A 110,622-nucleotide genomic window follows, 5' to 3' on the forward strand; every position below is an offset into this window, starting at 1 on the left:
CGAGCGGGCCCGCTTCCTCGACTGCTGGACGAGCTGACCCGAACGGGCCAGGGCAGGCCACTGGTGAATGTCGGTGGCCTGCCCTAGTCTCTTAACTGTCAGATTCACACATCCGCCACACTCATCGAAGGAGACACCATGGACAGGCACGAGGTTCTCGCGGTCGCGAAGACGATCTACTCGCAGATCGAGCGCGGCTCCCTCTGGGCACTCGGCGCGGGCAAGGTCAGCGCCGTGCTGGTCGACGACATGCCCGGCCTCAGCTTCCCGGCCCGCATCCTCCCCTTCCGCGCCGACGGCACCCGCGCCTCGCGGCCGCGCGTGATGAAGGTGGAGGTGCTGCTGAACGGACTCGACCTGTACGACGTGCGCGTCACGTGGCGGCAGGGCGCCGAGATCCGCACGCACTTCCAGCTGCGCAACGTCTACGCCGAGGATCTGACGGCGCTGATGCTGTCGCTCGACTTCGACGGGGCCACCATCGTCAACCCCCGGATGGCTCCCTGCGAGGCCGAGAAGCCGAACCCCGCACCGAAGCCCGCGGCCGGCGCGGAGGCGCTGCCGGTGGGCACGATCCTCGCCTCCCAGTGGGGGTACGAGCAGACCAACGTCGACTTCTACCAGGTGGTCGCCGCCACGGCGCAGACGGTGCAGCTGCGCCCCATCCGCTCCCGCGTGACAGGTGAGGCCGGCTTCATGTCCGAGCACGTGACCGCAGTGCCGGACGAGTTCACCGGCGAGGCGTTCCGCCGCAAGGTGATCACGTTCGGGTCGAGCCCGTTCGTGGCGATCAACGACCACGCCAACGCCTACGTCTGGGAGGGCGCGGAGCTGACCGCCTCCCACTACGCCTGACCAGGCGCGCCCCGCCCTCTTGATCCCCGGAGGGCGGGGCACCCGGCCGGTCAATGTCGGTGGCCCCGCATAGTCTCCTAACTGTCAGATTCACACCTCAGAGCAAGGGCAAATCATGAACACCAACGGCACCACCACCGAGTTCGTCGCCTACAGCACCGCCCCGTGCCTGCGCTGCGGCAACACCTCCACCGTGTTCCTCCCAGCAACCGCGGCGAGCGCGATCGCCAACCGCCGACCTGTGCACGAGGTGCTCCCCGAGGCCACCCCGGAGCTTCGGGAGCTGCTGATCTCCGGCATCCACCCCGAGTGCTGGGATGCCCTCTTCGGCGCCCTGGAGGACGAGTGAGCGCCCCGGCGACGGTGTGCAGCTACTGCGCCTACTTCGCAGGACTGCGCACCACCGCCGCCCTCCCCCGCACCACCCACAACCCCACGGCCGCACACCTGGCCAGCCACCCCGTCAACGCCATAAGGATCCCCACCTCATGACCACCACCGCCCCGAGCTTCGAGCTCACCACCTACACCTCGCAGATCGACGGCGCCGCCGTCGCCGAGATCGCCACCCACCAGGTCACCGGCCGCGTCCGCATCTACCTCAACGAAGCCCCCATCTGGGACGCCGACCCCGAGACCGACGACCCCGCCGGCCACGGCCGCGCCGCGCTCGCCGCATACGACCGCGACCCGACGCCGGCAACCGCGCAGGACTGCGTCGACGCGCTGCGCGACCTCCTCCCCGCCCTGCACTGACCACCACCCACGAAAGGCACCTCATGCTGACGATCACCCACACCCACGAAGAAGGCACCCTCATCGACGGCACCGCCCGCGGCGACGGCACCGCCGAGATCCTCAAGGCCAACGGCTGGCGCTGGGGCCGCTCCATCGGCGCCTGGTACCTGCCCCACTCCCGCGACCACCGCCCCAAGAGATACGCCATCGACCAGACCGCCAAGGCACTCACCGCCGCCGGCTTCGACGTCGCCCTCGACCTCGACGACACCGTGCGCCCCACCGCCGAGGTCGAAGCCGACAAGATCGCCCGCCAGCAGGATCGAGCCGAAGCGCTCGCCGCCAAAGCCGACCGGAAGACCGACGCCGCGCTCGCCGCGGATGCGGCCGCGGATCGCGCGCATCGGGCCCTGCCGGAGGGCGGGGAGCCGATCAAGATCGGGCATCACTCGGAGGGCCGCCATCGCAGGGCGATCGAGCGTGCGCACACGGCGATGCGGCGCACCATCGAGGCGACCGCCGAGGCCGAGCGTGCGGCTGCTCGCGCGGAGGCTGCGGCGCACACCACGGCGATGCGGTACTCACCGCGGCAGGTCGCCAACCGGCTGGAGAAGATCGCCGCCGACATCCGCCGTGTGCAGCGGCACCTCGACGGGTACATCGCCGATCGAGGTACCCCGTACGCCCGGCAGATCCCGCGCGCCGAGGGCACCGCACGCGACCGGTACCTGTCCGAACTCGCCGAGCACCAAGACGCGCACGCCTACTGGGAGGGGATCCGCGCCCAGCAGATCGCCGACGGGGTCGCCACGAACTTCACCCGCGACCAGTTCACCAAGGGCGACATCGTCAAGGTCGACGGCCGGTGGGCCGTCGTGCTGCGCATCAACCCGAAGAGCCTGTCTGTGCAGTCGCAGCACTGGCGCTACACCGCCCGCTACGACCAGATCCAGGAGCACCACCCCGGCGGCGCGGACGCGGCCGAGAAGGTCGCCGAGCTGCTGGCCGCTCGCCGCTGAATGTCGGTGACCCTTCCTAGTCTTGTAACTGTCAGATTCACACACTAGGAAGGGCCACCACCATGGGTCAGTACACCGTCCTCACCATCACCACCGGCACCAAGCCCCTCACCGAGAAGAAGGCCACCAAAGCCGCCGACGCCATCGAGATCCACGACACCGAGATCTACGAGACCGACGCCGGCTGGACGATCGCCGGCCACTCCAAGTACCAGCCCGACAACCTCCACACCATCGCAGCTCGCCTCTCCCGCCACGGCGCAACCGTCACCGTCAGCGAGGAATGGGACACCCGCGACGCCGACACCCCCGGCACCACCACCACGACCTACCGCAACGGCGAGCACCAGCCCCAGCACGACCAGGAAACCCACCTCGCCCCCGCCGACCTCCACGCCGCCCTCGCCGCCGTACGCAACGCCCTCGACGGCAACGGCGACCTGATCACCGCCTCGCGCTGGCTCGTCGACGGCTTCGACGGCACCCGCCCCTGACCACACACCGGGGATGCGGCGAGCGCGCTCGCCGCATCCCCGGGGGGTGCCCCTATTGTCGCCAAATGCCCCGCACCATCCCGACCCGCGTCATCACGGCCGTGCGCACCGCCGACAGCATCCGCGTCTACGTCGCCCACGACCCCCGCGCCAGCTACTCCCGATCCGTCATCCCCACCGTCACCCGCAACCGCACCACCTGGGGATACCTCACCGACGGCCGCCCGATCCTCACCGGCCAGATCGACCACACGCTCGACCCCGCCGACAGCATCCGCGGCGAGCGCGACGCCGAGAAAGTCACCGCCGCCCTGCAGCAGGACCGAGCCGTCTCCGTCGTCGTCTACGACTTCGCCTGATCCGCTCCACCGAGACCCCGGACACCCCCACGGTGCCGGGGTCTCGTCGCGCCCGGGCACATCGTGCCGAACTCGTGGCGTCCCCGCCCTCGTCGCTACGCTGAGTCCCCCGCGGCGAGCGCGCCCACCCGGACGGAGACCCCAGCATGACCCGAGAGACCCACGAACCGGACGAGCCGATCAACTGGCCCTACGGCCACGTCTCCGTCACCCCCGGCCGGACGACAGACCCCGCCGCAGACCGCATCGCGCTCGCCGCAGTCGCCGTCACCCTCACCGACGACGACCACGACGAGTGCATCCGCGTCACTCTCGGCCCCACGGACCACTACCTGCACTCGACCACAGCCCGCGCCCTCGCCGACGAGCTCGCTGCCCACAACGGCACTCCCGTGACGATCACCATTCACGACATCCCCCATGCCGCCAGCGGCCCCGCAGCTCGAGCGCTCCGCCACGCGCTCGAGCTGCGCCTGACCGAGTGGAACCAGCGCCCCGCCGCCTACGGCATCCCGGGCGTCTGACACCCCGACGACGCGAGCACCCGGCGAGCTGCGCTCGCCGCAGTTGTCGTGCCCCGGATGAGGGCCGGCTCCTCCCGATTGTAGGTTCCCGCTCGAGATGGCGAGGAATGCCGCGATTCCACGGTAGTTGGCTGGGGTTTCGGGTTCAGGATTCCGCGAGTAGTGGCGGATTCTTACAAGAGCTCATGGCCGTCGCGGCGATCGGCTACACACCATGCAGCGTGTCCGAACCGGCAGCGACGCGCTCTCCCCGGCCGCAGCAGCGCCCCCCGACGTGAACGGGAATACTCTCGTCAATCGGGGAGCTCCGGCAGGCGTCATCCTCCGCCGGGCAGATGCTCGAGGTGCCCGATGGCCTCCTCGAGCAGTTCGGAGACGTGGTCGTCGAAGAGCGAGTAGTGGATGTGCCGGCCGTCGCGCGTGCCAAGGACCAGGCTCAGATGCCGCAGCAGCCGCAAATGGTTCGATGTGGTCGTCTGTCCGATGTGCAGCTGTTCGCTGAGGTCGGTCACGGTGCTCGGCTGAACACTCAGCGCGCTCAGAATGCGCAGCCGCACAGGTGACGCCAGTGCCTGCATGATCTCGGCGAGACGCTCAGCATCCGCTACGGACAGGGTGCCTGCTTCCCGACGCGTCTCAGTACCGGCCATGCTCACCATTGTGCCCTCCGATCACGACAATCATTCACAACTACAATATATCATGATCTTGTGATGTATCCTGGTCGTATGACTGCTTCTTCCCCGACGACTACCGCGCCCGCTGCGGAGACGCACGACCATTCCCACGGTTCGGCCCGGTGGGAGCTGTGGTTCGCGATCGCCGCGGGCGTGACCTACGCCGGCGGGATGATCGCCGAGTTCGCGTTGGGGCTGCCGATGGTCGGGTGGCCGTTGGTGTTCTTCCTCGCCACCTACTTCTTCGGTGGGTTCTTCACGTTCCGCACCGCGATCGCCTCGACGATGCGAGGGAAGTTCGAGGTCGACTTCCTCATGCTGGTGGCCGCGATCGGCGCCGCCCTCATCGGCCGGTGGGCGGAAGGGGCGGTGCTGCTGTTCCTGTTCAGCCTCGGCCACGCGCTCGAGGAATACGCCCTCAGCCGTGCCAGCAAGTCCATCGAGTCCCTGGCCGAGCTCGCTCCCCGCAGCGCCCTGGTGCGCCGCGGCGGGGACGAGCCGGTGGAGGTGCCGGTGGAGGAGATCGTCGTCGGGGACATCGTCGTCATCCGCCCGAACTCCCGCATTCCCTCAGACGGGTTCGTGATCTCCGGGGTGTCCGCGGTGGATCAGTCCGCGGTCACCGGGGAGTCGATTCCGGTGGAGAAGGAGCCGGTGGCCGACCCGGAGCGGGCGATGCGCACCGTCGACACCCTGCCCGCCGCCAACCGTGTGTTCGCCGGCACCGTGAACGGGTCCGGCGTGCTCGAGGTCGAGGTCACCGCGACCTCCGCGGACTCGACGCTCAGCAAGGTCGTCGAGCTCGTCCGCTCCGCCGACCAGGCCGCCTCCCCCACACAGCAGTTCATCGACCGGTTCCAGCGTTGGTACGTGCCCGCCGTGATCCTCGGGGTCGCCGTCACCCTCCTGATCTCCTGGCTCGCGTTCGCGCAACCGTTCCCCGACGCGTTCTACCTCGCCATGACCGTGCTCGTCGCCGCCAGCCCCTGCGCGCTCGCGATCGCAACCCCGGCCGCGGTGCTGGCAGGGGTCGCCCGTGCTGCGCGTGCCGGGGTGCTCGTCAAGGGCGGCGCCCCGCTCGAGACGCTCGGGCGGGTCAAGGCGATGGCGTTCGACAAGACCGGCACCCTGACCTGGGGTGCCCCCCGGGTGACGTCCGTCACCCCCGCCGCCGACGTGCCCGAGTCCGAGCTGATCCGCACTCTGGTCGCTGTCGAAGCGCTCAGCGATCACCCGCTGGCCGAGGCGATCGTCCGCGACCTCGAGCCCCGCGTCCCCCAGGCCGAGCGCCTCACCGCGACAGACCTGAACGCGGTCGTCGGGCGTGGCGTCACGGCGACGATCGACGGCGAGCGGGTCGACGTCGGCAACCTGCGCATGTTCGACGAGCAGCAACTCGCGCTGACCGGCACGCTCGCCGACGCGTACACGCAGGCGCGGGACTCCGGGCAGACGCTGATGATCATCCGCCGTGGCGACCGGTTCCTCGGCATCGTCGGCGTGATGGATGCGTCCCGCGCGGAGTCCGCCCAGGTGCTCAGCGCGCTCCGGGGCGCGAACGTGGGGCAGCTCGTGATGATCTCCGGCGACAACCAGCGCGTCGCCGACGCGGTCGGCCGGGAAGTCGGCGTCGACACCGCGATCGGCGAACTGCTCCCCGAGGACAAAGTCGCTCAGATCACCCGCCTCGCCGAAACCCACCGACCGATCGCGATGGTCGGCGACGGCGTCAACGACGCCCCCGCGATGGCCCGCGCCGACGTCGGCATCGCGATGGGCGCCGCCGGCTCCACCGTCGCGTTGGAAACCTGCGACATCGCGCTGATGAGCGACGACCTCGGCCGCGTCCCGTTCGCCGTGCGGCTCAGCCGCGCCACCAGCCGCATCATCCGGCAGAACCTCATCGCCAGCCTCGCGATCGTCGCGTTCCTCATCCTCGCCACCTTCCTCGGCCTGAACATCGGCGCGGTCGTACTCATCCACGAAGGCTCCACCCTGATCGTCGTCGGCAACGCACTCCGCCTGCTCAACTTCGAGCGCGGCAAAGAGCACCACGGCATCGACCACGAAGACAGGCCCACCGCTTGAGAGACTCAGCCGGCGCAGGCGACGGCCTCCCTTGCGCGGCTATGTGGCCCAGCAGGATTGCACGGTGCCGGTCGTTGCCTGCGCGACGGTCGGGATGGTCTCCACGAGTGCTCGTGTGATCTCCTCGGACGCGGGGTACTCGATGACCCGCCAACCGACGATGCCGAAGTCCTCATCCAATGCCTGCACCGCGCATGCGAACGACGTCCCAGCGGGTGGCGTGGCTTGGAAGGATACGGTCACGGTGCGCGCATCGACCAGCTCGTATCCGGTCTCGTCGAATCCGACGTCGTCGAGCGAGTTCGAGACAGTCAGCCACGAAAGCCCGGCGACAGACAGGATTGCCGCCGTCGCGACGGTGACCCAGAACACGCGGCGGCGGATGGGCCGCGGTCCCCGACCGTAGCGGTCGGCGAGCTCCTCTTTCGTCGTCACGTAGTGCGCCCTATCTGCGGCTGCGAGCATCGCGGTCGGCGAGCTCGGTGAGGCGTGCGTTGTAGGCCTCGAGCTCGGCTTCGCCGGTGCGGTCGGCGTGCCGGTCTCGCCGCTTGGTCTCGCGGTCGTCGCTGCGACTCCACTGAATCGCGACCGTGATCGCGAGGATCAGGGTGGGGATCTCACCGATCGACCACGCGATACCGCCGCCGGTGTACTGATCCTCGAGCGGTGTGACACCCCAGGTGCGACCCATCGACCCGAACCAGTCGGCGACCATCAGCCCCGACTGCATCATGATGGAGATGCCGAAGAACGCGTGCATCGCCATCACACCGATGAGCAGCAGCAGCCTGCCGGCGTAGGGAAGCCGCCACGGCACCGGGTCGATGCCGATCAGGGAGAGCGCGAACAGGTAGCCGGTGATGAGGAAGTGCGCGATCATCCACTGGTGGCCGAGGTGGTCGTACAGCGACCAGCGGAACAGGTCGGTGTAATAGAACACCCACAGTGAGCCGATGAACAGGGCGGCCGCGACGAACGGGTTCGTCAGGATGCGGGCGACGGGCGAATGCACCGCCCACAGGATCCACTCCCGCCCGCCGCGGGTGCCGTCGTCGCGTTTGCGGATCGCCCGGGCGGCGAGGGTCACCGGGGCGCCGGCGACCAGCAGCACCGGGATCGCCATCGTGAGCAGCATGTGCCCCACCATGTGCATGCTGAACAGGTAGTCCTGGTAGACGTTGACGACGCCGCCGGTGACCCAGACCAGCAGCACCATGCCGGCGACCCACATGATCGTGCGATACACAGGCCACGCGTCGCCGCGCCGGCGCAGCCGCCACACCCCGGCGAGATAGAAGAAGATCGCGAACCCGGCGAGCACCGCCCACAACATGTCCACGTTCCACGCGGTGACCCACCGTTCGATCGTGAGCTCCGGGGGCAGCGGGGCACCGGTGAGGCGTTCTGCCGGCGAGGGGATCTCGGGAAGCGGGGCCGGGTTCGGTGGCGGAGTGCGGGCCAGCGCTGCGGCGGCGCCGCTGGCCACACCCATCAGTGCCAGCTCGAACGCGATGAGCATCCAGAAAGGGCGGGATGCCGCGTCGGAGCTGCGCATCCTGCCGATCAGGCGGGTGCGGTACCACGCCCCGAAGAGGCCGAGGCCGACGAGCGCGACGACCTTGATGCCCAAGATCGCGCCATAGGGCGAGAGCAGATCGGACCACTCCTGCAGGCCGATGGCGGCGCGCACCGTGCCGGACACGGCGACGAGCACGAACGCGGCCAGAGCGATGCTCGAGTAGCGGGCGGCGAGATCGGGGATGCGGCGACGGTCGAGGGCTGGACGGACGGCGATGAGCAGCAGGAGCCCGCCGAGCCACACCGCGGCGCCGATGATGTGCAGGATGAGCGCCATCATCGCCTCGTGGTGGAAGGCGTCATCGCCGGAGTGCCCCTGCGTGCCCATCGGCACGAGCGAGGCCACCGCCACCAGGGCGACCAGAAGCGTCCCGACCCAGGACCGCACGGCGAATGTCAGGACGGTGAGGGCGGCGCCGGCGACCGTCGTGATCAGCCATGTCCTGCCGACCTCGAGCTCGACGAGGAACCGGCCGAGCTGGGCACCGAACTGGGGGCCTGCGTCGATGGCCGGGTTGAACACGCTGAGAAGCGTGAGGAACCCGGTCGCGCCCGCGGCCACGGTGAACAGGGCTGCAGAGATCGACGCGGTATCGAGGGCGACGTCGAACTCGCGCTCACCGGCCCGCAGCGTGAACAAGGCGGTCACGAGCACACCGACCATGCCCGCGGCGGCGAGATTCACGACCAGTTTCGTGACCGGAAGCCCCCAGCGCACAACAGGGCCGGCGTCGCCGAGTGGGATCTGCGCAGCACCCCCACCGAACCACAACGCCCCGACCAAGGCGATGAGTGCGACCCCGCCGAGGATCGCAGGCCCTGCGACCCGCAAGACGCGAGGAGTCATTCCTGTCGCGGTCGGAGTGACCGCTGTCCGCGTTCAGTGGCATCCGCACCCGTGGTGGCGGGAATCGAGAGTATCGGGGTCATGTGCGTGCTTTCGGCTCGGGCAAGAGGGCGGGGCAGGGGTGCGGGGTCATGTGAGCCCGGAGTAGGAGTGGAGGCCCTGGAAGAACATGTTCACGATCGTGAAGTTGAACAGCACCGCGACGAACCCGATGATGGACAGCCAGGCGGAGCGGGTGCCGCGCCAGCCGCGGGTCGCGCGGGCGTGGATGTAGCCGGCGTAGAGCACCCAGATCACGAACGTCCACACCTCCTTGACATCGAAGCCCCAGTAGCGACCCCAGGAGTCGTTGGCCCAGATCGCGCCGGCGATCAGGGTGAACGTCCAGAACACGAACCCCACGATCGCGAACCGGTACGCGAGGGACTCGAGCACGTCGGCGGCGGGCAGAGTGCGCAGAAACCCAAGACCGTCGGCGCGGGCAGTGTCCGAGGATGCTCGGGTGCGGCGCTCCCGGCGGGCCTGCAGGAGCTGGGTGATGGAGATGCCGCAGGCGATCGCGAACAGGGCGGTGGCCAGGGACGCGACGAAGACGTGGATGACCAGCCACACGCTCTTGAGCGGATCCATCAGCGGAACGACCTCGACGTAGAACGAGACCGTCGCGCCACCCAGCAGCAGCACCACCATGCCGATCAGGAACGCACCGAGGAAGCGGAGGTCGTAGCGGCGCAGCACCAGCAGGTAGACGGCCACGATCAAGACCGTGCCGGTCAGCGCGAACTCGTACATGTTCGCCCACGGCACCCGCTCCGCGGCGATGCCGCGCAGGATGGTGCCGGCCAGGTGGAACAGGAACGCGAGGACCGTCAGCGACGTCCCGATCCGCGCCCACAGCAGCCGTTGACGCTGCGCGGGCGGCGTGCGAACACTGTCCACCGACCCACTCTGGGCGTTGTCCGTCTGCTGGCCCGCCCGTGCGGTAGCGCCGGCCAGGACCGGCTCCCGCTGCGGGACGCTGGCGGGGACGGAGCGCCCGGCCAGGTCGATGGTGTACGCGATGAACGCGAGCAGGTAGGTGGCGATCGCCGTCCACACCAGCAGCAGTGAGATGCCGTCGAGGGAGAGCGCGTCGGTTCCGGTCATGGCAGGGTCGTCCTCTTCGTCGTTGCGGTCAGGGGGTGCCCGCGAGCGGGGTGGCGCGGTAGATCCGTGCACATCGGTCAGCCCGCGTTCGCTTCCAGCCAGGCCAGCGAGTCCACGGCGGTTCCGTCGAGGTAGACCTCGAAGTGCAGATGGTTCGCGGTGGAGCGTCCCGTGCTGCCGACGAGTCCGACCAGCTGCCCGGCCGTGACGGTCTGCCCGGCGGCGACCTGCCGGCTTCCGGTCTGCATGTGCGGGTACACCGTGCTCACCTGTTGCCCGTTCAGCACGGACTCCACCACCACGGTCACCCCGTATCCGCCGTAGCTGTCCTGCGAGATCCGCACGACGCCGTCGACGGACGCGTAGACGGGGGTTCCGCCGGCAGCGACCATGTCGGTGCCCATATGCGCGCCGCCTCGAGCACCGAAGCGGTCGGTCACGGTGAACGGACCGCCCACCGGCCACCGCACGGCTCCACTGCCTTGGGGCACGATGCTGTAGTCGAAGGGCACCGAGGCGACTTGTGCGGAGGCGCGGGCACGTTCTGCGGCTGCTTCTGCCGCCTTCTTCTGGTCGATCTCCGCCTGGGTGGTGGCCGAGTAGCTCTCCCGTGTGAGCTGCGTCCCAGTCGCGTCGGAGGCGACGATCAAGGATTGCGCGTCCTCGGACGCGACTTGCTGCAGTGTCGGGATCTCGAGGTCCGCCGGCTGCCAGGCGGCATACGCGGGGAGGGCGAAGGTGGCGATCAGGCCGGTGACCACCGTCAGGACCGCCAGGGAGCGCACTGGGCGCAGCGCGATTACCCGACCACGGGCGGACGTTTCTGCGGGCGGGCGCCGTGGGGGGCGGGTGGTGATGCTGGTGACTGGCGGGGTTGCGGCGCGGCGGAGGCTGCGGCGCGTGGGGGGCGTCTGGGGCTGGTCGCCGCCGCCGGGTGGGGTGGTCTGGTCAGTCATGATGTCCTGGTTCGTTTCGGATCAGATGGACACGCCGCGGTCGGCGAGGAAGGGGATGGGGTTGACCGGGGAGCCGTTCACGTAGGCCTCGAAGTGCAGGTTGCAGCCGAACGCGTTGCCGGTGTTGCCTTCGCTGCCGATCAGGTCGCCGGCGTTCACGCGTTGGCCGTATCCGACGTAGAAGCCGCCGGGGCGGATGTGGGCGTATCCGGTGCCGATCCCGCCGCCGTGGTCGATCTTGATGTAGTTGCCGTAGCCGCCGTTGTGCCCGGCGTAGACGACGGTGCCGGCCGCGGCGGCGTAGATCCCCGCGCCGCATCCGCCGCTGAGGTCGACGCCGTAGTGGTAGCTGGTCGAGCAGTACCCGTTGCCACACTGGGAGCTGCGCGGCCCGAACCCCGAGGTGCGGTGCCCGGAGGTCGGCCGTGCCCACCCGGAGCTGACCACACCCCCACCAGCACCTCCCGAGGCGGCGAGCCGTTCCGCTTCGGCGCGCTCCGCCGCTCGCCGCTGCTCCTCGGCGATGCGGGCAGCCTCCACCCCGGCCTGATAGTCGGCGATGGTCTTCGCGGTGGTGTCCTCGAGGGCGGCGAGCTGGGCCTGCAGCTCGCCGAGGTGGAGGGTCTGCGCGTCCAGCGCGGCCTGCGCAGCATCGGCGGCCTGCTGCGACTCGAGCATCTTCTGCTCGGCGACCTGCTGCAGCCGGTCGCGCTCATCCCGGGCCACCACCGCCTGATCGGTCAGGCTCTGCGCGGCATCGCGGGCGGTGAGCGCCGCAGCGTAGACGGCCTGGTTGCGTTCCAGCAGCTTGTCCATCACGCCCAGCCGGGACAGGAGATCGTCCGCGGTCGCGGCCGACCCGGAGAGGAACAGCTCGAGGGAGGTGGTGTCGCCCCCGTCGCGGTACAGCTGCGCGGCGATGCGGCCGGCCTTGTTCGCCGCGTCGGTCGCGTTCTGCGCTTCCAGGTCGGCTTGGGACTGCAACGTGTCGGCGCGGATGGATGCGCCGAAGTACTCCTGCTGGGCGGTGTAGAACGCGCCGGCGGCCTGCTCGGCGGCGGTGCGGGTGCGCGCCACCTCGCCGGTCAGGCTTTGGATGAGGCCCTGGATCCGCTGCACCTCGGCAGCTTTGGTGGCCTCGTTCGCTTTCGCGGCCTGCACGTCCTCCCAGGACGGATAGGTCGCCGCGAACGCTGCCGGCAACAGCGGGCCGGCGACCAGGACGGCTGCCGCGCTCAATGTTCCCGCCGTCAGCAGAGTGCGCCGGCTCACCCCGGCCCGGAATGCGCGGCTCTCCGCGGGCGTGGGCGCGCACCCACACTCCTCCGCCGTCAGGTCACCAGGAAGGGTGAGATCGCTGCCCGTCGCCAGCGTTCGCAGCGACCAGGCCAGTCGACCTCCGGCAGGCCTCATCCGTGGCGTGTTCATGGGTGCCTCCCCGGATCAGTCGAACGATCTGCGGCGGCCGCACGCGTGCGGGCACGGTGGGAGAACCCCGCCGCGGTGAGAGCGCCGGCGGCAGCGAGGACGATGAGAGCGGTGAGCCAGGGACCGAGGATCACCGCCGGGGTGAGTCCGGTGCGCAGCGGGACGGTGGTGATCGACGCGTCAACGGTGTCGACGCCGATGCTGTCGACGGTGGTGCCGTCCGGGGTGATGACCTGGCTGGTGCCCACCGTGGAGACGTTGACGACCGCGCGGCCGGTTTCGATGGCGCGCATCCGGGCGAACGCGAGCTGCTGCAGGTTCTCGTCGGTGCCGCGGAAGTCGGCGTTGTTGGTCTGGAACACGAACACCTCTGCGCCGGCGCGGGCACCGTCCCAGATCACGGCGTCGTAGATCACGTCGAAGCAGATCGCCAACCCCACCCCGACGTCGCCGACCTGCACGAGCGGCGGGTTGCTGCCGGGGGTGTATTCGCGTTGGATCAAGCCCACCAGGTCGGGGACGATCAGCTCGTAGAACCACCGGTCCGGCACGTACTCGCCGAACGGGACCGGGTTGACCTTGTCGTGCCACTGCCGGCCCGTGGGATCCGCGGTCCACAGCAGGGACGTGTTGAAGACATCGTCGCCGCGGGTGGTGGCGGCGTTCATCAGCAACGGCGCCCCGGCCGAGCGCACGACCCGGTCCAACGCCTCGGCGGCGGCGGGATCACTGAGCGGGTCGGCGTCGACGCCGCCCTCCGGCCAGGCCAGCAGATCCATCGGCTGCCCGTACAGCGGCACCGTGGCGGCGGTCTGCGCGGCCAGGACGTCGCCGGGCACCTTGTCGTCGAAGTACCCGGTGGGGCCGTTGCCCTGCACCCATCCCACGCGGAACTCCCCGGCCGGCGCGGTGGGGAACTGCGGCGCTATCACCAGGAGAGCGGCGACGCTCACAGCAGGGTGCAACCCGAGCATGAAGCGGATGCCGCCGGCGCGGATCCACTGCACCACAGAGGCGCACAGAATGACGATCAGCAGGGACAGGCCGGTCACGCTCGTCCACGACACGGCCTCCGCGAGCGGGCCGCCCACCTGGGTCATCCCGAGGCGCGCCCACGGGAACCCGGAGTACGGCCACGCACCCATCACCACCTCACGGGCCGTCCACAGAACCCCGATCAGCGGCGGTACCGCGAGCAGCTGCACGAGGCCGCGGGCCGGATAGCGGGCGGTCCACCGGTAGGCGAGCGCGATCGGCACCGCGCCCGCGCCGAACAGGACCGCTTCCAGCCCGGCGAGGGCAAGCCACGGCACCGGGCCGAGGAACTCCCCCACCCACACCAGATGGGTCGTGTAGAACACGGCGCCGAACACAGTGCCGACCAGCAGCGCCCCGCCGATGCTGCGGCCGATCAGGGCCACCAGGGCGACCGTGACACTCACGAACGTCAACGGCCACCACCCCACCGGTGCGGAGGCGAGATCCAGCAGCAGGCCGGCGGCCGCGGATGCCAGCACCGCCGCCCACACCGGCAGCGACCATGCCGCCACGGTGCGGCGCGGCGTCTCCTGCTCCGGCGCGGCGGCCGGGGCGGGTGTCGGCAAAGGCGTGCGCATCGGTCAGGTGTCTTTCTGGTGGAGTCGGGTGAGGTAGTCGTTGTACGCGTCGAGCTCAGGGTCGCCGTGTGCGTCGGCGCGACGGTCGGCAGCGACCGCTTGGGCGGTGTCGTCGCGGAACCAGCGGTGCATGACGTAGATGAGCATCAGCAAGGTGGGGGCCTCGCCGTAGGACCAGGCCAGCCCGCCGGCGAGGCGCTGGTCTTCGATCGGGTCGATGCCCAGCGCGCTCGTCGGGCCGGCGAACCCGTCGATGAGGGTAGTGGTGGCCATCATCAGGAAGACGCCGAAGAAGGCGTGCAGGGCGGCCTCGGCGAACACGTCCAGGGCGCGGCCGCCGTGGCTCATCCGCACCGGCAGCGGGTCCGACGACAGGATCGGGATGGTGAACAGCATCCCGGCGACCAGGAACCCGACCTCGAGGAGGGTATGGCCGGTGACGGTGGACAGGATCGGATCGGCGAAGTTCGCCAGGTACAGACCGTAAAACGCGGCCAGGTATAGCGGCACCGCCAGCCACGGGCTGAGCAGCCACCGTGCGGTGCGACTGCGTAGCCCGGCATGCGCGGCGCGGAGCACCAGGAGACCTGGGCCGTGGTGCGGGGTAGCGCGCAGCAGCAGGGTGCCGGGAGAGCCGAGGACCAGCAGCGGAGGGATCGCCATCATCAGGGTGAGCTGCTGGAACATGAACACCGAGAACAGGGCGTACCCGAAGTTCTCCACCGCCAGGCCGGTGACCGCGGCGAGGGCGACGCAGCCGAGCAGGAAGCTGACCGTCCGCCACACCGGCCAGCCGCGGCCGCGGACCCACATCCGGATCGCACCGGCCAGGTAGGCGACCGCGAGGAGTCCCGCGAGGAGCGGTAGCACCGGAGCCGGAAGCGGGGCCGGGGTGAGGAACCCGCCGAGGGTCGGCGGGGCGTCCGGGATCCACACGGTCGTCACGGTGTGTCCTTCGCAGGCTGGTCTACGCCGAGGGCGTGCGCGTGGCGGGTCGCGAACTCGTCGACGGCGCGCGCCAAAGCGGGGTCTTCGCCGCGGGCCAGTCCCGCGTACTCGACGTGCACACCATCCGGGGTGGTGCGGGCTTTCACCCAGAGCCGGCGGCGGGGCACGAACAGGCCGGCGAACAGGCCGAGGGTGGCGAGCACGGAGAACGCGAGCACCCAGCCGCTGCTGGGGTCGCGTTGGATCTGCAGCGACGCGAACCGCTTCACCGGCTCCTCCGCCGTGACCTCCTCCCAGGTGATCGTGCCCCACCCGTTCGGCAGATCAACAGTGGCGCCGGGGGTGAGCTCAAGGGAGTCGGCGGCGGTGTCGCCACCAGTGTGCTGGGTAAGCCCGTCGACCTCGAGCGTGTACACCGACCTCGGGGTGCCGTCGTCGATGCCGAGATCCCCGCTGAACACGTTGAGGGTGATCACCGGGTTGACCACGTCCGGGTAGACGGAGGTGAACGCGCCGGAGGGCAACACCCCCTGGGTGGGGTAGAAGAACCCGACCAGTCCGACCTGCTCAGGCAGCCCGTCCGGGACCTTGATGATTCCCAGCGAGGTCATGTTGGAGTCCTGCGGCAGGAACGGCTGCGATTCGCTGTACACGACCTCGCCTGCGGCGTCGCGGATCGTGAGGGTGGGGGCGTAGCCGTTTCCGAGCAGGTAGATCCGGTCGCCTTCGACGGTGATCGGATAGTTCACGATCACGCTCTGCGCCCGGTCGTCCTGCCCGGGCTGGCGAATGGTGACGTCGGCGGAGAAGTCGCCCGCCTGGCCTGCGCCAGGGGTGCCGGGCAGCCGGTAAGAGACCTGGAAGTCATCGAGGGTGAGCGAGTAGGGGGCAAGCCCGGTGCCGTCGACGAACCGGCCGGGGTCGAACGAGGAATAGTCGCTGAGCGCGTTCACAAACGTGGTGCCCTCCACCACCACCCGCTGCCCGGTATACGCGAACGACCCGCCGATCGCGACCGAGACCAGCACGCCGACGAGGGCGACGTGGAAGATCAGGTTGCCGGTCTCGCGCAGGTAGCCGCGCTCGGCCGACACCGACGCGGCTCCGCGGGCGTCGTATCGCTCCACCCGGTATCCGGCCTTGCGCAGCTGCTCTGCCGCGACGTCGATCGCGTGCGCGGCCGGGTCGGTCCTCCCTTCCTCTCTCGGCAAGGTCAGTTCCCGGTACTCCGAGAGCCGCGACAGCCGGACCGGGGTGCGCGGGGGGCGGGAGCGGAGCGCCTTGTAGTGGTGCTTGGCGCGCGGGATCACGCAGCCGATCAGGGAGGTGAACAGCAGCAGATAGATCGCGGAGAACCACGGCGACAGGTACACGTCGAACAGGCCGACCGCATCGGCGAGGGGGAACACGTCGGGGTTGTCCCGCTCCCACTGGATGACACCGTTGGGGTCGGCGCTGCGCTGCGGGAACAGGGACCCGGGGACGGCGGCGATCGCGAGGAACAGCAGCAGGACCAATGCGGTGCGCATGCTGGTCAGCTGCCGCCATGCCCACCGCAACCACCCGGTGATGCCCAGCGCCGGCTGGGTGATCTCCGTCGCGGATTCGCTGTCGGCGTGGTCGCCGGGGCGTAGCGGGTCGGCGGTGACGTCGGTGCCGGTGTCAGAGCGGGAGGGGGACATTGATCACCACCTGTTGCAGCTGCGACATCAGCGCCGTCCACAGCCCGGTCACCATCAGCAGGCCGAGGGCGATGAGCATGGCCCCGCCGATGATGTTCAGGGCGCGGATGTGGCGGCGCAGGAACGTCACCGATCGGGACGCCCACCCCCATCCGGCCGCGAGGATCAGGAACGGGATGCCCAGGCCCAGCGAGTACGCGAGCCCGAGCAGGCCCGCGCGGGCGGGGTCACCGAGGTTCCACGACATAGAGATGATCGCTGCGAGCGTCGGGCCGATACAGGGGGTCCAGCCGACGCCGAGCGCGAACCCGAGAAGCGGCGCCCCGATCAGCCCGGTCCTACCCTGGGCGCGAGGGCGGAGGGTGCGCTGGGCAATGCCGAAGAAGCCGAGGAACACCAGGCCCAGGGCGATGATGACGACCCCGAAGACGCGAGTGAGCACATTGGCGTATTGCAGCAGCAGGTACCCGAAGGTGCCGCCGAGGATCGTGACGGCGACGAACACCACGGTGAACCCGGCGATGAACAATGTCACGCCCAGCAGCAGCCGCGCGCGCTCCGCCGTCACCGTGCGCCCCCCGTCCAGCGTGGGGGCCGCGGTCGTCGTGGTGGTGCTGCCGAGGTAGCCGAGGTAGCCAGGCACCAGCGGCAGCACGCACGGGGACACGAACGACACCAGCCCGGCGAGGATCGCGACCGGGATCGCGACCCACAGGGCGCCGTCGACGATCACCGCTCCCGGATTCATGAGGTGTCCTCGGCGAGGGTGTCGGCGACCAGGGTGGACAGGATCGACGCGCTGGCCAACTGCCCGATGATCCGCGCCGCGACCCGCCCCTCCTGGTCGATGACCAAGGTGGTGGGGGTGGCCTGGATCGGAGTGACCTGCGCGAACGCGAGCTTGACCCGCCCGTCGTTCACGTCGATCACGCTCGGGTAGGTGACGTTGTTGTCTCTCGCGAACGACAATGCGGTGGCTGGCTGGTCGTAGGTGTTCACCCCGAGGAACGCCACACCCTGGTCCTGATACTCCTGCCAGACCTCCTCGAGCATCGGGGCTTCGACGATGCACGGCCCGCACGCGGCGTACCAGAAGTTCACCACCAGCACCCCGCCCCGGTAGTCGTCACTGGACACCGTCTCCCCGGTCTCGGTGACGCCCTCGAACACCACCGGCTCCCCGCGGTCGGCATCCGGGATCTCGACGATCTGGAAGTCACCGGCGATGTAGCCCTTCTCGTTCCCGTCCCGGTACTGCTGCGCGAGCGAGTCGCTGGACGTGCACCCGGCCAGCAGCAGCGCCGCGACCAGCGTCACGGCGGCAAGGACGCGGCGGCGGATCATGCGCGCTTGACCTTGATCAGGGCGCCGGCGACCAGAAACACGACTGCCGCGACCGGCTGCGCCGCAGTCCACACCGGGCCGGTGAACGGGAACGGGAACACCGGGTTCCAAATCACCGCGATCACGACGAACACAGGCAACCACCACCACTGCCGCGCCTGGATCGCGAACCACCCCACGATGACCGCGAAGATCGCGGCGACGAACAGCACAACGGTGAACCAGTCCCCGCCCATCAGTACCGGCGCGAGGAACAACACCGCCGCCGCGAGCAGCCCCGGCGCGAACGCGTTGCGCTGGTATACGGACGAGGTCCGCTGCTTCGCCATCATGACCCGCTCACCACGGAGCCCGGCCCAGGCGACGCACCGGTCGTCGCACCGTCCGCTGCGCTCGCGCTGGCGCGGCGGTGTCGGGTCCACAGGCTCAGGCCGAGGACGATGACGCCGGCACCGAGGGCGACGTCGGCGAGGTTGCCGATGAACAGGTTCCCGTAGGCGAGGAAGTCGGTGACGTGCCCGACCCCGAACCCAGGGGGGGAGAACAGCCGGTCGATCAGGTTCCCGATCGCGCCCCCGAGGATCAGGCCGATCCCCATCGCCCACCATCCGGTCCGCGCCCGCGCGGCGGCGACGACCAGCAGCACCACGGCACCGACCCCGAGGAGAGTGAGCAGCCCGGTGACCCCGGCTCCGAGGGAGAGGATCGCGCCGGGGTTGAACGCGAGCTGCAGCCCAAGCAGATCCCCCAGCAGCGGGATCCGCTCCTCCTGACTCAACCCTCCCAGTGCGGCCGCCTTCGTCGCCTGGTCGACCAGGACCACCACAGCGGCGGCCAGGCACGCGACCGCGAACCGCCGGGTCTGCTCACGAACCATCAGCGGCTCCTCCTGCGTTCGCGAGGGCCGCTGATAACCCGGTCATCAGACCGGCTATCAGGAAGAGGTTTTTGGTGTCAGAAGTCGAAGAGGTCACCGAGGAACCCTTCCTTCCGCCGACGCCCGGAGCGACCGTGATGATCCCTGTCGCGGTCAGAACGGTGGTCGCCCTCGCGCGGATAGGGGGCGGTGCTGGTTTGCCGGCCGCCGCCGGCAAGGTCGGCGGCGCGGTCGATGATCTTGTCGAGCTCGCCACGGTCCAGCCAGACGCCCCGGCACTGCGGGCAGTAGTCGATCTCGACCCCGGAGCGTTCCGTGATCAGCAGGGCGGTCCCGTCGACCGGACATTTCATGAGGGGTTCTCCTTCTGTTGCTGGTCGTCGGCGGTTCCACCATCCGCGGCGGCCGCGGCCGCGGCTGCTCGGTCGCGGCGACGACGCTCTCTGGCCACCATGAGCACGACCACCAGCGCGCCGCCCAGCACGATTACGCCACTCAGGACCGCAAGGACGGGGAGGAGTTCCCCACCTCCGGATGGCCCGTTGTGAACCTCTCCGGACGTATTGGCGGCAGATGTGGGAGACGGGTCGGGTGTCTGCTCCTCGGTCGCTTCGGGGGTAGGGGCGCTGGTGGGGACGGTGACCGCTTCGACGGTGTACTGGTACTCGTTGCTGATCGGGTGCCCGTCGCTGGACACGACCCGCCACCGCACCGTGTACACGCCCGCCTGACCAGGCGTCACCGCCTGGGTGACCGTGGTCCCGTCGATGACCGGATCCCCCGATGCGATGTTCTGCCCGTCCGGGGCGACCACCTCAATGATCACGGCGCTGAAATCGGTGAGGATCTCGCCGCTGAACGTCAGCGAAATCTCCTCCGGGACCACGCTGACCGTGGATCCGGCTTCCGGGGAGGAGGAGACGATCTCATCGTGCGCGGCTGCGGGCGCCGCGGTGGCGAACAGGAGCCCGGCGGCCAGCAGCAGCGTCGTCAGAGTGGACAGGAGGAGGATGCGTCTCCGTGAGCCGGATCGGTGCGGGTGTTCGTGGTCGGTGACGGTGGTCAAGGCGGTGGTCCTTTCAGGGCCGGTTGATGATGTGCTGGGCGATCGTCGTCGCGTCTTTCCAGACCCCGGCGAGGGTGTCGGAGCCGCGGCCGCCGTACTGCGGCATCCCCGCCACGAACAGCCCGGGCAGGCCGGTCAGGGTGCGCCGCGGCCGGTCGACGCGGGCCGGTTCCGGGAGCCAGTCGTCGCCAGGGGTGTAGCCGGTGGCGAGGATCACCGAGCGGGGGGATGCCTGCGTGCCATCGGCGAAGGTCACCCCGGCGCCGGCCGCGTCCTGCACCGCAGCTGCGATCGTGACCCCGACGCGGCGCAGCTGCTCATAGCTGTCGCCGAAGATCGGCTCGGGGCGACGCTCCCGCGAGAACAGCGGCACCCTCTCCCCCGCCGCGGCGGGATAGCTCATCGCGGGGCGATGCTGCCGCCGGGTTCGCACGGACAGCGTCACGGTGTGCGACGCGGACAGTTCGCGGGCCAGCTGCACACCGCTGTTCCCGCCGCCCACGATGAGCACGTCGCCGACGGGGATCTGCTTCGGGTACAGGTACTCGCTGCTGTGCAGCACCACCCCGGGCATCGTCAGCAGAGACGCCCACTCCGGAATCCGCGGGTGCGCGGCCGCGCCCGTCGCGCAGATCACGTTGCGGGTCTGCACCTCCCCTGCCGTCGTCGACAGCAGCAGAGTCGAGCCGTTCCCGCGATGCTCCACCCCGGTCGCCTGGATGCCCCAGACCGTCTCCAGGCCCAGCCCGGCTTCCACGAAGGTGAGGTAGTCCGCCATCTCGTCCACTCGCGGATGCCGGCGCTGGTCACCCAGCAGCCGCCGCGGAGACAGCGCGCTATGCCGGGCGTCGCTGAGAAGCTCCATCGAATGCCACCGTGAGGACCAGGAACGCTGCCCCGTGCTGGCGGCGTCGATCACCACAAACTCGTGCTGCGGCCGCAGCCCTTCCGCGGCCAGAGCCGCGGCAACCGCGAGCCCAGACTGCCCGGCGCCGACGATGATCGCCCGCCGATGCGTCAAACCCGCCCGCATCACCGGCCACCGTTCACCGCAGCCTGGATGGCGTTCTCGAGGTCGTCCCACTCCTGCAGCTCGAGCAGCTCACCGTCGAGGAAGAACGTCGGCGTGCTGCTCACCCCGAGCGCCTGGCCCTCCTCGAAATCCAGCTCCACCCGCTCCGCCGTAGCCGGGTCCGCCACGGCGGCGTCATAGGCGGCCATGTCCAGACCGATCTCCTCCGCGAAGCCACGGAACAGGTCGGCGCGAGACTCCTGCGCCTCACCCCACTCCGCCTGCGTCTCGAACAACCGGACATACATGTCCTCGAACCGGTCCTGCTGCGCGGCCGCTTCCGCCGCGACCGCCGCGTTCTTCGAATTGAAGTGACCGGGCAGCGGGAAGTAGCGGACCACATACGTGATCTCCCCAGCGAACTGCTCCCGCATATCCTCCACGATCGGGAAGAACGCGCCACACGCCTCGCACTCGAAGTCGAGGAACTCCACCAGGGTGACAGCGCCCTCCCCGCCGTCGTCGAGGACATGCGAGCTCTCCCGCACCACCTGCGGGGATGCGTCACCGCCCCCAGATGAAGGTGGAGCGGACTGGCTCTGATTGACAAGGACATAGATCAACGCGGCGATCACCATCACCACCACAACGGCAATGGTGACGAGCGTCGCCTTCACAGGGGTTTTCATCGGGTACTCCAAACCAAGACACGGCACAGGACAGAACCCGGGCACGCAGCCCGGGACGAAGCGCCACCCGGAAAGGGTGGCGTGCCAAATGTCAGGTTCGGGAAAGACCCAACTGCGTCAACGAAAAGACAATCGGGTGAGCACGGGCAGCCGGCGCCGGAAGCAGCGAAGGCATCCGTGGCCCGTCACCGAGAACCGGAGGCATCCGCCGACGCCACAACCCCCGCAGCACCACCATGAACGTCAGCCCGCACAACACGCCCAACATGCACAGCGCAGCGCCCACCAACGCGTTCGGCCCAGAAACGACGCCACCGGCGACCGCCTCATGCTCGACTGGGGCGTCTGCCACGGGCTCGACGTGGGGGTCCATGAACCCAGAAATCACCAGCGGAACAGGAGTCGAACCGTCCGCCTCTGTGTGACCCGTCGCTGCCAGACCCAACATCAGCAGCAGCGCCAAACCGACGCTGGTAATGAGCCTCATTATCAACAATTGCTCATTCAGCGTCGTGGAGCGCGGAGTCCGGGCCGAAGAGACCATCGCCCACAGCCTACCGTGCGCACCTAAACCCATTCGGAGCCCGGTTCACCCGAGCACGGGAGCGCCGGCAGCGCCGGCCGGGTCCGGCGCGGCTAGCCGGTCAACCAGGACGATGACGACGGCAACGGTGGCGAAGGTGGCTTTGATGGGGGTCTTCACAAGGGCCGGTTCCAAGTCGGGCGGTGTTCTGCCACCGCGGGGCGAGGGGTCGGTGGTCAGGCGTGGGCGGGTTCGGGCTGGCGAGCGGGCACCGTGGCGAGTTGCCGTAGCGCAGCGGGGCGACGGGCGGCGCGGACGCCATTGAGGATGACGACGACCTCGGCGATCTCATGCACCAGCACGACGCCGGCGAGCCCGAGGATGCCGAACAGGGCGAGCGGGAACAGCGCGACGATGATCGCCAGAGCCAGACCGATGTTGGCGGTCATGATGCGTCGGCCGCGGCGGGCGTGGGCGAGGGCGCCGGGGATGAGGCGGAGGTCGTGGCCGATGAAGGCGACGTCGGCGGACTCGATCGCCGCCGCGGAGCCTTTCACACCCATCGCGATCCCGACCGTCGCCGTCGCCAGTGCCGGGGCGTCGTTGATGCCGTCGCCGACCATCGCGGTCGGTTGCTGCGTGACGAGCGCCTCAATCGCGGCGGCCTTGTCGGCGGGCAGCTGCTCGGCGCGAACGTCGGTTACGCCCGCCTCGGCGGCGATGGCGTGGGCGGTGCGGGTGTTGTCGCCGGTGAGCATGATGGTCTCAATGCCCTGCGACTGCAGCATCCGGACCGTCTCGGCCGACTCCGGGCGCAGCTCGTCCCGCACGCCGATCAGGCCGGCGATCTGCCCGTCCGCCTCGACCACGACGACGGTCATGCCCTGCGCGGCAATCGCCTCCGCGTTCAACTGCTGGCCGGCGGGATGGAGCCAGCGGACATTGCCGACCCGGATCGCCCGGCCGTCGACGGTCCCGGTGATGCCATGCCCGGCCTCCTCGACCACCTCCGTTGCGGGGCTGGCGACGGGTGCGGCCGCGATGATGGCCGCGGCGAGGGGGTGGGTGCTGGTGGCCTCCACGGCGGCGGCCCAGGCGAGCAGGTCGTCGCGGGTGATACCGGGTGCGGGCTGGACGTCGACGACGGTGGGCTCGTTGCGGGTGAGGGTGCCGGTCTTGTCGAGGGCGACGGCGCGGATCGTGCCGAGCTGCTCGAACGCTTCACCTGACTTGATGACGACGCCGAACTTTGACGCCGCTCCGATCGCGCTGATCACCGTCACGGGCACCGCGATGGCCAGCGCGCACGGGGATGCCGCAACCAGGACGACGAGGGCGCGTTCGATCCAGGTCCACGGGTCGCCGACCAGCAGCCCGAACAGGGCGACCACGGCAGCGGCGATCAGGACGACGGGAACGAGCGGCTTCGCGATCCGGTCGGCGAGGCGTGCCCGGTTGCCCTTGCGGGCGTGGGCCTGCTCCACGAGGGCGACGATCTGGGTGAGGGAGTTGTCGCGGCCGTCCGCAGTTGCCTCGATCCGCAACGTCGCCGCCCCGTTGACCGAACCGGCGGCGACCGGATCGCCGGGGCCGACCTCGACCGGGATCGACTCGCCCGTGATCGCCGACGTGTCCAGGCTCGACCTACCCTCCACGACCACGCCGTCTGTGGCGATGCGATCGCCGGCACCGATGACGAGGATGTCCAGCTCACGCACGTCCGCGGCGGGGATCGTGACGTCGCTGGTTAGGCGGGAGACGCGGACAGTGTCGGGGATGAGGGACAGAAGGGCGCGCAAGCCTTCCTTGGCGCGGTCCATCGCCCGGTCTTCAAGCGCCTCGGCCAGGGAGAACAGGAACGCCAGGGTCGCGGCCTCGCCAACGTGGCCGAGCAGGACCGCGCCGATCGCGGCGATGGTCATCAGCAGCCCGACCCCGAGGCGACCGCGGATGAGGCGGCGGATCGCGCCGGGGACGAAGGTGTAGGCGCCGGCGAGCAGCGCCGCCCACTGCAGCACCAGCGCCGGGATGTGCAGACCAGTCCACTCGAACGTGTATCCGGCGAGGAGGAACAGCCCGGACAGCGCGGAGGGAAGCAACGCGAAGTCGCGCCACCAGGGCGGGCGGACCTCCGGCTCCTCGTCCGCCTCGGTGGGGGTGGTGGCGAGGTCGGGGCCGCAGCAGGCATCGCCCGCATCGTGCACCGCGCTTGGCGCCGCGGTCTTGGAGGAGGGTTCCGCGGCGCAGCAGGCGTCACCGGTCGAGAGCGGCCGGGACAGTTCGATGCGCCGGACCGTACCGGGCTTGCGCGGCTCGTTGGGGCCGCAACACTCTTCGCTCACTGCACGCTCTCCTTCGTTGCGGGGGCGGGCGTCTGCTCTAGGAACGTGAGCGCGGCCAGTGCGTCATCGGTGCCGGTAACGGAAAGGCGCAGGTCGGGGTGGGTCGTGTCGATCGCCCAAGTCGCGAACGCGCAGCAGGACTGCTCGGTGCGGACCAGCTCCGTCAGCCGGGCGGTCGCGTCGTCGATCTTTGGGTAGTGGACGGTGATCTGGGCGGCCGTCCTGTCGATGTCGAGGAGGTAGTCGTCGTTGAATTCCTGCCACGCGGCTAGGTCGTGTCTCCCAATAGTCGGACCCAGGTGAGGATGGCGCAGAGGGTGACGCCGGCGCGGTACGTGATGGCGAGTTTGTCGAAGCGGGTCGCGATGCCGCGCCACTGCTTCGCGAGTGCGAAGAATCGCTCGATCACGTTGCGACCGCGGTAGGCGGTGGCGTCGAACCCGGGCGGGCGACCGCCGCGACTCCCGCGCCGTTTTCGTGCGATGATCTGGTCGCGCTTGTCGGGAATGACGGCCTTGACCTTGCGGCGGCGCAGCTCGCTGCGGATGACTCCGGTCGCGTAGGCACGGTCGGCGATCACGGCGTCGGGTCGGGTTCGTGGGCGACCCGGGCCAAGCCGGGGAACCTGGATCTCGCCGAGCACGTGGATGAGCATCGCTCCGTCGTTGCGCTGCCCGCCGGTCACGATCATCGCGAGCGGGCGGCCGTGCCCATCGACGGCCTGGTGGATCTTCGTGGTCAGACCGCCGCGGGAGCGGCCGATACCGTGACCGGGCGGTTCAATCTCGTGCCAGGGCAGATTCTTGTGATTCGATCCTGCCCCCTGTGTCCTGCTCGGGGCGGGTGGTGTTCGTCGCATGCTGATGCGCACGCGCGATCGTCGCATCGATCGACACCGCCCAGTCGATCTTCCCGGCCGCGTCGGCCTCGGCGAGCATCTGCGCCAGCACCCGATCCCACGTCCCGTCACCGGCGTAACGGCGATGCCGCTTCCACACCGTCTGCCACGGGCCGAACTGCTCGCGGGGCAAGTCACGCCACGGGATCCCGGTGCGGAACCGGTACGCGATGCCCTCCACAACCCGCCGGTCGTCACCGAACGGGTGACCACGCCGCCCGGCATTGGACGGCAACAGCGGAGCGATCCGCTTCCACTGCGCATCCGTGAACACCCGATATCGAGAACCCGTCGACCTCACCCCACCAGACTGCCGCGAACCTCACGATGCATATGGGAGACACGCCCTAGCTGTGCAGCACCAGCGCCGGGCGTCAGCGTGCAGGCCACCGGCAGCAGGTCACGGTCGATGAGGCTCATGCGCAGCACTCGCACTGATCGTCCATGCACGGGGCGCCCTCGTCGACGGCGACGACCGCCTCGAGCAGCTGTCGCAACCCCTGGGTCAGATGCGGGTCGGCGATCTCATACCGGGTGCGCCGACCTTCCGGTGTGGCGACGATCAACCCGCAGCCCCGCAGGCACGTCAGATGATTCGAGACGTTCGTGCGGGTCAGCTCGAGATCTCGTGCCAGCTCAGCCGGGTAGCCGGGAGCGTCCAGCAGTGTGAGGAGGATCCGGGAACGGGTCGGGTCGGCCATCGCCCGACCCAGCCGGTTCATCACATCGAGGCGAGAAGTAAGAGTCAGCACAGGCTGACTATACATTCTCCGCTGTACTAATGCGAGGGCGGATGAGTCGCGGTACCCCGGCGACCATGACCACCATTGCGACGAGCTCCACCAAGGTCTGAGTCACTACAACCAACGGCGTCAGAGCGAAAGATGCCGGCAGCGCGAGAGCGAGCGGGAGCACGACCAGCGAGTTGCGGGTGACCCCGCTGAACGTGGCCGCCCGGCGGCTGGGAACATCCAAGCGTGCCGCGCTCCCGAGGAGCGCACCGAGTGGTGCCACGATTAGGACGAACACGACGAACACGGGAACCGCGATTAGCAGCTGGCCGAGAGCGCTGCTCACGCCGAAGACCTGCGAGCCGATCACCACGGCGAGAGTCAGCATCATCAGCGGCACCATTGCCGCCAGCACCACGCCCTCGATCGCGCGGCCGGCACGGAACCGTTTCGCCAGCAGCTGCGTGGCGGCGGCGAGAACGAGCGGCAGCACGATCAACAACAGAAATGCCTCCACGAACGGATGCGGGTCGAACGCACCCACCACCTCGGCGCCGGCCATCAGCCACAGGTACACCGGCAGCAACACGATCTGCAGAAGCATCAGCAGGGGCGTGGCAGCAAGCAGCCGCGCACGTGCACCGCCAGCCAGGCCAGTGAACACAATCACGTAATCCACACACGGCGTCAGCAGCACGAACAACACCCCAACGAGCACCGCCTGATCAGCCGCCACGGCGCGACTCAACCCGAACACGACCACCGGCACGACGACGAAGTTCAGGACGAGCACGACGCCCAGGAACCGCCAATCCGTGAAGGCCCGGCCGATCGCCGTGAACGGCACCCCCAGGAACGTCGCGTACAGCAACAACCCGAGCACGGGATTGATCGCCGACTCGAGCGGATCCGCCACCGCCGGCACGAGTAGACCGACCACCGCACCCACGGCGATCGCTGCGAGGTAGAGCACTACCTGATGCCGCTCCCACCACTCCACAGCTGTGCACACGAGCACAAGCCTGTCGAATGTAGCCGGTTCGCCCCTAATCGAGTGAGCGAGTAACCCTTCACCCCCAGCCAATGGCAGGACTGCTAGGTGCATGCCAACTACCCGCGGAATCTGTCATTTCGGATAGGAACCGACACGGCACTTACACGCATCGTTCTCACCAATCTTTCGGATCCGCCACTTGTCCGCCACTTCATCTAAGAATCCGCCATCTTCGCCGAGAACCTACACCGATGAGGGTTCCCAATGTCGGTGGCCCCTGCTACTCTTATCACTGTCAGATTCACACCTAGTTGGCCCTCTCAAAGGAGACACCATGACCACCTCAGACCTCACCGCACGCGCCGCCTGGAGCGTGCTCACCGAACCCGGCGACGCCGCCGCCGGAGCACTGACCACCACACTCGGCCACACCCGCGCGCTCGAGGCACTCACCAACGGCACGATCGGATCCGCGCTCGCCGCGGCCGACGTCGACCCCGCCACCGCGCGCGAGTCGCTCAAGCGCTGGCAGGCGCGCCTGCACGCGGGAGCCCTCGACGCCAACCTCGCCGCGGTCGACCGCGCAGGTGTCACCCTGCTGGACCCGACCGAGGTGCCCGGCCTGACCGACCTCGGCATCCACGCCCCGCACGTCCTCTACGTCCGCGGCAACGCCCAGGCGCTCACCAACCCCGGCCCGAAACTGACCACCACCGGAGCGCGCGCCGCAACCCCCTACGGCGAGGACATCGCCGCCAGGTTCGTCACCGCCCTCCAGCCCCACGGCATCACCGTCCTCGCCGGAGGCGCATACGGCGTCGACGCAGCCGCCCACCGCGCCGCGCTCGCCGCAGGTCTGCCGACGGTGGCATTCGTGGCCGGTGGCGTCGATCGGGTGTACCCGGCCGGGCACGCTCACCTGTTCTCGCGGATCGCGGAGGACGGCGCGGTCGTCAGCGAGGTCGCCCCTGGTGGCACCCCCACGAAGTGGCGGTTCCTGCAGCGCAACCGTCTCCTCGCCGCGGCCGCAGACGCGGTGGTCATCGTCGAGGCCGGCAGCCGGTCCGGGTCGCTGAACACCGCCGGTCACGCCAAGGCGCTCGGCCGCCCGCTCGGCGCGGTCCCCGGACCGGTCACGAGCGCGTCCTCCGAGGGATGCCACCGGCTCCTGCGGGAGTTCGGCGCCACCCCGATCACCTGCCCCTCGCACATCGCCGACCTGCTCGGCGTCGGCGTACCGGCCTGACCCCCAGGGAGGGCACCCCCGCGGTGCCCTCCCTCCCGATACCGTCCCCCTTGAGGAGATCCCGATGACCACCAAGCGAAGCCAGTACCCCACCGACGTACCGGCATGGGACTGGGCCGACGTCAGCGCATGGGAAGACGCCGGACGACCCGACATCGCCGCCGACGGCACCTGGCGCACCCCCGAATGCATCGGCTGCGGCCGCGCGATCGCGGAGGACGACGACGCGATCGCCACCCGCCGCGGCGCGATGCGCACCGACTGCGCCGAGGAGCTACCCCGCCAGACCGCTACCGCCACCCGCGTCCAGGAAGACGCCGGAGAGGAACAGAAGGAGATCAGCCGATGATCACCGACTTCCCCACCGACGCGCTCGCCGCGGTCGACAAAGACGACCGGAGACCCGCCTACACGCAGATCGCCGACCAGCTGCGTCGCCTCATCCTCGAGCGCCACGTCACGCCCGGGACGCAACTGCCCGTCGAACCTGTGCTCGTCGACCGATTCGGCGTCTCACGCATGACCGTGCGCGAAGGCATCCGGGTCCTGCGGCTCGAGGGCCTGCTCCGCACCGACCACGGCATCGGCGTGTTCGTCGCCACCTACCCCGGCGCCGTCCCCCTTGCCGGCACCATCCGCATCCGCACCCGACGCCCCGACAACCCGCGCCACCGGTACATCGACGCCGAGGTGACCGACAGCGACTGGCAGCCACCCGTCGCCGCCAACCTCCTCAGCTCCCACCTCGAGGCAGCCCTCGACAGCATCGGCCCCAACCAGACCGTCACGATCGACATCCGCGTCGACCACAAACCCCCGGAGACCCCATGACCGCCACCGCCGCCGCGGCGGCCGCCATCGACGGCGACGTCCGACTCCAATCCTGCTCGCCACCAACGTCACCGGCGAACAGATGAACGCACAGCTCCCCGAGATCCGCGACAGCCTCGCCCGACGCGCCACCGCGGCCGCGCTCGCCGCAGCACACCCCACCATCACCACAACCGACGACCTCGACGCACTCCCCGCAGGAACAGTCGTCCGATCCGACACCGGCACCATCGCCTGCCGATTCGACACCGACCACGGCGTCGTCCTCGGCGACGATCGCCCCTTCTCCCCCTGGACGGCCCTGCAGCTGCCAGCCACCATCCTGTGGGACCCCCGCAGCTCCTCCTGACAACCCCACCCCGACGCGATCGCGCTCGCCGCATCAGGCAGGCACACGCCGTCACCTGGCGGTAGGGTTCGAAGAAGGCACCCGGCTGTCGAGCACTCCTTTCGAGTGGTCATGCCCCGTTGTGGATCTGACAGTTTTCAACAGGCTCCAGCCGGGTGCCTCTCTCATACCCCCAAGCGCGTTGATCCACCATCGAGATCCCGATACGCTGAAACTGTCAGATTCACAACTACGGAAGGAGACACCATGCCTGTCCACCGCGACACGATCGACCTGTTGGTCACCGCCGCGTACCGAAGCCTCCCCCAGCGCGCTCCCGCCCACCAGCTCGAGCACGCCGACCGACTCGGCCAGCTCCTCGCCGACGCGACCGCCACCCCGATCAACTACACCTGGCAGCCCGTCGCAGAGCTGCTCACCACGAGCTGGAACGACACCCTGGTCGCTCAGCTCGAGCGATCCCGCCTCCACCTCATCGAGAACCTCACGCACGACAACCCCGAAGCACAAGCGTTCTGCAGCACCCTCGGCGCCGCGATCCGCACCCGCCTCGGCCGACGCGACACCGAGACTGGGATCCTCACCGCACACGACCTCGCGCACACCCAGCACATCTGGCACCGCCCCGAGCTGACCCTCGTCGCGCTCGCCGCGGAGGGACTGTCGTGAGCCCGGCGCTAGTGGGGTACGACTACTTCGCCGAGCGGATGGACATGCTGCCGGCGAGCGTGCGCCACGGTCGCTACACGAAGCGGTTCAAGGAGTGCAATTTCCCGGATCCGGTGACGCCTCCTGGGCAGCGGCCGGTTCAGTTCGCTCAGGATGCTGCCGATGAGTTCATCGCTGCTTGGCTCAAGCGGCGAGGGAAGCATCAGGGGGCGCCGCGGCGCCCGGTCGACGCGTCTGCTCCGCTGGTCGACGAGAACGGCCTGGTGGGGTACGACTACTTCGCCGAGCGGCTGAACATCCTGCCTTCGAGCGTGCGCACGGGCGTGTACGAAGGGCGCTTCACCGGGTTCCCTGATCCGGATCCGCGCACGCCACCTGGCCACCGCGACGGCGTGCGGTTCCCCAAGGCCGCGGCCGACGAGTTCATCGAGAGGTGGCTCGCGAGGCGGCGGCTCTACCGTGGCGGCGCGCCCCGACGCCAGAAGCGCGAGCCCGCCCCGGTGTGGGAGGGGCAGGAGGATCTGGTCGGATACGACTACTTCGCCGCACGGCTCCTGGTGAGCGAGCACGCGGTGCACCTGCTCGCGTCGCGTGATGAGAGTTTCCCGGCACCGGTGACGCCGTCCGGGGACAGGTTCCCGCGCTGGCGCCAGGCGAACGCGGAGGCATACTGCGAGCGCCGGCTGCAGGGTGGCTCGAGCAGCCGCGGCCGCGTGCGGGCTGCGACGCTCGGCGATGCGGAGCGCGAGGCTGCGCAGAAGGCGATCGCGTTGCTCGGCCGGGAGATCAACCTGGCGTCACCGCGGCAGCTGCGCGAGGCGTTGTTCGGCGACATGCAGTTGCCGGCGACGACGGCGACCTCGCGGGGCCCATCGGTCAGCACGAGCGAGCTGGTGAAGCTGCATGAGCGCCATCCCAACGAGTTCCTGCGCCTGGTGCTGCGGTTCCGTGGCGTCGACGTCGACGCCACGGAAGAAATGCCGGCGGCGCCGAAGTAACGAAGTCGTGGGTCCCTCTTTGTCGCCAGACCCGCATCCCCTCCACCCCTTGTAGGTGAAGGGGCCTCGCCGTCGGCGAGGCGGATGCAGAGGACGACAGATGAACCGACAGCAGGCCAAGCGCACAACCGAGGAAAGCACCGAGAGGAGGTGAATCAGATGGGCACCAAGTACACCGTCGGCGGCCGGCAGATCGACGTCGACGACGCGGAGGCCGTTCGGGCGCTCAGCGAGGAGGACTTCGCCGAGCTGCTTGGCCTGACCCTGCGCAGCGACAGCCCCCGCGTCGACGACCCGGCCGCGACGCCGGCGAGCCACCCGAAGGAGACGGGCTTCGCGTTCTTCCGCGGCCCTCAGCCAAAGGCGGGTGAGTGATCGGTGTGCCGGTCGCTCGAGCAGGGCGGGCGGCGCTGTCCCCGCTGCTCCCCCGAGGGCCGCAGACTCTCCCGCGCGCAGGCGCGCGCCGCGGCCGCGGCCGACGGGATCCGCACGTTCATCGGCGTCACGCCGTATCGTCCGGAGTCGGCCGAGCTGATGCGGTTGAGCTCGCGGCCCAGCTACTACGACACCGATGAATGGGCCGAGTTCGACGAGACGATCCACGCAGCTGCTGAACGGCACAACCTCGAGCTCGTCCACGAGGCGCCCGCCGACGGGCTCTGGCAGGGCGACACGGAACCGGCGGGCGCCTACGAGGTTCGCGCCGAGAACTTCGACGACGTCAAGGCGTGGGCAGCCGAGATCGCCGGCAGGTACGACCAGGACAGCGTCATGGTCGGCTACTACGACGAGAGCGCGGACGGCCGCGTGTACAGCGTCGCCGTAGGAGACGCCCCCACGTCGGCCGTTCTAAGGACCCTGCGACAGGCTGGTCTCGACGGCGGGCGTGTGACCGATGGCCGTCTCGAGATCGCCTCCCCCGGCGCGCCGCTGCCGGCCGAGGCGCAGCGAGTGCTCGCTGCTCGGTACGGCGGCGTCGACGTCGATCGGGCGCACATCGAGTTCGTCGAGAAGGACGACAGTCACCTCGCACACACCCCCATCAAGGCGATCCAGATGCTGCGACAGAACTACTGCGACCAGCACGGCATCCCACCCAGGCAGCGGATCCCGCATCTCACCTCGGCCGACGACATCGCCGCGGCGCGCGTCTATGAGCAGGGCGAGCACCAGCCCGACCACCCGAAGATCCAGCGCTCCTACCGAGTCTTCCGTCAGCACGTCGCCCAGCAGTGGGACATGCTCACGGCAGCCGGATACCGGTTCGAGCCATGGCACGGCGAGACCGAGCAGCCGTACCCGAACAGCGCTGAGATGCTCAGCGACCTGCGCGATCACAAGCGGCTCTACTACTTCCGCACCGAGGTGTCTCAGGACAGCGAAGGCGCACTACCCCCGGATCACCCGATGGCCAAGCCGGTCACGGTCACCATGCCGGATGGGTCCCGACGCCGGATGGTCGCCAACGATGTCTTCCGCGCGGTCCACGACGCGATCGCTCACTCCGAGGGCCACCAGTTCGGCCCGTATGGGGAGAAGCGCGCCTGGTGGACGCACCGTTCAAGCTTGCCGAGTGAAGCTCGACTCGCACTGTGGAACGAGACCCGAGCGCAGAACGCTTGGACGAACGCCGGCCCGCACATGCAGACCCGTAGCGCCGACGGCAGCGTGCGGGTCAAGCGCCGCGGCGACGTCGACTACATCCCGCAGGTCGAGCGTCCCTACGCCCAGCAGAAGTGCGTGCTGCCCCCGAACGCGGAAGCGTTCATCTGATGCCGAACTGGTGGTGTCCCTCCGGGATGCTGTCGACGTTTGGTTGCCACGGCCGTGAGGACGCGGCAGGCGCTGTCTCCGAAGTCGAGGGACTCGGTGCTCGTGCGCGTCCGGGTAGAAGTAATCCGCCCAGGCGTCACCGACCACGGGTCAGCGGATCGACGAAGCGCCGGCCGCGCGGCCGGCGCGGGCATCGGCCCGGCGGAAGTACTCATCGACGGTGATATCCCCGCGCGTCTGCGCGGCAAGGTCCGCGACGTCCTCGCGGTTAGGGGTCCAGCCCTCGTGCCAGTTCGCCGCGAACGCCTGACGGATCGCATTGCGCTGCACCTCGTCGAGCCCGTCGAACAGCTCAGGCCAGCGCGCCACGACGTCGAGGCCGGCGGCGGTCGGCGTCTCGGTGGTCGGCAGTGCCTCAGTGGCGCGCTTGGCGGCGTCGTGCAGGTTCTCGATTCATGGTTCCTCCGCAGTCAGTCAACCTCGCGACCCGAAAGCGATCAAGGCACCCGTTCCGGGCGTCGATCGCCAGATCGGCGCCCGCGGCGGTCGCGGTCCAGCGACAGACGCGCGTGACCGACTGCACGTCGGCGTCCCCGAATCACCAGGCCGATCGCGGGTCGTCGATGCGCTGACAGGCACCCTGCCAGACCCAGCAGCGCAGCTTCTCCCCGTCGACGTCGACCTCCACGCCCACGGCATCGTCGGTCCATCGCCGCACGCGCACAGTCGCGCGCACGTCGACGTCCCCGAACCGCAGCCAGGCGAGGCCCCACAGCTGCATGCTGTCGGGCACGATCGACACGACCCGTTGGCCCAGCTGCTCGGGAGTGAGCGTGTGCAGTCGGCCGCGGGCGCGCGCCTCGCGCAGTTCGCGCTGCTCAGCGAGGCGGCCAGCGTTGTGGGGGTGTCGGCGGTTCTGGCCCACGAGCACACTCCTCGATATCGCGCGCCGGCCGACGGACTGACGAGAAGACTTTAGTACATGTGTTCGAAGGGATCCGGGTGCGCCGTCCTTACGTGCGTCACTTGGGGACGAGCACGTCGAGCAGACCGAGGTCGTCGGCGAAGATGAGCAGCTTGCCGCTGCTCTCGGACAGTCGCAGCGGTCCCCAGATGATGAACGCGGCGCCGGCGAGGTCGTCTGCGGTCGAAGCTGACGGCGTCGTAGACCTCACCGTTCTCGGCGTTGCGCGCCAGCTCCACCGCCCGCTCCCCTCCCCCGCGCACCCCGCTGGGTGCCGAGCTTCCTCCCGCTCTGAGCTTGCCACGCCCCTCGCGTCGGGGTCGTGGGCGGGGTCTCCGGCGGCCAACAGTGGCCGCGTCCGTTTGAGTGGTGGTCTTTCGCTTCGTTGCGATGATCAGCTGTCGTTAGTTTAGGCGGCGGTGATCTCGGGGAGTATCACCGCCTCGTCGATGGTGGGGGTGGTCGCGGTGAGCTCGGTCATGGAGGCTTCGGAGAAGTAGCGGCGGTCGGCGGCTTCCCATTCGTCGTGTTGCTCGACGAGGACGGAGCCGGCCAGGCGGAGCAGGGCGGCGTTGTTCGGGAACACGCCAACGACGTCGGTGCGGCGCTTGATCTCCCGATTGAGGCGTTCCAGCGGGTTCGTGGACCAGATCTGTCGCCAATGCCGGGCGGGGAACGCTTTGAACGCGAGGATGTCGTCACGGGCGTCGGTGAGCATCACGGCGGTCTTGGGGTGGACGCGCTCGATCATGCGCACGACTTCGTCGAACTGGGCATCGATGTGCTCGGCGTCGGGTTGGGCGAAGATCGTGCGGATCACGCTGGCGACCATCTCCTGCCGGCCCTTCGGGAGGGCGGTCAGGACGTTGCGCATGAAGTGGACGCGGCAGCGCTGCCAGGCGGCGCCCTGCAACACGGTCGCTGCGGCCTTCTTCAGTCCGGCGTGGGCGTCGGAGATCACCAGCTTCACCCCGCCCAGACCTCGTGTCTTCAACGAGCGCAGGAACTGCTTCCAGAACTCCTCGGTCTCGCTGTCTCCGACATCGAAGCCCAGCACGACCCGCCGCCCGTCAGCGGCGACGCCGATCGCGACGACGACCGCCTGGGACACGACACGGTGGTCGATGCGGACCTTGCAGTAGGTCGCGTCGAGGAACACGTAGGGGTAGGCGATGTCAGACAGCGAGCGGTCGCGGAACGATGCGACCTCGGCGTCGAGCCCTTGGCAGATGCGGGACACCTCGGACTTCGAGATGCCAGTGTCAGCGCCGAGCGCTTTGACGAGGTCATCGACCTTCCGGGTTGAGACGCCGTGGAGGTAGGCCTCCATCACGACCGCGAACAAGGCTTGGTCGACCCGGCGGCGCCGCTCCAGCAGCGACGGGAAGAACGACCCCTGCCGCAACTTCGGGATCCGCAACTCCAGATCCCCAGCCGTGGTCGACAGCACCCGCGGCCGGGAACCGTTGCGGGTAGTCGTGCGCTCGCTCGTGCGCTCGTAGGGGGCGGCGCCGATGAATGCGGCTGTCTCCGCGTCGATCAGCTCCTGGTAGAGCCGCTCGGTCGCGGCTCGGATGCGGTCGGTGGTGCCGGTGAGCTTCAGTTCCCCGAGCAGCTCGAGGAGGGCAGACTGGTCAAGAGCCATCGTGCGGTGTCGTCTTTCTGTGTGAGTTCTTGGTCGTTCTCACTGACCATCGCACGATGGCTCACCCCGTCGCGGTCACGACGCCGCGGGCCCGAAAGACCACCACCCCGCGGGACTCCAGGCCAACAGTCCTGGGCTGGTGGCCAACTATGTGCGGTTGGCGGCTCGAAAAATGCATGAAAGTTGCGTGAGAACACGCGCCGCCCCCTTGACCACCCTGCTAGGCTGAGCCGCAGCTTCAACTGCGCGTTATCGCGCGGGCGGGAGCGGAGGCTTGGCCTATCAAGGTTGTCTCGTTCGATACACGCTTCCCCGCCATCTCTGGTCACTCCGGCCGATCGCTTCTGCTGGCAATCTGCATGCAGATTTCACCGGATGAGCCTCACACTCTGGAAGTGCCGGAGTTCCGAGCTCTGCGACTCTGTGACTCACGAAGCCCGGCACTCTGTCAGTCCCGGACTTCCTGTGCCCCTAGCCAGGTGGCCACGCGTTCCGACGCTCTCGGCAGTCGAGGCCAGGCGCCGGCGGTCACCGCTTGCTCGGGGACTCGGATGACGGGGCTCCCCTCACGCTGCGCCTCGCCGGCGTGCTGACCTGCCCCACGCGCGGATGGAGCACCCCGTCTCCGGGGTGCTCCATCCGTGTATCGGTTCGTGTATCAGCGGGTGCCGCGCGGCGGGATGACGCTGTTGCGCAGCTCTTCCTCGGTTACGCCGGCGAGGTCGTCGAAGCGCGTGATGAGCAGGTCGACGGCGACGCGGATGAGGGTGTTGTCGGTGATGCGCTCCCCTGCGGCGGTGCCCTTGGCTCGCTGTAGCCGCTTGGCCTGGACGGACAGCGCTTCGAGCTGGTCCTCCCGCAGACGGGCTTCCTTGCGCGCGAGCTGGAGGTAGAGCGGCTTGCTCGGCTCGGCGCGTGTCGCCTTCGGCTTGTCGGCCGCGACCGGCTGCGGCGCCGACGGCTGCGCCGGGGCCGGCTCTGCGGCGGTGAGGGTGTCGCTGCTGGGCGCCTCGTCGTCCTGCCGGTTCCGGGCCAGCATCCGCTTCGGGTCGGGCCGGCGCTTGGTTGCGAGGTTCGCGATTCCTCGAGTGGTCGTCTCGCTCATGCGTTTGCTCCTTCCAGCACCGCGTTCTCCGCCTCGAGGAGGCGATCGTTGATCTCCTGGGCGATCGTCTGCAGGTCGTCGGCGACGGACCCTGCGGTCGCGCTCGTGAGCTGCTTGTTCTTGAGCTCGCCGCTGCGGATCTTCCACCAGGCGATGCCGGCCTTGGCCTCTTCCTTCGCGCGCTCGTCGAGCTCGTGCACCAGGAGACCTCCGCGGCCGGCCTGACTGGCGACGGCCTCGCTGTGGCGGATGGCCTGTCGGAAGACGATGTCCCGGCCGATGCCATCCTCTTCCCCGACTCCGAAGAGCCGGTCCAGGTCGTCCCGGGCGGCGCGCTCGGCGTTCTTCATCACCACGGTGCCGTCCTTGCGGGCGGAGGCGGTGCCGACGGCGAACAGGACGACGCCGAGGAGGTCGATCGTCTTGTTGACGTCGAGGACCTGGTCGATCCGCTCGGCGACCTTCACCACACCGGCGATGTCCTTGGCTCCGGTCCGGCTGGGGACGAGGACCCAGCGGGCGGCCGCGAGGGCTGCGAGCTGGAGGACGCCGTCGCCGGGCGGGCAGTCGAGGAAGATGAAGTCGTAGTCGTCGACGACGGGAGCGAGGATCCTGGCGAGCGCCAGCTTGGCGTTGAGCGGGTCGCTTCCCATCTTGGAGCTGAGCGCCGCGGTGACGTTGTGCAGGGCGCTCCCGCCGGCCCACACGTCGAGGTTCTCTCGGACGTTGGTGAGCGCGTCGACCTCGCCGCCGAACATCAGCGCCTTGGCGAGGGACTCCCCCTCATCGTTGCGCTCGTCGTCGACGTAGCCGAGGTCGACTTCGAGGTTCCCCTGCGGGTCGAGGTCGACCAGGAGAACGCGCGCGCCGGAGAGGGCGAGGTAGCCGCCGACGTTCGCGACGATGGTGGTCTTCCCGACGCCTCCCTTGAGGCTCTCGACGGCGATCACCCGGCTGAACGCTTCCCGGTCGATCGTGGGCACCGTGACTGCCATGTCCATCCCCTTTCGGATAGAAGTCCGCAAGTCTGTAAGTCTGCAAGTTCCAGACTCCGGTAGCACAGGAACTCCGGGAGTCTGTAAGTCCGAGAGTAACAGACTTGCGAAGTTTGTAAGTCTGTTACTCACGAACTTTGCAAGTTCGTTACTTCCAGAGTCTGTTACTTCCAGAGTCTGTTACTTCCAGAGTTACAGACGCCTGCCGGAACTTCGGAAGTTGCAGACTTCCAGAGTTGTCGGAGTTGTTGCCCATCCCCCCTGCTTGGGTCCCTCACTCGGCGACCACCAGCCGCCCGGAAGCCCCCGTAGAAGCGCTGGAACGGCCCTGTACGCGCCGTTCTGGGTCGGTCAGGCCTAGGGGAGGGGTGCGCACGTCTGGAGCGCGTGTACGGCGTTCTGGGCGTCGTCCGGCAGAGGCGTGCTGGTGGGGCCGGTGAGCTGGACGTGCTGGCCTGTGACGGACGCGGAGATCTGATCGTCCGGCGTCGACCAGGTGAGGACGGATCCCTCTGTGTGCAACTCCCAGCCGCCTGCGCCGCGCAGGGCGCGGTGCAGGTCCGTGAGATGACCGACCAGTAGCTGAGCCTGCTCGCTGGCGGTGTGCAGGAGGATCCCGGGCCCGAGGGCGGCGGTGATGATCTGTTCATGATCCCGCGCGGTGAGTCTGGTCGTGGGGGCGGGGGAGCGGCGGATCGGGGCGAGCGCGGCCGCGGCGGCGGCACGGGACTCCTCGAGCATCCGCTCCCGTTTCCGTGCGAGCTCGGCCGCCTGGCGCTGCGCTTCTCGCCTGGCGAGCTGGCGCTGCGCCTCCTCGGCCCTGCGCGATTCGAGAAGAGTGGCAGCCCCACGGACCCGTGCCAGCTGCGCAAGCGTCCACGCGAAATGCGCGATGCGGTCGCGCTTGGCGTCTCCTGCGAGGGGTGTGATGTTCAGCTCACGCAGCGCCGCATCCAGCTCGACCCTGAGCGTGTCAAGGGTGTAGCGCGCAGGGGTGATCTCGTGTAGCTCCAGGATCCGGCACAGCTGGCCGATGTGGCGGCCGCCCGCGAGGGATCCGCTGCTTCTCCAACTGGCCAGGGTCCGCGGATCCCGTGTCGTTCGGGACAGTTCCGGGGTCAGGAGGCCGAAATGCTTGGCGATCTGCCACGCGAAACGCTGCAGCTCGAGGGCGCGAGGGGCCCTGTCGGGCCGGGAATCTCTTCTCTTCGTCGATCGAGGCCGCGCAGCGGCCGTCGAGCGCGCCTGCGCGCGCTTTGGTGAGTTCTTCGGAACAGGAGATTCCTCAAGAACTGAACCCCTGCGGGGTAGGTGGAAATCATCCACAGGCAGCGAAGCCGGCGCCGGCATGATCAGCGCCCGTACCGACGCTGCAGAGGTCTGGTAGCTGCCGTGCGCCTCGCGCGCCGCCGCACGCTCGGCAGGGGACAGCTCACGCCCCCGCACGACCGTCACAGCAAGGCCGAGCTTCTCGAGCAGGCGCCGCGCGGTGCCGACATGCCGCTTGGACATGCCCAGATCCTTCGCAACCGTCTCGTGGGAGGTGGAGACCCCGCGCCCAGTGCGCCGGTCCGCATGCGCAGCATCGTGCCGCGCGACGCGCAGCACCGTGTCGACGGCGATCTTCGCCGCAGCGCGCAGCCTCTCGCCGGCCTCTGAGCGCAGCACCCGCTCGCAGATCCCGAGCCAGGCGCTCATCGACGACCACGCCGGCAGCTGCGCGTACGCGCCATCCTCGACCGGCAGCGACCAGGACCGGCAACGCGCGGAACCGCCCCGCACCACACGACCGTCAGCACCTGCAGGCGCCGACGCAACGGCGTCAGGGCGCGACTGAACGGCCGACGCCTGAACGGGCAGAACGGTGGGGAGACCCGATAGGTAGGAGTGAACGAGATCGGGCGAATCTGCTTGCAATCTGCTTGCAAATTTCGCGCGCTGATCTCGTGCACATGCATGTGTTTGCGCTACGATGAGGACGCACCTCCTCTTGGCCGAGGGTGTGGCGAAGCCCCGGGTACCTCCCGGAGCAGAGCATCAAGCGACGTGACCTGGCAGTCGATCGCTTGAAGAAGTAGTCCCGGATCAGAGCGGCGAAACTCGAAAGATCCGAACCCAATGCGTGTAGGCCCTCCGCTTCGGCGGGGGGCCTCTTGCGTTACGGCACGTCGATAGGCAGCTCCCCGTCGCGCGGCAGTTCCGGCAACCACTTCGGGATGCCCTGGTCGGTGAGCTCCAGATTCGCGACCATCAGGTCTACGAACTCTGAGGCAGACATGTCCGCCCTCTTCGCGAGGGTGTTGACCCGGTCGCGAGTGGCCCGCTCGATGCGCCAGTTCGACAGGACGGGGTCGACGATCGTCCCCATCTTGCGGCGAGGCTTCTTCTCGCGCGGCGTCGGTTCGGTCGGAATGGACATGACACACATACAAGCACGTATAAGTCTCAGTCGCCAGAACCTTCCATGGCGCGCCGCGCAGAATCTTGCGGCACCTCATGCTGCTTCGGGGAGTCGGATGGAGATGGTGTCGTCGGCGGGGACGTCGAGGGATCCGGGTTCGCCGGTCTCGTAGTCGCGGTAGCTGATGCTGATGTAGCCCTCGTCGGCGAGATCGAGTTCGGCGAAGTCCACCAGTCCCCAGGTGTCGTTGTCGGCGTCGACGAGTAGCAGCGCGCCCTCGTGTGCGAGGTCGCCGTTGTCGTCGAGGAGCTCCTCGATCACGGCGTCGCGGGCGGGGGAGTACCCGGCGAACATCTCTTCCTCGTCGCTGATCTCGGGCTCTTCTTCCTCCAGCTGGATCCGCTCGAGCACGGCCACTCGCGAGGTTGATGGCTGCGTGTTCTCGGCCGAGGCAGGGCCGTCGACGAAGATGCCGGCGGCCTTGCGGATCAGCTCGGGGGCGCGGCCTGCCGGGACGATCCGGGAGGCCATGTAGTCGTTGTAGTTGAGTGCATCGCCCGTCTCGTCGATGTCGGCGAGATCCTCCGGGTCGACGATCGCCATGAGCTCGTGCAGGCGCACGTTGGGGCGGATGTTGTCGACGAGCTCGTCGTCCCCGGGGAACACCCACGTCTCGGGCCTGTCGGGCTGTGTCTGGTACGGGTCCGGTGTCCAGAACGACTGGATCTCAACCGGGACCCCGTGCTGGTTGTAGGCGATGCCGCGGCCCTTGGCGTTGACGGGGATGGCGACGCCGGTGGAGAAGCTGTCCCACATCATCTTCGCGCCGTCGGGGGAGAGGCGTCCGAAGCTGACGCGGAAGTTGAAGTTGTCGCGCATGTCGCCGGTGAGGAACTCGGCGTCGGGTCGCTGCAGGCCGATGATCAGGTGCATGCGGACCTTGCGGGCCAGCGAGACGAAGTCGCTGATCTCCTCGAGCACAGGCGCCTGCGATCCGGGGCCCTTGGGTTTGACGCTGCGGTACCAGCGGGTGACGGCGTTCTTGAAGGTCTTGAACTCGTCGACGACGAACAGCACCGGGGTGAAGTCCTCGAGGCGCACCTTGCCGGCCTCGTAGTCCTCGAACCGCTTCTGCATGAGCGTGTAGATCTCGTGGGCGACGCGTGCCTGGTGGTCGATGCGTCCGGCGATGAGCTTGACGTTCGGCCACTCACGCAGGCCGAGCAGCTCGATGCGCTTGCCATCGATGCCCCAGATCTCCCACCCGTGGGCGGCGAGGAACTGCACGATGCCGAGCAGGCACACGGTCTTGCCCTTGCCGGTCTTGCCAGTGACCAGGCCGTGCGGGTCGTCCTTGGGCTTCCACGTGATGACGTTGCCGTCCTCGTCCATCGCGAACGGCACACGCAGCTTGTCGTACGTCTTGAGCGGATCGACGTCCTCGGCCGGCGGGGCGATGTTCGGGTTCGGGATGACGTCGGCGAGGCTGGGGCGCACCTCGAACCGCACCACGTCGTTCTGCAGGTCCCAGAACGCCCTCCAGCGGCCATCGAGGACGGAGGAGAGGGAGGACTCGATCCGGGCACGCAGCGCGGAAGAGCTCAGCCGTGGGGTGACCTCATACCGCACAGTGATCTCGACTACCTGGTCGGCGTCGTTCAGCTTCACCGCTGTCTTCGCATCGCCGCCGAAGGTCTTGGCCACGACGGTGTTGACGCGCTCGATCTGCGCCTCCCGGGACCGGTCGGAATCCGACTCGGCGCGGGCGAGCACGATGCGGCCCTGGCGCCCCTTCTGCTTGTGCGTGGACAGGCGGTACGGGGCCCCGAAAGCGCGCTCGGAGAGCCGTCGTGCCTCGGCGATGATCTCGGGCACGGACTCGTCGCCGACTGGGTTGTAATGCAGCACCAGGCGCTGCGGGTACCCGATCACACCGCCCTGCCAGCGCTCGGCGACTACTCGCACGGGCCTGGGGGAGCGGTCGCCGGCGAGCTTGTCGACGCCGCGCGCGATCATCGCCCCGAACCCGCCCCGCCAGCGCTTGGCGAGCACGTGCTGGCGCTCCGGTGCCTGCCAGCCGAGCATGCCGCCCATGCGCAGCAGGAACAGGTCCACGAGCTCCTGCCGCCGCCGGCGCACGACATGCCGGGTGATCGTGCCCGCGATCGCCGCGGCGCCGGCGCTGCTGGCCGCGACGGCGAGACCGAACGAGTCGGTGACGATGCCGAATCCGGCGCCCATGGTCGTGGCGGCCGCGATCGCGCACACCGGCCCGACGGGAGCCTTGATCTTCGGGAGGGTGGCCTCGGCCACCAGGGGACGCGCCATGGTCAGCCCTCGACCTTCCGCGACCGGGCCAGGTGCAGCCGGAAAGCCCAGACGAGCAGCAGGATGAGCACCGCCAGGACCCCGCCGGCGATCAGCACGCGGCCGATGTCCAGTCCCGCCCCGTCCAGCACCGGCACGAGCACCCCGTCGGTGACGAGGATGTGCCAGTCCACGAGGAAGGCACGCACCTGCGGGAACAGGTTCCCGGCGAGCACGGGACCGAAGGTGGCGGCCAGGAAGATGACGACGAAGAACGTGATGATGTCGTCGGGGTCGTTGCTCTTCATCAGGATCTCCTTCTGAGACGGGGTCTCACTCGTAAGGGGCGGGCGCGGGAGGGCAGAGTCGACAAATCCGTCAGCCGGCGTCGACGAACAGGGGCGCTCCGATGGCCTTCATGAACTCGATCGGGTTGACGTAGTCGGCCCACTGCGCATCACCGCCGAGGTCGGCGACGGTCTGCAGCTGGGCGATCTGAGGGTTGGTGTTCCCGGCCACGCTGATGCGCAGATCCAGGTGGCAGCCGCTGGACATCCCCGACTCGGAGCCGGCGTTGCCGACCGCCCCGATGCGCTGACCTGCGACGACGGTGTCGCCGACCTGCACGGTGTGATCGGACTCGTACATGTGCAGGTAGCTGATCGTGTAGCCGTCCGGGTGCTGGATCGACAACCACAGCGAGCTCGAGAACGTGACGGTGCCGTCCTGCACCGCGTACACGGGCTTCCCGCAGGGGGAGCCGGGGTTGAGCAGGTCGATGCCGGCGTGCCAGGTCGACGCGTTCGCGGCCGGCGCGTCACGCGGGCCGAACCCGCTGGTGAGAACGAACCCGGGATCGAGCGGGAGCGCAGCCTTCCCGGTGCCGGCCCCGCCGGCACCCTCCTCGCACTGCACGAGCGGGAGGACCGCCTCGATGATGTCCTCGGAGGCGACATCCCACACCTGGTAGCGCTCCGGGAACGCGGACACCTGCACGGCCTGGGCCGCCTCGCCCAGCGTCATCGTCTCCCACCCGTCGACGTCGAGCAGACCACGCGGAGATCCGCCGTTAGGCCCCTCGGGACCGCCGAAGAACGCCTGGGCGCTGTAGGAGACGTTCATCAGCTCCGCGACGGTGCCCCACCCGGAGGCGGGGCGCTGCTGGAACAGGCCGACCGAGTCGTGATCGGAGCCGACCGCATCGTGGGCGTAGTCGAGCGACTCCGGGACAGAGTCGTTGGCGTACATCAGCAGCCGTGACTCGACCAGCGCCGTCATCAGCGCGATCTTCCAGCCGTTGAACGGGACGCCCTGCTGCTGCGCCACCGAGATGATCTCGGCCGCGTACAGCAGCTGCTGCCGCTCGAGCGTGACCGTCTGCGCCGTGCCCTCATCCCCGGGCGCCGAGCGCACGGTCAGGCCGTCACCGGCGAGCTCCTCGTCGATGGTGCACGAGACCGCATAGTCCCCGCCGCCGCCACCGGACAGCGTGCTGACCACCGCGAACATCGCCCCACCGATACCGACGATCGGCACCGCGGCGATCGCAACGGGCAGCCCGATCTTCACCAGCAGCAGCATGAGCAGCTTCTTCTTGACGGCCCCAGCGGCCGCCTTGCCCGCGTTCTTGGCAAGCTCGCTCATCGCCCGATCCGCACGGCGAGCCGCTGGTGCAGGTCACCGGCCTTCTCCGCGGGCACGCGTGCCTGCTCGAGCGTGGTGCGCAGCTGGGCGGCCGCGGCCGACCGGTTCCGCGCCGAGCTGCGCTGCAGAGCCGTGTAGTCGTACACGATGGTCGACTTCGGGCGTCGCACCTGAGGCTTGCCGTCCCCGGAGGTGTAGATCCGGCGTCGGTTCACTCGCACCTGGTCCAGCGGCCGCGGCGCCTCTTCGACCTGCCGCACCTCGATCTCGTGAGGCGTGGCATCGGGGGTGCGCTCGGCCGGAACTGACGTCAGCTCGTGCGACTCCTCGGATCCGAGCAGCCGGGACAGGCTCGTCCGCGGTGCCTGCGGCGTCGACGGCCGCGGCCCCACCGGCTTGCGAGTGGACGTGCCCGGTGCCGGCGGCGGAGTCAGCGGCGTGGTCGGCTTCGGCTGGTCCGGCCCGGCATCGGGCGCCGTTCCCGGGTTCGGCCCCGGCTTGGGGCCCTGGTGGGTGGGGTAGGGGTACTTCCGGCCGAAGTCGCTCCAGATCGCACCACGACCCTTCGACGCGAGCTGGTGCCCCTTGTGCGCGAGGTTGCCGACCCCATTCACCCCGGCCTTGATGGCACGAGCACCGACCGGGGCCAGCTTCTGCGCCCCGTACAGCGCCGCGCCGACGGTCATCATCGACGCCACCGGGCTCGGAGCGCTGCCGCCGCCTCGTGACGCACCCCAACGGGACATGGCGTTCGCGATCGCGTTGCCGCTCTTGAGCGTGCCTTCGCGTGCCTTCACGAGCAGCGTCACCACGACGGCCACCAGCAGCAGCGAGAACAGGCTCGTGGGCAGGACGCCGACGCCGAGATCGTTCAGACCGACGACCGTGTCGGAGATCACCTTGAGGGCGCCGGCGAGCAGCACCACCACCACGATGATCGCGCCGAGCCCGAACAGGGTGTCCATCACCGATCGCCACAGCGCGTACCGGTTCATCGGGAGGATCGCCAGGTACGCCCAGAACATGCTCTTGCACGCCGACAGCAGCAGGCCGATCACGCTGGTCAGCAGCAGAACCGCCAACGCGATCGGGAGGATGAACATCGCGATCGAGCCGAGCGCGACGAACAGCAGCTGGATCGGGGCGGTGAAGTTCAAGCTCTCCGAATACTGCTTGGCCTCCTCATCGCACCCGCGGATGTCGTCCTTGAGGGTGTTCTCCTCGACCGCGGGCGGAGCGTTCTTCATGCGGTCCGCGAAGATCCCCGCGCACGACTCCGCGTTGTTCGGATCGCCCTCAAGCGGCCCGCCGAACGCGACCGTCTGTGCCGGCAGGCGCAGGAAGATGTCGGCCAGCTGGCCGGTGACCGAGTCGGAGATCGCCGCCGCCGGATCGGTGACGTTCAGCGCATCATCGAAGTTCTCGCTCACCACCAGCGCAGACAGCGACCCGCCGTACTCGCGGGCCTTGTCCATCGCGCCCCCGGCGGTCGTGATCGAGGCGACCGGATTGGCCAGCACCCCGGTCGCCAGCAGGGACACAACGACGGCGACAAACATCTCCTGGGCGCCCTTGCCGACCTTGCCGGCCACGAGCATCACCCCGCCCACGGCCGCGGCCACGGTCAGCGCCATCGGGATCCAGCCGATACGGGTGAGGAACTCCTGCACTCGCTCCGCCATGGTGGTGAACGGCACCACGAGCAGGTTCAGCCACTCGAACTTGAGCAGCCAATCGCACAGCCAGATCATCCACGACACCAGCGCGAGATGAATCGCCCAGAAGAACGCCGTGAGCCCGGAGACCATCGCCTTGATCGGGTCGGTAATCCCGCCCTTGTCGATGGGCAGCTCGGCGTAGTTGGACAGCGGGATGCCGTAGGAGTCCGTCAGATCTCCCGGCACCAGCGGGTTGACGACCGTCACCGCGTGCGCGGCCATCGGCTGCCCCACCAGCACCACCACCAGCAGCGTCAGCGCGAGCGCCTGCGCCCAGCGAGGGTGACGCGCCGCCCACATCCGGATCGCCCAGTACGGACGGACGAACGCGTCGTCGATGGTGCGCGCGTAGAACCCGATCATCACGCGGCCGCCTTCACCGGGGGAGTCGACAGCAGCGCCAGCCGGCGGTGCTGTCGCTCCGGCAGCGACTTCTGGAACAGACCGATCCGGCCCAGCTGGTCGCGCATCAGCATCTCGCCTTCACGGCCTGGCAGGACCTTGTTGTTGGCGCCGACGGGGCTCAGCTCCATCACGGCACGCACGTACTGGTCTTCGACGTCCTCCTCGCGCTTACGGCCGGTGAGCCACTGCACGGACTCGAACGCGAGATCCTCGGAAGGCTGCCGCGAGACGAAGCGGTTCTTGAGCATCGCGCGGGTCGTGGGCGTCCCCAGGGGGCCGACATCCTGGGCACCCAGACCCAGCAGCGCGAAGTGCTTGCGGTCATCGCGGAGGAAGTACATGACCTCTCGCTCGCCCTCAGGGGACTGCGTCACCGAGTAGCACTCGTCGATGTACGCCGCGGCCAGATCGGTTCGGTCCTGGAAGCAGATCTGCCGCGTGATGCTCATGAGCATCGCGTGCAGCGACCGGCCCACGATCTTCTCCGGCGACATCTCGTCGAACAGGTGCTTGTGCTCCAGCTCGCTGCGGTCCGGCACGCTCAGACCCGCGGTTAGGAACGCGATCGCCCGAGAGTCGATGTCCAGGGCCGGCAGCCCGTCATCGAAAAGAACCTGGCCGAAGTCCTTCGTCGACACGGTGCGCAGCAGCCCGTGCAGCTGCTTCATCTCGGGGCCGAGCTCGGCGATGTCGTCGACCAGGCCACGCAGCGAGGTGATGTTGTGCGAGGCGAGATAGGCGGGCTCGAGGACGCTGGAGAGGGCAACACCGCGGTCGTCCTTCATCGAGATGCCCAGCATCGTCGCGCACAGCGACTGCACCATCCGGGCGCCGGTGATCGGGCCGAACACGCGCAGCGGGTCCAGCGAATACTCCGGCTCCATCAGGTCGACGATCGCGGTGGAGTCGGGGTTGAGGCTGCGGGCGAAGGTGGCGTACTCGCGAGCCTCGGTACGGTCGATCGCGATCACCCGGCCGCCGCGGTCGGCGACGATGCCCATGTCGTCCTTCATCAGGACGCTCTTGCCGCCGCCCTTCTCGCCGACCACGCCGAAGCTGGCCGAGCTGTTGCCGCGGATGACGCCGGCGTGGTCGCGCAGCACCGGGGTGCGGCGGCCGCTGGAGATGTTCACACCGAACTTCGCCCCCTTGGCGTCGCCGAGCTCGAACGAGACCAGCGGCACGCCGCTGGCGAACTCGCGACCCGTGGTGACCTGCTGCAGGTCACGCACGATCCGCTCAGGCGGGGTGCCGGGGATGAACGCCCACCACAGGTTCTCCTGCTCGCCGATCTCGGCCTTGAGGGTGAACTCGTGGCTCGAGTATTCGTCGACGACGAGCTTCGCCTTGGTCTGCGCGATCTCGGGCGTCTCACCGCCGACGGCGAAGATCGTCGCGCCGAGGACCTCCACCTCCTTGTCCGAGCGGTTCAGGCTCGCGTGGTACGCGGCCAGATCCGCGGCGAGCTGCTCGAGGTCGGAGGAACCGCCGGTGATCGTCGACGCGGACTCCTGCTGGTCGAACTGGTCGTGCAGCTCACGCTCGGCGCGTTTGTTGCGCAGCCGGACTTCCGCTCCCGAGGTGACCGTCAGTCGCTGCGCCCAGTCGACGTCAATCGGCAGCTGGTCCACGAAGGAGACCCACTCGGCGCCGGGAGACTCCCAACCGCCACGGGGGCCGTCGGCCAGGCCGAGGAGCACCTGGTACGACGGGGCCGCCCAGCCGTCGGTCTCGATCTTGAGGAAGCGGCGGCGGTGCGCCATGAACCGCGCATTCTTCGAGTCGGTCTGACCGCCCTCGTCGAACCACACCGACGGCAGCGCCGCGGGGAGAGTGAGCCGGAACCGCTCCTGGGTGTCGGCGCTGCGCGCCGTGGCGGGGGAGCCGATCGGCTCCGGCAGGGGCGCGACGGAGTCGGCGCTCAGCCCGCGCTTGGCGGAGTGCTGCACGATCCAGGCCTGCTCGGCGGCGGTGGCCGGCGTTGCGTTGAACGCTGCGGGGATCTGCTTCTGGATCGCCTCTGCAGCGGCGAGCATCGACGCGACCCGAGCCGGGGAGGGGCCGCGCCGCGGGCGCCCCAGCGTCGCGTTCAGCTGGTCCCCGGCAGCCTCCGCGCTCAGCCAGAAGCGATCCTTCATGCTGACCGCCGCCAGGGGCACCGACAGCCAGAACGCGCGCGTGCCGAGCGGGACGCTCTCGAGCGAGTCCAGCTGCAGCTCGACCTCCTCGGCCCAATCCGGGCACTCCTGGATGTCGATTCCCTCGAGCATCTTCTCGACGAGCTCCACCGGATCCAGGTCCGCGCACAGCCCCAGCAGCAGCGCCTCGCCCTTGAGCGACTGGTAGAACGCCTGGTGGTGCAGCAGCACCATCTGACGCTCCTCCTTCGACGCGTAGGGGTAGATGATCGGCAGGTTCTTCACCGTGGCCGGCTGCAGGCGCCACGTCGCCCATACGACGCCCTGACGGGTCCACATCAGGTTGCGCGTCATCCAAGTCGCGGGAAGCTGCATCATCGGCTCCTTACTTGCCCTGCGTCTGCAGCAGCAGACGCTCCACACCGGTCAGTGCGACCGGCTGCTTGACCGCGGCCGTGGTCGGCTGCGGGTCGTTCACGACAGGTGCCGGCGCGACCTCGGGAGACGCCGAGGCCGCGGCCGGCACCAGGTAGGGATCGGCGGGATCGAACACCGCACCGCGCGGGGCGAACGCCGCGTGCGGGCTCCTCACCTGCACGGTGTGGCCGTGGATACGTCCGGAGGCCGGCTTGCTGACCGCCGAGTAGAGGCTCACGGCGACGCTGAGGAGATTGCGCCGCTGGATCGGCAGCAGGCCCGCGAGGAACGAAGCGCCCCAGGCGAGCAGGATCACCAGGCCGAACTCGACGATCACGCTGCCGAACGACCACAGCGGCCGGCTCACGAACCCGATGACGGCCACGACCGCCAGCACCGCACCCTGGAACAGGGTGTACGGGCCGCCGGGAATCTTCGTCCCGTCGGTGAACTTGCCGATGAACTTCGGGAACCGCCTCGTGCGCGTGTAGAACCGTGCGACCTCGGCCGGGGCTTCGTCCTTCGCCATGTGTCACCTCCTCCAGCAGGGCTCGCCGAGGACGCTCAGAACAGGGTCAGAGCGGTCGACGCGTGCGCGGTGAGGGCGCTGATGACGATCGGGTCGCCCATCGACGAGACCGAGTTCACGGTGCCGCCGAGCTGGTCACGGAACCAGCCGATGCCCGAGGCGACCGCCCAGCCGGCAAGGCCGGCCGTGAGCAGCGAGGCGACGAGCTTCCCGATGGTGAAGTTCTTCGAGATCTGCCACACGAAGAAGCCGAGGATGACGACACCAGCGACGACGCCGATGGTGATCTGCACCTCGTTCGACAGGTTGCGGATGGAAGCGAGGATGTCCATTTCAGGGTTCCTTTACTGGTCGGTGCCGGCCGTGGTGGTCGGCGTAGGGGTTGCGGAGGTGGAGGGGAGAGGAGCGGTGGAAGGGGCAGGCTCGGTGGACGGCACGGCCGAGTCGCTGGCGACCCGCACCTGCGGGGCGAGGTCGACGGAGGAGACCTCCCAGCGGCCGGCACGCATCGTGAGCGTGAGCGCGTAGCTGGCAGGCAGCACCCGGGAGTCGACGTTCAGCCCGCGCACGGTGGCGAGCACCCGCATCTGGGAGCCCTCACCGGCCGACTCGACCGGCGGGACGTCGGAGCGCATGTCGACCGGATCGATCTGCACGAACTGAGCCGGCGAGACCGCGGTAATCGCCGCATCGGGCGAGATGAACCGGGTCAGGTCGCCGGCACCGGCGAGGTACGCACCGAGGAACTGCATCGTCGTCTCCCCGGCGGGATCCGACGTCGACAGCTGCTCCGTGTACGCCAGCGTCGGCGCCTTGCCCTGCGCCGGTGCCTCGACCGGTGACGGCAGCGTGACGACCTTCATCTGGTCGCCGTCGACGGCGACCGTCACCTGGAAGAACCGGCGCGGCCAGCTCTCGGTGGCGTTGCCGTCCGCGTCGTACGACGTCTCCTGCACGTTGGCCGAGACCACGACCGTCACGAACGGTTCTGCAGCAGGCTCGGCCGACACGACAGCCAGGTCGCGGTAGGTCCACGCCTGCTCGGTCAGCGACGAACTCACCGCCGACAGGTCGATGTAGGACTCCAGCCCGGCAGCGTCGTCCTTGGTCGCCGACAGCCACGCGGAGACGAACTCCAGCGCGAACCCGGCGGCACGCTGCTGGCCCACGGTCAGCCCGTCCTGCTCGACGACCGCGGCCGCGGGCTCCTTCGGGCTGATCCACTCGATGGTCTGGCCCACGAACCCGATCGCGCCGGCGACGATCATCGCCCACACCGCGGCGGTCAGGGTGTTGCGCAGCAGCGCGCGACCCTTGGTCCACGAGCTGCCCGCCGCGATCGGCGCCGGCGAGGCCTCGACGGTCTCCTCAGCGCGCTGCTTCTTCTTGAACAGGCTCACGCTGCATCACCACCCGACAGCGGCTCGGACGAGTTCACCAGGCGGCGGAACTTCTCCGCAGCGGTCTCATAGCGCGGCGACTGCAGGAACTTGAGCGCACGTTCACGGGTCGACGGATTGAACAGCTCGGTGTGCAGATCCAAGGCGATGTCGTGGCCCTCGTCGACGACGTCGAGAACCTGTGCCTGATCGTGAAGCTCGCTGAGCAGCTCAGCGCTGATCGCGTTGTCGTCGCTGTCCTTCTGTGCGCCCATCTCGTCGCTCCCTGGTCCGGGTCGCGCCGCTCGCGACCCCTTCACCTACAAGGGGCCGGCGCTGGAGCCGAGAGTCGACAAATCCGTCAGAAAAATCTGCCGATCTCGCGGATACACCCACACAGCCGCGGAAACACGCGGTTCTCCGGGAGTCCGTGTCACGCACGCACGGAGGGGAAGTACACGTGGCGCTACACGCGCGCTGAGGAACGTCGGGGGCGATCTGGTTCGCCGCACCGCTTGGAGCACCGATGTCCTCGACCACCGCACCCGTCTCGCTGATGACCCGCCTCAACCAGGACTGGGCCGGCACTCACGTCGCCCGCGAGCACACCTTCGGTGAGCTCGGCACGCTCACCTGCGGGGAACTGCTCGAGCAGATCCGCACCACCAGGGGCCCCGCTCAGGACGCACTGCTCTACCCCCTCATCACGCTCGCCCGCCGCGGCGACCGGATCGCAGAGCGCGTCCTCGTCCAGGTGCTCATCCCCGCCGCGCAGCGCATGGCCCACCGCGTCACCAGCCTCGACGACCTCGACCGCGCTGATCGCGTCGGCTACGCGATCGGCGCCGCCTGGGAGTCCATCCGCACCTACAAGCTGCACCTGCACGCCCGGGTGCACGCGAACCTCACCATGAACATGCTCGGGCTGCTCGCGCCCGAGAAGAGCGCCAACCAGCGCCACATCCACGACAACACCGCGCCCGTCTCCGACGAGGTCCTCGAGGTCCAGGCAGGGGAGTGGGAGCAGCCGGAAGCCCCGGCCGAAGTGCAGCTGGCACGACTGTTCACCTGGGCCCTCGACACCCGCGTCCTCGACCGCGACGAGATCGCGCTGCTGTCCCGCGCCGCCCTCGGTGAAGAGACCCACCAGCAGATCGCCGACGACCTCGGCCTCACCGTCGCCGCGATGCGCAAGCGCGTCGACCGCATCCGCGGCCGACTCCGCGACGCCGCCCGCGACCAGCTCTGAGGCCGTTGCGCAGGAAGTCACCTGCAACGGTGAGGTGTCCACGGCAAGTGTCCAGCAACCTGCTGGACGAAGATCTCGTTGTCCGATCGGGACTCAGCGCTCCGGCGTATCTCCCGAGGACCGTGGAGAAGGACCTATGGCAGAATAAATAAAGTAAATACGAAATCTGGAGGGCTGATGCCTCGAGAAGCCGAGCACGTCACGAGTCCGTTCAGCCCAGGATACGGCCGCCGACCCCTCGTGTTCGGTGGGCACAAGGAAGAGCTCGATGAACTGACCGAGGTCTTCCGCACGCTCGACTTCGGCGAGAACCACTCCGTGCTCATCTCCGGCCTCCGCGGTGCCGGTAAGACCTCGATGCTCACCATGCTCCAGGACGCCGCATTGGAACACGGCTGGCTGGTCATCAGCGACGATGCAAGCTCCGGGCTCATGGAGCGAGTGATGGACACGGCTATCCCCTCGCTCCTGGACAAGCTCGAACCGGCCACACGGACGCGACTGGCTGGGCTGGGGATCTGGCAGCTCAACGCGCAGCTGCAGTACGTCGACCGACACCGGCAGGTGAAGCCGCTTCTGCGGACGGATCTCATCGCGCTTTCGGAGCACATCGGTCAGGCGGGGATCCTGATCACGATTGACGAGGTCTCCTCGGGCAAGACGCGACTGCGCGAGCTGTCACGGTTCGCGCTGGAGGTATCGCACGCACTACAGGGCGGAGCGAACGTGATGATCGTGTTCGCGGGGATCAAGGTGGATCTGGACGCGCTGCTCGAGCAGGTTCACACGACGTTCCTGCGTCGCTCGAAGCAGTTGGACTTCCGCAGGCTCACGCCCAAGGAAACTCGGCGCGTACTCGAGGAGTCCATCCGCATCGGAGGGCGCGAGATCGAGGAAGAGGCATTGGTGCGGCTCGTTGCAGTCTCGCAGGGGTACCCGTACCTCGTGCAGCTCGTGGGCGACTACGCCTGGAGGAACACCCCGAGCGCCCTCCGCATCAGCGTCGCCGACGCCGAGGTCGCACATGAGAAGGCGATCAAAGCGGTGCAGCGCCGTGTGATCAGCCGCGTCTACCAGGACCTCTCCGAGAAGGACCGGGAGTTCGTCCAGGCGATGGCACAGGACCACGGGCGCAGCAAGATCTCCGACATCGTCAATCGGATGGGTGTCTCAGCCCAGTACGTGCAGGTCTACAAGCGACGGCTCATCGACACCGGCTACGTGAAAGCCGACGGGCACGGGTACGTGGCATTCTCACTGCCGTACCTCGGCGACTACGTCCGATCGATGACGGCCGAGAGAGACGAGCCTGTCGCATCCCGCGACGAGTGGGACGACTTCCCTCCGCCGCCCAGCGTGTAACGCTCAGCGCGGACTCTACGCCGACCCGAGATGAGAGGGCCCGGGCGGAGGCCTGCATCACTCGGAGCGGGGGCTGCCTGTCAGTTCCGCTTCCAATGCCTTGAGATGCGCGTCCAGTGCAGCGCGGTCGATCGACCAGATGAGCCTGTTGAAACCCGACCGGGCGCCGGCTCGCGTCGGGTCGGCGTTCGGCACCAGGAGTCCCGCCGCGACGAGGGGCTTGATGTGGTAGGTGATCGTGCTGCGGCTCACGCTGAGATCCGACATCAGCTGCTCGGCGGTGACGGATCCGTTCGCCGCGGCCGCGCGGACGATGCCGGCACGCACGGCGGGCATCCCGAACGTGTCGATGGCGTCGAGAGGCTCGGGAAGCATGAGATCGATTCTGTCAGGGCGGTGGCTCTCGGCCGGGAGGGAAGCGTTGCCCATCGGGAGCGTGTCCCCCAAACGGCCGACACGGGGGTGAATCTCCTGTAACGGAAGTCGGCCAGAGGCTATCTAAATCTTCGCAAGCCTGTATCCTGGCGGGGAGCACCGGGGGGAAGCTCGCCGGCCGATATCGAGTTGTCGACTTCGGATCTACGGGCCCACCCCTAGTAGGCAGAGACCACCTGCAGGGAAGAGGCACACATGAGCCAGACCGTCACCGTGGAGGCTCCCGGGAGCGCGCCGCGCGTGGAGCAGCCGAACGAGGCTCCGACCATTGCTCCGGTGCGCACCCGGCGCTCGGCGATCTGGATCGCCGCCGCCATCGCGATCGTGCTGCTCGGCGCGATCGCCGGCGGCGTCGGCTACAACATCGTCAGCCAGACCAATCAGGTCCTCGTCGTGCAGCACGACATCGCACGCGGAAGCGTGATCGCCGAGGCCGACCTGACCACGATCGCCATCTCGGAGGGGCAGAACACCGAGGCGATCCCCGTCGACCGTGCGAACGAGATCCTGGGCAAGATCGCCGCGGTCGACATCCCCGCCGGCGGCCTCGTCACCGCAGCGTCCGTCACCGACGCACTCGCCGCACCCGACGGGCGCGCGGTCGTCGGCATCAGCCTCAAGCCCGAGCAGCTCCCGCTGCAGCGGCTGCACGCTGGCGACGAGGTCATCCTGGTGCCGCTGAGCAACCAGGCCACCGCTGCTGGCGCACCGATCGAGGTGGACATCGACCAGACCATCCCGGCCGTCATCTCCCAGGTGACCTACCCGGCCGACTCCGGATCCGGATCGACGATCCGCGCCGTGGTCGACGTCTACGTCAACGCGCAGCTCGCCCCGCAGGTCAGCGCCGCCGCGGCGGCCGGCGCCATCGCCGTCTACGTCGCCCCGGCCACCGGCACCTCACAGACGCAGGAGAGCGACGACGAGACCGGCGAGGGGGAGTAGGCGTGGCCGTACTCGTCCTGACCAGCCTCGCCGGCTCTCCCGGTGTCACCACTGCAGCGACCGCGCTGGCCGTGCACTGGCCACGCCCGGTCGTCCTCCTCGAGGCGGACACCAACGGCGCATCGTCGATGATGACCGGATTCTTCCGCTCCAACCTGCCGTCCAAGGCGGGCGGCATCGAGAAGGTCGCTCTCGCATCCACTCGCGGTGTGCTGCGCCGCGAGGACGTGTTCGACCCGGAGCTGGCGCTGTCGATCGCGGTCCACGATCTGCCGCCCATCAAGGAGATGCCGCTGCCGGCCATCCCCGCCGACCACCGCCTGTGGGTTGTGCCCGGTTTCGTGAACATGCGTGTCGTCGACGGCGTCCGCGGCCTGTGGGGGCAGCTGCCCAGCCTGCTGCGCTCGATCTCCGAGGACGGCGTCGACGTGATCGTCGACCTCGGCCGACTTGTTCCCGAGGACCCGCGCCTGACGCTGATCGACACCGCAGACCGGACGGTCATCCTCGCCGAACCGACCATGGTCGACCTCAACCGTCTCTACCGGCGCCTGGCCATGGACGACCTCGCCACGCGGGTCGACGCATTCACCCGCGGGAAGCGGTATGGACTGCTGCTGACGGAAGGCCCTGCTGAGCAGATCCCCGCCCGTGACTTCCACCAGCACGTGATGCCCGTTCTCGGCACATTCCCGTACGACCCGACAGGGGCCGCGACGTTCTCGCACGGGCGCCCCGACCCCAAGCCGAACCGCAACCGGTACCGCGCCGCGGCGCGCAAGATCGCGATCGAGCTGGACACGCTGGTCAGCCGCGACGGACTCGACAGGAAGGTCAGCTGATGGCCGACGACCAGATCCCCGAGATCGAGATCTCCACCCGCCCCTTCCTCGGCGACCTCTTCGCCGGGAACCCCACGGGCGGCAACCTCGAGCCCCAGCGCGACCCGAGGACCGCAGCGCCCTACATCCAGGAAGTCCCGCAGTTCCGGGAGCGCAGCCGCGAGAACTCCCACCTTCTCGCCGCAGCGACCGGGCGTCCCCATCTGCATGCTGTGCAGGAGAACGAGCCGGCCCCGATGCTGCGCTCACGCCGCAACGACCCGCCCGCAATCGTCCACGACTCCCCGGACCTCGGTGAGATCCGAGCGGAGGGGTACCTCGAGGTCGACTGGGATCTCGTGCAGCGCCTCACTCGCGAGCTCGAGCTCGACGACTCCGGGGGAGCGCGGCCGCGGCACACCTTCGAGGTCGCGACCGCCTCGGCCGGTCCCGAGACCGCCTTCGAGCGCAACGCACTCGTGAAGATCAAGGAGAGCGTCAACCGCCACGCGGAGTACCTGTCCATGTCCAAGGGCTCCGACTACGCCTGGGGCGAGATCACCCGCGCCCACTACGTGCAGGCCATCTTCGACACGGCCTTCCGATACGGGCGACTGCAGCAGTACCTGCGTGAGAACGACGTCGAAGACCTCTCGGTCGTCGGCCACGACAACGTCATGGTCACCAAGGGCGACGGCACCCGCCACCAGCGACCCCCGATCGCCGACAGCGACGACGAGCTCGAGGAGATGATCGCCACCATCGCCCAGCAGCGCGGCCGATCGTTCGCCCGCCCCGCCGGGCACATCGACCTCGACATCGGCGGCGCGCGCCTGTCGGCGACTGCCAAGGAGATCAGCGAGGAAACGACCCTCACCATCCGCAAGCACAACCTCGTCGACATCGACCTGGACGAGCTCGTCGCCAAGAACATGCTCACCGTGGAGATGGCCGACTTCCTCCGCGCCGCGGTCGCCGCCAACCTCACCATCCTCGTCGCCGGATACCCCGGCGTCGGCAAGACCACGTTCCTGCGCGCGCTGGCGGCATGCCTGCCCTGGGAAGAGAAGCTCGTGACGATCGAGACCGAGCGCGAGCTGTACCTGAACCGGCTGCGCAAGCGTCACAGCCAGGTCGAACCGCTGCAGTACATCCCGGCGCAGTTCGCCGGCAGCGATGCAGCCGCAGCGGTGTACTCCCTGGCCGACTGCTTCAACAAGTCGCTGCGATCCAGCGCCCAACGGATCCTGATGGGCGAGATGCGCGGCCCCGAAGCCGTCGTCGTGATCAAGGTGCTGCAGGCCGGTAAGGGCGCGATGTCCACCGTCCACGCCCGCAGCGCCGACGACGCCATCCACCGCTTCGCCGACATGCTGATGGGCGAGCAGGGGCTCTCCGACGACACCGTCCCGCTGCGGCAGATCCTCCGCTCGGTCGACCTGATCCTCTACCTGGACATGCTGCCGCTGCCGGGAGGCAAGCGCCGCCGCCTGGTCAGCGAGATCGCCGAGGTCCGCAACAACGACAAGGGCGAGCCGATGGCCGCGAACCTGTTCGCCTGGGACTGGGACCGGGGGCTGTACGTCCGCCCAGAGAAGGAGCCCTCCCCGGAGCTGGCGCGCGCGCTGCGCCGCCACGGGTACGACTTCGGAGCGGGGAGGGTGTCATGATCCTCTTCGGGATCGCCGCCGGCGCGCTGGTCGCACTCGGCTTGGTGATGTTCGTCGGCTGGTTCCGGCCGGCGCCGCCCAAGCCCGTCACCTCGCGCAACAAGACCAAGCCCCGTCTCTCTCAGCGCTGGGCGGCACTGCCGGCGAAGACGAAGAACACCGTCATCATCGGCGTCGTCGTCGGCGTGGCCGCCGCGCTAATCACGAGCATCCCACTGCTGATCGTCGCCGTGCCGCTCGCGATGGTGGGCCTGCCCGCGCTGCTCGGCAAGCCCAGCAACCGCGACACCGACATGGTGCTGGCCCTCGAAGCCTGGGCGCGCTCGCTCGCCTCCACCGCGGAAACCGGCCAGTTCACGCTCCGCGAGGTCATCGGAGTCAGCCGCGCCGCCGCTCCCGAGATCCTCCGCGACCCGATCGAACGCCTCTACGCACGCATGTCGACCACCTGGTCATCCAAGGAAGCCCTGCGAGCGTTCGCGGACGAGCTGGACTCCGCTGACGCCGACGAGGTCGTGATCTACCTGATCCAGGCCGCACAGTTCTCCTCCGGCGGTCTCTCCCGCGCCCTGAGCACCAATGCCGACGCGCTTGCCCAGTCCGCGAAGCTCCGCATCGACACGCTCGCCGAGCGTGACCGTCCCCGCCAGGTGCTGCAGCAGATGACGATCATCGCCACCGTCATCTCGGCCGCGGTGCTCGCCATGGGCGGGCAGATGATGTCGTTCTACCGCACCCCGGTGGGCGGAGTGGTCCTGACCGTCCTGCTCGGCCTGTTCGTGCTGTGCCTCATCTGGGGCAAGCAGACCGCGAAGTCCCGCCCCGACCCGCGCATCGTTCTCAGCAAGACGATCGAGGAGCAGCTGGCATGAACCCTTCTACCCTCGGCATCTTCTCGGGCGCTCTGGTCGGCGTCGGCGTCGCTCTGCTCGTGTGGGTGCTCGCTCCTCGCACCGTCCGCGCGGGAGAAGCCCTCGCCCGCATCGGTGACATCACCGAGTCGGTCACCTCCGCCCGCACCGTCACCACCCGGTGGGACCGTGCCGGCGGGTGGGTCGCCCGCCGCGTCCCCGACATCCCCTTCCTCACCGTCCCCAGTCGGGACCTCGACCTGCTTGAGATCACCCCGCAGGCCTTCTACGCCTCGAAGATCCGCAGCGCGCTCATCGGCTTCGCGATGCCGCTGATCGGAGCCGTGTTCTTCCAGATCATGGGCCTGCCTGCCGTGCTGCCACTGGCTGCGTCGTTCCTGCTGGCCGGATTCTTCTGGTTCGCTCCGGACGCCGGAGTGCGCCGCAAGGCCGCCGCCGCACGGGCAGAGTTCACCCGGTTCGTGACCGTCTACCTGCAGATGGTCGCCGTGGCCCTGCTCGGATCCACAACAGCCGATGCCGCGCTGGCCAACGCCGCCAGCGTGAGCGACAGCTGGGTGTTCCAGAAGATCCGCCGCGAGTACGCCGTCGCGGACGTCACGCACACCAGCAAATGGGATGCGCTCGAACGGCTCGGCGCCGACGTCGGCGTCCCCGCTCTCGTGGACCTCGGCCGCACGATGCGCCTCTCCGAGGCACGTATCGGCATCCGCGAGCAGCTGATCGCCAAGTGCGAGATGCTGCGCGCCGAGATCAGCGCCGCCGAGAAGGCGCTCGTCAAGCGACAGATCGGCCTCATGGCCGGCCCGGTCGTCGCCACCCTCGTGCCCGTGTTCGGGCTCGTCATCATCCCGCCCGTCATCCAGCTTGTCGCAGCCTTCTGACACCCTGAATCCACCCATCCGAAAGGACATCACCATGAAGAAGATCAACGAGCTCATCATCCGCGCCCAGGCCACCTACGCCGAGGGCATCGACCGCCTCAAGGAGAACCGCGAGGACGGCGCCTGGTACGAGGACGTCCCGTGGATGGCCGTCATGATCAGCGGCGGCGTCGTCCTCGCTCTCGCCCTCATCGCGATCCTCAGCGGCTGGGCGCAGAGCTTCTTCACCGGAAAGCTCGGCGGCATCTCCTGATGAAGCAGAGCAGCCGATCGAAACTGGCGCGCCTGCTGCGCCAGTTCCGCAGGGAGGACGGCGTCGGGATGACCACCCCGACGCTGTGGATCGGCTCGCTCCTCATGCTCATCATCGCCCTCCAGGCCGGTATCTGGTTTCTGAGCAACACCGTCGCCCAGGCCGCCGCCCAGGCCGCCTATACGACAGCACGCGCATACGAATCCAGCGCCGGCAGCGGCCAGCAGGCCGCGGCCGATCTGATCCAGTCGATGAACGGGTACCTCGTGGACGTGACCGTGGACGTGGACCGAGCCGGAGACCAGGTGACTGTCACCCTCTCCGGCTCGGCCCCCTCCCTGCTCGCTGGCGTCCCGCTTCCGCCCATCGAGCACACGATCACCGGGCCCGTCGAAAGGTGGGAGCCGGCGCCATGATCCGACGACTCACCCACCGCATCCTCCGGGACGAGCGCGGCGACATCGACGAAGTCCCGGCCTGGACCGTCACGGCACTGGGCACCCTCACGCTGATCCTGTTCGTCGTTTTCGTCGGCCGCGCCGCGTACGCCTCCAACACCATCCAGGCCGCAGCAAACGCCGCCGCCCGCGACGCCTCCATCTCCCGCACCGCCGAGATCGCCGTCCCCAACGCCCAGGCCGTCGCCTACGCCTCCCTCGGCGGCGTCACGTGCATCGACTCGGACGTGCAGATCGGCGGCAACGGACTGTCCACCGGCCTCGGCCAGACCGGCACCGTCACCGCAACCATCACCTGCACCATCAACATGAGCGACCTCGTCATCCCCGGCGCCCCCGGATCGCTCACGATCACCAAGACCGCCACAAGCCCCGTCGACCCCTACCGAGCGAGGTGACACATGCGACTCGTCCCGTTCACCGTGATCACCTGGCTCGGCATCCTCCTCATCGCCGGCGTCGTCCTCGACGGCGGCCTGCGCGTGTCCACGCTGCAGGATGCCCAGGGCGTCGCTCAATCCGCCGCGCGGGCCGGAACCAACGCCGCGACCGGCACCAGCGTCAACGGCGATGCCTTCGACATCAACGCCTCCATGGCGATCACCGCCGCACAGAACTACCTCACCTCGGCCGGCATGACCGGCACCACCACCGTCGACGGCGACACCGTCACCGTCACCGTCGAGACGACCTACACGCCGCTGCTGCTCAACTTCGGGCCCGTGACCGTCGAGGCCACCGGAACCGCACGGCTTATTGGAGGCTAGACGCATGACTCGCCGACTCACCGCCCTCACCCTCGCCGCTCTCGCGATCGCCACCCTCGCCGGGTGCACGCCCACGCCCGAGCCCACCGAGACACCTTCGGCGAGCGCGACCCCGACCCCCACCCCGACGGCGACGCCGACGGCGGGGGCTGCACCGCAGCAGGAGCCGGTGCCCGCACCCACGAGCGAGGAAGAAGCCGTGCTCGCTGCCGACCGGGCATACCAGGCGTATCTCCCGGTCGACTTCGAGCTCAAGAAGAACCCGGAGCTCGGCGTCGACTACGTGTCCGGTTATGTCGTGCCGGAATCTCGCTTCGCTCAGATCCTCGAGGACACCGTGGAGGCAGCCGTGAAGTCCAAAGGATCTGTCACCGGTGAACCGTTCAGTTGGCAGAGCAACCTGGCTATGTCCTACGCAGCGCCGCTGACGAACAACGCGACGGGTGAGGACCTCGAGTTTGGTGGAGTCACTCTGTACGGATGTGCCGATAGCACTAAGACGGTGTTCCTCGAGGACGGGGAACCCGTTGAGGGTGCTCAAGGGCTCTTCCCCGCCAGGATCAGCTTGATCTACGCGTCTGATGCGGAGGCTTGGAAGATTACGGACCAGGCTGCGCTCGTCGACTCTGAGGGGAACCCCCTGGAGAGCCAGGTACCGCAATGCTGACGCTCTCCAAGAGCCGGGCCTCAGGCGGCCTGCTGGTGGTTCTGCTGCTGGCGGCCGTTCTCGTGGTGTTCCATTCGTCTCCCGCTGCAGCCGCGTGTGTCAAGGACCCGTTCGGCAATCTGATCTGTGATGGCTCTGGTGAGACGCCCGGCACCCCGGAGATTCCTGGCGGTGAGACCGGTGGTGGTGATACGGCCGTCGGTTTCACTCCTGGCCCTACCGAGTGCGTGTACAACGGCGGGGATGAGCCTGAGGTCGTCGACTGCTCGCGAGGCGGTGGCTACTGGTCGAACAGTGGTCAGTGCTACTGGACTCTGCTCGACCCGCAGCTGGCGCCTCCGCCGGGGAAGGACCCTCAGGTGGGTGCGTGGTACGAGTGCGTGCCCTATGAGGAGTGCGTGCCCGGTACGACCCCCGGTGGTCTTCCGATCAGCTGCTACGGCGGGGCTCGGTGGTTGGATGCGCCTCCGCCGGGGATCACCCGGTACACGCCGGCGCAGGCGGCGAGCATCATCGCGCGCCAGCTGGTGCTGAGACCGATCACTATCGGTCTGGCGCCGGAGGAGAAGGTGCACACCGATGATCCGGCCGGCACGGCGCCGTACCGGCGCACGTGGGTCGGGATCCCCGTGTGGGCATGGGTCCACAACCCGACGGAGAACCAGTTCGGATCCCCGTCTGTGACCGGCACGGCAGGTGGTGTCACGGTGACGGTGTCCGCTCGCGCTCAGTCCCTGGTGTGGGACTCCGGCGACGGGCAGCAGAAGGCGTGTGGCGCTGGAACCGCCTTCGACGTGGCCTACTGGGCGAACCGTCCCGCGGAGGATTCGCCGACATGTGGGTGGAGGTACACCCAGACCGGCACGTTCACCGTCTCGGCGACGACCAACTGGGTCGTCGAATGGACCGGTGGCGGCGAGTCCGGTCAGATCCAGATGCCGTCGACGACGGCGACGACCCAGGTGCAGGTCGGCGAGCTGCAGTCGGTCAACGTCTCCAGCGAAGGCGACACGTTCGCCGTTGGCGGCTGAACAGACAAGAGGAGGTGTGAAGTGACTCGCAGCGGGTGACGGACATCGCCGATACGTTCGTACGGATCTGAGGAGGTCGCAGGATGACGAAGTTTCTCAAGGGTCTGGTGTCGTTGGTCGGTATCGCCGCGATCCTCGTCGGCATCCCTGCGGCGCTGATCTGGGCTGTCGGGAACCCGCTGCCCTCGCTCGAGCAGCTGCAGCAGCTGGTGTCGTTCCGGCCCGACTACGGCAACGTGCTGCTGCTGACGAAGATCCTCCCGATGTTCTGCTGGATCGCGTGGGCGTTCTTCGCCTTCCCGCTGCTGGGAGAGATCGCAGCCGCGATCGCCGGACGCACGACCCGCAAGCGCGCCCCGATGCTCCGTGGACAGCAGAAGATGGCCGCCACGATGGTCGCCGCCGTCGCCGTCATGTTCACAGGGTTCAGCGGCCTGGCCGCCACGCCGGCGCACGCCGAGACCATCACCGTTACCGCCAGCGAAAGCGCCGACGACGTCGCTGAGGCACCTCAGGCGGCCCCTGCCGCTCCTGCCGCGGCGCAGACGCCCGTGCAAGCGCCCGAGGAGGAGCAGGACGCGGTGCACGTCGTGCAGTCCGGGGACACGCTCTGGGCGATCGCGGAGGACGAGCTCGGAGACGGCGCCCGATACGGCGAGATCTTCCAAGCGAACGTCGGCCCGCAGGAAGGCGGCGGCTCCCTCACCGATCCAGACCTCATCTACCCCGGCTGGGAGCTGACTATCCCCGGGGTGGAGCCCGCGCCGACCGCTGAGCCCCCGGCGCCGGCGCCGCCCGCTCCCACCGACAGCACGGACGATGCTCCCCCCGCATCGCCCGACGTCGACCAGGAGCAGCCTGGCGGTGCCGGCGCCGGTGCAGCGGGCGGCGGAAGCGGCACCGCCGATGCCGGCGAGGACGCCACCGTCGACGAACCCGCCACCTCGCAGGAGGGCTCCACCTCCGCGCAGAACAGCGCTCCAGCTGGCGACGTCGACGAGGGCGAGTCGTTCGATGTCGCCATCCCGCTCGCGACCGGCGGAGGGATCGCCGGGGTCCTCGCGGCCGGTCTACTTGTTGCCATCGGCCGCCGTCGGCTACAGCAGCGCAACCGCCGCCAGGTCGGCGAGCGCATCGCGATGCCCGCGCCTGACAGCGCGGCCGCCGACCTCGAGCTCGAGATGCGGATCGTGGAGAACCCGGCCGGGATCGAGGACATCGACAATGCGCTGCGCACGCTGCAGGCGTGGGCCCAAGACTCCGGCGAGCGGCTGCCCGAGCTGCTCGCCGTGAGGCTTGCCGGCGAAGAGGTCGCCGTGTACCTGGCGGAGCCGGCCGACCTCCCGGCACCGTTCGAGGCCGTCGCTGCCGACGGCACCGCATGGATCGTGCGCCCCGGGACAGCGATCCCGCCCGAGGCGTCGACGATCGCGCCGTACCCGGCGCTGGTCACCATCGGCATCGACGACGCCGGGGGAGTGCTCATGCTCGACCTCGAGCAGATCGGCTCCCTCAACGTCACCGGAGACGAGCTCGCCGCCGTCGGCATGCTCAACGCGCTCGCCGTCGAGCTCGCCGAGAACCCCTGGGCCGACGAGCTGCAGCTGACCATCGTCGGCATGCCCGAAGGGCTCGCGCGCGACCTGGACCGGATCCGCATCAACCACGTCGACGACACCGCGGCCCTGATCCGGAACCTCCGCGCCGACCTGGAGGACCGACGCGGTGCGCTGGACTCCTACGGGGCCATCGACGTCCACGACGCTCGCGTGCGGGCCAGCGAAGACGAGTCCTGGGCGCCGCACATCATCCTGCTCGCCCAGGCTCCCGAGGGAGAGCACCGCGACCAGCTCGCCGAGCTCGTCGAGCGGATGCCGCGCCTGGGGATCGCCACCGTCTCCAGCGGCGACGCGCTCACCGCGGGTGCGACCATCGTCATCACCGGCCAGCAGGAGCCCGGCACGGATGCCAGCGGCGACGAGAAGCCCGCCGTCTACAACGCCGAGTACCACTCCGGAGGTCAGCTGCCGCCGCTGCCGTTCCACCCGCAGATCCTCGCCGGGGCGGAGCTCGACGCGCTCCTCGAGCTGTTCGACGTCACAACCCGCGACGCCACCGGCCCGATCCCAGTCGCTCCCGCCGCACACGCCGATGAGCCTGAGGCCGACACTGCGGCGAGCGCCGAGGAGGACATCGCCAGTGCGGAGGTGGACACGGTCGGCGTCGGATCGGACATCGCGGAGAGCGGAGTGGACACCACGGCGGCTGAGGTGGGCGCCGAGGCCGAGGTGCATGCCGAGGGCGGTGACGTTCAGGCGGCTCCGACCGTTGCTGACGGCGAGACCGTCGACGTGGTCGGCGCGGGTGAGATCGTGTCGCCCGAGCCCGAGCCCGAGCCCGAGCCCGAGCCCGAGCCCGAGCCCGAGCCCGAGCCCGAGCCCGAGGCTGAGGCGGAGCCCGCCGTCGTCGTCGCCGAGACTGTCGCGCCCGCCGAGGAGCCCGTGGATGCGCCGGTTGACGTACCGGACTGGCCGGCGCCGTACATCCGCCTCATGGGGCCGATCGCGGCGTTCAACCTGCCTGAGAAGATCCCCGGCCGCGCCGTGGAGATGCTGTCGTTCCTCGCGCTGCAGGACGGGCCCGTGCCTGGCTCGACCGTGCAGAAGCGCCTCTGGCCCGGGAAGCACGAGCCGAGCAACAACGACGTCCGCCAGCTGGCCAAGCGCATCCGCCTGGCGATCGGCCACGACCCGGACGGCAACCAGCTGCTGCCCGAGGCGCGCAAGGACACCGGCTTCTCGAGCCACCCGATGATCCGCACCGACTGGCATGACTTCCGGGAGCTGATCGGCCCGGATCTCAAGGCCACCCCGAACGAGAACCTCGTCGCGGCGATCCGCTTTGTGCGCGGGGCACCGTTCGAGGGCGCCGAAGCGCACCGCGCGCGTGGCTGGTGGCTGTGGCGCGAGCCGTTCGAGCAGCTGATGATGCAGGACATCCTCGACGCTGCCGACGAGCTCGCCCATCGCGCCATGGCCGCGGGGGGCTTCGACCAGGCACGGCTTGCAGCAGGCATGGCCAAGTCCGTCGACTCGCTCAACGAGCACGGATGGCGGCTCGAGCTGGAGACCGCGCTGCATGCCGGCGATCGCGACGCATTCGACCACGCAGTCGAGGACATGTACGCCGCCCTCGGCACGGACATCGAACTCGACGAGGCGACCCAGAAGCTGCTCGACAAGGGCCTTGCACGCTGAGCGGAGTGACGATGAATATCCACGCGATGATGATCGGCAAGCCCGGCAGGGGCCGGACCGCTCGCCTGAGCAGCTGGGCTCCGCTCCCGACAGGGCCCGGCCTGTTCGCGCTCCAGGATCCCGAGGCTGAGTTCCTGCGCACCGCGCGTGCGTCGTTCAGCACGAAGCCCCTGACCTTCCGCCTCCCCGCCGCATCGGGCTGCTGAGCGAGAAGAGCACCATGGTGAGCGTGAGCGTGAGCGAAGCGGCCCCCCGAGCCACCGCGGCATCGGGCGCGGGGCGATGGCTCTCCGGCGCGCTCCTGGCCAGCGTGGCGATCGCCGCGCTGTACCCGCTTCTCGGGCCGGGCACGCACCGGTGGGCGCTCCTGGCCGCCACGGCGATCGCCGCCGCCGCGATCGCCGTGGTCGACCACCGCACCTTCACGTTGCCCAACCGGTACGTCGGTCCGCTCGCGGCCGCCGGCGCCGTGCAGGTCGTCGCCACGGCCCTGTTCACCACCGACGTCTGGGCCGCAGCCTGGCCAGCGATCGCGGCGGCCGTCGTGTTCATCACGTACGCAGTCATGGGCATGGCCGGCTGGTTCGGATTCGGCGACGCGAAGTTCGCCGCAGCGCTCGCCCTCATCGTCGCCCTCTATGCGGGCCCGCTGGCGATCTACCTGGTCCCGCTCGCGATCCTCACCGGCGCGGCCCGTCGTGTGATCCGTGGCGCCCGAGCACGCAAGAGCAAGCTCGCCCACGGCCCCGACATCGCTGCCGCAGCCATCGGCATCATCCTCATCACGCAGCTGCTCACCTCCTGAGCCCGGCGAAGTGTCGACTCGACCCGGTGCCGCCCACCCCTTGTAGGTAAGAGGGGATCCGCCCCTCGACGTCAGAGGAGGACGGGCATGAGCACCTTCGACACCGCCTGGGAGAAGGCACACGACTACGCCGTCACCGCGGGAGTCGACGAGCCGGACGCGTTCGCCGCGGACTACGCGCAGATGGTCGACGACCTCGCGAACGAGCCCAGGTACCCAGACCTGCCGCTCCCGGCCCCAGCCGACTTCCTCTGGCCCTAACGCAGCCGGCACCGGAGCGGCCGGCGAGCTTGTCGACACCAGCCACGACCACCCACCCCTTGTAGGTAGGAGGGGATCCACCCTCCACCAACGGAGGAGACACCGTGACCACTGCAACCATCGAAGCCGAGGACTTCTTCACCGCCTGGCAGCTCGAGCTCGACGCGCACCTGCTCGTGCTCGCCCAGGCCGGACGCGGCAAAGATCACCTCATCCGACGCACCACCGACCGCATCATCGACGACCTGGCAGGCTCCGTGCGCATCATCGGCACCGGCCACTACCGACTCACCACAGTCCACCCCAACGCGCTTGTCAGCACCGACCCCCACATCGCCCTGCTCGCCATCAACGCAGAGCTCGACGAGATGGCGCGACGCTACGACGCGATCACGGCCGGAGAACCCAAGCCCGCCCCTCGCCTGGTCATCATCGACGACTTCCAGCAGCTGCTCTACACGCTCAACACCTACGACCGCTGCCAGTTCCTCGACCGCATCGACGACCTGATCTCCCTCGGACGCTCGGCAGGGATGCACGTGGTGATCGTCTCCGACCACACCCCCACCATCACCGTTCGCGAGCTGTCCCAGATGGCGATCACCGTGCTCGGCCGCCCGGACGGTATGGACCCGCTCTACGACCTGCTCAAGACCTTCGGCGTTGAGATCCCCGACACCCTCCCCATCGGCCACGCGACCTTCCACGGCTACAACCGATCCGGCGTGACCATCCGGCTCCCAGCCCCGCGCATGGCACGCCTCGCAATCGCCGACCCGCCCTACCTCGGCCGCGCCAACCGCTGGTACGGCACCGGCCGCGGACACGCATCAGGAACCGGCAAACCCGACCACCACGACCACGCCGCCACCTGGGACCACCCCGCCACCCACCTCCAGCTCCTCGACCGTCTGCAGACGGACTATGACGGCTGGGCGCTCGCCGCAGCACCAGCCACGCTCGGGCTGTACCTGTCGCGCCTGGACGAGCAGCTGCGAGCTGGCGGTGTCCGCGTCGCGGTGTGGCATCGCGGAAACGCCGTCCCCAGCGGCTCGCGCATTGCATCGCAATGGGAGCCGGTGATCGTCCGCAGCCCCGCCGGCCGCAGCGCCCATGGCACCGACCTGGCCGTCTCGGACGTGCTGACCGCGGGGATCCCGTACAGATCCGGATTCGTCGGACGCAAGCCCGATGCCTGGACACGATGGGTGCTCGAACTGCTCGGATTCCGATCGGACGACGACTCTCTCGACGACCTGTTCCTCGGGTCAGGATCCGTCACCGCCGCCGCAGACGGCCGACTCGCGTTTCCTGCTCCGATGCCCGCTACGGCGTGACGAGAACGGCTCGTCGACTGTCCCGCTCACTCCGCCAGCACCTTTCGACAGGATGGTCGCAGAGAGGGGCGGCGGCAGCAGCTGAACCTATTCGCAGGCGCGGGAGGAACAAGTGAGCGACGGAGTGGCATGGCGAGACGACGCGATCGAGCAGCAGGGTAAGAGCACCTGGGTGATTGACCGCACGATTGTCATCCAGGACGATGACATCTTTCCGCCCCTTGCCTGGGCGCTTCGCTCGGACAGGCTCATCACATTCCACGTCGAGCCCCACTACCTGCACAGTTTCCTCCATTCGTGGGCGCTCGATCCTGTCGGCACCGACGGCAATCGCCGTGCCCGCCACCTCCACACCGACCGCGGCGGCGAGCGCGGAGGGATGCTGCGTCGCTGGCTTCCCACCGAGAGCTGGCCGCGCATCGATCACCCGGCGCCGCACAGTGTGCCGGAGGCGCTGCAACGACCATTCGAGCGGGCGCGTCGTGAGCGGGAGGAGCGCCGTGCCTGGTACCACCTCCAGCAGCAGCTCGAGGTGAACCGTAATCCGTGGCGCGAGACCCGGATTGCCGATGACGACCTCGTCCAAGCCGCGATGTCCTACATCATCGCCGTGGACGATCAGAACTATGCGGACGGGGACCGCTCAGCCGCCGACGCGGCGCTCCGAGAACTGAAAAGCAGCATCTCCGAGTTGGACCGGGAAACGCTGGAATCTCTCTATCTGCACCAGCTGCTGGAGTATTCGCGAGAAGGTCTTGACCGCTATGACGCGGACGCGGAGGAATAGCAGATACACGCGCGAGAGCGAGGTGTCGATAAGGTCGCACCAGGACTACCCCTGGATGTGGAGGACGCCCTTTTGGCTCGCAAGATCATCACCACGCTGGTTGACGACATCGACGGCACAGAAGCCGCGGAGACTGTGACCTTCGCGATCGACGGAAAGCAATTCGAGATCGATCTCTCCACCGACAACGCCGCGAAGATCCGAGGCGAGTTCGAGGCCTGGGCCAAGAGCGCGCGCCGCATCGGCGCAGCCACCCGGCGTCTGGCGAGGACGTCGCGGGGCGGACGGGCCGATCTCAACACGGTGCGTGAATGGGCCCGTCAGAACGGACACCAGGTCAGCGATCGCGGCAGGGTTCCCGCGGCCATCCTCGAGGCGTACGACGCGGCGCACTGACGCGGTCACTCCTGGGCTGAGCCGCGCGCTGCGCGCCAGTGCTCCGTGACGGGATAACCGGCTCTTCGGACATCCGGTGGGGGGGTCATGGGGTGAGTCCGCCGGCGGTGAGGAGCATGCGGAGGCGGTAGTTCTCGCGGTTGCGATAGCCGCGGGCGAGGCGGCGGTGGAGCTCGATGATCCCGTTGATCGCCTCGGTGCCGCCGTTGTTCGCGCGGCTCGTGGTGAAGTACGCCAGGAACGCTGAACGCCAGCGGCGGAGGGTGCGGCCGAGGCGGGCGATCTCGGGGATCGGGCAGGTGTGGAACGTGTCGACCACCCTCTCGGCGATCCGCCGCCCCTCGGTCAGGTCCTTCGCGTGGTAGGCAGAGCGCAGCTGCTGTGCGCACTGCCACGCGACGAACACCTCGTCGTGCGCAGGATCGGCCTCGATTGCCGCGGTCAGCCGGATCCGCTGCTTGTCGGTGAGGTTCTCGGCCCCGGCACGGAGGATGGTCTGAATCCCGTAGAGCGGGTCGCCCTTCCGACCGCGATGCCCGAGGGTGTCTTGCTGGACGCGGCGGCGGACCTCGTCGACGGCGGCGGTGCCGAGCTTGACGACATGGAACGCGTCCAGCACAGCGACCGCGTCTTCGAGCGTGTCATCGATCGCAGTCTTGTAGCCCGCGAACGGGTCCAGCGCCGCCACCTTCACGTTCTTTCGGAACGCTTCGCCCCGCTCGCTGAGCCAGGACGCGTATGCCTTCCCCGATCTGCCCGGCACGAGGTCGAGCAGCCTGGCCCGCGTCTTCCCGGTGCTGTCGCGGCTGAGGTCGACCATGCCGGTCAGTTCCTTCGGGCCCCGCTTGCGGTGGTCGACGTGATGCCAGATGTGCTCGTCGACGCCGAGCGTGGTCACGTTCTCGAACCGGGACTCGTCGGCTGCCAACCGCACCAGTTCAGGCTCAACAGCCCGCCACACCGTCTTCCACGATGTCCCGAGCTGACGACGTAGTCCTTCGATCGTGGCGTGCTCGCGGCGCAGCTGCCCGATCGCCCAGTCGACGGCTCGCCTTGTGAGCGACCCGCGCCGAGCGACCAGCGAGGGAAGCTGCTCCACGAACGTCTTCTTGGCACAGCCCACGTCGCCGCATCGCCAGACCCGTTGCCGACAGACGATCCGCACCCGCGTCACGCCCGGCACGTCATGCAACACTCGACGGCGGCGCCCTCGACCGATCGCCACGACCCCGCACAACGGGCACCCGGTCGGCGCCGCCGGTGTCGAAACGGTGACGATCAGCAGCCCGTCGCGGCGGTCAACGTGCTCGACATGGACGCCGTCGAGACCGACCAGCAGATCGCAGCGGTAACACGGATCAGCGGCAGAGCGCGCGTCAGCGCACCCCGAAGTAGGGTGAAGCACGTCGAGGTCCTCGTGATGGATCAGCAGTTGGCGCTACTGATCCTCGGGGACCTCGACCCCTACCCGCCGACCATCACCCGGCGAGCCTCACCCCCACCGCATGTCCGAAGAGCCCCCAATTCCCTTGGTCACCCCGGTGTGAACCATGCACCCCGGGCGGGCCATCCCCGTATCGGTGCACACCGTGCGTAGCGAGCTTTCCCGGAATCTCCTTGTGTCCTGGCGTTAACACGGGTGTCGTAGCATCGCATTAGCACCGCGACCACTCCTGAGAGTTGCACCCGGGATGAGGTGAATGCATCGTGACGGCACCGGGGTATGAGTTCAGCGTCTGGGAGCGCTACGCCACCGAGTTCACACTGGCTTTCGGTGACAATCCGTCGCGCATCCGGGCGGTGCGGGTGGCCTACTTCGAGCACGAGTTCGATGTGGACTTGATTGCGCAGCTCAGCGGTTTTCCTGTTTGGAGAATCCGACAGGCGTTGTCCCAGGGACTTCCACAGGCGAGCTGAAGAATCGTCGACCAGAGTCCCAGAACTGCTCGCCCATCTACCATCCCCTTGCGGGCACTGCGCGGTGAGGGGACGTCAGCGTGCGACGGTTCGGCCCGGGCGCGATGTCTCCCCTTTCACGTCTGAGTGGCCATCGGTCTGATCGGGCCATGAGCAGGATCAGTTTCGCGCGTCGCCCCCGCCCTCTGGTTCCGCGCTGCGGGCGTCATCGTCGTGGCAGGCTTCTTCGCGTCGTTGGTTACCGGTGTCTGCTGCCCCGGCGCCCCCGCCAGCGGAACATCGACGTGCGGAACGTTCGAGCGCTTGACCGCCGGGATCGACAGATCACGTGGCTCTGGCTCGCACGGACGGTCATCGTAGGCGCCATCGCGGCGCTCGAGGTGGGCGTCTTCGGTCGAGTCACCCTTGGCCGACTTCCTTGCGGGCATGGCACTGTTCGGGAGCTCGAGCGGACGCAGGGAGGTCATGAAATTGCCTTTCGCGGATAGCGGAGGCGATGAACGCTGCGTTCACCTATGGTTGGGGTCGTGGTCGCATTGCGCCCATACGATGTGCGGCGAACCCGAAAGGTGATCACCGGCTACATGAACTCGCCCCTCAACGAGCCGCCGCTCGGCGGAACCATCGACCACATCCTCTCGATCCTGCCGTCGCTCGTACCGAGCGCGCAGCGCGTCGCCCGCATCTGCGCCGAGCGACCCCACGACGTGGTCGACATGTCGGGCGCCGACCTCGCCGAAGCCGCCAACACGTCGCCGGCCACCGTCAGCCGCACCGCCCAGGCGCTGGGGCTGCGCAGCTTTCAGCACCTGCGCATGCTGCTCGTGCGTGACCTCGCCGCCGACGCCACCGCCGCGCCCGACGCACCCGCCGGCACCGAGGGCTTTCTGCGGTGGCTGGCCGAGGGGCGGGTGGGATGCTGCAGACCGCGCTCGCCTCGATCGACCCGGTCGCGTTCGACGCCGCTGCCGACGCCATCGCCCGCGCGCCGCGCCTGCTGATCTCGGGCACCGGCGCCTCGCACGCCGCCGCCCAGGCGTCGGCCGTCGCGTTCGCCGTCAACGGCCGGCCCTGCGAAGCGCCCGCTGACGGCGTGGTCGCCCACCTCACCGCCCGCGTGCTCGCCCCCGGTGATGTGTGCCTCATCGTCAGCTCGAGTGGCGCCAACTCGGTGACCCTCGCGGTTGCGGACGCCGCCGTCGACGCCGGCGCCACCGTGATCGGGGTCACGAGCTTCGCCCGTACCCCGCTCACCACCCGCGCCGACCACCTGCTCGTCGCCGGTGCGCGCTTCCAGGCGTGGGATCAAGGCATTCTCGGCAGCGGGCTCGTACAGCTGCTCGTGCTCAACGCCCTGCAGATCGCCGTCGCCGACCGCATGAGCGACGCCGCCGACCGCGCGCGCCTCGCGGTGCGCGAAGAGGTGCTCGACATCGTCGCCGACGACGGCTCCGACGCCGAGGCATCCGACGTGCCAGACGTTATCGACCACGGCGATGGGCGTTGACACTCCGTTTGCAGGAAATTCACTTTCCTCGATTGCAATAGCTCTGCAAGCGGATTTCGCGGGAAGGCCCCGGTTCGTCAGGTCGCTTGCAGAAGGCGACTCATGGGAACGATCCAGCTCTCTGGTGTCGGTCGCTCCTTCAAGAGCACCGCCGCCGTCAGTGATATCGACCTGATCATCGAAGACGGCGGGTTCGTCGTCTTGCTCGGCCCCTCGGGCTGCGGCAAGACCACCCTGCTGCGCATGATCGCCGGCCTGCTCGAGCCCACGGCCGGCCGCATCCACCTCGACGGCGACGACATCACCGACCTCCCGTCGAAGAAGCGCGACCTCGCGATGGTCTTCCAGAGCTACGCGCTCTACCCGCACCTGAGCGTGCGCAAGAACCTCGCGTTCCCGCTCAAGACGCAGCGCCTCGGCGCCGCCGAGATCGCGACCCGCGTGCAGGAGGTCGCCGACAGCCTCGAGATCGGCCACCTGCTCGACCGCAAGCCCAAAGAGCTCTCGGGCGGGCAGCGCCAGCGCGTCGCCGTCGGCCGCGCCCTCGTGCGCAACCCCAAGGCGTTCCTGATGGACGAGCCGCTGTCGAACCTCGACGCGAAGCTGCGCACCCAGACCCGCCACGAGCTCACCGCCCTGCACCGGCGCCTCGGCGCCACGTTCGTCTACGTCACCCACGACCAGGTCGAAGCCATGACCATGGCGACGAAAATCGTGGTGCTCAACGCCGGCCGCATCGAGCAGTACGGCACCCCCGAGCAGGTGTACGACCGGCCCGAGTCGGTGTTCGTCGCCGGCTTCCTCGGCAGCCCGGCCATGAACCTCGTCGACGCCCGCATCGTCACGATCGACGGCAGCATCGCCGTCACCGCCGACGGCATCGCCGGCGGCCTGTGGCCGGGAGACGTGCCCGACCTCGATGTCGTGCTCGGCGTGCGGCCCGAGAAGCTCACGATCGCGTCTGCGCACGCGGCATCCGACACCCGGGGCGTGCGCATCGCCGGCCGCATCGACCTGGTCGAGAACCTCGGCGGTGAGCAGATCGTCACGTGCCTCGTCGCCGGGCGCGAGGTCTACGTGCGCACCTCGCGCGAGGTCATCGCCACCCCCGGCGACGACATCGTGCTCACCGCCGCGCCCGAGAACGTGCACCTGTTCGACCGGGCCTCGGGCCGCCGGCTCGAGTGGGTCGCCGATGCACCCGTGGCCGACCCGGCCGCGCACGAGCTCGTCACCGCCTGAGCCGCCTTCCCTCCCTTCGTTCTGCCCCTCACCCCTACCCAGGAGAAATCATGAACACCCGTGCCCGTCGCGCCGTCTTCGCCACCGCGGCGATCGTCGGCGCCGCCGCCCTCGCCGGATGCGCAGGCAGCGCGCCCGCGGCATCCGGCTCGCTCACCGAGCTGACCGACGACCAGCAGGTCGAGATCGTCTTCGAGTCGTACAACCTCGCGAACGTCGGCACCTTTTCGGATGCCATCAACCAGCTGCTGGACGAGTTCATGGACGAGAACCCGAACATTACCGTCGTCGGCCAGCCCAGCCCGTTGACCAGCACCGCCGCGAGCGTGCAGCAGCAGCTGCTCGCCGGGCAAGCGCCCGACATCGCGCAGCTGACCTTCAACGAGCTCGACTTCGCCGCCACCACCCTCGGCGCGCAGAACCTCAGCACCCTCGTGGGCGACGAGGGCCTCGCCGATCAGTTCGGGGGCGACTACCCCTACCACGAGCGCGCCGCCGTGCTCGCCGACTGGGACGACGCCACCTACGGCCTGCCCTACGTCTTCTCGACTCCCATCCTGTGGATCAACGAAGACCAGTTCACCGCCGCAGGCCTCGACCCCGAGACCGTCGATCTGTCGACGTGGGATGCTGTCGCCGACGCCGCCGCGCAGATCACCGAGTCCACCGGTGCCCCCTCGATGAGCGTGTGGTGCGTGGTCACCAGCGGCAGCTGGTGCATGCAGGGCCTCTTCCTCTCGAACGGCGCCCAGGTGCTGAGCGATGACCGCACGACGATCGAGTTCGGCTCGGACGCCGCGATCGATACGGTCGCGACCTTCACCGAGATGTACGAGGACGGCGTGCTCACCAACGAGGACTTCACCAGCCAGTACGAGGCGTTCGCGCAGGGGAAGACCGCGATCCACGTCAACAGCTCGGGCATGCAGGGCGCGTTCATGATGGGCGCCGAGGCCGGTGGCTGGACCCTCGACGCTCGCACCCTGCCCGCGTTCGGAGACCAGGCGGTCGTGCCCACCAACTCGGGCTCGTTCCTCGCGATGTTCGCCACCGACCCCGCCAAGCAGGCCGCCGCGTGGGAGCTCATGCAGTTCATGACCAGCCCCCGCGCCTACGAGATCATCTCGACCCAGATCGGGTACCTACCGCTGCGCAGCAGCATGGCCGACGAGGGCGGACCGCTCTATGACTGGGTCGAAGCCAACCCGCTCGTGAAGCCCAACCTCGAGCAGCTCGACGCGCTCGAGCCGTGGGTGTCGTACCCCGGCGACAGCTACGCCCAGGTCGACCAGGTGCTCGCCACCGCCATCGAAGACGCGGTCTTCTACGGCGCCGACCCGGCCGCCACTATGACCGAGGCCGCCGAGCGCGCGCAGGGGCTGATCGAATGACCATCGACCTCGACCTGACGCCTTCGGCGACGGATGCCGCGGCCGCTTCGTCGCCGGATGCCGCGACCGCGGCGCCTCGTGAGCGTCGCCACGCCGTGGCCGGCCTCTACAACCTGCGCGACACCGGCGGCTACCGTGCAGCCGGCGGCACCAGCCGGTGGGGCAAGCTGCTGCGGTCAGATGCTCTGCACCGCATCGACGCGACCGGTCGCGACCGGCTGGCCGAGATCGGCGTCGCCCACATCATCGACCTGCGCGGCGGCGACGAGCGCGCCACAGCGCCGAGCGCGGTCGACGGGCTCGAGGTCACCGTGCACCACCTGCCCGTGTTCGACGACGCCGACCCGGCCGCGCAGGCCACCACGCACGTCGGACTCGTGCCCGTCTACGACCACATCGTCGACGAGCGCGGGGCGCAGCTGGTCGACGCGATCCGGGTGATCATCGCGGCTGACGACGACGACGCGGTGCTCGTGCACTGCACCGCCGGCAAAGACCGCACCGGTCTCGTCGTGGCCTTCGCGCTCGCCGCCGCCGGGGTCGACCGCGACGACGTCGTGGCCGACTACGCCGCCACCGCCGAGAACCTGCGCGGCGAGTGGTCAGACGCGATGACCGCCGTCTTCGAACAGCGCGGCATCGAACTGACCGCGGGAATGGTCGAACTCATCACCGAGAGCCCCGCCGAGGTGCTCGAGGCGCTGCTCGAGCGCATCGACCGCGAGCACGGGTCGATCAGCGCCTACCTCCTCGCCCACGGACTCACCCCCACCGAGCTCGAGCGTCTCACCGCCGTGATCATCGACCCCGCCGCCACCGCGGTCTGATCGGAAGGAACACACACCATGTCGCACATCGCGAGCCAGCATCCCGCTCCCGAGCACTTCATCCTGCATGTCTCTGACACCCACTTCGTGGGCGACGGCGACCTGCTGTACGAGCGCATCGACAGTGACAAGAACCTCGCAGAGCTGTTCGACGGCTTCACCAAGGCCAACGCCCGCCCCGAAGCGATCGTGTTCACCGGCGACCTCGCCGACACCGGCCGCCCCGACGCCTACGAGCGCCTGCGGGCCATCGTCGAGCCCGCCGCCGAGAAGCTCGGTGCCCAGGTGATCTGGGTGATGGGCAATCACGACGAGCGCGTCGCGTTCCGCCGCGGCCTGCTCGACGAGGAGGCCGACCAGTCCGAGCCCGTCGACCGCGTCTACGACGTCAACGGTCTGCGCATCATCGCGCTCGACTCGACGGTGCCCGGGCAGCACCACGGCGAGATCAGCGACGAGCAGTTGGCGTGGCTGCGCCGCGAGCTCGAAGTCCCCGCGCCCGACGGCACCCTCATCGCGCTGCACCACCCGCCCGTGCCGAGCCCGCTCGGGCTCGGCGCCCTGTTCGAGCTGCGCGACCAGGAGCGCCTCGCCGAGGTCATCCGGGGCACCGACGTGCGCGGCATCCTGGGCGGTCACCTGCACTACTCGACCACCAGCACGTTCGCGGGCGTGCCCGTGTCGGTCGCGTCGGCGACCTGCTACACGCTGGACCTCGCCGTCGCCTACCCCGGTGCCCGCGGCCAGGACGGCGGCCAGTCCTACAACCTCGTGCACGTCTACGGCGACCGGGTGCTGCACTCCGTCGTGCCGATCGGGCAGTTCCCGACCGTCTACGAGATGACTCCCGAGATGCTCGAGGCGTTCATGAACATGACCCCCGACGAGCAGCTCGCCGCCGTCAACGCGTTGGCGGGAGAGTAGTCAGCCCATGTTCGTCACCGTCTCCGCTCCCTCGGCCGCCGCTGCGCCGGCCGAGGGAGCGGGCGCGGCTCCGGCCGAGGCATCCGCGCCCGTCGTGCGCCGCTCGCGCTTTCGGCCCCAGAGCCTGCTGCCCTACCTGTATGTGCTGCCGGGCACCGCGTTCCTCATCCTCTGGACCTACAGTCCCCTCGCCCAGACGTTCGGCCTGTCGTTCTACGACTGGAACCTGCTGCCCACAAGCCCCAAGACGTTCGTCGGCGGGTCGAACTACGCCGAGGTGCTGGCGCTGCCCGAGCTGCACACCGCGCTGCTGAACACCGTCGTCTACATCGCCGCGTTCTTCGTCTTCTCGCTCGTGCTGCCGATCGCGATCGCCGTCATGTCACGGCAGGTGCGGGGGCGAATGCGCACCTTCTATCAGGCGCTGATCTTCGTGCCGTTCCTCATCACCCCCGTCGCCACCAGCGCCGTGTGGCGGTGGCTGTTCGCCGAGCAGGGGGCATTCGCCACCGTGCTCGCGCACTTCGGCGTCGACATGCCGAACGTCTTCCGCGACCCCGACCTCGCCATCTGGGCCGTCATCGTCATCGTCGGGTGGCAGATGCTGGGCTTCGGCGTGCTCGTGATCGCCGCCGGCTTCGCCGGCATCAGCCCCGAATACGGTCAAGCCGCCGCACTCGACGGTGCCGGCGCCGGCCGCATCTTCGGACGCATCACCTTGCCGCTGCTCTCACCGACCCTGGTCTTCCTGTCGCTCATGACGATCCTCCTCGCCGCGCAGTGGACCTACCCGATCATCGACCTGCTCACCCAGGGCGGGCCCACCAACTCAACCACGAACATCTACTACCTGCTGTACCAGTTCGGGTTCCAGAACTTCGACGTGGGCATCTCGTCGGCGGCCGGGGTGATCTTCTTCGTCGGGTTCGGCGTGATCGCACTCATCTTCCTCGAGCTGCAGGAGCGGCTCAGCTTCTACGACAACTAGGACCACCCATGTCATTCGTCACCGTCACCGGGCCGGCGCTCGCCGCCGACACCGTGCTGCACAAGGGCGCTCGCGTGCGGGCGGCTTCCGCTTCGGCGGAAGATGTCGCCGTGGCATCCCGCACCCGCCTCGGCACCATCGCCGGCCACGTCGTGCTGATCATGCTCGCGCTGTTCAGTGTCTTCCCCGTGTACTGGATGTTCGCCACCGCCTTCCGCGCCCCCGAGAACGCGCTCGACCAGACGCTGCTGCCCTGGCCGCTCAGCCTCGAGAACTTCGCCTACGTGTGGAACACCATCCCCATCGGCAACATGCTGTGGAACACCTTCGCGATGTCGATCATGCTCGCCGTGGCGCAGCTGCTCATCGCCGTGCTCGCCGCCTACGGGTTCGCCATGTGGGACTTCCGCGGGCGCAAGCTGCTCATGTTCCTCTTCATCGGGTCGTGGCTCGTGCCGTTCCAGGTCACGATGATCCCCAACTATGTGCTCGTGTCGCAGATGGGCCTGCTCGGCACCGTCGGGGGCGTCGTGATCCCCCAGCTCGCCGGAGCCTTCGCCGTGCTGCTCATGGTGCAGCACATGCGCGCCTTCCCCCGCGAGCTGATCGAAGCCGCACACCTCGACGGGCGCTCGAGCTGGGCCACGCTCTGGACCGTCGTCGTGCCCAACATGAAGCCGGCGCTCGCCGCGCTCGGGATCATGGCGTTCATCTCGGCGTGGAACGAATACCTCTGGCCGACGCTCATCATGCGCCAGGGCGATGCACTCATCCAGGTCGGCGTGCGCAGCTTCTTGAGCGCCGAGGAAAACAACTGGGGCGCGACGATGGCCGCCGCCGGGCTCGCCTGCGTGCCCGTGCTGCTCATCTACGTGTTCCTCCAGCGATACGTCGTCGACGCCTTCGTGCGATCAGGACTCAAGTGAGGCACCGTCCCTACGGCTGAACTGACCAAGCCACCCAAAGCAGCGACGTCTTGCACCGATCCCCTTGCGGGCGACGAACGCAAGCGGGAGGTCGCGGGCGATCTTCCGGGCGTCGTCAAGCGTGCCCCTACTCGTTGACTTCCCATGGCTGGCCGAAGCTGGCGCCGCGTACGACCGACCAAGCTTCTACCGCGCGCTCGCACGAGTCAATCGTCGCCCCACAGTCCCGTCACGTAGTAGTCCTCTGCGTCGGTGTAGATCGAATCGCCGACCCGCTCTTCAACGTTCGGGAGTCCGGCGAGCTCATCGGATGCGCCGTCGAGAACCAACTCATATACGGAGCACTGCAGAAGGACCGGGACTAGCGTCACCTCATGTACGGCGTACTCGTGCTCCGGAGCACCGTCGTCGTCGTATTCGACGTGCAGGCTTCCCTCGTCGCGCGCCCGGACGTGCGTTAGCCAGGGTCGTTGTCAAGGGGGGATGCAGACGACGGCTGTCAGCGCATTGTTGATCTGGAGGTACTGATGATCACCGCAGATCAACAAAGGCTGGTGTTCGAGCCGCTCGGCCAGGGCGCCTGGCGGCTGTGCGACGCCGGCATCGACGAAGCAAGCGCCGAGCGCTTGATCGCCTACGTGGAGCGCGCGGCGAGCGGCGGGTACGAGGCGATCTGGATGCGGCCGGGTCTGCGAGCCAGCCATCACGCGACGCGCGAAGACGTTCGACTGACTGCCATGGCGCAGCGGAGCGGGAAGGTCGCCTCGACGCGTTCGAAGCCGATCCCGATCCCGCATCTCACACCGCTGCAGTCCCCGCTAGCCCGAGGACTCCCCGGCGCCAACTGACGAGCCGCACCCATCGCAATGGCGCGGGCCTGCGACTGGGCTCGGGGTCGCGCTTCTGAGTTGAAGCCGCCGCCCACTGTTGTGGAGGCGCGGGCACTCGCATTGAACCGATCGCACGGCACCGCGTTAGACCAACACAGCTGTCCGGTTGGCTGTCGGCTCGGGCATCAGGTACATGCCCTCACCCCATGACCCCCACCGAATGTCCGAAGAGCCGGATAACCGGAGCGCACGTGCGCGCGCACGTGGACCTCCCCCGAAGGGGATCCGCTGCCGCCCGGCTCCGGCGGCGGAGGGTTCTGTGTCCAGCCTGAGCCAGGGACCCAGACCGTCCCCGGTTGCACGGGCGCGTCGGCGAGCGCGGGATCGATCAGCTGACGCGCGAGAGCCACGGCCTCACCCAGATCGGTGATCCCGCCGGCTGAGGGCGTGCCGGCCGCGAGCACCCGGTAGGGACCGTCCCAACCGTCCGGGACCGTGAACGTCGTGAACGAGTCGAGCTTTGACAGTGCACGCTTCGCGTCGATGGCCATCTGCAGCTCGCGCAGGTCGACGTGCTGCGTGCGTGCAATGGTGACGATGTCCACCAGGTCTTTCGCGCGGCTGCTGGGGCGGCCGTTGTAGGTGCTCATCGTCGCAGTGACCTTCTCCGCGACCTGATCGGAGATCGGGAACAGCCGGTAGGGGTGCGACGGGACCGGCCGCCCCAGCTGCAGCCGCGTCGACGGCTCGATCGTCTCGACGCGGCCGACCGGGGGAGGGCCGACGACCACGTCGATGGGGATGTCGGAGATCCTCCGGCCGGTGTTCGCGTCCAGACATGTGAACACCAGGCGCCGGGTCGCGACACCCGGCTGGTTCTCTCCTCGCCCGGTCGCACGGGCACGGGTGAGCTGGAACCGCACATGGTCGCCGAGATCACGCGCGGCTGCCTGCTCGAGCGCCTGCTGCGCGGCATCCAGATCGGCGGCGCCGGTCGAGGCCAGATCCAGGTCTTTCGTCGACCGTGACTTCGGCACCCGGGCGAGCATCGCCGTGCCGCCCTTGAGCAGCCACTCGGACTCTTCCCCCTCCGCAAAGACCCGGCTGAGGAAACGATCGTGCTGTGCCTGCACGATCTGCGCATTCACATCCAGCGCGCTCGCGCCGTCACCGGCTGCCTTCGTCGCGGCCGCCTTGATCGCCTGCGCAAGCCCCGTCCAGTCTTTGTAGCCGTCGGGCTCAGGCATCGGCCGGCACCACCGCGTCGACGCCCGCAAGAGCGAGCAGATCAGCCGCGAGCGCGGCACCCGAGGGGTACTTGTTGGGCTTGGCCAGCGGCTCCAGATACTCGGTCAGGCGGGCGGGGGAGAGCAGCTTTCCCGCGTCCGCGGCGTCGGCGAGCGCATCGGCGACGAGGGAGCGGTCGACCCACTGCTCGATCAGGTCGGCGATCGTGCGCTCGACGCTCATGGTCGGCATCCCGTCGACGGAGACCACCTCGGTGGGCGCGAGCTCGCGGGTGCGGAGCCGCACCCCGTCCAGGCGGGTACCGCGGCGGGTGGGAACGACGAACTCGAGTGGCCCGGGGAACCAGTCGCCGATGCCATGCAGCTGCGCGGCCGTCTGGCCTGCGGCGACGACGGGCGGGACGCCGGTGTCTGTGCGGGGACGGTCGGCGCCGCCGAGGGCGAGCCAGGTCGCGAGGATCGCCTCCTGCTCGTGCTCTGGCGCGCCGGCGAGGCGGTAGACGCCGCGCGCGACGCGGATGAGCGCGCCGCTGTTGGCGAGGCGCGTCAGGGTCGGGCGCGCCACGCCAGCCTCGAGCGCCTGGGCGGTGGTCACCAGGCCCCAACGCTGTGACGCGAGCTCGCCCAGACGAGCGAAAGTTGATCCTGCCATGCGCACAGTGTAGCGAGAAACCGCAACAAACGTTGTAGCTCGGTCAGATTGTCGACTTCGAGCCTCTGGGGCCACCCCTTAGCAGTGAGGGGGTTCCAAACCCTCGGGAACGGGTTATATTCGGGAATATAACCATCTGTGAGGAGGAGAAGATGCGGACCCACACCTGCCCGCCGGACCACAAGCACGGGCTGACCTCCACCTGCTACGTCGTCCACCTCTGCGGGTGCCGCGCCTGCATGGACGGCAACGCGCGCCGCCGCCGCGACCGCTACCGTCTCCTGGCCTACGGGCGATACCAGGACGCGCACCAGCCCATCGAGCCGATCCGGCAGCACCTGCAGGCACTGGTCGACACCGGGATGATCCCCGAACGGATCGCCATCAGCGCCGGCGTCGGCGGCGCCACGGTCCGTCGCCTGCTCAACAGCGAGACGGCACGGTTCGTCACCGGCGCCACCGCCCGCAAACTCCTCGCAGTCACCCCCGACAGCAGCACTCTCGCCGCGCAGGGCCGAGTCAACGGCCGCGGCACCCGGCGGCGCCTCCAGGCTCTGGCCGCGATCGGATGGAACCACCACGAGATCGCACGCCGACTCGGCTACCCGCGCTGGAAGGTCAACAAGGCACTCGAAAGCGCCTACGTGGACATCCGCGTCCACGACGACATCGCCGCGCTCTACGACGAGCTCTGGGACCAGCAGCCCCCCACCCACACCCGAGCGCAGCGGGTCGGCCGCTCCTACGCGCTCACGGTCGCACGCCGGCACGGCTGGCTGCCGCCGCTGGCCTGGGACGACATCGACACCGACCCGGCACCGCCCACAGTCGAGCAGGAACCCCTGGTCGACGAGATCGCGATCGAGCTCGCTCTCGCCGGCCAGAACGTCCGCCTCACCCGAGACGAGCGCCTCGAAGCCACCCGACGCGGGACCGAACGCGGACTCAGCCTCACCCAGCTCAGCGACCTGCTCGGCGTCGACGTCCGCACCATCGACCGCGACCGTGACGACCTCGGACTCCGGCAGGCCGCCTGATGAGCAAGACGCTCGACATCCTCGAAGCCGCCCTGCACGGCACCACCGCCGGCTACCTGGCCGGATGCCGCAGCAAGGGAGGATGCCCGAACCACGGCAACCGCCAGCTGCTCACCTGCACCGAAGCGGCCCGCGCCCGCCGCCACTACTTCTCGCTCGCCTCGCTCGAGGAGACCGAGCCGATCACCCGGCAGATGCTCCGCGACGCCAAGAACAGCCCCTTCGCACCGAAAGAAGCCGCAGATGTCTGACCAGCCGAACACCTTCACCATCGACCCCACCAAAGAGGGAGAGTGGCTGCGGGTCGTCCGCGCGCTCGGCGGCCATCGCTGGGCCCTGTCGCTGCGCTTCACCCCCCTCCCGCTGACTCAGCGAGGCGCCCGGCACACCCGGCCAACGCGGCAGCCCACACCCCACGCGGCAGCAGGCCACGGGCCGAACGCGAGAGTGCACCTGCCCAGCTGCGCGATCTCCCCCCAGCTCGGCAACGGCCGCGGCGCCCACCTCAAGCAGATCCCCCACCTGGGCCGAACCGAGGAGCACTGATGATCGACATCGCTGTGCGCCTCCAGGAAGCCATGACCATCCAGACCGGCACACCCGTCACCGTCCGATGGAGCTTCCGCGAGTTCGCGCTCAACTGCACCCGCCGCGACGGCCGCCCCCTCACCCAACGGATGCACAGGCTCTTCCAGACGCTGCTCAACCGTGAAGCGCTCCGCGAGCTCACTCCAGGAGAGGACCCAACGATGGGATCCCGCGCAACCCTCATCGAGATCATCGACGACCTCGCCGTCAGCGCCGACCACCAAGGCGCCCGCGCGGCCGCGCTCGACGAGGTCCTCCTCAGTGCCGGCATGTTCCACCTCGGCGACCAGCTCCGCCGCCAGAGCCACGCACTCTCAGAGCTCGACGCCGACGACGAAACCCTCGAGGTCATCGACGAGGCACGCACCCAGATCGCCCGAACCATACTGCTGCTCGACCAAGCCGAGACCGCACAGGCCGAGGAGCGCAGGTGAACCGACGCACCCGCCGCGCCAGCACAGCCCTCGCCGCGGTCGCAGCTCTCGCGCTCGGCTTCGGCGCCCACCAGCTGGGCATCACTTCCTGGATCGACACATGGACGCGCCCGCAGGCACCCGCCCCGGACCCGACCTACGACTACACCGCGCTCGCCGCAGTCGCGCAGGAGCTGCCGCTGATCGATCCAACCGAGGAGATTCCCGAGTATCGCCGGGCCATGTTCGGCGAGCGCTGGATCGACATCGAGGGGAACGGCTGCGATCAGCGAGACGATCTCCTCGCCGTCCAGCTGCAGGACGTCGTCCGTGACGGTTGCACGGTGCTCTCCGGCGTGCTCGACCCCGATCCGTACACGGGCACACGCATTGAGTTCGAGCACGACCGGATCGCCGCCCCTGGAGCCCCGGGAAGCTCCGGCGTCCAGATCGACCACATCGTCAGCCTTTCGGCGGCGCACGCCGGGGGCGCGTGGGCGTGGACCGAGCAGCAGCGCATTCAGTTCGCCAACTCGTTCGACAACATCGTCGCCGTCGATGGCAACACGAATGCGGCCAAGAACGACCACGGGCCAGCCCTGTGGCTGCCATCGAACGCCGACTACGTGTGCACCTACGTCGCCCGCTACACGGAGATCGTCGACACCTGGCACCTCGCGGTCGACGAAGCCGACCGCGGTGCGCTCGTGGACACGCTCTCAACCTGCGCTGCCCAGCAAGCCAGCGACGAGAGCGGGAGCATGTCGTGAAGCCGCTACGAACCCGCGTGGGATCTCGCCGCGCGCGCCTGACGCTTGGCTGCGCGAGCGCGGTCTACGACCTCGTTCGCATCCGTCGTGTCGACACCGAGGGTGCGTCTGATCACCTCGAGCTCGGCGTCGGTCCAGCGGGTGCGCCCTCGCATCCGCTCACCGAACGTGACGACGTTCAAGCCGAGCAGGTCGATCAGAGCCGCCTGCGTGGGAACCTCGGGCGCCCCCGCCCCGTCCGCGATCGCCGCCCGCAACCGCTCCGCGAAAGCCGCATCGCGAGCCAGTCCCGGCATCAGTCGCGGCCGGCGGCCGCGCTGCGAGGGCGCCCTGCGCGCGCGCTCCTGCGCGAATGCGTCGATCGCGGCCTCGTCGTAGAGCGGGGAGTTGCCTTCTATGGCAACCGGCTCGGGGAGCAGAGGACCCTCCTGGCCGGCTCTGCGCAGCTTGTTGCTGATGGAGCGCATCTTGTAGACCGCGACGACGGACACGCCGAGCTTCTCGGCGACGTCCGCCGTGGTGAGGTGCCGTCCGGTCATCAGCGCTCCTCTCAGCTGGATGAATATAACCACTTTCGCGGTTACGGCGCGCCGCGGCAACCAGACCCAACTTGGTTGGGGATGCTGGGGCGCATGGCTAACAAGGACGCGGACGCCATCCGTGAGGAGCTCCGTCGCATCGGCCAGCAGCTCGCGCAAGCGGACGAGCTGCGCGAACGCCGCGGCAAAGTCGTCGACGAGGCGCGCGCGGCCGAGCTGACCCAGCGAGAGATCGCCCTCCTGCTGGGGATGACCGAGGAAGGGCTGCGGAAGGCGCAGAAGTCCTACCACGGACGCGGGCGCTCTTACGGCGGCCGCCTCGCGTCCTAGCGACCCCGCCAGACCTTCATGGAGCGCCCGTCGACTGCGAAATCTGATTGCAATTTTCAAGCACTCTTGACTAATATAACCTGACGAATGAGGGGGTGAGATGGACGAGCTGAACTACCGACCCAAGCCGTGGACGCCGAAGGACGTGCCCACGATCTGGGTCGACCAGACCACCGGGCAAGGCGTCACCGACGCCGGCACGCCCGTTCGCCCCGTCATCGGCGAGCGCCGCAAGAACCCCAACCTGACGGACCTGCTCGACACGGCTGCCTCGTACGGCGCTAACCGCATCATGCTGACCGGGAAGCGCCCCGAGCCTGCGCCTGGCGTGCGGCACTGGCTGTACGTCCAGACCCCGAACTGGAAGCCCGGAGCCCACTGGGTCAACAACGGCCCGCCCACCGGTCGGTTCGAGCACGCGGTCACCGGCTTCAAGATCGAAGTCCGCACCGCGGAGGAGTGGTTCGGCGACGGGCCGCTGACCCCTGCCCAGGCTCGTCTGGCCTGGAACGTCACCGCGTCGATCATTCGCCACGCCGACGAGAACGCGCGCCTGTTCAACAGCCCTGCCGCCACCGGAACGAACCTGTGGGCGCTGTCGCTGCCGAAGAACATCAACCCCGTGCCGGTCGAAGACGACATCGCCCAGGAGATCCACTTCACCTCGGGCCTGCACCACTACGACCACCTGGTCGCGGGGGAGTCGTTCGCCAAGCACGAGGACTGCGTCCCGCTGATCGACCCGGCCAAGACGAAGAAGATCAGCGAGTTCGCCTACGTCGACGGCCGGTTCATGTTCGCCGGCGTCGGGCGCGAGCTCGGTATCGGCCCCGCGATCCGGCTGAACCAGGCCGCCGCGTACGAGCTGCTCGAGCAAGACCCCTACGCGCGCGCCCGCTTCCACGTGCGGTTCCGCGTCCCTCAGGGCTGGAACCACGTTGGCCTGCTCGGTGTGAAGCACCTGGACGTTCGCGAAGGCTGGTTCTATCCGAACCGGCCCGGAGCGGTGCACGACACCTGGGCCGACGGCAGCGAGATCCACGTCGCCCTCAAGCACGGGTGGGAGATCCGCCCTCACGAGGCCGTGGTGTTCCGCAAGGCCAAGCCTCTAGACACCTTCACCGAGCGCATGACGCGCGCCCGCGAGCGAGTCCAGCTGCAGGACGAGATGCACCCGGACCTGCGCCGCGCTGTGCTCGCCGCGCTGCGGAACATCATGCTGCACTCGATCGGTGCATTCGCCGCCGCGGGCCGCGACGAGACCCGCGTCGCCGCGTCGCCCGATGACGTCCCGCCCGAGTACAGGGCCAAGATGCTGCGACAGGGCAACCTCTGGATCTATCGCATCCCGTCGCGCCCGAACGACCGCACCCGAAGCTTCTACCACCCGGAGCTCGCCGCCCAGGTCTGGGGTCGCGCACGCGCTCGCGTCCTCCACGGCCCCAGCTCCCTCGGCGGCTACACCTCCGGTGCTCTCACGGTCGACCCCTCGACGCTCATCGGCATCCAGGGTGATGCGATCTACACGACCAAGCTGCCGGCGTGGTCCCTGCCGGACCGGTTCATCGGCGGCGGCGACGACGGCAAGACCGGGCGCCTGCGCCTGCAGGGCTACCTCAACGGATCCTTCATCACGCCGGAGACGCTGCGGCAGCGTGACGCGCTGAAAGCACGTGCCGAGCGGGCCGGCATCGCCAAGGCGCTCGAGCAGGCAGAGGAGAAGGGCTGATGGCTGACCAGCAGCGCACCGCCCAAGACCTCATCCGCGATCTGCGGCGCAAGGGCATCAGCACGGCCGAGATCGCCGAGGAGCTGCACCGCTCGCCTCGAATGGTCCGCAAGATCCTCAACGGCGAAACCAGCGGCGCCCTCTACCGCCAGGCGCTCCAGGAGCTCGCTGACACCGGACGCCTCACCCACGTCCCGCCGCGGCGCCGGCGCAAGGACGGCTCGATCGCCCCCGTGCGAGGCAAGGCCGGCGCCAAGCCCGTCATCCCCGAAGACCTCAGCGGCACCTACGTTGAGGGTCGCCAGGGTGGTCGGCTGCGCGTCGACGTGGCATACGCCACCGGGGGCGACCGGTACATCGAGATGCGCATCCCCAAGGGCCGCACCGCGAAGGGCCGCGAGCAGGCGAACGCCGAACTGATCAAGCAGGTCCGCAACGCCGCCAAGGGCCAGTCCCACGACAAGCAGAAGCAGATCACCGCCCACCTGACCTTCTCCAACGGCCGCGTGATGGAGGTCAACTCGTACAACGCCTCGACGATGCTCAAGCGCATCCACGAGAACGGCGGCGACGCCCTCGGCTGGTTCCGCGAAGAGTCGAAGAACCGATACGTGAACCTCGACACCAGCCGCGACACCATCACCGGCGTCACCCTCAACGTCGTCAGCACGGCCAAGACGACCGAGTACCAGAGGCAGGCCGAGCGCGGCCGCACTCGCCGCCCCCGCTCGCTGTCGCCGGCGGAGCTCATCAGCATGGAAGAGAAGCGGCGCATCGAGGAGCGCCGCGCTCGCCGCCGTGGAAACCGAGGAGGTGGTCAGTGACCATGGCCGCCCCGAAGAAGCCCACAGCTGCAGCGAAGCCCCGCGCACGCAAGGCCGCGCCCCCCGCTGAGGAAGTCACCAGCGACGTCGACCAGGCAGCGACGTCCGAAGCACCCGCACGCGCACCTCGCGCAAGCCAGAAGCCGGCAGCGGCGAGCGCGACGCCTCCTGAGTCGGCCGAGGCGGAGACGCCACCGCCGGCGAAGAAGAAGCGGGGGCCCTACAACGTCGTCTACGTCCAGAAGAAGCCCGTCTCGATCCGTCTCCCCGACGACGCGCTTGAACTGATGGACTGGGCCAAGCAGGATGCAGCCAGCCGCGGCGACCGCCTCACCAAGGACGAGATCGTCACCGTTGCGCTTCGCGCCTACTGGGGCCGCAAACGGCGCCGCGGGTAATGACCGTCTCCTGAGCTGCTGGCAGGGAAGTCGAGATGAGTGAAACTAACGGGCCGGCCGAGTTGCCGGTCTACTCGATCGCCGAGGCATTCGTGAAGCGATCCGGAATGTATATCGGGCAGCCCGTCACGTTCGAGCGAGTGCACACGTTCCTGCTCGGTTTCGAAACGGCGATGTTGTACGTTCGCGACGAGCTCGCGCGCGATCGCAATGCGTTTCAGCCCGTGGGCGTGCTCGGTCAGTTCCGGGAGCAGCTGCGATCCGAGGGGCGGCTCAGGTGGGACTCCTGGTCCCTGACGATCGTGGCGGAAGCGATCGGCTGGACTGGCGACGAGCCTCCGGCGATCGACGATCTGACCGAAGAGCAGCACCTCGAGGCAGTCCGGGACCTTCTCCCGTTGCTCGAGAAGGTCTTTGCCCTCCCCGCGGAGCTTGTCACCTCGCTCCGTGACTCCGCCTGAGAAGGGTAGGCACCCCACCGCTGTCGGTGTGTCGTCCCGCCCATCGAGTTCGAGAACGCGTTCTATGCTGTGCGGCGATGATCAACCTGACCGCCACCGTCCCGCTTGGACCGCTGACAGAACTTGTCGGACGATCCCTCTCGGCGACTGGGAGATGGGTCAACTCATCCGGTAGCGCCTACCTGTCATATCCATCACTCAGAGGATCCTGACCCGGACGAACGATCGCAGTCGCTCGAGGGCAAAGGACCCGTGCGGATGTCGCGCGTCACACCTCGACCTCGAACGGCAACTTTCGCAGTGTCGTCGCGGAAATCCCGGTGCTCTTGTACATCCGGGCGTGGGCGTACTGGATCTCCGGCAGCAGATCGATGCGGCCGATCGCCTCCAGCATGATCTCGTCGGCCTGACCGGTGAGATGACGCAGTTCGGGGATCGCGTACCCGCCCACGTACTTCCCGGAGTTGAGATCCCAGGAGCGCACGGCCGGCAGCGCCTCCTCGATCCTCTCGCCGAGCTCCACCAGAGCATCGAACGTGTCCTGCCCGTAAGCGTGCGGGGAGAATGGGATCTGCGACATCGTGCCCTTGGTGACGTTGAAGCAGTCGCCCGTGAACGTCCACCACAGGAACGCCAGCCGCGACGCCGCGATCGCGCTGGCCGCGAGCTGGTCCTTCCGGTTCTGAACGAACAGCTTCCCCTCGTTGAGGGGCACCGTGGCGTGCGTGGTCTTGTCGTAGGTGACCGGCGGCACCGTGTACGTGCTCAGGAAGTACGTGGCGGTCTTCTTGAAACCGACGGAGTAGTCGCTCACACGGACAAGCGGCGTCGAGGAGATCGTGCCCTTCGCAAGCAGCGTGTCGATCAGCTCGAACATCGCGTCGCTGCTGGCGCGCATCCAGTTCGGGGTCCGCGAGCCGGCGGGCCGAAGCGAATACCGCAGTGTCGCCATCAGATGCGGACGGAACGCCTCGATCCAGCTGTGGGTGAGCGTCGTGTGCAGCTCGGAGACGCTGCCATACCCGGCGGCGGTGATGATCGTGCTGCGCACCTTCACCTGGAACAGGGCAGCCGGGCGTTCCTGGAAGGTGCTCACCCAGATCGCATCGAACCGCCGCTCGTAGAACTTCCGCAGTGACTCGTCGCGATCGGCGAACTGGCTGCGGATGGGAACGATCAGGCTGAGCCGGCCATCCGGGCGCGTGATCTGCGCCGAGCGCTCGCAGCAGGAGGCGTAGATGTCGTCGACGTTGTCTGTCTCGAAGCCGGTGATGCGGTAGCTGAGCTCGCGCCGGTTGACGTAGGGTGGGTTGCCGATGACGACGTCGAAGCCGCCCTGATTGGGGTGTGACACGTCGCCCCGCACCGGCAAGAAGCGCGGCCCGTACAATGTCCAGCGCATCGAAAAACACCCCGCGACCTTCCGACTACCTCCGGACGTCTTCGAGTACATCAACCAGGCACGCGACGAAGCCGCGGCCCGTGGTGATCGCCTCACCAAAGACGAAGCGATCACCATGGCAGTCCGCGCGTTCTGGGGCGGCAAGCGCCAGCGCCGCCGCTGATCACCACACCGACATAACCGACGAAAAGAACTCTGGAGGCATCTGATGAGCCGTCGATCTATGCTCGAGCAGGAAACCGATCCGCTACACCCCGCGCGGATGCTACCGCGCACCTGAGACGAACGCGCGGTCCTTCACCGAGGATGGCTACATCTCGACATGATCAACCGAGGCAGCGAGAAGATTTCGTGCGAAGAGGTGGAGGACCTCGTCTACCGCTATGACAGCTTCGATCTAGACGCTATGGGGTGTTGAGCCTGGGGCCCCCGCCCGCGTAGACCGTGGGTTGCGGGCCGGTTGTTACCCGGCTTGCCGAGCCACATACGTGAGGGAGGCCCCAGTTGATATCTGAGCGTACGAGTGTCGGGCTGGATGTGCACGCGCGGAGCGTTGTCGCGGCCGCGATCGATGAGAGAACCGGGGAGCTCGTGCAGCGGCGCATGGGCTCCAGCACCGAGGAGATCGTCGCGTGGGTGACGGGCCTGCATGGCCCGGTCGCGGCGACGTACGAGGCCGGCCCGACAGGGTTCGGACTGGCTCGCGCGTTGACGGCCGCGGGAGTGCGATGCGTGGTCGCTGCCCCGTCGAAGCTGCAACGACCGGTCGGAGACCGGGTGAAAACCGACGCGCGTGACGCGGTGCACCTGGCACGCCTCCTGCGCCTCGGGGAGATCGTCGAGGTGGTCGTCCCGAGTGTCGAATCCGAGGCCGCCAGGGATCTGGTGCGCGCCCGTGAGGATGCCCGCGGTGATCTGATGTCCGCCCGTCACCGGGTCAGCAAGCTGTTGCTGCGACAGGGTATCCAGTACTCGGGCGGGAAGGCGTGGACGGTCGCGCACGACACGTGGCTGCGCCAGCAGCGGTTCGAGCTGACCGGGCTGCAGGCCGCATTCGATGCTGCCTATGACGCGATGGTCCAGGCCGTCGACCGACGCGACCGGCTCGACACGGCGATCAAGGAGATGGCCGCTGACAGCGAGTTCACGGCGGTCGTGGACCGGCTCTGCTGCCTGAGGGGCGTCTCGACGCTGACCGGGTTCGCTCTCGCCGTCGAGGTCGGCGACTGGTCGCGCCTGGACGGGCACCGCATCGGCGCCTACGTCGGTCTGACGCCGTCGGAGTCCTCGTCCGGGGCGTCGCGGGCGTTGGGCGGGATCACCAAGACCGGCAACGGCCACGCCCGCCGGCTGCTGATCGAAGCCGCCTGGCACCACCGTCCCGCCTACCGGCCGTCGTCGCCGATCATGCGCGCCCGCTGGGACCGGGCCAGCGCCGCCGCGCGAGCCCGAGGACACGCAGGCAACCAGCGCCTTCACCACCGCTGGCAGACGTTCCAGGCCCGCGGGAAGCGCACCGTCGTCGCCAACGCCGCGATCGCCCGCGAACTGGCCGGCTGGTGCTGGTCCCTGGCCGTCATGACCTGACAGCACCTTCGAGTTTCCGGTCGTCGATGGTGGTGACGGCAGCGTCCGGGCGACTCGCGACACGCCCTATGAGCAACCCGCCCAGCGGGCCACGCTCGATCTCTAGACTCGCGTGACCGCCCCGCCGAACAAGCCGTCATGCGGTAACCAACCCGCGGATATCAGAGTGACAACGCGTCGAACATGACACGCGCGTCACCACCCGGGACGACCGGAACGAGCGGACGCCGTCGCCGACGGGCACGGCGTCCGCTCACCCCTGCCACTTGACAACACCCCACCCCATATCAGGGCGTGTTGATCAAGAGGTTCCGCTCCTCGGTGGGTGAGTCTTGAACGGTGACGCGACAGGAGATCTCTGACGAGGTGTGGGCCGTGATGGAGCCGTTGATGCCGACGGTGACCGGTCGGTCGCGGCCGTGGACGGATCACCGGCTCGCTATCGAGGGGATGGCGTGGAAGTACCGGACCGGTGCGCCGTGGCGTGACGTTCCGGAACGGTTCGGGAAGTGGAACTCGATCTACAAGCGGTTCAACCGGTGGGCCGGGGACGGCACCTGGCAGAAGCTGCTCACCGAGGTGCAGAAGCAGGCCGACGCCGCTGGGGAAATCGACTGGGTCGTCTCGATCGACTCCACGATCGCGCGCGTGCATCAGCACGGCGCGACCCTCGCCCGGGACACAGGGGGCTGTGCCGAATCACAAGAATCCGTGGTCCGAGCCGCCTGATCACGGGATCGGACGCTCCCGCGGCGGGCTGACGACCAAACTGCACCTGGTCTGCGACGGCCGCGGCCGGCCGCTGAGCATGATGATCACCGCCGGGAACATCAACGACACCACGATGATGAGCGCGGTGCTGGAGAACATCCGCGTTCCCCGCGACGGGAAGGGCCGCCCCCGCACCCACCCCGACCGGGTGCTCGCCGACAAGGGGTACCCCTCAAGGGCGAACCGCGCCTGGCTCCGCGACCGGAGGATCGCGGCGACCATCCCCGAGCGGGACGACCAGATCGCGCACCGCCGCAAGAAGCCGGGCCGGCCGATCGCTTTCGGCGACAAGCAGAAGGAACGCTACAAGGGACGCAACGTCGTAGAACGCTGCTTCAACCGTCTCAAGCAGTGGCGCGGCATCGCGATGCGCTCGGACAAACTCGCCCGCAACTACCGAGCCGCCGTCAGCCTCGCCGCGGCGCTGATCTGGATCAAGACCGATCTCCGCTGAGCGCTTCGCGCTCCTGCAGCGTGCGCTCAAGCTGTCCCACCGTCGGCGCACCCGCAAAGCCGCGCTCGGTCAGATAGACCCTGCACGCCAAGTCGGCAGTGTTCCCCTGGGACGGGAACAAGTCCTGACCGTCCAGAAGAATCGTGGGCGAGCCCGCGAAACCAGAGCTCACCGCCTCAGCCTCGGTGCGGATCAACACGAACTCCACCGGAACATCGCCCCGTCCGATCGAGTCGAGCACCAGCCGTACTCGATCGCCCGCCTCCTGCCAATTCGGGCAATCCTCGATATGCAGCACCTGGATCTTCACACGCCCATTCTCCCGCGCAACTCACGGCGGCTGGCCACCCCGCACCTTCTTGATCAACACGCCCTGATATGGGGTGGGGTCTTGTCAAGTGCAGGGGTGAGCGGACGCCGTGCCCGTCGGCGACGGCGTCCGCTCGTTCCGGTCGTCCCGGGTGGTGACGCGCGTGTCATGTTCGACGCGTTGTCACTCTGATATCCGCGGGTTGGTTACCGCATGACGGCTTGTTCGGCGGGGCGGTCACGCGAGTCTAGAGATCGAGCGTGACCCGACCTGCGGGTTGCTCATAGGGCGCGTCGCGAGTCGCCCGGACGCTGCCGTCACCACCATCGACGACCGGAAACTCGAAGGTGCTGTCAGGTCATGACGGCCAGGGACCAGCACCAGCCGGCCAGTTCGCGGGCGATCGCGGCGTTGGCGACGACGGTGCGCTTCCCGCGGGCCTGGAACGTCTGCCAGCGGTGGTGAAGGCGCTGGTTTCCCGCGTGTCCTCGAGCGCGCGCGGCGGCGCTGGCCCGGTCCCAGCGGGCGCGCATGATCGGCGACGACGGCCGGTAGGCGGGACGGTGGTGCCAGGCCGCTTCGATCAGCAGCCGGCGGGCGTGGCCGTTGCCGGTCTTGGTGATCCCGCCCAACGCCCGCGACGCCCCGGACGAGGACTCCGACGGCGTCAGACCGACGTAGGCGCCGATGCGGTGCCCGTCCAGGCGCGACCAGTCGCCGACCTCGACGGCGAGAGCGAACCCGGTCAGCGTCGAGACGCCCCTCAGGCAGCAGAGCCGGTCCACGACCGCCGTGAACTCGCTGTCAGCGGCCATCTCCTTGATCGCCGTGTCGAGCCGGTCGCGTCGGTCGACGGCCTGGACCATCGCGTCATAGGCAGCATCGAATGCGGCCTGCAACCCGGTCAGCTCGAACCGCTGCTGGCGCAGCCACGTGTCGTGCGCGACGGTCCATGCCTTCCCGCCCGCGTACTGGATGCCCTGCCGCAGCAGCAGCTTGCTCACTCGGTGACGCGCCGACATCAGATCCCCGCGGGCATCTTCGCGGGCACGCACCAGGTCCCGCGCCGCTTCGGCCTGAACGCTCGGAACGGTCACCTCCACGATCTCGCCCAGCCGCAGCAGCCGGGCCAGATGGACCGCGTCGCGCATGTCCGTTTTGACCCTGTCCCCGACGGGGCGCTGCAGTTTCGAGGGAGCTGCGACCACCGCCCGCACTCCCGCGGCTGTCAACGCACGGGCCAGTCCGAACCCGGTCGGGCCGGCTTCGTAGGTCGCCGCGACCGGGCCGGGCAGACTCGTCACCCACGCGACGATCTCCTCCGTCCCCGCACCCATGCGCCGCTGGATGAGCTCACCGCTGCGCTCATCGATCGCGGCCGCGACTGTGCTGCGCGCGTGCACATCCAGCCCAACGCTCGTACGCTCAGAAATCAACTGGGGCCTCCCTCACATATGTGGCTCGGCAAGCCCGCGACACCGGGCTCGCAACCCACGGTCTATGCGAGCGGGGGCCCCAGGCTCAACACCCCATAGCGTCTAGCGGCCGCCGTCGCGATGCTCGACCCCGTGTTCAGCGAGCGGGTATGCGTCTACGTGAGTCTCAAGGAGGGCGGCCCGCTCGGGCTCGAACGGATCCGCGCCGCCATGGAGTCCGCCGGGGTGGCTAAGCATAAGCACCCCGAGCGGCTGATCGCCGTCGACGACATGCCCCTCACCAAGGTAGGCAAGATTGACAAGAGGGAGCGGAGAGGGCTTTGCCCGCCGCGACAGCGCCTAATGGGGCAGACGCTCAGCGCCCGCGCCGCCACGCGAGCCAGTGGCGGATGCTCTCCTCGAGCGCGTGCAATAGAGGCAACATCACCCAGATGACGCACGCGACGGTCAGTGGCGTCGTACATAGGATCTGGAGGTACGGCGGCAGGCCGGTCAGGAGCGGAGCGATGAAGTAGGCGTTGAACATGGCAGGCGGTACCAGCGCGATCCACACTAAAATCGCCGTCCACCACCGCGGGCGCGCGGGACCGGCCGTCGGGATTGCACCGGTGAGGGCGTCCGGAGTCAGTGGACGGGCCTGCCCGATCGTGAGCGGCACGGCCTGTTGCAGGTGCGCCTGCCGCTCCTTACTGTCCTCCCACCGGATGAGGTCATGGGGGGAAGCGAACGTGATCTCGACGACAACCTGGCGCCGGTGCCGTTCCGAGACTCGGACCTTCGACTCCCGGTAGCCGGGGAACGACTGGGCCCGGCCGGTGAAACCATGCGCCCACTCGGTGAGATCGTCCAGCCGCCCGGGGACGGCTGTGCGCGCCACCCGAGCCGTGACCGTGAGGTTATCTGGTTGCATGGTGTCCTCCCGGGGCAGAGGAAGCCCCGTCTCCCAGCGTATTGCGCCGATGACGCGGCACTGAACAGCTTCCGACCATCGGGGTCCGGATCAATAGCGCGAAATAGTGCTCTTCCGAGCAGTGGAGTGTCACCGCCACTGCCGCCTCACGCAGGATGGAAAGTTGAAAGACCTGGATCGACGGGGAGGTCATTTGCACGAGGCGTTTCGCTTGCTGCGGGAAGAAAGGCTCAAACGAGGCCGATACCATCGCCGAGCGACGGTGTATCACCCGGACGTAGAAGAGGTCGACCAGCTCTACGGTGTCCGGCTTCAGCTGGAGTCCTTAGGCGCGCGCCGGACGGTGGACGGATGCTGCGCTCCGAGATCGGCGCTTCGCGCGAGTACGGGACGCTAATGGATGCGGCGCTGGCAGTCGGTGACATGGACGCCTGGCTGGTGGCGCACCACGCGTTCCTCCGCTGCTGCGTCGCGCGTGCAGACATCCCGTTGGGGCGGGTAGTGGACTCCTACCCGGAACGCTGCTTACACATCTATCAGTTGTGGCACCCGCAGTCGTTCGCCATCGCTCATCGCGAGTACGAGGCCGTCCTCGAGTCGATCGTCAGGCGTCCGACGCCCAGGGGATCGATCTGTCGCCGCTGGCGACCCACGAGTTCGCCTTCGACGATGCCGCCGCCGCCTTCGAGCAGTCCCGCGACGCGTCCAGCAGCCTGAAGGTCCTGCTCCGACCGTAGAGCGCCTGGGCCGTCGGGGCCGTCACAGGGAGCCACGCGGGCGGCGTGGGGTGGCACGGGCTGCAGTGGCACCGCGGAGACGATCCTCCCGCCTGTCGGGTCGGCATCGGAGCGCGCGGTGCAGGAGGAGCGCGCCCACGTTGCAAGTAAGCTTTCTGCCGTGCAGAATCGACAGCTCGGGTCGCCGGGCGATCCACCCCAGTATCCGATCGAGTCGGTCGACAACGCGCTGAAGCTGATCCTGCTGCTGGGTGAGGAGCACGAGCTGCGGCTCACGGACGCCGGTGCCCTCCTCGGGGTGGCGACCTCGACCGCGCACCGACTTCTCGCGATGCTGGCATGGCGCGGCTTCGTGCGGCAGAACCCGGTGACCAAGGCTTACGGCCCTGGCCCGGCGCTGACGACGGTGGCCTTCTCGGTGCTGCGCAGGATGGATGTCCCGAGACTGGCGCAGCCGATCCTCGAGGACCTCAGCGCCGCCCTCGGTGAGACCTGCCACCTGGGCACGCTCGAGGGCAACCATGTCCGATTCCTCGCCGTTGCCGAGCCCGATGTGGCCGTGCGCGTGGTTTCGAGACTGGGCAAGACCCTGCCGGCGCATTGCACCTCGACCGGCAAGGCGCTGCTTGCCGAGCTGAGCGACGAGCAGCTCTTCCGGCTGTACCCGGACGAGCAGCTCGAGATCGTCACACCGAACTCCATACGTTCCCGAGACGAACTCGTCGCCGAACTGGTTCGGACACGACTGGACGGTTATGCCGTGAATCGGCAGGAAAGCGAGGACGGCGTGGCGAGCGTCGCGGTCCCGGTCCACGTCTCGTCGGGACTGCGACTGGCGATCAACGCCTCCGCGCCCGTGCAGCGGTTACCGCCGGGCAAGGTCAAGTCCCTAGCGCGGTCACTGCAGGACGCCGCGATCCGCCTCGCCGAACTGTTGGGGTGAACCGGCCCGGGTCGTCGTAGCGCCCATGGATGCGCTGCGCACGCGAACACGCCGCTGATGAGCGTGGCTGCGGGAGCGACCGACCCGCCGCCGTGGGCCTCAGTGCCCGTTGGCCGGATCGTCCGGGTCGCGGGCGGCTTCTTCGCCTTGATCCAGCCCACTCAGCGTCGCCATATCCTCCGAGCTGAGCGTGAAATCGAAGACGTCGATGTTCTGCGCGAGATGCTTCTCATCGCCGGCGCGCGGGAGGGGAACGATCCCTTCCTCGATGTGCCAGCGCAGTAGGACCTGTGCGGGCGACTTGTCATACTTCGACGCGATCGCGGTCACCGCGGGATCGGACAGCAGGGCTCCTCCGCGTCCGAGCGGGCTCCACGCCTCGGTCAGGATGCCGTGAGCGCGCTGGAAGCTGCGCTGTTCGACACGGGCGATGTCGACGCTGAGCTGGATCTGATCGACGTCGGGGACGACACCGGTCGCGTCGACGACGCGCTGAAGGTGGTGAGACTTGAAGTTGGAGACGCCGATCGCCTTCACTCGTCCCTCTTCGAGCAGTCTCACCAGACCCTTCCACGCTTCGACGTATCGGTCGAGGGCCGGAACCGGCCAATGGATCAGGAACAGATCGAGGTAGTCGACGCGAAGGGTCTTCAGCGATCGGTCGTACGCGCGCTGCACTCCCTCGACGCTGTGGTCCTCCTTGTTGAACTTGCTCGTGATGAAGACCTCGTCACGAGGGATGCCCGATGCACGCAGACCGGCACCGACGGCCTCCTCATTCGCGTACTTGTACGCCGTATCGAACAGGCGGTAACCGTAGCCGACCGCCTTCTCGACCATCGTTGCGCACTCGTCTCCCGTGAGTGGCCACGTGCCCACCCCGATTCGCGGGATGCGGTGACCGTGCAGGAGGGGGAGGGTGGTGTCGTCAGCTCTCATCGGGCGGCCGCCTTCGCCGGAGCCGTGCTCGAGGGCTCGAGGAGGGCGCGCAGCCGATGTATCAGCTCGTCCGCCTTCGCTCGCGAGGCGACCGAGCGGCGGGCGTCGACGAGGGCACGCGGCCAGTTCACGATGACGGCACCTTCGGCCTGCCCTTGGCTCTCGCCGTACACGACGGCGAAGCGGTCCTGCGCAGGGTCGCCCACCATCGTCCAGTGATCAGATCCGGTATGCCCGACGATCTGGATCTTCCAGTCGTACTGGTCGCTCCACACATACTCCGTCGGGTCGTAGCTGCGCAGGTCATCCGGGTGAGCGATGTTATGCGCGACAATCAGCGCCTGATCCGTCGCGCTCGTCCAGTGCTCCAACCGGATCGGGTCGGGATGCCGTCGGTTCATGAATCGTGCCACGTCGCCGATCGCATACACGTGGGAGACGCCGACGGCGGCAAGCGTGCCTTCGCAGACGACACCGTTATCCAGCGCGAGGCCCGACGACTCGAGCCACTCCGTGTTGACGACCGCTCCGATACCGAGCAGGACAGCGTCGACATCCAGCGTCGCGCCATCGGTGAGCGTGACCTGGACGCGGTCACCCGTGCGCTCGACGTTCTCGACGGAGACGCCGAAGCGTAGCTCAGCACCCTCCCTGCGGTACTTCTCCGCGAAGATACCGCCCACTTCCATATTCATCGCCCGGCCCATCGGAGCACCGATCGGTTCGATGATGGTGACCTTGACACCGGCCGCAAGCGCTGTGGCGGCCGCCTCGGCGCCGATGAATCCGGCGCCGACCACCGCGAGGTGGCGGCCCGGAACGAGCTCCTTGCGCAGCTCGTCGGCATCGGCGCGGGTACGCAGCACGTGGACGCCGGGAGTGGAAGCCCACGGGGTTCGGCGAGCTCGGGCACCCGTCGCGATGACGAGGATGTCGTAGGTCAGCTCGCTGCCGTCGGCGAGCGTCAGCGTCTTGCCGGCAGGATCCAGCTCGGTCGCGGCGACGCCGAAACGGGTCTCGACCCGCAGGCCTTCGAGCGCTTCCGCCGTCGTCAGCGCGATCTCCGGGTCGGATGCGGCGCCGCTGAGGTACTTCTTCGACAGCGGGGGACGGTCGTAGAGGGGATGGCTCTCCTGGTCCACCAGCGTGATCGCGCCGGTGAACCCCTCCGAACGAAGATTCTGTACGAGCTTGACTCCGGCGACGGAAGCACCGACGACGACGACGTGAGACATGCGAATCGGCTCAACCCTCGACAGACAGCGCCGAGACCGGGCAGCTTCGGGCGGCTTCCTCGACGCGAGTGCGCTCCGCGTCCGGCACCTCGAGCTGCAAGAGCACGACCTTGCCGTCGTCGTCGATGTCGAAGTAGTCTCCCGCGGCCACGACGCAGTTCGCGTAGCCCTGGCAGAGGGAGAGGTCAGCCTTCACCGTGGCCATGGTCATTCCTCGTTGATGATGGGTCGGGGTCGGGGAACATGGGCGCGTACGGCGACCCGATCATCGCTGAGAACGTCTGGACGGTCTGCCAGGTGAGCGCCTCCAGCTCGAGCGGGTCGAGTGCGATCCATTGTCCGGATTTCGGAGAGTCGATGAGCAGACGCGTCCCGTTGCGGGTCTCGACCCGGCTCACCGTGATCTCAGAGAACTCGTTGGCGATCGTGAGCGGCTCGCCGACGGTGCGCGCGACCAAACGTGCGCGCTCCTCGGCGGCGGCGATCGCGGCGGCCCGATCGACGTCGGCGCCTTCCCACTCCAGGGTCACAGGAAGATCGCCAGGTTCTGGGTGCGCAGCACCGACTCGTCGACGAGGATGACGCGGCGCGCGAGCTTGTACTCGCCTCCGACGTCACGGAACACATCCTCCCGGTGGGCGGAGATGATCGACGGCTCGTTCACGTCTCCTCGGCTGCGGAACAGCAGCATCGCGGAGTCGGCGAGCACCTCGCCGGGCACGTCGGTCTCGAACACCCGCACGTTGGTCACGAAGTGACGCAGCCGGGACGGAGGGTCCTCGGTCCAGGCATGCTCGGTAAGGAACCGTGCGACGCGCCGGCTGAGCGAGTACTTGTTCTCGTCCCAGTGCGCCATCCCGGGGGACGTGCTGAAGGGCGTGCCGAGTGCGGTGGTCACGCGGACGGGCATGACGTAGTGGATGTCTTCCGTCAGCATGTCCAGCCAGCTCTCATACCGCTGCTGGTCGAGAGTGTAGGCCTCTTCGACGAGCCAGCGATGGATCGTGGCGTGCAGCTCGCTCGTGAAGGGCAGGGACGAGCCCACCCGGTCGGCGAGGGTTGACGACTTGCGAAGCCGGGAGACTTCGGAAACTGCCTTGCCGGTCTCCTCGATCATCGGACCACCTTCTGACCATTGTTCGTGATGCCCGCAGGTCGGGGCTCGACATCCAGTGGCGGCTCGCCGCCGATCGACAGGGCACGGAAGTCGACGCCCTCGTACTCCGACTCCAGGTAGTCCGCCCAGCGGTGGAGCAGATGGCGCTGGTTGTACTCGCCGTAGCCCACGTGCGCGACGCCGGGGCCGGCGAACTGGTCGGGGCCGAGCGGCTCGACGACCGGCGATCCATCCTTGAGGATGCCCATGCGGCTGTTCAGGAGCAGGCGCCGCGCCATTGATCCCTTCGCCGTGTTCGTGAGCGAGACCCAGTTCTCCACGTCGTCCTGCTCGAACATGCCCGTCGACCCGAAGCACATCAGGTAGGCCTTGTACGACAGTGCCTTGAACTCCTCCGGAGCCTCAGCGTCGACCGCGAACCAGGAGTACACCTCGGTCTCGTCCTCGCTGATCGGAAGCCACGTCCGGATGGAGATGAACGGGAGCACGTCCTCGTCCGAACCCTCCTCGACCTTGGGCCAGTTGTGGACGAAGGACATGTTCGGGAAGAGCGAGGCCGCGGAGATCATGAACCCGTCGCGGCCGATGACATCGAGCTGCTCCTGAGACCAGGTCGCCTTCATCCGCTCGACCATCTCGTCCGGGTAGCCGACGTACCGCAGCCGCTCCTCGAGCGTGCCCGGCGGGAGCTTGTAGGTCGTGCCGCCTCCGTTGCCGGCCCAGTATGTGTTGCCGTCCTTGCGCTTCTCGGCCTTCGGCTCGCGGAACAGCCCGATCTCGACGACCGAGGTGTGCGTCTGGGGCGTGTGGTACATGTCGCCGGCGAAGTTCTCGGCGCCGATCTTCCAGTTCGCCTTGACGCGCCACCGCTGCGGGCCCCGGAGCTCGATGCCGCTGGGGCTCTGCCGGGTGTAGTAGTCGAGATAGAACTTGAAGTCGCCGATGTAGTCCTCGAGGCTCGGCGCATCCGGGTCCATGCTGATGAAGATCAGGCCGTTGTACATACCGAGGTTCGGCGCCGGCAGGAGCCGTGCGCCCTTTCGGCTGAACCCGGCCTCGCCGCCGTAGGCCTCCTCGTGGAAGGGGAGTCCGACGATGCGTCCGTCGTTGCGGTAGGACCACCCGTGGTACGGGCAGCGGAAGTGCGAGGCGTTCCCCATCTCGGCCCGGCAGACCTGCATGCCGCGATGCAGGCACATGTTGAAGTGGGCGCGGATCTCACCCTTCTCGTCGCGGACGATGATGAACGAGTCGTCGAGTATTCGCCGGACGACGTAGTCGCCGGCCTGAGGAATCTCGGACTCGTGGCCCACGAACAGCCAGGCGCGGCTGAAAAGGTTCTTTCGTTCGCGCGCGAAGATCTCCGCGTCGTTGTAGATGTACGCCGGTATCATTCCGCGACGGATCTCGTCGTAGATCGTCATGCTGGAAGTGCTCATCGTCGCGCCTATCCGTAGTGTAATGCTTCGACACCGCTCCGACGTCGCACGTCGAAGCAGGCCGAGGCATAGTTTCTGATGTGCAGAAATTGATTCTGCCACACACGCGCGCCTTACGTCAAGTGGGCCCGAGGAAGGCCTTCGCGGCCGCGCTCGGAGGAGGAGGCGATGCGTCGCGGCTGCGAGGACCATCCTCCCGTCCCAGAGGGTGGGCATGCTCCTCTGGAACACAGAAACCGCTTCTGCTGGAAACGAGGAGTCAATGATGAGCCCGTCGACCGATGTCGCAGACCGGGAATGGACCGTCACTCTCGATGGCAAGCCGTGGGCCAGTGCCGCGCGCTACGAGGTCGAGAACCCCACGACCGGGCGTCCCCTGACCTCCGCCCCCGACCTCTCCGAGGAGGAGGTCGGGCGCGCGGTGGCGGCGGCGCAGGCTGCGCAGCCGGCCTGGGGCGCGATGCCGCCCCGAGCCCGGGCCGCCGTGATCCGGCAACTCGCTGCGACGATCCGAGAGCACCGTGAGGAGCTCGCCACTCTCGACGCACTGGACGGCGGGTTCACCCTCTCGATGATGAGGGGCGATGTGGACGCGGCGGCGGAACTCATGGAGATCTTCGCCGACATGGCGCTCGACCTCGGTGGCCGGACGATTCCGGTGAGCACGAACCTCCACTACACCATGCAGGTGCCCTACGGAGTGGTCGCGCGTATCGGTGCGTTCAACCATCCCTTCTTCTTCGCGGCGGCGAAGGTCGCCGCGCCCCTCGTCGCCGGCAACGCCGTGGTCCTCAAGGCCCCGGACCAGACGCCGCTGTCTTCGTTGCGCCTGGCCGAGCTCGCGGTCGGGATCCTCCCGGACAATCTGTTGATCACCGTCAGCGGTCGCGGCGCGGTGACCGGACGCGCGCTGGTGCGTCATCCCGAGGTCCGCCGGATCGGTTTCATCGGGTCCACCGCGACGGGGCAATCGATCCAGCGGGATGCAGCCGAGACCGGAGTCAAGCACGTGTCGCTCGAACTGGGCGGAAAGAACGCTCAGATCGTCTTCGCCGACGCCGATTTGGAGGCGGCTGCGGCCGGTGCCGTCGCGGGTATGAACTTCACGTGGGTCGCCGGACAGAGCTGCGGCTCGACGAGCCGCCTGCTCGTGCACTCCTCGGTGGCCGACGAAGTGATCGGCCGGGTCGCCGAGCGCATGGCCGCGATCCGGGTGGGAGACCCGCTGGACCCGTCCGTGGACATGGGCCCGCTCGTGTCGGAGGCACAGTTCCAGAAGTCCATCAGCGCCATCGCCGAAGGCAGGAAGGCGGGTGCCACCGTGGCGACGGGCGGCGGCCGTCCCGCCGGCCTCGATGAGGGGTGGTTCGTCGAGCCGACGCTGCTCACCGGTGTCAGCCCCGGGTCGTTCGTCGAGCAGAACGAGATCTTCGGCCCCGTCCTCTCCGTCACCACCTTCGACGCCGACGAGGAGGCCGTACGGATCGCCAACGGCGTCCAGTACGGGCTCACCTCGAGCATCTGGACGCGCGACGTCACGCGCGCCCACGTCGTCGCCCGGCAGATCGAGGCCGGCTACATCCTCGTCAACAGTGGCAGCCGGCACTTCTGGGGACTGCCGTTCGGAGGGGTGAAGGCTTCGGGGATCGGCCGCGAGGAGTCCCTCGACGAACTGATCTCGTACACCGAGACGAAGACCGTGACCGTTCTGCTCTCGTAGGGGGGCAGCGCTGCGCGCTGTACGTCGTCGCAGCAAGCGCGGCGCGATCCATGCCGGCGGTGCTGGGAGGCGCTGTTCCCGTCAGCCTCGGGCAAACCCCGTCGAGGCGAAGGCCGCCTGCAGGGATGCCTGGGCGCCGAAAACGTTTGAGGTCGCGACACCCAGGTGCTTGCTGGCGTCCGTCAGTCGAAGTTCGTTCTTCTCACCGAGCAGGAGCAGGAGTTTCAGGGCATTGTCGACCGACTCGATCGGTATTGCGGAGCCGCATCGACTCCGTCGGCTGCTCTATTTCTCTGCACAACAGAAACTGTATCGTTCCTGCCGGCCCTCAGGGCCGCCATCAAGGGCAAGGCGATCCCGTCCAGGTCTATCCGGACGCCGATTCGAGCAGCCGGCCCAGTCGTACACGAACGTCGGAAAGCGACGATCCCGCTGCGATGGACCGGCGGACTTCGACGAGAGCGCGGGGCCAATTCAGTACCACTGCCCCGTCGAATGACAGACCATTCTGAGAGTACAGAGACGCGATCCGGTCGGGTGTTCGAGGGTCCGTCACCATCTCGGGGTGGCCGCGTCCGTTTGAGTGGTGGTCTTTCGCTTCGTTGCGATGATCAGCTGTCGTTAGTTTAGGCGGCGGTGATCTCGGGGAGTATCACCGCCTCGTCGATGGTGGGGGTGGTCGCGGTGAGCTCGGTCATGGAGGCTTCGGAGAAGTAGCGGCGGTCGGCGGCTTCCCATTCGTCGTGTTGCTCGACGAGGACGGAGCCGGCCAGGCGGAGCAGGGCGGCGTTGTTCGGGAACACGCCAACGACGTCGGTGCGGCGCTTGATCTCCCGATTGAGGCGTTCCAGCGGGTTCGTGGACCAGATCTGTCGCCAATGCCGGGCGGGGAACGCTTTGAACGCGAGGATGTCGTCACGGGCGTCGGTGAGCATCACGGCGGTCTTGGGGTGGACGCGCTCGATCATGCGCACGACTTCGTCGAACTGGGCATCGATGTGCTCGGCGTCGGGTTGGGCGAAGATCGTGCGGATCACGCTGGCGACCATCTCCTGCCGGCCCTTCGGGAGGGCGGTCAGGACGTTGCGCATGAAGTGGACGCGGCAGCGCTGCCAGGCGGCGCCCTGCAACACGGTCGCTGCGGCCTTCTTCAGTCCGGCGTGGGCGTCGGAGATCACCAGCTTCACCCCGCCCAGACCTCGTGTCTTCAACGAGCGCAGGAACTGCTTCCAGAACTCCTCGGTCTCGCTGTCTCCGACATCGAAGCCCAGCACGACCCGCCGCCCGTCAGCGGCGACGCCGATCGCGACGACGACCGCCTGGGACACGACACGGTGGTCGATGCGGACCTTGCAGTAGGTCGCGTCGAGGAACACGTAGGGGTAGGCGATGTCAGACAGCGAGCGGTCGCGGAACGATGCGACCTCGGCGTCGAGCCCTTGGCAGATGCGGGACACCTCGGACTTCGAGATGCCAGTGTCAGCGCCGAGCGCTTTGACGAGGTCATCGACCTTCCGGGTTGAGACGCCGTGGAGGTAGGCCTCCATCACGACCGCGAACAAGGCTTGGTCGACCCGGCGGCGCCGCTCCAGCAGCGACGGGAAGAACGACCCCTGCCGCAACTTCGGGATCCGCAACTCCAGATCCCCAGCCGTGGTCGACAGCACCCGCGGCCGGGAACCGTTGCGGGTAGTCGTGCGCTCGCTCGTGCGCTCGTAGGGGGCGGCGCCGATGAATGCGGCTGTCTCCGCGTCGATCAGCTCCTGGTAGAGCCGCTCGGTCGCGGCTCGGATGCGGTCGGTGGTGCCGGTGAGCTTCAGTTCCCCGAGCAGCTCGAGGAGGGCAGACTGGTCAAGAGCCATCGTGCGGTGTCGTCTTTCTGTGTGAGTTCTTGGTCGTTCTCACTGACCATCGCACGATGGCTCACCCCGTCGCGGTCACGACGCCGCGGGCCCGAAAGACCACCACCCCGCGGGACTCCAGGTCTCGGGGTTGACTGCCGTCGTGCGACCGACGATGTGCAGCTTCCAGTTGAACTGGTCACTCCAGACATACTCGACAGGCAGATATGAGCGTCGGTCGTCGGGATGAGCGATGTTGTGCGCGACACAGCGCGCCTGGTCGACCGCATTCGTCCAGTGCTCAAGACGGGTGAGATCGCCGCGAACCGGATGCCGCCACCGCGCAACATCGCCGATCGCATGGATTTCCGGGGCGCCGAGTGCCGTGAGGAATTCGTCGCAGACGAGACCGTCGTCGATCTCGAGCCCTGAGTCCTCGAGCCATTCGACGTTCGGCACTGCCCCGATGCCGATGACGACGACATCACCGTGGAGCTCGGAACCGTCATCCAGGAGCACGCGGAAGTCTCCCTTCGCACCGTCGATCTGCGCGACCGTCCGTCCGAGAACCGCATGTACGCCATGCCGGGAGTGCTTCTGCGAGAAGAGGGCGCCAATCTCGTCACCGAGCCGGCGTGACATCAGGTCGCGTGTCGCCGAGACCAGGGTGACATCGACTCCGAGCCCAAGAGCGGTCGCGGCGACCTCGGCGCCGATGAAGCCCGCTCCGATGACGATGATCCTGCGATCGGGAACTAGCTCGGCGCGCAGCCGGTCTGCGTCGTCGAGTGTCCGCAGCACATGGATTCCCTCGCCTTCACCCCACGGCGACGGCCGCGCGCGGACGCCGGTCGCCACCACGAGGTCATCGAAGCCGACCCGCCGTCCATTCGCCAGCCGGAGCTCCGACAACGCACGGTCCAGACCTACCGCCGGCACACCGAGACGAAGGTCGATGTTAAGCTCGAGCGCCTCCGCCGCCGTGAGGAGCGTGACCTCGGCTGCACCTGCACCGACGAGGTATCCCTTCGACAGCGGCGGCTTGTCGTAGGGCAGCACGGGCTCGGAGCCGATGAGCACAACGTCTCCGCGATACCCCTCTGCCCGAAGCGCCTGCGCGGCCCGTACCCCCGCGATCGACGCACCGACAATCGCTGTCGTCATTCGTCTTCCACCCGGAGCGCGGAAACCGGGCAGCTGTTCGCCGCCTCGGTGACCCGTTTCCGGTCGGCCTCGTCGACCTCTGTTCTGAGCAGGATCACGACGCCGTCGTCATCGAGATCGAAATAGTCTCCCGCGGCCATGATGCAGTTGGCGTAGCCCTGACAGAGCCCGAGATCCGCTTTCACGACAGGCATGTGTCACTCCTCTCCTGCTTCTTCAGGCGTTATCTCAGGGAACATCGGTGCGAACGGTTGGGCGATCATGGCGGAGAACGTCGCCGTAGTCTGCCAGGTCAGCGCCTCGAGCTCGAGCGGATCGAGAGCGACCCACTGCCCGGATCGCGGCGACTCGATCAGGAGCCGGGAGCCGTTGCGTGTCTCCACGCGAGATACCCGGATCTCCGAGAACTCATTGGCGATCGAGATCGGAGCCCCTACCCGCTGGTCTTCGAGCCGCTGACGTTCGTCTGCTGCTGCGATGGCCGCGATGCGGTCGTCCTCTTCGCCTTCCCATTCGAGTTTCATAGGAAGATCGCCAGATTCTGTGTGCGCAAGACCGACTCGTCGACCGTGATGGTTCGGCGTGCGAGCTGCAACCCGCCGCCGACACGTCGCAGAACGTCTTCGCGGCCGGCCGAGATCACCGCGGGCTCGTGCACGTCGCCGCGACTGCGGAAAAGAAGCACCGCAGAATCGACGACGACCTCGCCCGGGACGTCGCTCTCGAAGGTGCGCACGTTCGTGACGAAGTGACGGAGCCGGGAGGGCGGATCCTCTGTCCAGGCGTGTTCCGTGAGGAAGCGGGCGACCCGCCGGCTCAGGGAGTACTTGTTCTCGTCCCAATGCGCCATGCCCGGAGACGTCGAGTACCCGGCGCCGAGCGCGGTAGTGACCTGCACGGGCATGATGTAGTGCACATCGTCGGCGATGAGGTCGAGCCAGTCCTCGTACCGCTGCTCGTCGAGGATGTATGCCTCTTCGACGAGCCACCTGTGCGTCTCCAGATGCAGGCCGTCCGAGAACGACAACGAACTCCCCACCCGCGTGGCTTTGGTCGTATGTGCTCCGAGCGGCGACTCTTTCAGTCGAACCCAGCGCGCCTCGGTCATGACAGCCCCTCCGGCATCCCCACCGACGAGATGATCAGCGCGGTCGGCTCCGTCTCGAGGTAGTCCGCCCAGCGCTCGAGCAGATGCCGCTGGTTGTACTCTCCGTAACCGACGTGGGCCACGCCCGGGCCAGAGAACGCGTCCGGTCCGAGCGGCTCCACGACGAATCTGCCGTCTTTCAGCACGCCCATCCGGCTGTTCAGCAGCAAGCGCCGCGCCATATTCCCTTTCGCGGTGTTCGTAAGGGACACCCAGTTCTCCACATCGTCCTGCTCGAACATCCCCGTGCTGCCGAAGCACATCAGGTACGCCTTGTACGACAGAGCCTTGAACTCCTCCGGTGCCGCTGCGTCGACGGCGAACCAGGAAAGCACCTCGGTCTCGTTCTCGCTGATCGGCTGCCAGGTACGGATCGAGATGAACGGGAGCACGTCGTCGCCGTCTTCCACCTTCGGCCAGTTGTGCACGAAGCTCATGTTCGGGAAGATCGAGGCCGCCGAGATCATGAAGCCGTTCTCGCCGATCACATTGAGCTGGTCCTGGGACCAGACCTCCTTCATCCGGTCGATCATCTCGTCGGGGTAGCCCACGTAGCGCAGCCGCTCCTCGAGCGTTCCCTCCGGAAGCTTGTAGGTCGTGCCTCCGCCGTTGCCCGCCCAGTACGTGTTGCCGTCTTTACGCTTCTCCGCCTTCGGTTCGCGGAAGAGGCCGATCTCGACCACCGAGGTGTGGGTCTGTGGCGTGTGGTACATGTCGCCGGCGAAGTTCTCTGCGCCGATCTTCCAGTTCGCCTTCACCCGCCAGCGCTGCGGGCCGCGGAGCTCGATGCCCGAGGAGCTCTGCTTCGTGTAGTAGTCGAGATAGAAAGCGAAATCGCCGAGGTAGTCGATCAGCGGTGGCGCATCCGGATCCATGCTGATGAAGATCAACCCGTTGTAGCTGTCGAGGCTCGGCGCCGGAAGCAGGCGGGCTCCCTTGCGATTGAAGCCAGCCTCGCCACCGTACGCCTCTTCGTGGAACGGCAGCCCCACGATTCGTCCGTCGTTGCGGTACGACCAGCCGTGATACGGGCAGCGGAAGTGCGAGGCGTTGCCCATTTCCGCCCGGCACACCTGCATTCCTCGGTGCAGGCACATGTTGAACATCGCCTTGACGGAGCCACTCTCGTCGCGCACCACGATGAACGAGTCGTCGAGCACTCGCCGCACCACGTAGTCGCCGGGCTGAGGGATCTCTGATTCGTGACCCACGAAGATCCACGCGCGACTGAACAAGCGCTCCCGCTCGAGCCCTGTGCGTCAGGATGGGGTGAGACACCAGCACTGCTGACCTTCGCACTGCACGGGGCGAGAACGGACCAATACTGAGATGACGATGACGGTTGCTGACGTCGGCACCGATGATGGGGCTATGGCTCCTCGTGCTGACCGGCCCAAGAGGCGGACGTTCACCGCCGAGTTCAAAGCGGCGATCCTGGCCGAGTACGACGCCGCGGACCGCTCTGGGCGTGGGGAGATCCTGCGCCGGGAGGGCCTGTACACCTCCCACATCATCGAGTGGCGCAAGGCCGCGGCCGCCGGCTCGCTGTCCGGGCTGGGCAGCAAGCCGCGGGACCGGCGCGAGCGGGAGCTGCAGGCGCTACGGGCCCGGGCGGAGAAGGCCGAGGCCGAGCTGGCCAAGACCAGGGCGGCGCTGGACCTGATGGGAAAAGCACACGCGCTCTTGGAGACGCTCTCCGAGAGCGCGGACAAGCCGCCGCGGTCGCCGCGGTGATCAACCCGGCCGTCGACGGGCTGGCCGAGCACGTCGGCACCGCGGCTGCGTGCGCGCTGCTGGGTCGCTCCCGCGCCAGTCACTACCGGGCCAAGAACCCGCCACCGCCACGTCCACGGACACCGCGGCCGGCACCGGCGAACAAGCTGTCCGCCGCCGAGCGGGCCCACGTGCTGGCCGTGTTGACCAGCCAGCGGTTCGCGGACAAGTCGGTCGCCCAGGTCTGGGCCACGCTGCTGGACGAGGGCACCTACCTGTGCTCGATGTCCACGATGCACCGGATCCTGCGCGAGCACGACATGGCCGGGGAACGGCGCCGGCAGGCGAGCCACCCGCCCCGGACCCGGCCCGAGCTCGTCGCGACGGCGCCGGGGCAGGTGTGGAGTTGGGACATCACAAAGCTCAAGGGGCCGGAGCGGGGCGTGTACTACGACCTGTACGTCGTGCTCGACATCTTCTCCAGGTTCGTCGTGGGCTGGACCATCGCGGCCCGCGAGGACGCCGAGATCGCCAAGAACCTGCTCGAGCACGCCATGGGCATCCATGGCGTGCCGGAGGCGATCCACGCCGACCGCGGGACCTCGATGACCTCCAAACCGGTCGCTCAGCTGCTCGTCGACCTCGGGGTGGCCAGGTCGCACTCCCGCCCGCACGTGTCGAACGACAACCCTTACAGCGAGGCGGCGTTCAAGACGCTGAAGTACGCCCCGGTCTTCCCCGAGCGCTTCGGGTCCCTGGCCGACGCCGGCGCGTTCGCCGAGCAGTTCTTCGCCTACTACAACCACGAGCACCGCCACTGCGGGATCGGGCTGCACACCCCCGCCAGCGTCCACTTCGGCACCGCCGGGCAGGTCCGCGCCCAGCGCCAGGCCACCCTGGACGCGGCCTACGCCGCCCGTCCCGAGCGCTTCGGCCACCGCCGACCCCAGGCGCCCAAGCTGCCCGAGGCCGCCTGGATCAACCAGCCCTCACAGGAGGCCCTCATACAGACCGCCT

General features: G+C 68.4%; 122 protein-coding genes and 2 pseudogenes (1 of these 124 only partly in view). 62 read left to right on the forward strand and 62 right to left on the reverse strand.

The features are described 5' to 3' along the window. The first annotated feature begins 138 nt into the window (after positions 1-138). From E3O41_RS13305 to E3O41_RS13335, 7 genes are all read left to right on the forward strand, one after another. A complete protein-coding gene (locus tag E3O41_RS13305) occupies positions 139-855 on the forward strand; it encodes a hypothetical protein (RefSeq protein ID WP_135012722.1) in 717 nt (238 codons plus the stop codon). Positions 856-970: 115 nt separating this feature from the next. Further along, positions 971-1,204 (forward strand): hypothetical protein, encoded by a 234-nt coding sequence (locus E3O41_RS13310; protein ID WP_135012724.1) that lies wholly within the window; start codon positions 971-973, stop codon positions 1,202-1,204. A gap of 139 nt (positions 1,205-1,343) precedes the next feature. Next, complete coding sequence (locus E3O41_RS13315) at positions 1,344-1,610, forward strand: hypothetical protein (protein WP_135012726.1); 267 nt, start codon at positions 1,344-1,346, stop codon at positions 1,608-1,610. 23 nt (positions 1,611-1,633) lie between these two features. After that, positions 1,634-2,611: a DUF3560 domain-containing protein gene (locus E3O41_RS13320; RefSeq protein ID WP_135012728.1), complete on the forward strand. Its 978-nt coding sequence runs from the start codon at positions 1,634-1,636 to the stop codon at positions 2,609-2,611. A gap of 62 nt (positions 2,612-2,673) precedes the next feature. Then, on the forward strand, positions 2,674-3,105 hold the full coding sequence (locus E3O41_RS13325) for a hypothetical protein (RefSeq protein ID WP_135012730.1): 432 nt from the start codon (positions 2,674-2,676) through the stop codon (positions 3,103-3,105). 65 nt (positions 3,106-3,170) lie between these two features. Further along, the gene (locus tag E3O41_RS13330; protein ID WP_135012731.1) at positions 3,171-3,464 is read left to right on the forward strand and encodes a hypothetical protein; all 294 of its coding nucleotides are present in this window, start codon (positions 3,171-3,173) and stop codon (positions 3,462-3,464) included. A gap of 146 nt (positions 3,465-3,610) precedes the next feature. Beyond that, complete coding sequence (locus E3O41_RS13335) at positions 3,611-3,988, forward strand: hypothetical protein (RefSeq protein ID WP_135012733.1); 378 nt, start codon at positions 3,611-3,613, stop codon at positions 3,986-3,988. A 317-nt stretch (positions 3,989-4,305) separates the two neighbouring features. Here E3O41_RS13335 and E3O41_RS13340 read toward each other — a convergent pair whose 3' ends face one another. Further along, positions 4,306-4,638 carry an ArsR/SmtB family transcription factor gene (locus E3O41_RS13340; RefSeq protein WP_045246029.1) on the reverse strand — a complete coding sequence of 111 codons (333 nt, stop codon included), beginning with the start codon at positions 4,636-4,638 and terminating at the stop codon, positions 4,306-4,308. Between the two features lie 78 nt (positions 4,639-4,716). On the opposite strand from E3O41_RS13340, the gene E3O41_RS13345 reads away from it, so the two are divergent. Then, entirely contained in the window at positions 4,717-6,753 is a 2,037-nt protein-coding gene (locus tag E3O41_RS13345; protein ID WP_048809453.1) for a heavy metal translocating P-type ATPase, read from the forward strand. A 39-nt stretch (positions 6,754-6,792) separates the two neighbouring features. Here E3O41_RS13345 and E3O41_RS13350 read toward each other — a convergent pair whose 3' ends face one another. From E3O41_RS13350 to E3O41_RS13450, 21 genes are all read right to left on the reverse strand, one after another. After that, positions 6,793-7,188 (reverse strand): DUF4307 domain-containing protein, encoded by a 396-nt coding sequence (locus tag E3O41_RS13350; protein ID WP_045246023.1) that lies wholly within the window; start codon positions 7,186-7,188, stop codon positions 6,793-6,795. A gap of 10 nt (positions 7,189-7,198) precedes the next feature. Next, positions 7,199-9,178 carry a bifunctional copper resistance protein CopD/cytochrome c oxidase assembly protein gene (locus tag E3O41_RS13355; RefSeq protein ID WP_135012735.1) on the reverse strand — a complete coding sequence of 660 codons (1,980 nt, stop codon included), beginning with the start codon at positions 9,176-9,178 and terminating at the stop codon, positions 7,199-7,201. A 129-nt stretch (positions 9,179-9,307) separates the two neighbouring features. Continuing rightward, a complete protein-coding gene (ccsB, locus tag E3O41_RS13360; RefSeq protein ID WP_045246027.1) occupies positions 9,308-10,324 on the reverse strand; it encodes a c-type cytochrome biogenesis protein CcsB in 1,017 nt (338 codons plus the stop codon). 77 nt (positions 10,325-10,401) lie between these two features. Continuing rightward, positions 10,402-11,280 carry a M23 family metallopeptidase gene (locus E3O41_RS13365; RefSeq protein WP_236966997.1) on the reverse strand — a complete coding sequence of 293 codons (879 nt, stop codon included), beginning with the start codon at positions 11,278-11,280 and terminating at the stop codon, positions 10,402-10,404. Positions 11,281-11,301: 21 nt separating this feature from the next. Continuing rightward, positions 11,302-12,708: a M23 family metallopeptidase gene (locus E3O41_RS13370; RefSeq protein WP_135012737.1), complete on the reverse strand. Its 1,407-nt coding sequence runs from the start codon at positions 12,706-12,708 to the stop codon at positions 11,302-11,304. Then, positions 12,705-14,324 (reverse strand): apolipoprotein N-acyltransferase, encoded by a 1,620-nt coding sequence (lnt, locus tag E3O41_RS13375; RefSeq protein ID WP_101305216.1) that lies wholly within the window; start codon positions 14,322-14,324, stop codon positions 12,705-12,707. Before lnt ends, E3O41_RS13370 begins: the two co-directional genes overlap by 4 nt. A gap of 3 nt (positions 14,325-14,327) precedes the next feature. Next, positions 14,328-15,269, reverse strand: coding sequence for a cytochrome c oxidase assembly protein (locus tag E3O41_RS13380; RefSeq protein WP_045246896.1), 942 nt, complete (start codon positions 15,267-15,269; stop codon positions 14,328-14,330). Further along, positions 15,266-16,954, reverse strand: a complete 1,689-nt coding sequence (gene resB, locus E3O41_RS13385; protein ID WP_135012740.1) for a cytochrome c biogenesis protein ResB — start codon at positions 16,952-16,954, stop codon at positions 15,266-15,268. Before resB ends, E3O41_RS13380 begins: the two co-directional genes overlap by 4 nt. After that, positions 16,935-17,702, reverse strand: coding sequence for a cytochrome c biogenesis CcdA family protein (locus E3O41_RS13390; protein ID WP_045246898.1), 768 nt, complete (start codon positions 17,700-17,702; stop codon positions 16,935-16,937). Before E3O41_RS13390 ends, resB begins: the two co-directional genes overlap by 20 nt. Further along, a complete protein-coding gene (locus tag E3O41_RS13395) occupies positions 17,699-18,298 on the reverse strand; it encodes a TlpA family protein disulfide reductase (RefSeq protein WP_135012743.1) in 600 nt (199 codons plus the stop codon). The genes E3O41_RS13390 and E3O41_RS13395 overlap by 4 nt, the downstream gene beginning before the upstream one ends. Next, positions 18,295-18,630: a DUF6804 family protein gene (locus E3O41_RS13400; protein WP_045246900.1), complete on the reverse strand. Its 336-nt coding sequence runs from the start codon at positions 18,628-18,630 to the stop codon at positions 18,295-18,297. Before E3O41_RS13400 ends, E3O41_RS13395 begins: the two co-directional genes overlap by 4 nt. After that, complete coding sequence (locus tag E3O41_RS13405; protein ID WP_135012746.1) at positions 18,627-19,175, reverse strand: signal peptidase II; 549 nt, start codon at positions 19,173-19,175, stop codon at positions 18,627-18,629. Before E3O41_RS13405 ends, E3O41_RS13400 begins: the two co-directional genes overlap by 4 nt. Before the next feature lie 77 nt (positions 19,176-19,252). Continuing rightward, positions 19,253-19,528, reverse strand: a complete 276-nt coding sequence (locus E3O41_RS13410) for a TFIIB-type zinc ribbon-containing protein (RefSeq protein WP_045246902.1) — start codon at positions 19,526-19,528, stop codon at positions 19,253-19,255. Continuing rightward, on the reverse strand, positions 19,525-20,241 hold the full coding sequence (locus E3O41_RS13415) for a copper resistance CopC family protein (RefSeq protein WP_048809232.1): 717 nt from the start codon (positions 20,239-20,241) through the stop codon (positions 19,525-19,527). The genes E3O41_RS13410 and E3O41_RS13415 overlap by 4 nt, the downstream gene beginning before the upstream one ends. A 13-nt stretch (positions 20,242-20,254) precedes the next feature. Next, positions 20,255-21,274, reverse strand: coding sequence for an NAD(P)-binding domain-containing protein (locus E3O41_RS13420; RefSeq protein WP_135012866.1), 1,020 nt, complete (start codon positions 21,272-21,274; stop codon positions 20,255-20,257). Then, positions 21,274-21,942 carry a DsbA family protein gene (locus tag E3O41_RS13425; protein ID WP_045246904.1) on the reverse strand — a complete coding sequence of 223 codons (669 nt, stop codon included), beginning with the start codon at positions 21,940-21,942 and terminating at the stop codon, positions 21,274-21,276. Before E3O41_RS13425 ends, E3O41_RS13420 begins: the two co-directional genes overlap by 1 nt. Before the next feature lie 91 nt (positions 21,943-22,033). After that, positions 22,034-22,486 carry a hypothetical protein gene (locus E3O41_RS13430; RefSeq protein WP_045246905.1) on the reverse strand — a complete coding sequence of 151 codons (453 nt, stop codon included), beginning with the start codon at positions 22,484-22,486 and terminating at the stop codon, positions 22,034-22,036. Between the two features lie 215 nt (positions 22,487-22,701). Continuing rightward, the gene (locus E3O41_RS13435; protein WP_045246906.1) at positions 22,702-24,669 is read right to left on the reverse strand and encodes a heavy metal translocating P-type ATPase; all 1,968 of its coding nucleotides are present in this window, start codon (positions 24,667-24,669) and stop codon (positions 22,702-22,704) included. Between the two features lie 406 nt (positions 24,670-25,075). Next, positions 25,076-26,006, reverse strand: a protein-coding gene (locus E3O41_RS13440) for an IS5 family transposase (protein ID WP_135012748.1) whose coding sequence is annotated in 2 segments (ribosomal slippage) — positions 25,076-25,630 and positions 25,632-26,006 — 930 coding nt in all. Because the reading frame shifts where the segments join, the coding sequence is not laid out codon by codon here. Between the two features lie 115 nt (positions 26,007-26,121). After that, a complete protein-coding gene (gene cmtR / locus E3O41_RS13445) occupies positions 26,122-26,457 on the reverse strand; it encodes a Cd(II)/Pb(II)-sensing metalloregulatory transcriptional regulator CmtR (RefSeq protein WP_067165134.1) in 336 nt (111 codons plus the stop codon). Positions 26,458-26,464: 7 nt separating this feature from the next. After that, positions 26,465-27,448, reverse strand: coding sequence for a bile acid:sodium symporter (locus E3O41_RS13450; protein ID WP_204947467.1), 984 nt, complete (start codon positions 27,446-27,448; stop codon positions 26,465-26,467). Between the two features lie 316 nt (positions 27,449-27,764). Between E3O41_RS13450 and E3O41_RS13455 the strand changes: the two genes are divergently transcribed. The 8 genes from E3O41_RS13455 (at position 27,765) to E3O41_RS13490 (ending at position 33,296) form a co-directional block, all read left to right on the forward strand. Then, positions 27,765-28,676, forward strand: coding sequence for a DNA-processing protein DprA (locus tag E3O41_RS13455; RefSeq protein ID WP_244927286.1), 912 nt, complete (start codon positions 27,765-27,767; stop codon positions 28,674-28,676). 64 nt (positions 28,677-28,740) lie between these two features. After that, a complete protein-coding gene (locus tag E3O41_RS13460) occupies positions 28,741-29,025 on the forward strand; it encodes a hypothetical protein (protein WP_135012753.1) in 285 nt (94 codons plus the stop codon). Then, positions 29,022-29,507, forward strand: a complete 486-nt coding sequence (locus tag E3O41_RS13465) for a GntR family transcriptional regulator (RefSeq protein WP_135012755.1) — start codon at positions 29,022-29,024, stop codon at positions 29,505-29,507. The genes E3O41_RS13460 and E3O41_RS13465 overlap by 4 nt, the downstream gene beginning before the upstream one ends. Before the next feature lie 82 nt (positions 29,508-29,589). After that, the gene (locus E3O41_RS13470; RefSeq protein WP_135012756.1) at positions 29,590-29,856 is read left to right on the forward strand and encodes a hypothetical protein; all 267 of its coding nucleotides are present in this window, start codon (positions 29,590-29,592) and stop codon (positions 29,854-29,856) included. A 246-nt stretch (positions 29,857-30,102) separates the two neighbouring features. Then, positions 30,103-30,525: a hypothetical protein gene (locus tag E3O41_RS13475; protein WP_135012758.1), complete on the forward strand. Its 423-nt coding sequence runs from the start codon at positions 30,103-30,105 to the stop codon at positions 30,523-30,525. Between the two features lie 11 nt (positions 30,526-30,536). Continuing rightward, entirely contained in the window at positions 30,537-31,523 is a 987-nt protein-coding gene (locus tag E3O41_RS13480) for a DNA polymerase (RefSeq protein WP_135012759.1), read from the forward strand. A 159-nt stretch (positions 31,524-31,682) separates the two neighbouring features. Beyond that, positions 31,683-31,898, forward strand: a complete 216-nt coding sequence (locus E3O41_RS13485; RefSeq protein WP_135012761.1) for a hypothetical protein — start codon at positions 31,683-31,685, stop codon at positions 31,896-31,898. Positions 31,899-31,901: 3 nt separating this feature from the next. Next, entirely contained in the window at positions 31,902-33,296 is a 1,395-nt protein-coding gene (locus tag E3O41_RS13490; protein ID WP_135012763.1) for a hypothetical protein, read from the forward strand. A gap of 150 nt (positions 33,297-33,446) precedes the next feature. Here E3O41_RS13490 and E3O41_RS13495 read toward each other — a convergent pair whose 3' ends face one another. From E3O41_RS13495 to E3O41_RS13570, 17 genes are all read right to left on the reverse strand, one after another. After that, positions 33,447-33,665, reverse strand: a complete 219-nt coding sequence (locus tag E3O41_RS13495; protein ID WP_244927287.1) for an antitoxin VbhA family protein — start codon at positions 33,663-33,665, stop codon at positions 33,447-33,449. A gap of 229 nt (positions 33,666-33,894) precedes the next feature. Next, positions 33,895-34,221, reverse strand: coding sequence for a hypothetical protein (locus E3O41_RS13500; RefSeq protein WP_135012767.1), 327 nt, complete (start codon positions 34,219-34,221; stop codon positions 33,895-33,897). A gap of 97 nt (positions 34,222-34,318) precedes the next feature. After that, positions 34,319-34,471, reverse strand: a complete 153-nt coding sequence (locus tag E3O41_RS14190; RefSeq protein ID WP_162303977.1) for a hypothetical protein — start codon at positions 34,469-34,471, stop codon at positions 34,319-34,321. A 198-nt stretch (positions 34,472-34,669) separates the two neighbouring features. Then, positions 34,670-35,905 (reverse strand): IS256 family transposase, encoded by a 1,236-nt coding sequence (locus tag E3O41_RS13505; RefSeq protein WP_046746337.1) that lies wholly within the window; start codon positions 35,903-35,905, stop codon positions 34,670-34,672. Between the two features lie 658 nt (positions 35,906-36,563). Further along, a complete protein-coding gene (locus E3O41_RS14465) occupies positions 36,564-37,010 on the reverse strand; it encodes a hypothetical protein (RefSeq protein ID WP_244927288.1) in 447 nt (148 codons plus the stop codon). Then, a complete protein-coding gene (locus E3O41_RS13515) occupies positions 37,007-38,005 on the reverse strand; it encodes a ParA family protein (protein WP_135012770.1) in 999 nt (332 codons plus the stop codon). The genes E3O41_RS14465 and E3O41_RS13515 overlap by 4 nt, the downstream gene beginning before the upstream one ends. Positions 38,006-38,362: 357 nt before the next feature. Then, positions 38,363-39,703: a hypothetical protein gene (locus tag E3O41_RS13520; protein ID WP_135012772.1), complete on the reverse strand. Its 1,341-nt coding sequence runs from the start codon at positions 39,701-39,703 to the stop codon at positions 38,363-38,365. A gap of 460 nt (positions 39,704-40,163) precedes the next feature. Beyond that, positions 40,164-40,424 carry a hypothetical protein gene (locus E3O41_RS13525; protein WP_244927289.1) on the reverse strand — a complete coding sequence of 87 codons (261 nt, stop codon included), beginning with the start codon at positions 40,422-40,424 and terminating at the stop codon, positions 40,164-40,166. 75 nt (positions 40,425-40,499) lie between these two features. Next, complete coding sequence (locus tag E3O41_RS13530) at positions 40,500-42,734, reverse strand: FtsK/SpoIIIE domain-containing protein (protein WP_135012774.1); 2,235 nt, start codon at positions 42,732-42,734, stop codon at positions 40,500-40,502. 2 nt (positions 42,735-42,736) lie between these two features. Then, on the reverse strand, positions 42,737-43,021 hold the full coding sequence (locus E3O41_RS13535; protein WP_135012776.1) for a hypothetical protein: 285 nt from the start codon (positions 43,019-43,021) through the stop codon (positions 42,737-42,739). Between the two features lie 70 nt (positions 43,022-43,091). Then, a complete protein-coding gene (locus E3O41_RS13540) occupies positions 43,092-44,357 on the reverse strand; it encodes a M23 family metallopeptidase (protein WP_135012777.1) in 1,266 nt (421 codons plus the stop codon). Then, positions 44,354-46,438, reverse strand: a complete 2,085-nt coding sequence (locus tag E3O41_RS13545) for a hypothetical protein (RefSeq protein WP_135012779.1) — start codon at positions 46,436-46,438, stop codon at positions 44,354-44,356. The genes E3O41_RS13540 and E3O41_RS13545 overlap by 4 nt, the downstream gene beginning before the upstream one ends. Further along, positions 46,438-48,972, reverse strand: coding sequence for an ATP-binding protein (locus E3O41_RS13550; RefSeq protein WP_162303978.1), 2,535 nt, complete (start codon positions 48,970-48,972; stop codon positions 46,438-46,440). Before E3O41_RS13550 ends, E3O41_RS13545 begins: the two co-directional genes overlap by 1 nt. Positions 48,973-49,003: 31 nt before the next feature. Beyond that, positions 49,004-49,564, reverse strand: coding sequence for a hypothetical protein (locus E3O41_RS13555; protein ID WP_135012782.1), 561 nt, complete (start codon positions 49,562-49,564; stop codon positions 49,004-49,006). 35 nt (positions 49,565-49,599) lie between these two features. Further along, positions 49,600-49,896: a hypothetical protein gene (locus E3O41_RS13560; RefSeq protein WP_135012783.1), complete on the reverse strand. Its 297-nt coding sequence runs from the start codon at positions 49,894-49,896 to the stop codon at positions 49,600-49,602. 12 nt (positions 49,897-49,908) lie between these two features. Continuing rightward, complete coding sequence (locus E3O41_RS13565; protein WP_135012784.1) at positions 49,909-50,964, reverse strand: conjugal transfer protein; 1,056 nt, start codon at positions 50,962-50,964, stop codon at positions 49,909-49,911. Beyond that, positions 50,961-51,218 (reverse strand): hypothetical protein, encoded by a 258-nt coding sequence (locus E3O41_RS13570; protein WP_135012785.1) that lies wholly within the window; start codon positions 51,216-51,218, stop codon positions 50,961-50,963. Before E3O41_RS13570 ends, E3O41_RS13565 begins: the two co-directional genes overlap by 4 nt. Before the next feature lie 251 nt (positions 51,219-51,469). On the opposite strand from E3O41_RS13570, the gene E3O41_RS13575 reads away from it, so the two are divergent. Both E3O41_RS13575 and E3O41_RS13580 read left to right on the forward strand, forming a co-directional pair. After that, positions 51,470-52,192: an RNA polymerase sigma factor gene (locus E3O41_RS13575; protein WP_135012787.1), complete on the forward strand. Its 723-nt coding sequence runs from the start codon at positions 51,470-51,472 to the stop codon at positions 52,190-52,192. A 78-nt stretch (positions 52,193-52,270) separates the two neighbouring features. Then, entirely contained in the window at positions 52,271-53,554 is a 1,284-nt protein-coding gene (locus tag E3O41_RS13580) for an AAA family ATPase (protein ID WP_244927290.1), read from the forward strand. Between the two features lie 57 nt (positions 53,555-53,611). On the opposite strand, the gene E3O41_RS13585 is transcribed toward E3O41_RS13580, so the two are convergent. After that, entirely contained in the window at positions 53,612-53,983 is a 372-nt protein-coding gene (locus tag E3O41_RS13585; RefSeq protein WP_135012789.1) for a winged helix-turn-helix domain-containing protein, read from the reverse strand. 201 nt (positions 53,984-54,184) lie between these two features. On the opposite strand from E3O41_RS13585, the gene E3O41_RS13590 reads away from it, so the two are divergent. The 17 genes from E3O41_RS13590 to E3O41_RS13665 all read left to right on the forward strand — a co-directional run bounded on the left by E3O41_RS13590 (position 54,185) and on the right by E3O41_RS13665 (position 69,200). Continuing rightward, a complete protein-coding gene (locus E3O41_RS13590; RefSeq protein WP_135012791.1) occupies positions 54,185-54,934 on the forward strand; it encodes an SAF domain-containing protein in 750 nt (249 codons plus the stop codon). Positions 54,935-54,936: 2 nt separating this feature from the next. Continuing rightward, on the forward strand, positions 54,937-55,776 hold the full coding sequence (locus tag E3O41_RS13595) for a hypothetical protein (RefSeq protein ID WP_135012793.1): 840 nt from the start codon (positions 54,937-54,939) through the stop codon (positions 55,774-55,776). Continuing rightward, positions 55,776-57,425 (forward strand): CpaF/VirB11 family protein, encoded by a 1,650-nt coding sequence (locus tag E3O41_RS13600; RefSeq protein ID WP_135012795.1) that lies wholly within the window; start codon positions 55,776-55,778, stop codon positions 57,423-57,425. The genes E3O41_RS13595 and E3O41_RS13600 overlap by 1 nt, the downstream gene beginning before the upstream one ends. Further along, complete coding sequence (locus E3O41_RS13605; RefSeq protein WP_135012797.1) at positions 57,422-58,297, forward strand: type II secretion system F family protein; 876 nt, start codon at positions 57,422-57,424, stop codon at positions 58,295-58,297. The genes E3O41_RS13600 and E3O41_RS13605 overlap by 4 nt, the downstream gene beginning before the upstream one ends. Continuing rightward, complete coding sequence (locus E3O41_RS13610) at positions 58,294-59,181, forward strand: hypothetical protein (protein ID WP_135012799.1); 888 nt, start codon at positions 58,294-58,296, stop codon at positions 59,179-59,181. The genes E3O41_RS13605 and E3O41_RS13610 overlap by 4 nt, the downstream gene beginning before the upstream one ends. A 34-nt stretch (positions 59,182-59,215) precedes the next feature. Beyond that, positions 59,216-59,434, forward strand: a complete 219-nt coding sequence (locus E3O41_RS13615; RefSeq protein WP_135012801.1) for a hypothetical protein — start codon at positions 59,216-59,218, stop codon at positions 59,432-59,434. Next, positions 59,434-59,850, forward strand: coding sequence for a hypothetical protein (locus tag E3O41_RS13620; RefSeq protein WP_135012803.1), 417 nt, complete (start codon positions 59,434-59,436; stop codon positions 59,848-59,850). The genes E3O41_RS13615 and E3O41_RS13620 overlap by 1 nt, the downstream gene beginning before the upstream one ends. After that, positions 59,847-60,290: a TadE/TadG family type IV pilus assembly protein gene (locus E3O41_RS14195; RefSeq protein WP_162303979.1), complete on the forward strand. Its 444-nt coding sequence runs from the start codon at positions 59,847-59,849 to the stop codon at positions 60,288-60,290. The genes E3O41_RS13620 and E3O41_RS14195 overlap by 4 nt, the downstream gene beginning before the upstream one ends. A gap of 3 nt (positions 60,291-60,293) precedes the next feature. Further along, a complete protein-coding gene (locus tag E3O41_RS13630; RefSeq protein WP_135012805.1) occupies positions 60,294-60,659 on the forward strand; it encodes a pilus assembly protein TadG-related protein in 366 nt (121 codons plus the stop codon). 4 nt (positions 60,660-60,663) lie between these two features. After that, on the forward strand, positions 60,664-61,326 hold the full coding sequence (locus tag E3O41_RS13635; RefSeq protein ID WP_135012807.1) for a hypothetical protein: 663 nt from the start codon (positions 60,664-60,666) through the stop codon (positions 61,324-61,326). Further along, a complete protein-coding gene (locus E3O41_RS14470) occupies positions 61,320-62,357 on the forward strand; it encodes a hypothetical protein (protein ID WP_244927291.1) in 1,038 nt (345 codons plus the stop codon). Before E3O41_RS13635 ends, E3O41_RS14470 begins: the two co-directional genes overlap by 7 nt. Before the next feature lie 83 nt (positions 62,358-62,440). Beyond that, positions 62,441-65,614, forward strand: coding sequence for a LysM peptidoglycan-binding domain-containing protein (locus tag E3O41_RS13645; protein WP_135012809.1), 3,174 nt, complete (start codon positions 62,441-62,443; stop codon positions 65,612-65,614). A gap of 229 nt (positions 65,615-65,843) precedes the next feature. Next, positions 65,844-66,419, forward strand: coding sequence for a prepilin peptidase (locus tag E3O41_RS13650; RefSeq protein ID WP_162303980.1), 576 nt, complete (start codon positions 65,844-65,846; stop codon positions 66,417-66,419). Positions 66,420-66,506: 87 nt separating this feature from the next. Further along, the gene (locus tag E3O41_RS14200; protein WP_162303981.1) at positions 66,507-66,680 is read left to right on the forward strand and encodes a hypothetical protein; all 174 of its coding nucleotides are present in this window, start codon (positions 66,507-66,509) and stop codon (positions 66,678-66,680) included. A 104-nt stretch (positions 66,681-66,784) separates the two neighbouring features. After that, on the forward strand, positions 66,785-68,017 hold the full coding sequence (locus tag E3O41_RS13655) for a hypothetical protein (RefSeq protein ID WP_135012813.1): 1,233 nt from the start codon (positions 66,785-66,787) through the stop codon (positions 68,015-68,017). Between the two features lie 112 nt (positions 68,018-68,129). Continuing rightward, positions 68,130-68,804 (forward strand): hypothetical protein, encoded by a 675-nt coding sequence (locus E3O41_RS13660; protein ID WP_135012815.1) that lies wholly within the window; start codon positions 68,130-68,132, stop codon positions 68,802-68,804. A 72-nt stretch (positions 68,805-68,876) separates the two neighbouring features. Next, entirely contained in the window at positions 68,877-69,200 is a 324-nt protein-coding gene (locus tag E3O41_RS13665) for a histone-like nucleoid-structuring protein Lsr2 (RefSeq protein WP_135012817.1), read from the forward strand. Positions 69,201-69,285: 85 nt separating this feature from the next. Here the strand turns inward: E3O41_RS13665 and E3O41_RS13670 are convergent, their stop codons facing one another. After that, positions 69,286-70,605, reverse strand: a complete 1,320-nt coding sequence (locus E3O41_RS13670) for an ISL3 family transposase (RefSeq protein ID WP_425325890.1) — start codon at positions 70,603-70,605, stop codon at positions 69,286-69,288. A gap of 302 nt (positions 70,606-70,907) precedes the next feature. On the opposite strand from E3O41_RS13670, the gene E3O41_RS13675 reads away from it, so the two are divergent. Then, complete coding sequence (locus E3O41_RS13675) at positions 70,908-71,117, forward strand: hypothetical protein (RefSeq protein ID WP_045245741.1); 210 nt, start codon at positions 70,908-70,910, stop codon at positions 71,115-71,117. A gap of 116 nt (positions 71,118-71,233) precedes the next feature. Here the strand turns inward: E3O41_RS13675 and E3O41_RS13680 are convergent, their stop codons facing one another. Continuing rightward, on the reverse strand, positions 71,234-71,584 hold the full coding sequence (locus E3O41_RS13680) for a hypothetical protein (RefSeq protein ID WP_005052795.1): 351 nt from the start codon (positions 71,582-71,584) through the stop codon (positions 71,234-71,236). A gap of 48 nt (positions 71,585-71,632) precedes the next feature. Between E3O41_RS13680 and E3O41_RS13685 the strand changes: the two genes are divergently transcribed. The 9 genes from E3O41_RS13685 (at position 71,633) to E3O41_RS13725 (ending at position 79,770) form a co-directional block, all read left to right on the forward strand. Beyond that, complete coding sequence (locus E3O41_RS13685; RefSeq protein WP_082230727.1) at positions 71,633-72,118, forward strand: MurR/RpiR family transcriptional regulator; 486 nt, start codon at positions 71,633-71,635, stop codon at positions 72,116-72,118. Next, positions 72,034-72,624: an SIS domain-containing protein gene (locus tag E3O41_RS13690; RefSeq protein ID WP_005052796.1), complete on the forward strand. Its 591-nt coding sequence runs from the start codon at positions 72,034-72,036 to the stop codon at positions 72,622-72,624. The genes E3O41_RS13685 and E3O41_RS13690 overlap by 85 nt, the downstream gene beginning before the upstream one ends. Before the next feature lie 102 nt (positions 72,625-72,726). Further along, entirely contained in the window at positions 72,727-73,866 is a 1,140-nt protein-coding gene (locus E3O41_RS13695; RefSeq protein WP_062637296.1) for an ABC transporter ATP-binding protein, read from the forward strand. Between the two features lie 50 nt (positions 73,867-73,916). Next, a complete protein-coding gene (locus tag E3O41_RS13700) occupies positions 73,917-75,257 on the forward strand; it encodes an extracellular solute-binding protein (protein WP_135012819.1) in 1,341 nt (446 codons plus the stop codon). Then, entirely contained in the window at positions 75,254-76,084 is an 831-nt protein-coding gene (locus E3O41_RS13705; RefSeq protein WP_005052798.1) for a tyrosine-protein phosphatase, read from the forward strand. The genes E3O41_RS13700 and E3O41_RS13705 overlap by 4 nt, the downstream gene beginning before the upstream one ends. An 18-nt stretch (positions 76,085-76,102) precedes the next feature. Beyond that, positions 76,103-77,008, forward strand: coding sequence for a phosphodiesterase (locus E3O41_RS13710; RefSeq protein WP_135012821.1), 906 nt, complete (start codon positions 76,103-76,105; stop codon positions 77,006-77,008). 7 nt (positions 77,009-77,015) lie between these two features. Continuing rightward, positions 77,016-77,996: a carbohydrate ABC transporter permease gene (locus E3O41_RS13715; RefSeq protein ID WP_062637302.1), complete on the forward strand. Its 981-nt coding sequence runs from the start codon at positions 77,016-77,018 to the stop codon at positions 77,994-77,996. Between the two features lie 8 nt (positions 77,997-78,004). Next, complete coding sequence (locus E3O41_RS13720) at positions 78,005-78,922, forward strand: carbohydrate ABC transporter permease (protein WP_062637304.1); 918 nt, start codon at positions 78,005-78,007, stop codon at positions 78,920-78,922. A gap of 527 nt (positions 78,923-79,449) precedes the next feature. Next, positions 79,450-79,770, forward strand: coding sequence for a hypothetical protein (locus E3O41_RS13725; RefSeq protein WP_090586853.1), 321 nt, complete (start codon positions 79,450-79,452; stop codon positions 79,768-79,770). 167 nt (positions 79,771-79,937) lie between these two features. Here E3O41_RS13725 and E3O41_RS13730 read toward each other — a convergent pair whose 3' ends face one another. Both E3O41_RS13730 and E3O41_RS13735 read right to left on the reverse strand, forming a co-directional pair. Then, a complete protein-coding gene (locus E3O41_RS13730) occupies positions 79,938-80,999 on the reverse strand; it encodes a nucleotidyl transferase AbiEii/AbiGii toxin family protein (protein WP_135012822.1) in 1,062 nt (353 codons plus the stop codon). Then, positions 80,992-81,651 (reverse strand): type IV toxin-antitoxin system AbiEi family antitoxin domain-containing protein, encoded by a 660-nt coding sequence (locus E3O41_RS13735; RefSeq protein ID WP_005050774.1) that lies wholly within the window; start codon positions 81,649-81,651, stop codon positions 80,992-80,994. Before E3O41_RS13735 ends, E3O41_RS13730 begins: the two co-directional genes overlap by 8 nt. 152 nt (positions 81,652-81,803) lie before the next feature. Here E3O41_RS13735 and E3O41_RS13740 point away from each other — a divergent pair, with 152 nt between their 5' ends. From E3O41_RS13740 to E3O41_RS13760, 5 genes are read left to right on the forward strand one after another with little or no spacing between them, the layout of a single operon-like run. Further along, a complete protein-coding gene (locus tag E3O41_RS13740; RefSeq protein WP_135012824.1) occupies positions 81,804-82,688 on the forward strand; it encodes a hypothetical protein in 885 nt (294 codons plus the stop codon). Then, positions 82,688-82,939, forward strand: a complete 252-nt coding sequence (locus E3O41_RS13745; RefSeq protein WP_005050769.1) for a hypothetical protein — start codon at positions 82,688-82,690, stop codon at positions 82,937-82,939. Before E3O41_RS13740 ends, E3O41_RS13745 begins: the two co-directional genes overlap by 1 nt. Then, on the forward strand, positions 82,932-83,234 hold the full coding sequence (locus tag E3O41_RS13750; protein ID WP_135012826.1) for a hypothetical protein: 303 nt from the start codon (positions 82,932-82,934) through the stop codon (positions 83,232-83,234). Before E3O41_RS13745 ends, E3O41_RS13750 begins: the two co-directional genes overlap by 8 nt. Continuing rightward, positions 83,234-83,710 carry a hypothetical protein gene (locus tag E3O41_RS13755; protein ID WP_135012828.1) on the forward strand — a complete coding sequence of 159 codons (477 nt, stop codon included), beginning with the start codon at positions 83,234-83,236 and terminating at the stop codon, positions 83,708-83,710. Before E3O41_RS13750 ends, E3O41_RS13755 begins: the two co-directional genes overlap by 1 nt. Further along, positions 83,707-84,459 carry an HNH endonuclease family protein gene (locus E3O41_RS13760; RefSeq protein WP_135012830.1) on the forward strand — a complete coding sequence of 251 codons (753 nt, stop codon included), beginning with the start codon at positions 83,707-83,709 and terminating at the stop codon, positions 84,457-84,459. Before E3O41_RS13755 ends, E3O41_RS13760 begins: the two co-directional genes overlap by 4 nt. A 5-nt stretch (positions 84,460-84,464) precedes the next feature. On the opposite strand, the gene E3O41_RS13765 is transcribed toward E3O41_RS13760, so the two are convergent. Further along, complete coding sequence (locus E3O41_RS13765; RefSeq protein WP_005050761.1) at positions 84,465-84,998, reverse strand: helix-turn-helix transcriptional regulator; 534 nt, start codon at positions 84,996-84,998, stop codon at positions 84,465-84,467. Positions 84,999-85,091: 93 nt separating this feature from the next. Here E3O41_RS13765 and E3O41_RS13770 point away from each other — a divergent pair, with 93 nt between their 5' ends. From E3O41_RS13770 to E3O41_RS13790, 5 genes are all read left to right on the forward strand, one after another. After that, entirely contained in the window at positions 85,092-85,328 is a 237-nt protein-coding gene (locus E3O41_RS13770) for a hypothetical protein (RefSeq protein ID WP_043340519.1), read from the forward strand. Between the two features lie 100 nt (positions 85,329-85,428). Then, positions 85,429-87,057: a hypothetical protein gene (locus E3O41_RS13775; RefSeq protein ID WP_005050756.1), complete on the forward strand. Its 1,629-nt coding sequence runs from the start codon at positions 85,429-85,431 to the stop codon at positions 87,055-87,057. Beyond that, positions 87,057-87,881: a hypothetical protein gene (locus E3O41_RS13780; RefSeq protein ID WP_047801722.1), complete on the forward strand. Its 825-nt coding sequence runs from the start codon at positions 87,057-87,059 to the stop codon at positions 87,879-87,881. Before E3O41_RS13775 ends, E3O41_RS13780 begins: the two co-directional genes overlap by 1 nt. Then, positions 87,878-88,279: a hypothetical protein gene (locus E3O41_RS13785; RefSeq protein WP_005050751.1), complete on the forward strand. Its 402-nt coding sequence runs from the start codon at positions 87,878-87,880 to the stop codon at positions 88,277-88,279. The genes E3O41_RS13780 and E3O41_RS13785 overlap by 4 nt, the downstream gene beginning before the upstream one ends. A 35-nt stretch (positions 88,280-88,314) precedes the next feature. Further along, positions 88,315-88,740, forward strand: a complete 426-nt coding sequence (locus tag E3O41_RS13790) for a hypothetical protein (RefSeq protein ID WP_005050749.1) — start codon at positions 88,315-88,317, stop codon at positions 88,738-88,740. Between the two features lie 268 nt (positions 88,741-89,008). Here E3O41_RS13790 and E3O41_RS13795 read toward each other — a convergent pair whose 3' ends face one another. Next, the gene (locus E3O41_RS13795) at positions 89,009-90,193 is read right to left on the reverse strand and encodes an Eco57I restriction-modification methylase domain-containing protein (RefSeq protein WP_244927293.1); all 1,185 of its coding nucleotides are present in this window, start codon (positions 90,191-90,193) and stop codon (positions 89,009-89,011) included. 453 nt (positions 90,194-90,646) lie between these two features. Here E3O41_RS13795 and E3O41_RS13800 point away from each other — a divergent pair, with 453 nt between their 5' ends. Both E3O41_RS13800 and E3O41_RS13805 read left to right on the forward strand, forming a co-directional pair. Beyond that, entirely contained in the window at positions 90,647-91,729 is a 1,083-nt protein-coding gene (locus tag E3O41_RS13800; RefSeq protein ID WP_135012832.1) for an IS110 family RNA-guided transposase, read from the forward strand. A gap of 378 nt (positions 91,730-92,107) precedes the next feature. Then, positions 92,108-92,954 (forward strand): IS5 family transposase gene (locus tag E3O41_RS13805; RefSeq protein WP_425325892.1). Its coding sequence is split into 2 segments (ribosomal slippage): positions 92,108-92,457 and positions 92,456-92,954, totalling 849 coding nucleotides; the frame shifts between segments, so codons are not numbered across the junction. Here the strand turns inward: E3O41_RS13805 and E3O41_RS13810 are convergent. Continuing rightward, positions 92,935-93,264, reverse strand: coding sequence for a hypothetical protein (locus E3O41_RS13810; RefSeq protein ID WP_026095586.1), 330 nt, complete (start codon positions 93,262-93,264; stop codon positions 92,935-92,937). The genes E3O41_RS13805 and E3O41_RS13810 overlap by 20 nt on opposite strands. A gap of 353 nt (positions 93,265-93,617) precedes the next feature. Next, positions 93,618-94,700, reverse strand: coding sequence for an IS110 family RNA-guided transposase (locus tag E3O41_RS13815; protein WP_179954891.1), 1,083 nt, complete (start codon positions 94,698-94,700; stop codon positions 93,618-93,620). Between the two features lie 117 nt (positions 94,701-94,817). Here E3O41_RS13815 and E3O41_RS13820 point away from each other — a divergent pair. Beyond that, a pseudogene (locus tag E3O41_RS13820) lies at positions 94,818-95,135 on the forward strand (hypothetical protein); the annotation flags it as partial. Here the strand turns inward: E3O41_RS13820 and E3O41_RS13825 are convergent. Then, positions 95,056-95,577 carry a putative antibiotic biosynthesis monooxygenase gene (locus E3O41_RS13825; RefSeq protein WP_162303983.1) on the reverse strand — a complete coding sequence of 174 codons (522 nt, stop codon included), beginning with the start codon at positions 95,575-95,577 and terminating at the stop codon, positions 95,056-95,058. The pseudogene E3O41_RS13820 and the gene E3O41_RS13825 overlap by 80 nt on opposite strands. 384 nt (positions 95,578-95,961) lie before the next feature. Here E3O41_RS13825 and E3O41_RS13830 point away from each other — a divergent pair, with 384 nt between their 5' ends. Both E3O41_RS13830 and E3O41_RS13835 read left to right on the forward strand, forming a co-directional pair. Further along, positions 95,962-96,327 carry a hypothetical protein gene (locus E3O41_RS13830; protein WP_135012837.1) on the forward strand — a complete coding sequence of 122 codons (366 nt, stop codon included), beginning with the start codon at positions 95,962-95,964 and terminating at the stop codon, positions 96,325-96,327. Positions 96,328-96,507: 180 nt separating this feature from the next. Next, positions 96,508-97,290: an IclR family transcriptional regulator gene (locus tag E3O41_RS13835; protein WP_039712028.1), complete on the forward strand. Its 783-nt coding sequence runs from the start codon at positions 96,508-96,510 to the stop codon at positions 97,288-97,290. Between the two features lie 99 nt (positions 97,291-97,389). Here the strand turns inward: E3O41_RS13835 and E3O41_RS13840 are convergent, their stop codons facing one another. The 6 genes from E3O41_RS13840 to E3O41_RS13865 are packed head-to-tail and all read right to left on the reverse strand — an operon-like array spanning position 97,390 to position 102,020. Beyond that, a complete protein-coding gene (locus E3O41_RS13840) occupies positions 97,390-98,229 on the reverse strand; it encodes an aldo/keto reductase (RefSeq protein WP_135012839.1) in 840 nt (279 codons plus the stop codon). Beyond that, positions 98,226-99,464 (reverse strand): NAD(P)/FAD-dependent oxidoreductase, encoded by a 1,239-nt coding sequence (locus tag E3O41_RS13845; RefSeq protein WP_062633832.1) that lies wholly within the window; start codon positions 99,462-99,464, stop codon positions 98,226-98,228. Before E3O41_RS13845 ends, E3O41_RS13840 begins: the two co-directional genes overlap by 4 nt. Before the next feature lie 10 nt (positions 99,465-99,474). Next, positions 99,475-99,669, reverse strand: a complete 195-nt coding sequence (locus E3O41_RS13850; RefSeq protein WP_062633830.1) for a ferredoxin — start codon at positions 99,667-99,669, stop codon at positions 99,475-99,477. Further along, positions 99,650-99,994, reverse strand: a complete 345-nt coding sequence (locus E3O41_RS13855) for a hypothetical protein (RefSeq protein ID WP_062633828.1) — start codon at positions 99,992-99,994, stop codon at positions 99,650-99,652. Before E3O41_RS13855 ends, E3O41_RS13850 begins: the two co-directional genes overlap by 20 nt. Next, positions 99,991-100,581, reverse strand: coding sequence for a 3-phenylpropionate/cinnamic acid dioxygenase subunit beta (locus E3O41_RS13860; protein WP_062633826.1), 591 nt, complete (start codon positions 100,579-100,581; stop codon positions 99,991-99,993). The genes E3O41_RS13855 and E3O41_RS13860 overlap by 4 nt, the downstream gene beginning before the upstream one ends. After that, positions 100,578-102,020 (reverse strand): Rieske 2Fe-2S domain-containing protein, encoded by a 1,443-nt coding sequence (locus tag E3O41_RS13865; RefSeq protein WP_228164524.1) that lies wholly within the window; start codon positions 102,018-102,020, stop codon positions 100,578-100,580. The genes E3O41_RS13860 and E3O41_RS13865 overlap by 4 nt, the downstream gene beginning before the upstream one ends. A gap of 214 nt (positions 102,021-102,234) precedes the next feature. Between E3O41_RS13865 and E3O41_RS13870 the strand changes: the two genes are divergently transcribed. Continuing rightward, complete coding sequence (locus tag E3O41_RS13870; RefSeq protein WP_244927282.1) at positions 102,235-103,740, forward strand: aldehyde dehydrogenase family protein; 1,506 nt, start codon at positions 102,235-102,237, stop codon at positions 103,738-103,740. An 87-nt stretch (positions 103,741-103,827) separates the two neighbouring features. Here E3O41_RS13870 and E3O41_RS14545 read toward each other — a convergent pair. From E3O41_RS14545 to E3O41_RS13910, 7 genes and pseudogenes are all read right to left on the reverse strand, one after another. Further along, a pseudogene (locus E3O41_RS14545) lies at positions 103,828-103,995 on the reverse strand (helix-turn-helix domain-containing protein); the annotation flags it as partial. Between the two features lie 371 nt (positions 103,996-104,366). Further along, positions 104,367-105,602 carry an IS256 family transposase gene (locus E3O41_RS13885; protein ID WP_046746337.1) on the reverse strand — a complete coding sequence of 412 codons (1,236 nt, stop codon included), beginning with the start codon at positions 105,600-105,602 and terminating at the stop codon, positions 104,367-104,369. A 75-nt stretch (positions 105,603-105,677) separates the two neighbouring features. Further along, positions 105,678-106,745, reverse strand: a complete 1,068-nt coding sequence (locus E3O41_RS13890) for an NAD(P)/FAD-dependent oxidoreductase (RefSeq protein ID WP_135012841.1) — start codon at positions 106,743-106,745, stop codon at positions 105,678-105,680. After that, entirely contained in the window at positions 106,742-106,939 is a 198-nt protein-coding gene (locus E3O41_RS13895; RefSeq protein WP_005054951.1) for a ferredoxin, read from the reverse strand. The genes E3O41_RS13890 and E3O41_RS13895 overlap by 4 nt, the downstream gene beginning before the upstream one ends. A 3-nt stretch (positions 106,940-106,942) precedes the next feature. Then, complete coding sequence (locus E3O41_RS13900) at positions 106,943-107,269, reverse strand: hypothetical protein (protein WP_005054953.1); 327 nt, start codon at positions 107,267-107,269, stop codon at positions 106,943-106,945. Further along, positions 107,266-107,853, reverse strand: a complete 588-nt coding sequence (locus E3O41_RS13905) for a 3-phenylpropionate/cinnamic acid dioxygenase subunit beta (RefSeq protein ID WP_005054954.1) — start codon at positions 107,851-107,853, stop codon at positions 107,266-107,268. The genes E3O41_RS13900 and E3O41_RS13905 overlap by 4 nt, the downstream gene beginning before the upstream one ends. Next, complete coding sequence (locus tag E3O41_RS13910; protein WP_052323167.1) at positions 107,850-109,127, reverse strand: aromatic ring-hydroxylating dioxygenase subunit alpha; 1,278 nt, start codon at positions 109,125-109,127, stop codon at positions 107,850-107,852. Before E3O41_RS13910 ends, E3O41_RS13905 begins: the two co-directional genes overlap by 4 nt. A gap of 100 nt (positions 109,128-109,227) precedes the next feature. Between E3O41_RS13910 and E3O41_RS13920 the strand changes: the two genes are divergently transcribed. After that, positions 109,228-110,622, forward strand: a protein-coding gene (locus E3O41_RS13920; protein WP_370428832.1) for an IS3 family transposase whose coding sequence is annotated in 2 segments (ribosomal slippage) — positions 109,228-109,564 and positions 109,564-110,622 — 1,398 coding nt in all; it runs 2 nt beyond the window's last position. Because the reading frame shifts where the segments join, the coding sequence is not laid out codon by codon here.

It is taken from the genome of Microbacterium sediminis (assembly GCF_004564075.1).
GTDB lineage: Bacteria > Actinomycetota > Actinomycetes > Actinomycetales > Microbacteriaceae > Microbacterium > Microbacterium sediminis.

What these genes read in the sequence shown, in the direction of transcription:
- E3O41_RS13305 (WP_135012722.1), top strand. Translation starts at nt 139, where the DNA reads ATGGACAGGCACGAGGTTCTCGCGGTCGCGAAGACGATCTACTCGCAG.
- E3O41_RS13310 (WP_135012724.1), top strand. Translation starts at nt 971, where the DNA reads ATGAACACCAACGGCACCACCACCGAGTTCGTCGCCTACAGCACCGCC.
- E3O41_RS13315 (WP_135012726.1), top strand. Translation starts at nt 1,344, where the DNA reads ATGACCACCACCGCCCCGAGCTTCGAGCTCACCACCTACACCTCGCAG.
- E3O41_RS13320 (WP_135012728.1), top strand. Translation starts at nt 1,634, where the DNA reads ATGCTGACGATCACCCACACCCACGAAGAAGGCACCCTCATCGACGGC.
- E3O41_RS13325 (WP_135012730.1), top strand. Translation starts at nt 2,674, where the DNA reads ATGGGTCAGTACACCGTCCTCACCATCACCACCGGCACCAAGCCCCTC.
- E3O41_RS13330 (WP_135012731.1), top strand. Translation starts at nt 3,171, where the DNA reads ATGCCCCGCACCATCCCGACCCGCGTCATCACGGCCGTGCGCACCGCC.
- E3O41_RS13335 (WP_135012733.1), top strand. Translation starts at nt 3,611, where the DNA reads ATGACCCGAGAGACCCACGAACCGGACGAGCCGATCAACTGGCCCTAC.
- E3O41_RS13340 (WP_045246029.1), bottom strand. Translation starts at nt 4,638, where the DNA reads ATGGCCGGTACTGAGACGCGTCGGGAAGCAGGCACCCTGTCCGTAGCG.
- E3O41_RS13345 (WP_048809453.1), top strand. Translation starts at nt 4,717, where the DNA reads ATGACTGCTTCTTCCCCGACGACTACCGCGCCCGCTGCGGAGACGCAC.
- E3O41_RS13355 (WP_135012735.1), bottom strand. Translation starts at nt 9,178, where the DNA reads ATGACTCCTCGCGTCTTGCGGGTCGCAGGGCCTGCGATCCTCGGCGGG.
- ccsB (WP_045246027.1), bottom strand. Translation starts at nt 10,324, where the DNA reads ATGACCGGAACCGACGCGCTCTCCCTCGACGGCATCTCACTGCTGCTG.
- E3O41_RS13365 (WP_236966997.1), bottom strand. Translation starts at nt 11,280, where the DNA reads ATGACTGACCAGACCACCCCACCCGGCGGCGGCGACCAGCCCCAGACG.
- E3O41_RS13370 (WP_135012737.1), bottom strand. Translation starts at nt 12,708, where the DNA reads ATGAACACGCCACGGATGAGGCCTGCCGGAGGTCGACTGGCCTGGTCG.
- lnt (WP_101305216.1), bottom strand. Translation starts at nt 14,324, where the DNA reads ATGCGCACGCCTTTGCCGACACCCGCCCCGGCCGCCGCGCCGGAGCAG.
- resB (WP_135012740.1), bottom strand. Translation starts at nt 16,954, where the DNA reads ATGTCCCCCTCCCGCTCTGACACCGGCACCGACGTCACCGCCGACCCG.
- E3O41_RS13390 (WP_045246898.1), bottom strand. Translation starts at nt 17,702, where the DNA reads ATGAATCCGGGAGCGGTGATCGTCGACGGCGCCCTGTGGGTCGCGATC.
- E3O41_RS13395 (WP_135012743.1), bottom strand. Translation starts at nt 18,298, where the DNA reads ATGATCCGCCGCCGCGTCCTTGCCGCCGTGACGCTGGTCGCGGCGCTG.
- E3O41_RS13400 (WP_045246900.1), bottom strand. Translation starts at nt 18,630, where the DNA reads ATGATGGCGAAGCAGCGGACCTCGTCCGTATACCAGCGCAACGCGTTC.
- E3O41_RS13405 (WP_135012746.1), bottom strand. Translation starts at nt 19,175, where the DNA reads ATGGTTCGTGAGCAGACCCGGCGGTTCGCGGTCGCGTGCCTGGCCGCC.
- E3O41_RS13410 (WP_045246902.1), bottom strand. Translation starts at nt 19,528, where the DNA reads ATGAAATGTCCGGTCGACGGGACCGCCCTGCTGATCACGGAACGCTCC.
- E3O41_RS13420 (WP_135012866.1), bottom strand. Translation starts at nt 21,274, where the DNA reads ATGCGGGCGGGTTTGACGCATCGGCGGGCGATCATCGTCGGCGCCGGG.
- E3O41_RS13425 (WP_045246904.1), bottom strand. Translation starts at nt 21,942, where the DNA reads ATGAAAACCCCTGTGAAGGCGACGCTCGTCACCATTGCCGTTGTGGTG.
- E3O41_RS13430 (WP_045246905.1), bottom strand. Translation starts at nt 22,486, where the DNA reads ATGGTCTCTTCGGCCCGGACTCCGCGCTCCACGACGCTGAATGAGCAA.
- E3O41_RS13455 (WP_244927286.1), top strand. Translation starts at nt 27,765, where the DNA reads ATGACCACCTCAGACCTCACCGCACGCGCCGCCTGGAGCGTGCTCACC.
- E3O41_RS13460 (WP_135012753.1), top strand. Translation starts at nt 28,741, where the DNA reads ATGACCACCAAGCGAAGCCAGTACCCCACCGACGTACCGGCATGGGAC.
- E3O41_RS13465 (WP_135012755.1), top strand. Translation starts at nt 29,022, where the DNA reads ATGATCACCGACTTCCCCACCGACGCGCTCGCCGCGGTCGACAAAGAC.
- E3O41_RS13470 (WP_135012756.1), top strand. Translation starts at nt 29,590, where the DNA reads ATGAACGCACAGCTCCCCGAGATCCGCGACAGCCTCGCCCGACGCGCC.
- E3O41_RS13475 (WP_135012758.1), top strand. Translation starts at nt 30,103, where the DNA reads ATGCCTGTCCACCGCGACACGATCGACCTGTTGGTCACCGCCGCGTAC.
- E3O41_RS13485 (WP_135012761.1), top strand. Translation starts at nt 31,683, where the DNA reads ATGGGCACCAAGTACACCGTCGGCGGCCGGCAGATCGACGTCGACGAC.
- E3O41_RS13505 (WP_046746337.1), bottom strand. Translation starts at nt 35,905, where the DNA reads ATGGCTCTTGACCAGTCTGCCCTCCTCGAGCTGCTCGGGGAACTGAAG.
- E3O41_RS14465 (WP_244927288.1), bottom strand. Translation starts at nt 37,010, where the DNA reads ATGAGCGAGACGACCACTCGAGGAATCGCGAACCTCGCAACCAAGCGC.
- E3O41_RS13515 (WP_135012770.1), bottom strand. Translation starts at nt 38,005, where the DNA reads ATGGCAGTCACGGTGCCCACGATCGACCGGGAAGCGTTCAGCCGGGTG.
- E3O41_RS13520 (WP_135012772.1), bottom strand. Translation starts at nt 39,703, where the DNA reads ATGAGCGCCTGGCTCGGGATCTGCGAGCGGGTGCTGCGCTCAGAGGCC.
- E3O41_RS13525 (WP_244927289.1), bottom strand. Translation starts at nt 40,424, where the DNA reads ATGTCCATTCCGACCGAACCGACGCCGCGCGAGAAGAAGCCTCGCCGC.
- E3O41_RS13530 (WP_135012774.1), bottom strand. Translation starts at nt 42,734, where the DNA reads ATGGCGCGTCCCCTGGTGGCCGAGGCCACCCTCCCGAAGATCAAGGCT.
- E3O41_RS13535 (WP_135012776.1), bottom strand. Translation starts at nt 43,021, where the DNA reads ATGAAGAGCAACGACCCCGACGACATCATCACGTTCTTCGTCGTCATC.
- E3O41_RS13540 (WP_135012777.1), bottom strand. Translation starts at nt 44,357, where the DNA reads ATGAGCGAGCTTGCCAAGAACGCGGGCAAGGCGGCCGCTGGGGCCGTC.
- E3O41_RS13545 (WP_135012779.1), bottom strand. Translation starts at nt 46,438, where the DNA reads ATGATCGGGTTCTACGCGCGCACCATCGACGACGCGTTCGTCCGTCCG.
- E3O41_RS13550 (WP_162303978.1), bottom strand. Translation starts at nt 48,972, where the DNA reads ATGACGCGCAACCTGATGTGGACCCGTCAGGGCGTCGTATGGGCGACG.
- E3O41_RS13555 (WP_135012782.1), bottom strand. Translation starts at nt 49,564, where the DNA reads ATGGCGAAGGACGAAGCCCCGGCCGAGGTCGCACGGTTCTACACGCGC.
- E3O41_RS13560 (WP_135012783.1), bottom strand. Translation starts at nt 49,896, where the DNA reads ATGGACATCCTCGCTTCCATCCGCAACCTGTCGAACGAGGTGCAGATC.
- E3O41_RS13570 (WP_135012785.1), bottom strand. Translation starts at nt 51,218, where the DNA reads ATGGGCGCACAGAAGGACAGCGACGACAACGCGATCAGCGCTGAGCTG.
- E3O41_RS13575 (WP_135012787.1), top strand. Translation starts at nt 51,470, where the DNA reads ATGTCCTCGACCACCGCACCCGTCTCGCTGATGACCCGCCTCAACCAG.
- E3O41_RS13585 (WP_135012789.1), bottom strand. Translation starts at nt 53,983, where the DNA reads ATGGGCAACGCTTCCCTCCCGGCCGAGAGCCACCGCCCTGACAGAATC.
- E3O41_RS13590 (WP_135012791.1), top strand. Translation starts at nt 54,185, where the DNA reads ATGAGCCAGACCGTCACCGTGGAGGCTCCCGGGAGCGCGCCGCGCGTG.
- E3O41_RS13600 (WP_135012795.1), top strand. Translation starts at nt 55,776, where the DNA reads ATGGCCGACGACCAGATCCCCGAGATCGAGATCTCCACCCGCCCCTTC.
- E3O41_RS13605 (WP_135012797.1), top strand. Translation starts at nt 57,422, where the DNA reads ATGATCCTCTTCGGGATCGCCGCCGGCGCGCTGGTCGCACTCGGCTTG.
- E3O41_RS13610 (WP_135012799.1), top strand. Translation starts at nt 58,294, where the DNA reads ATGAACCCTTCTACCCTCGGCATCTTCTCGGGCGCTCTGGTCGGCGTC.
- E3O41_RS13615 (WP_135012801.1), top strand. Translation starts at nt 59,216, where the DNA reads ATGAAGAAGATCAACGAGCTCATCATCCGCGCCCAGGCCACCTACGCC.
- E3O41_RS13620 (WP_135012803.1), top strand. Translation starts at nt 59,434, where the DNA reads ATGAAGCAGAGCAGCCGATCGAAACTGGCGCGCCTGCTGCGCCAGTTC.
- E3O41_RS14195 (WP_162303979.1), top strand. Translation starts at nt 59,847, where the DNA reads ATGATCCGACGACTCACCCACCGCATCCTCCGGGACGAGCGCGGCGAC.
- E3O41_RS13630 (WP_135012805.1), top strand. Translation starts at nt 60,294, where the DNA reads ATGCGACTCGTCCCGTTCACCGTGATCACCTGGCTCGGCATCCTCCTC.
- E3O41_RS13635 (WP_135012807.1), top strand. Translation starts at nt 60,664, where the DNA reads ATGACTCGCCGACTCACCGCCCTCACCCTCGCCGCTCTCGCGATCGCC.
- E3O41_RS14470 (WP_244927291.1), top strand. Translation starts at nt 61,320, where the DNA reads ATGCTGACGCTCTCCAAGAGCCGGGCCTCAGGCGGCCTGCTGGTGGTT.
- E3O41_RS13645 (WP_135012809.1), top strand. Translation starts at nt 62,441, where the DNA reads ATGACGAAGTTTCTCAAGGGTCTGGTGTCGTTGGTCGGTATCGCCGCG.
- E3O41_RS14200 (WP_162303981.1), top strand. Translation starts at nt 66,507, where the DNA reads ATGAGCACCTTCGACACCGCCTGGGAGAAGGCACACGACTACGCCGTC.
- E3O41_RS13680 (WP_005052795.1), bottom strand. Translation starts at nt 71,584, where the DNA reads ATGACCTCCCTGCGTCCGCTCGAGCTCCCGAACAGTGCCATGCCCGCA.
- E3O41_RS13685 (WP_082230727.1), top strand. Translation starts at nt 71,633, where the DNA reads ATGGTTGGGGTCGTGGTCGCATTGCGCCCATACGATGTGCGGCGAACC.
- E3O41_RS13690 (WP_005052796.1), top strand. Translation starts at nt 72,034, where the DNA reads ATGCTGCAGACCGCGCTCGCCTCGATCGACCCGGTCGCGTTCGACGCC.
- E3O41_RS13695 (WP_062637296.1), top strand. Translation starts at nt 72,727, where the DNA reads ATGGGAACGATCCAGCTCTCTGGTGTCGGTCGCTCCTTCAAGAGCACC.
- E3O41_RS13700 (WP_135012819.1), top strand. Translation starts at nt 73,917, where the DNA reads ATGAACACCCGTGCCCGTCGCGCCGTCTTCGCCACCGCGGCGATCGTC.
- E3O41_RS13705 (WP_005052798.1), top strand. Translation starts at nt 75,254, where the DNA reads ATGACCATCGACCTCGACCTGACGCCTTCGGCGACGGATGCCGCGGCC.
- E3O41_RS13710 (WP_135012821.1), top strand. Translation starts at nt 76,103, where the DNA reads ATGTCGCACATCGCGAGCCAGCATCCCGCTCCCGAGCACTTCATCCTG.
- E3O41_RS13715 (WP_062637302.1), top strand. Translation starts at nt 77,016, where the DNA reads ATGTTCGTCACCGTCTCCGCTCCCTCGGCCGCCGCTGCGCCGGCCGAG.
- E3O41_RS13720 (WP_062637304.1), top strand. Translation starts at nt 78,005, where the DNA reads ATGTCATTCGTCACCGTCACCGGGCCGGCGCTCGCCGCCGACACCGTG.
- E3O41_RS13725 (WP_090586853.1), top strand. Translation starts at nt 79,450, where the DNA reads ATGATCACCGCAGATCAACAAAGGCTGGTGTTCGAGCCGCTCGGCCAG.
- E3O41_RS13730 (WP_135012822.1), bottom strand. Translation starts at nt 80,999, where the DNA reads ATGCCTGAGCCCGACGGCTACAAAGACTGGACGGGGCTTGCGCAGGCG.
- E3O41_RS13735 (WP_005050774.1), bottom strand. Translation starts at nt 81,651, where the DNA reads ATGGCAGGATCAACTTTCGCTCGTCTGGGCGAGCTCGCGTCACAGCGT.
- E3O41_RS13740 (WP_135012824.1), top strand. Translation starts at nt 81,804, where the DNA reads ATGCGGACCCACACCTGCCCGCCGGACCACAAGCACGGGCTGACCTCC.
- E3O41_RS13745 (WP_005050769.1), top strand. Translation starts at nt 82,688, where the DNA reads ATGAGCAAGACGCTCGACATCCTCGAAGCCGCCCTGCACGGCACCACC.
- E3O41_RS13750 (WP_135012826.1), top strand. Translation starts at nt 82,932, where the DNA reads ATGTCTGACCAGCCGAACACCTTCACCATCGACCCCACCAAAGAGGGA.
- E3O41_RS13755 (WP_135012828.1), top strand. Translation starts at nt 83,234, where the DNA reads ATGATCGACATCGCTGTGCGCCTCCAGGAAGCCATGACCATCCAGACC.
- E3O41_RS13765 (WP_005050761.1), bottom strand. Translation starts at nt 84,998, where the DNA reads ATGACCGGACGGCACCTCACCACGGCGGACGTCGCCGAGAAGCTCGGC.
- E3O41_RS13770 (WP_043340519.1), top strand. Translation starts at nt 85,092, where the DNA reads ATGGCTAACAAGGACGCGGACGCCATCCGTGAGGAGCTCCGTCGCATC.
- E3O41_RS13775 (WP_005050756.1), top strand. Translation starts at nt 85,429, where the DNA reads ATGGACGAGCTGAACTACCGACCCAAGCCGTGGACGCCGAAGGACGTG.
- E3O41_RS13780 (WP_047801722.1), top strand. Translation starts at nt 87,057, where the DNA reads ATGGCTGACCAGCAGCGCACCGCCCAAGACCTCATCCGCGATCTGCGG.
- E3O41_RS13790 (WP_005050749.1), top strand. Translation starts at nt 88,315, where the DNA reads ATGAGTGAAACTAACGGGCCGGCCGAGTTGCCGGTCTACTCGATCGCC.
- E3O41_RS13795 (WP_244927293.1), bottom strand. Translation starts at nt 90,193, where the DNA reads ATGTACTCGAAGACGTCCGGAGGTAGTCGGAAGGTCGCGGGGTGTTTT.
- E3O41_RS13830 (WP_135012837.1), top strand. Translation starts at nt 95,962, where the DNA reads ATGCTGCGCTCCGAGATCGGCGCTTCGCGCGAGTACGGGACGCTAATG.
- E3O41_RS13840 (WP_135012839.1), bottom strand. Translation starts at nt 98,229, where the DNA reads ATGAGAGCTGACGACACCACCCTCCCCCTCCTGCACGGTCACCGCATC.
- E3O41_RS13845 (WP_062633832.1), bottom strand. Translation starts at nt 99,464, where the DNA reads ATGTCTCACGTCGTCGTCGTCGGTGCTTCCGTCGCCGGAGTCAAGCTC.
- E3O41_RS13850 (WP_062633830.1), bottom strand. Translation starts at nt 99,669, where the DNA reads ATGGCCACGGTGAAGGCTGACCTCTCCCTCTGCCAGGGCTACGCGAAC.
- E3O41_RS13860 (WP_062633826.1), bottom strand. Translation starts at nt 100,581, where the DNA reads ATGATCGAGGAGACCGGCAAGGCAGTTTCCGAAGTCTCCCGGCTTCGC.
- E3O41_RS13865 (WP_228164524.1), bottom strand. Translation starts at nt 102,020, where the DNA reads ATGAGCACTTCCAGCATGACGATCTACGACGAGATCCGTCGCGGAATG.
- E3O41_RS13870 (WP_244927282.1), top strand. Translation starts at nt 102,235, where the DNA reads ATGCTCCTCTGGAACACAGAAACCGCTTCTGCTGGAAACGAGGAGTCA.
- E3O41_RS13885 (WP_046746337.1), bottom strand. Translation starts at nt 105,602, where the DNA reads ATGGCTCTTGACCAGTCTGCCCTCCTCGAGCTGCTCGGGGAACTGAAG.
- E3O41_RS13890 (WP_135012841.1), bottom strand. Translation starts at nt 106,745, where the DNA reads ATGACGACAGCGATTGTCGGTGCGTCGATCGCGGGGGTACGGGCCGCG.
- E3O41_RS13895 (WP_005054951.1), bottom strand. Translation starts at nt 106,939, where the DNA reads ATGCCTGTCGTGAAAGCGGATCTCGGGCTCTGTCAGGGCTACGCCAAC.
- E3O41_RS13900 (WP_005054953.1), bottom strand. Translation starts at nt 107,269, where the DNA reads ATGAAACTCGAATGGGAAGGCGAAGAGGACGACCGCATCGCGGCCATC.
- E3O41_RS13905 (WP_005054954.1), bottom strand. Translation starts at nt 107,853, where the DNA reads ATGACCGAGGCGCGCTGGGTTCGACTGAAAGAGTCGCCGCTCGGAGCA.